This window comes from Dyadobacter sp. CY343 (genome assembly GCF_021390335.1).
In the GTDB taxonomy this organism is placed as follows: Bacteria; Bacteroidota; Bacteroidia; order Cytophagales; family Spirosomataceae; genus Dyadobacter.
The window spans coordinates 230,686-346,028 of sequence record NZ_JAJUXK010000005.1 but is presented as its reverse complement, the minus strand read 5'-3'; the positions used below and the strand labels follow the sequence as shown (position 1 = coordinate 346,028).

88 protein-coding genes (1 of these 88 running past the window's edge) are annotated in these 115,343 nt (G+C 48.8%); 38 read left to right on the top strand and 50 right to left on the bottom strand.

The window, feature by feature from the left end; all coding sequences use genetic code 11:
• Positions 1-12: 12 nt before the first annotated feature.
• The 6 genes from LZG94_RS19140 to LZG94_RS19115 form a co-directional block, all read right to left on the bottom strand.
• Complete coding sequence (locus LZG94_RS19140) at positions 13-1,365, bottom strand: HAMP domain-containing sensor histidine kinase (RefSeq protein WP_233793402.1); 1,353 nt, start codon at positions 1,363-1,365, stop codon at positions 13-15.
• Positions 1,362-2,042, bottom strand: coding sequence for a response regulator transcription factor (locus LZG94_RS19135; protein WP_233793401.1), 681 nt, complete (start codon positions 2,040-2,042; stop codon positions 1,362-1,364). Before LZG94_RS19135 ends, LZG94_RS19140 begins: the two co-directional genes overlap by 4 nt.
• 24 nt (positions 2,043-2,066) lie before the next feature.
• Positions 2,067-3,182, bottom strand: coding sequence for a PepSY domain-containing protein (locus LZG94_RS19130; RefSeq protein WP_233793400.1), 1,116 nt, complete (start codon positions 3,180-3,182; stop codon positions 2,067-2,069).
• Between the two features lie 19 nt (positions 3,183-3,201).
• Positions 3,202-5,571 (bottom strand): TonB-dependent receptor, encoded by a 2,370-nt coding sequence (locus LZG94_RS19125; protein ID WP_233793399.1) that lies wholly within the window; start codon positions 5,569-5,571, stop codon positions 3,202-3,204.
• 87 nt (positions 5,572-5,658) lie between these two features.
• Entirely contained in the window at positions 5,659-6,036 is a 378-nt protein-coding gene (locus LZG94_RS19120; protein ID WP_233793398.1) for a hypothetical protein, read from the bottom strand.
• A 78-nt stretch (positions 6,037-6,114) separates the two neighbouring features.
• The gene (locus tag LZG94_RS19115) at positions 6,115-6,570 is read right to left on the bottom strand and encodes a PA2169 family four-helix-bundle protein (RefSeq protein WP_215231702.1); all 456 of its coding nucleotides are present in this window, start codon (positions 6,568-6,570) and stop codon (positions 6,115-6,117) included.
• A 225-nt stretch (positions 6,571-6,795) separates the two neighbouring features.
• On the opposite strand from LZG94_RS19115, the gene LZG94_RS19110 reads away from it, so the two are divergent.
• Positions 6,796-8,103: a hypothetical protein gene (locus LZG94_RS19110; protein ID WP_233793397.1), complete on the top strand. Its 1,308-nt coding sequence runs from the start codon at positions 6,796-6,798 to the stop codon at positions 8,101-8,103.
• 52 nt (positions 8,104-8,155) lie between these two features.
• Here LZG94_RS19110 and LZG94_RS19105 read toward each other — a convergent pair whose 3' ends face one another.
• Entirely contained in the window at positions 8,156-8,578 is a 423-nt protein-coding gene (locus LZG94_RS19105; RefSeq protein WP_233793396.1) for a response regulator, read from the bottom strand.
• Between the two features lie 233 nt (positions 8,579-8,811).
• Here LZG94_RS19105 and LZG94_RS19100 point away from each other — a divergent pair, with 233 nt between their 5' ends.
• Positions 8,812-12,708: a two-component regulator propeller domain-containing protein gene (locus tag LZG94_RS19100; protein ID WP_409013328.1), complete on the top strand. Its 3,897-nt coding sequence runs from the start codon at positions 8,812-8,814 to the stop codon at positions 12,706-12,708.
• Positions 12,709-12,773: 65 nt separating this feature from the next.
• Here LZG94_RS19100 and LZG94_RS19095 read toward each other — a convergent pair whose 3' ends face one another.
• Together LZG94_RS19095 and LZG94_RS19090 are read right to left on the bottom strand one after the other, a co-directional pair.
• Positions 12,774-13,781, bottom strand: a complete 1,008-nt coding sequence (locus LZG94_RS19095; protein WP_233793394.1) for a class I SAM-dependent methyltransferase — start codon at positions 13,779-13,781, stop codon at positions 12,774-12,776.
• A 50-nt stretch (positions 13,782-13,831) separates the two neighbouring features.
• Entirely contained in the window at positions 13,832-15,082 is a 1,251-nt protein-coding gene (locus tag LZG94_RS19090; RefSeq protein ID WP_233793393.1) for a styrene monooxygenase/indole monooxygenase family protein, read from the bottom strand.
• Positions 15,083-15,270: 188 nt separating this feature from the next.
• Between LZG94_RS19090 and LZG94_RS19085 the strand changes: the two genes are divergently transcribed.
• Complete coding sequence (locus tag LZG94_RS19085; RefSeq protein WP_233793392.1) at positions 15,271-20,895, top strand: hybrid sensor histidine kinase/response regulator; 5,625 nt, start codon at positions 15,271-15,273, stop codon at positions 20,893-20,895.
• On the opposite strand, the gene LZG94_RS19080 is transcribed toward LZG94_RS19085, so the two are convergent.
• Both LZG94_RS19080 and LZG94_RS19075 read right to left on the bottom strand, forming a co-directional pair.
• A complete protein-coding gene (locus LZG94_RS19080; RefSeq protein WP_233793391.1) occupies positions 20,892-21,233 on the bottom strand; it encodes an Hpt domain-containing protein in 342 nt (113 codons plus the stop codon). The genes LZG94_RS19085 and LZG94_RS19080 overlap by 4 nt on opposite strands.
• Entirely contained in the window at positions 21,233-21,934 is a 702-nt protein-coding gene (locus LZG94_RS19075) for a response regulator transcription factor (protein ID WP_215231709.1), read from the bottom strand. Before LZG94_RS19075 ends, LZG94_RS19080 begins: the two co-directional genes overlap by 1 nt.
• Before the next feature lie 246 nt (positions 21,935-22,180).
• On the opposite strand from LZG94_RS19075, the gene LZG94_RS19070 reads away from it, so the two are divergent.
• Positions 22,181-23,074: a DUF808 family protein gene (locus LZG94_RS19070; protein WP_233793390.1), complete on the top strand. Its 894-nt coding sequence runs from the start codon at positions 22,181-22,183 to the stop codon at positions 23,072-23,074.
• A 22-nt stretch (positions 23,075-23,096) separates the two neighbouring features.
• Here the strand turns inward: LZG94_RS19070 and LZG94_RS19065 are convergent, their stop codons facing one another.
• From LZG94_RS19065 to LZG94_RS19050, 4 genes are all read right to left on the bottom strand, one after another.
• Positions 23,097-23,594 (bottom strand): GyrI-like domain-containing protein, encoded by a 498-nt coding sequence (locus tag LZG94_RS19065; protein WP_233793389.1) that lies wholly within the window; start codon positions 23,592-23,594, stop codon positions 23,097-23,099.
• A gap of 103 nt (positions 23,595-23,697) precedes the next feature.
• Positions 23,698-25,560 carry a heparinase II/III family protein gene (locus tag LZG94_RS19060; RefSeq protein WP_233793388.1) on the bottom strand — a complete coding sequence of 621 codons (1,863 nt, stop codon included), beginning with the start codon at positions 25,558-25,560 and terminating at the stop codon, positions 23,698-23,700.
• Positions 25,561-25,647: 87 nt separating this feature from the next.
• Positions 25,648-26,418 (bottom strand): response regulator transcription factor, encoded by a 771-nt coding sequence (locus LZG94_RS19055; protein WP_233793387.1) that lies wholly within the window; start codon positions 26,416-26,418, stop codon positions 25,648-25,650.
• 6 nt (positions 26,419-26,424) lie between these two features.
• On the bottom strand, positions 26,425-28,110 hold the full coding sequence (locus tag LZG94_RS19050; RefSeq protein ID WP_233793386.1) for a sensor histidine kinase: 1,686 nt from the start codon (positions 28,108-28,110) through the stop codon (positions 26,425-26,427).
• Between the two features lie 309 nt (positions 28,111-28,419).
• Between LZG94_RS19050 and LZG94_RS19045 the strand changes: the two genes are divergently transcribed.
• From LZG94_RS19045 to LZG94_RS19000, 10 genes are all read left to right on the top strand, one after another.
• A complete protein-coding gene (locus tag LZG94_RS19045) occupies positions 28,420-29,199 on the top strand; it encodes a hypothetical protein (RefSeq protein ID WP_233793385.1) in 780 nt (259 codons plus the stop codon).
• 68 nt (positions 29,200-29,267) lie between these two features.
• Positions 29,268-29,909: a hypothetical protein gene (locus tag LZG94_RS19040; protein WP_233793384.1), complete on the top strand. Its 642-nt coding sequence runs from the start codon at positions 29,268-29,270 to the stop codon at positions 29,907-29,909.
• 47 nt (positions 29,910-29,956) lie between these two features.
• On the top strand, positions 29,957-30,628 hold the full coding sequence (locus tag LZG94_RS19035; protein ID WP_233793383.1) for a porin family protein: 672 nt from the start codon (positions 29,957-29,959) through the stop codon (positions 30,626-30,628).
• 147 nt (positions 30,629-30,775) lie between these two features.
• Positions 30,776-33,082: a serine hydrolase gene (locus tag LZG94_RS19030; RefSeq protein WP_233793382.1), complete on the top strand. Its 2,307-nt coding sequence runs from the start codon at positions 30,776-30,778 to the stop codon at positions 33,080-33,082.
• Between the two features lie 124 nt (positions 33,083-33,206).
• Positions 33,207-33,815, top strand: coding sequence for an RNA polymerase sigma factor (locus LZG94_RS19025; RefSeq protein WP_233793381.1), 609 nt, complete (start codon positions 33,207-33,209; stop codon positions 33,813-33,815).
• Positions 33,816-33,967: 152 nt separating this feature from the next.
• Positions 33,968-35,035 (top strand): FecR family protein, encoded by a 1,068-nt coding sequence (locus tag LZG94_RS19020; protein ID WP_233793380.1) that lies wholly within the window; start codon positions 33,968-33,970, stop codon positions 35,033-35,035.
• 15 nt (positions 35,036-35,050) lie between these two features.
• Positions 35,051-38,515, top strand: coding sequence for a TonB-dependent receptor (locus LZG94_RS19015; RefSeq protein ID WP_233793379.1), 3,465 nt, complete (start codon positions 35,051-35,053; stop codon positions 38,513-38,515).
• A gap of 20 nt (positions 38,516-38,535) precedes the next feature.
• Positions 38,536-39,969: a RagB/SusD family nutrient uptake outer membrane protein gene (locus LZG94_RS19010; RefSeq protein WP_233793378.1), complete on the top strand. Its 1,434-nt coding sequence runs from the start codon at positions 38,536-38,538 to the stop codon at positions 39,967-39,969.
• 10 nt (positions 39,970-39,979) lie between these two features.
• The gene (locus LZG94_RS19005; RefSeq protein WP_233793377.1) at positions 39,980-41,383 is read left to right on the top strand and encodes a sulfatase-like hydrolase/transferase; all 1,404 of its coding nucleotides are present in this window, start codon (positions 39,980-39,982) and stop codon (positions 41,381-41,383) included.
• Between the two features lie 12 nt (positions 41,384-41,395).
• Positions 41,396-42,745, top strand: a complete 1,350-nt coding sequence (locus LZG94_RS19000) for a sulfatase (protein WP_233793376.1) — start codon at positions 41,396-41,398, stop codon at positions 42,743-42,745.
• Positions 42,746-42,768: 23 nt separating this feature from the next.
• Here LZG94_RS19000 and LZG94_RS18995 read toward each other — a convergent pair whose 3' ends face one another.
• Positions 42,769-43,323 (bottom strand): DUF1572 domain-containing protein, encoded by a 555-nt coding sequence (locus LZG94_RS18995; RefSeq protein WP_233793375.1) that lies wholly within the window; start codon positions 43,321-43,323, stop codon positions 42,769-42,771.
• A 175-nt stretch (positions 43,324-43,498) separates the two neighbouring features.
• Here LZG94_RS18995 and LZG94_RS18990 point away from each other — a divergent pair, with 175 nt between their 5' ends.
• Positions 43,499-44,035, top strand: a complete 537-nt coding sequence (locus tag LZG94_RS18990) for a 2'-5' RNA ligase family protein (protein WP_233793374.1) — start codon at positions 43,499-43,501, stop codon at positions 44,033-44,035.
• Here the strand turns inward: LZG94_RS18990 and LZG94_RS18985 are convergent.
• The 10 genes from LZG94_RS18985 to LZG94_RS18940 all read right to left on the bottom strand — a co-directional run bounded on the left by LZG94_RS18985 (position 44,005) and on the right by LZG94_RS18940 (position 58,723).
• Positions 44,005-44,874 carry an SMP-30/gluconolactonase/LRE family protein gene (locus LZG94_RS18985; protein ID WP_233793373.1) on the bottom strand — a complete coding sequence of 290 codons (870 nt, stop codon included), beginning with the start codon at positions 44,872-44,874 and terminating at the stop codon, positions 44,005-44,007. The genes LZG94_RS18990 and LZG94_RS18985 overlap by 31 nt on opposite strands.
• Before the next feature lie 173 nt (positions 44,875-45,047).
• Entirely contained in the window at positions 45,048-46,619 is a 1,572-nt protein-coding gene (locus LZG94_RS18980) for an SLC5 family protein (protein ID WP_233793372.1), read from the bottom strand.
• Positions 46,619-48,007: a neutral/alkaline non-lysosomal ceramidase N-terminal domain-containing protein gene (locus tag LZG94_RS18975; RefSeq protein WP_233793371.1), complete on the bottom strand. Its 1,389-nt coding sequence runs from the start codon at positions 48,005-48,007 to the stop codon at positions 46,619-46,621. The genes LZG94_RS18980 and LZG94_RS18975 overlap by 1 nt, the downstream gene beginning before the upstream one ends.
• Before the next feature lie 18 nt (positions 48,008-48,025).
• Positions 48,026-48,793, bottom strand: a complete 768-nt coding sequence (locus LZG94_RS18970; RefSeq protein WP_233793370.1) for an SDR family NAD(P)-dependent oxidoreductase — start codon at positions 48,791-48,793, stop codon at positions 48,026-48,028.
• 36 nt (positions 48,794-48,829) lie between these two features.
• On the bottom strand, positions 48,830-50,008 hold the full coding sequence (gene dgoD / locus LZG94_RS18965) for a galactonate dehydratase (RefSeq protein ID WP_233793369.1): 1,179 nt from the start codon (positions 50,006-50,008) through the stop codon (positions 48,830-48,832).
• Between the two features lie 30 nt (positions 50,009-50,038).
• Positions 50,039-51,385, bottom strand: coding sequence for an aspartate aminotransferase family protein (locus tag LZG94_RS18960; RefSeq protein ID WP_233793368.1), 1,347 nt, complete (start codon positions 51,383-51,385; stop codon positions 50,039-50,041).
• 59 nt (positions 51,386-51,444) lie between these two features.
• Complete coding sequence (locus LZG94_RS18955; protein WP_233793367.1) at positions 51,445-52,695, bottom strand: Gfo/Idh/MocA family protein; 1,251 nt, start codon at positions 52,693-52,695, stop codon at positions 51,445-51,447.
• A 49-nt stretch (positions 52,696-52,744) separates the two neighbouring features.
• Positions 52,745-54,523, bottom strand: coding sequence for a RagB/SusD family nutrient uptake outer membrane protein (locus LZG94_RS18950; RefSeq protein WP_233793366.1), 1,779 nt, complete (start codon positions 54,521-54,523; stop codon positions 52,745-52,747).
• A 26-nt stretch (positions 54,524-54,549) separates the two neighbouring features.
• On the bottom strand, positions 54,550-57,732 hold the full coding sequence (locus tag LZG94_RS18945) for a TonB-dependent receptor (protein WP_233793365.1): 3,183 nt from the start codon (positions 57,730-57,732) through the stop codon (positions 54,550-54,552).
• Between the two features lie 316 nt (positions 57,733-58,048).
• On the bottom strand, positions 58,049-58,723 hold the full coding sequence (locus LZG94_RS18940) for a GntR family transcriptional regulator (protein ID WP_233793364.1): 675 nt from the start codon (positions 58,721-58,723) through the stop codon (positions 58,049-58,051).
• A gap of 164 nt (positions 58,724-58,887) precedes the next feature.
• Between LZG94_RS18940 and LZG94_RS18935 the strand changes: the two genes are divergently transcribed.
• From LZG94_RS18935 to LZG94_RS18905, 7 genes are all read left to right on the top strand, one after another.
• A complete protein-coding gene (locus tag LZG94_RS18935; RefSeq protein WP_233793363.1) occupies positions 58,888-59,853 on the top strand; it encodes an erythromycin esterase family protein in 966 nt (321 codons plus the stop codon).
• A 164-nt stretch (positions 59,854-60,017) separates the two neighbouring features.
• On the top strand, positions 60,018-61,277 hold the full coding sequence (locus LZG94_RS18930) for an MFS transporter (RefSeq protein ID WP_233793362.1): 1,260 nt from the start codon (positions 60,018-60,020) through the stop codon (positions 61,275-61,277).
• A 162-nt stretch (positions 61,278-61,439) separates the two neighbouring features.
• Positions 61,440-61,766, top strand: coding sequence for a PadR family transcriptional regulator (locus tag LZG94_RS18925; protein WP_233793361.1), 327 nt, complete (start codon positions 61,440-61,442; stop codon positions 61,764-61,766).
• Positions 61,763-64,375 carry an ABC transporter permease gene (locus tag LZG94_RS18920; protein ID WP_233793360.1) on the top strand — a complete coding sequence of 871 codons (2,613 nt, stop codon included), beginning with the start codon at positions 61,763-61,765 and terminating at the stop codon, positions 64,373-64,375. Before LZG94_RS18925 ends, LZG94_RS18920 begins: the two co-directional genes overlap by 4 nt.
• A gap of 184 nt (positions 64,376-64,559) precedes the next feature.
• Positions 64,560-65,072 carry a hypothetical protein gene (locus tag LZG94_RS18915; RefSeq protein ID WP_233793359.1) on the top strand — a complete coding sequence of 171 codons (513 nt, stop codon included), beginning with the start codon at positions 64,560-64,562 and terminating at the stop codon, positions 65,070-65,072.
• Positions 65,073-65,103: 31 nt separating this feature from the next.
• Positions 65,104-65,598, top strand: a complete 495-nt coding sequence (locus tag LZG94_RS18910; RefSeq protein WP_233793358.1) for a hypothetical protein — start codon at positions 65,104-65,106, stop codon at positions 65,596-65,598.
• A 232-nt stretch (positions 65,599-65,830) separates the two neighbouring features.
• Positions 65,831-66,181 (top strand): ATP-binding protein, encoded by a 351-nt coding sequence (locus tag LZG94_RS18905; protein ID WP_233793357.1) that lies wholly within the window; start codon positions 65,831-65,833, stop codon positions 66,179-66,181.
• 60 nt (positions 66,182-66,241) lie between these two features.
• Here LZG94_RS18905 and ppsA read toward each other — a convergent pair whose 3' ends face one another.
• Together ppsA and LZG94_RS18895 are read right to left on the bottom strand one after the other, a co-directional pair.
• Positions 66,242-68,875 (bottom strand): phosphoenolpyruvate synthase, encoded by a 2,634-nt coding sequence (ppsA, locus tag LZG94_RS18900; RefSeq protein ID WP_233793356.1) that lies wholly within the window; start codon positions 68,873-68,875, stop codon positions 66,242-66,244.
• A gap of 11 nt (positions 68,876-68,886) precedes the next feature.
• Positions 68,887-69,348: a MarR family winged helix-turn-helix transcriptional regulator gene (locus tag LZG94_RS18895; protein ID WP_233793355.1), complete on the bottom strand. Its 462-nt coding sequence runs from the start codon at positions 69,346-69,348 to the stop codon at positions 68,887-68,889.
• Positions 69,349-69,474: 126 nt separating this feature from the next.
• Between LZG94_RS18895 and LZG94_RS18890 the strand changes: the two genes are divergently transcribed.
• Positions 69,475-70,287 (top strand): class I SAM-dependent methyltransferase, encoded by an 813-nt coding sequence (locus LZG94_RS18890; protein WP_233793354.1) that lies wholly within the window; start codon positions 69,475-69,477, stop codon positions 70,285-70,287.
• Positions 70,288-70,347: 60 nt separating this feature from the next.
• Positions 70,348-70,659 (top strand): hypothetical protein, encoded by a 312-nt coding sequence (locus tag LZG94_RS18885; RefSeq protein WP_233793353.1) that lies wholly within the window; start codon positions 70,348-70,350, stop codon positions 70,657-70,659.
• 37 nt (positions 70,660-70,696) lie between these two features.
• Here LZG94_RS18885 and LZG94_RS18880 read toward each other — a convergent pair whose 3' ends face one another.
• From LZG94_RS18880 to LZG94_RS18845, 8 genes are all read right to left on the bottom strand, one after another.
• Positions 70,697-72,184 carry a family 43 glycosylhydrolase gene (locus LZG94_RS18880; RefSeq protein WP_233793352.1) on the bottom strand — a complete coding sequence of 496 codons (1,488 nt, stop codon included), beginning with the start codon at positions 72,182-72,184 and terminating at the stop codon, positions 70,697-70,699.
• Positions 72,185-72,236: 52 nt separating this feature from the next.
• A complete protein-coding gene (locus tag LZG94_RS18875) occupies positions 72,237-73,310 on the bottom strand; it encodes a family 43 glycosylhydrolase (protein ID WP_233793351.1) in 1,074 nt (357 codons plus the stop codon).
• A gap of 42 nt (positions 73,311-73,352) precedes the next feature.
• Positions 73,353-74,897 (bottom strand): RagB/SusD family nutrient uptake outer membrane protein, encoded by a 1,545-nt coding sequence (locus tag LZG94_RS18870; RefSeq protein WP_215231740.1) that lies wholly within the window; start codon positions 74,895-74,897, stop codon positions 73,353-73,355.
• A gap of 30 nt (positions 74,898-74,927) precedes the next feature.
• Positions 74,928-78,029 (bottom strand): TonB-dependent receptor, encoded by a 3,102-nt coding sequence (locus LZG94_RS18865; protein ID WP_233793350.1) that lies wholly within the window; start codon positions 78,027-78,029, stop codon positions 74,928-74,930.
• Positions 78,030-78,115: 86 nt separating this feature from the next.
• A complete protein-coding gene (locus LZG94_RS18860; protein ID WP_233793349.1) occupies positions 78,116-79,960 on the bottom strand; it encodes a MutS-related protein in 1,845 nt (614 codons plus the stop codon).
• An 80-nt stretch (positions 79,961-80,040) separates the two neighbouring features.
• Positions 80,041-81,966: a sulfatase gene (locus LZG94_RS18855; RefSeq protein ID WP_233793348.1), complete on the bottom strand. Its 1,926-nt coding sequence runs from the start codon at positions 81,964-81,966 to the stop codon at positions 80,041-80,043.
• A gap of 82 nt (positions 81,967-82,048) precedes the next feature.
• Entirely contained in the window at positions 82,049-82,945 is an 897-nt protein-coding gene (locus LZG94_RS18850; RefSeq protein WP_233793347.1) for a hypothetical protein, read from the bottom strand.
• A 609-nt stretch (positions 82,946-83,554) separates the two neighbouring features.
• Entirely contained in the window at positions 83,555-83,947 is a 393-nt protein-coding gene (locus LZG94_RS18845) for a hypothetical protein (RefSeq protein WP_233793346.1), read from the bottom strand.
• Positions 83,948-84,182: 235 nt separating this feature from the next.
• On the opposite strand from LZG94_RS18845, the gene LZG94_RS18840 reads away from it, so the two are divergent.
• Entirely contained in the window at positions 84,183-84,680 is a 498-nt protein-coding gene (locus LZG94_RS18840) for a DUF1579 domain-containing protein (RefSeq protein ID WP_233793345.1), read from the top strand.
• A gap of 37 nt (positions 84,681-84,717) precedes the next feature.
• Here the strand turns inward: LZG94_RS18840 and LZG94_RS18835 are convergent, their stop codons facing one another.
• Positions 84,718-86,040 carry a glycosyltransferase family 1 protein gene (locus tag LZG94_RS18835; RefSeq protein WP_233793344.1) on the bottom strand — a complete coding sequence of 441 codons (1,323 nt, stop codon included), beginning with the start codon at positions 86,038-86,040 and terminating at the stop codon, positions 84,718-84,720.
• A complete protein-coding gene (locus tag LZG94_RS18830) occupies positions 86,012-87,019 on the bottom strand; it encodes a glycosyltransferase family 4 protein (RefSeq protein WP_233793343.1) in 1,008 nt (335 codons plus the stop codon). The genes LZG94_RS18835 and LZG94_RS18830 overlap by 29 nt, the downstream gene beginning before the upstream one ends.
• A 372-nt stretch (positions 87,020-87,391) precedes the next feature.
• Between LZG94_RS18830 and LZG94_RS18825 the strand changes: the two genes are divergently transcribed.
• Genes LZG94_RS18825 through LZG94_RS18815 form a run of 3 tightly spaced genes read left to right on the top strand, consistent with a single transcriptional unit; the run spans position 87,392 to position 91,076 of the window.
• Positions 87,392-89,104 carry a carbamoyltransferase C-terminal domain-containing protein gene (locus tag LZG94_RS18825; RefSeq protein ID WP_233793342.1) on the top strand — a complete coding sequence of 571 codons (1,713 nt, stop codon included), beginning with the start codon at positions 87,392-87,394 and terminating at the stop codon, positions 89,102-89,104.
• Positions 89,104-90,084 carry a glycosyltransferase family 2 protein gene (locus LZG94_RS18820; RefSeq protein WP_233793341.1) on the top strand — a complete coding sequence of 327 codons (981 nt, stop codon included), beginning with the start codon at positions 89,104-89,106 and terminating at the stop codon, positions 90,082-90,084. Before LZG94_RS18825 ends, LZG94_RS18820 begins: the two co-directional genes overlap by 1 nt.
• Entirely contained in the window at positions 90,081-91,076 is a 996-nt protein-coding gene (locus LZG94_RS18815; protein WP_233793340.1) for a glycosyltransferase family 9 protein, read from the top strand. The genes LZG94_RS18820 and LZG94_RS18815 overlap by 4 nt, the downstream gene beginning before the upstream one ends.
• 5 nt (positions 91,077-91,081) lie before the next feature.
• On the opposite strand, the gene LZG94_RS18810 is transcribed toward LZG94_RS18815, so the two are convergent.
• From LZG94_RS18810 to glgX, 3 genes are all read right to left on the bottom strand, one after another.
• Positions 91,082-91,330 carry a hypothetical protein gene (locus LZG94_RS18810; protein ID WP_233793339.1) on the bottom strand — a complete coding sequence of 83 codons (249 nt, stop codon included), beginning with the start codon at positions 91,328-91,330 and terminating at the stop codon, positions 91,082-91,084.
• A 104-nt stretch (positions 91,331-91,434) separates the two neighbouring features.
• Positions 91,435-91,614, bottom strand: a complete 180-nt coding sequence (locus LZG94_RS18805; RefSeq protein WP_233793338.1) for a hypothetical protein — start codon at positions 91,612-91,614, stop codon at positions 91,435-91,437.
• A gap of 52 nt (positions 91,615-91,666) precedes the next feature.
• Positions 91,667-93,838 carry a glycogen debranching protein GlgX gene (glgX, locus tag LZG94_RS18800; protein ID WP_409013323.1) on the bottom strand — a complete coding sequence of 724 codons (2,172 nt, stop codon included), beginning with the start codon at positions 93,836-93,838 and terminating at the stop codon, positions 91,667-91,669.
• Between the two features lie 210 nt (positions 93,839-94,048).
• On the opposite strand from glgX, the gene LZG94_RS18795 reads away from it, so the two are divergent.
• Genes LZG94_RS18795 through LZG94_RS18785 form a run of 3 tightly spaced genes read left to right on the top strand, consistent with a single transcriptional unit; the run spans position 94,049 to position 97,817 of the window.
• Positions 94,049-95,632, top strand: a complete 1,584-nt coding sequence (locus tag LZG94_RS18795; RefSeq protein WP_233793337.1) for an FAD-dependent oxidoreductase — start codon at positions 94,049-94,051, stop codon at positions 95,630-95,632.
• Positions 95,633-95,665: 33 nt separating this feature from the next.
• Positions 95,666-96,763, top strand: coding sequence for a glycosyltransferase (locus LZG94_RS18790; protein WP_233793336.1), 1,098 nt, complete (start codon positions 95,666-95,668; stop codon positions 96,761-96,763).
• Positions 96,753-97,817, top strand: a complete 1,065-nt coding sequence (locus LZG94_RS18785; RefSeq protein ID WP_233793335.1) for a glycosyltransferase — start codon at positions 96,753-96,755, stop codon at positions 97,815-97,817. The genes LZG94_RS18790 and LZG94_RS18785 overlap by 11 nt, the downstream gene beginning before the upstream one ends.
• 3 nt (positions 97,818-97,820) lie before the next feature.
• Here the strand turns inward: LZG94_RS18785 and LZG94_RS18780 are convergent, their stop codons facing one another.
• On the bottom strand, positions 97,821-98,645 hold the full coding sequence (locus tag LZG94_RS18780) for a glycosyltransferase family 2 protein (protein WP_233793334.1): 825 nt from the start codon (positions 98,643-98,645) through the stop codon (positions 97,821-97,823).
• A 169-nt stretch (positions 98,646-98,814) separates the two neighbouring features.
• Between LZG94_RS18780 and LZG94_RS18775 the strand changes: the two genes are divergently transcribed.
• Genes LZG94_RS18775 through LZG94_RS18765 form a run of 3 tightly spaced genes read left to right on the top strand, consistent with a single transcriptional unit; the run spans position 98,815 to position 101,297 of the window.
• On the top strand, positions 98,815-99,417 hold the full coding sequence (locus LZG94_RS18775) for a DUF5683 domain-containing protein (RefSeq protein WP_233793333.1): 603 nt from the start codon (positions 98,815-98,817) through the stop codon (positions 99,415-99,417).
• Positions 99,417-99,563, top strand: coding sequence for a hypothetical protein (locus LZG94_RS18770; RefSeq protein ID WP_233793332.1), 147 nt, complete (start codon positions 99,417-99,419; stop codon positions 99,561-99,563). The genes LZG94_RS18775 and LZG94_RS18770 overlap by 1 nt, the downstream gene beginning before the upstream one ends.
• Before the next feature lie 36 nt (positions 99,564-99,599).
• Positions 99,600-101,297 (top strand): hypothetical protein, encoded by a 1,698-nt coding sequence (locus LZG94_RS18765; RefSeq protein ID WP_233793331.1) that lies wholly within the window; start codon positions 99,600-99,602, stop codon positions 101,295-101,297.
• Between the two features lie 18 nt (positions 101,298-101,315).
• Here LZG94_RS18765 and LZG94_RS18760 read toward each other — a convergent pair whose 3' ends face one another.
• Both LZG94_RS18760 and LZG94_RS18755 read right to left on the bottom strand, forming a co-directional pair.
• Positions 101,316-103,025: an alpha-amylase family protein gene (locus LZG94_RS18760; protein ID WP_233793330.1), complete on the bottom strand. Its 1,710-nt coding sequence runs from the start codon at positions 103,023-103,025 to the stop codon at positions 101,316-101,318.
• A gap of 115 nt (positions 103,026-103,140) precedes the next feature.
• A complete protein-coding gene (locus LZG94_RS18755; RefSeq protein ID WP_233793329.1) occupies positions 103,141-104,520 on the bottom strand; it encodes a sulfatase-like hydrolase/transferase in 1,380 nt (459 codons plus the stop codon).
• A 247-nt stretch (positions 104,521-104,767) separates the two neighbouring features.
• Between LZG94_RS18755 and LZG94_RS18750 the strand changes: the two genes are divergently transcribed.
• Complete coding sequence (locus tag LZG94_RS18750; RefSeq protein ID WP_233793328.1) at positions 104,768-105,979, top strand: acyltransferase; 1,212 nt, start codon at positions 104,768-104,770, stop codon at positions 105,977-105,979.
• A 33-nt stretch (positions 105,980-106,012) separates the two neighbouring features.
• Here LZG94_RS18750 and LZG94_RS18745 read toward each other — a convergent pair whose 3' ends face one another.
• Positions 106,013-106,945: a D-2-hydroxyacid dehydrogenase gene (locus LZG94_RS18745; RefSeq protein ID WP_233793327.1), complete on the bottom strand. Its 933-nt coding sequence runs from the start codon at positions 106,943-106,945 to the stop codon at positions 106,013-106,015.
• A gap of 211 nt (positions 106,946-107,156) precedes the next feature.
• Here LZG94_RS18745 and LZG94_RS18740 point away from each other — a divergent pair, with 211 nt between their 5' ends.
• Positions 107,157-107,711, top strand: coding sequence for a hypothetical protein (locus tag LZG94_RS18740; protein ID WP_233793326.1), 555 nt, complete (start codon positions 107,157-107,159; stop codon positions 107,709-107,711).
• A gap of 37 nt (positions 107,712-107,748) precedes the next feature.
• Here the strand turns inward: LZG94_RS18740 and LZG94_RS18735 are convergent, their stop codons facing one another.
• The 5 genes from LZG94_RS18735 to LZG94_RS18715 all read right to left on the bottom strand — a co-directional run bounded on the left by LZG94_RS18735 (position 107,749) and on the right by LZG94_RS18715 (position 111,669).
• Entirely contained in the window at positions 107,749-108,873 is a 1,125-nt protein-coding gene (locus LZG94_RS18735; RefSeq protein WP_233793325.1) for a serine hydrolase, read from the bottom strand.
• Positions 108,874-108,987: 114 nt separating this feature from the next.
• Complete coding sequence (locus LZG94_RS18730) at positions 108,988-109,365, bottom strand: hypothetical protein (RefSeq protein WP_233793324.1); 378 nt, start codon at positions 109,363-109,365, stop codon at positions 108,988-108,990.
• Positions 109,366-109,438: 73 nt separating this feature from the next.
• On the bottom strand, positions 109,439-109,807 hold the full coding sequence (locus tag LZG94_RS18725) for a VOC family protein (RefSeq protein WP_233793323.1): 369 nt from the start codon (positions 109,805-109,807) through the stop codon (positions 109,439-109,441).
• Positions 109,808-109,878: 71 nt separating this feature from the next.
• Positions 109,879-110,700, bottom strand: coding sequence for a helix-turn-helix domain-containing protein (locus LZG94_RS18720; RefSeq protein WP_233793322.1), 822 nt, complete (start codon positions 110,698-110,700; stop codon positions 109,879-109,881).
• 81 nt (positions 110,701-110,781) lie between these two features.
• Positions 110,782-111,669 (bottom strand): sulfite exporter TauE/SafE family protein, encoded by an 888-nt coding sequence (locus tag LZG94_RS18715; RefSeq protein WP_233793321.1) that lies wholly within the window; start codon positions 111,667-111,669, stop codon positions 110,782-110,784.
• Between the two features lie 168 nt (positions 111,670-111,837).
• On the opposite strand from LZG94_RS18715, the gene LZG94_RS18710 reads away from it, so the two are divergent.
• Together LZG94_RS18710 and LZG94_RS18705 are read left to right on the top strand one after the other, a co-directional pair.
• Positions 111,838-115,053, top strand: a complete 3,216-nt coding sequence (locus tag LZG94_RS18710; protein ID WP_233793320.1) for a PAS domain-containing protein — start codon at positions 111,838-111,840, stop codon at positions 115,051-115,053.
• Positions 115,054-115,206: 153 nt separating this feature from the next.
• A protein-coding gene (locus LZG94_RS18705; protein WP_233793319.1) for a hypothetical protein crosses the window boundary here: on the top strand, positions 115,207-115,343 show its start. 289 nt of this gene lie beyond the right edge of the window; the window shows 137 of its 426 coding nt (coding positions 1-137); its start codon is at positions 115,207-115,209; the stop codon falls past the right edge of the window.

Below are 115,343 nucleotides of genomic sequence, written 5' to 3'. Positions count from 1 at the left end.
GTAAATGAGAAATCAGAAAAGAATACGGACCGTGGTGCCCGCGCCGACTGTTGACCGGATCTGAAAATCGATACCATGATTTTCCAGAATCTTACTGGAAATGGTCATTCCCAGTCCGTTACCCGTTGTTCTGGACACATTGCCGCCGCGGTAGAACGGTTCGAATATGTGGGTGAGATCGTTCTGACTGATGCCTATTCCCTGATCGGCTATTATCATTTGCAGCCGCTCTCCTGCCAGTTCAAGTGTAATATCGATCGGTTTCCGGTCTGAAAACTTGGCTGCATTTTCGATGAGATTGTACAATGCAATATAGAGCTGCGTCGGGTTACAGGTGAATGTGAGCACGTCCGTGCGGCCTTCGGGCAGCATTAATGCGAGATTCGTCTGGATATCTGGATATTCGGATTGCAGCTGATCGAGCACTTCCCACAGAATTTCGTCGATACGCTGCCCGCTTCGCATTTCCGGCGTCTGTTTTTCAAGATCAGCCAGGATCAAGAGGTTTTTGAGTATCTTCTCCAAACGTTCGGCATCGTGCAGCACATCGCGGCTCACGGACTGGTATTCTTCCACTGACCTTTCTTTATTCAGCAAAACTTCCAAATCACCTACGATCGCCGCAAGCGGAGTTTTGAGTTCGTGCGAGGCGTGACTGATGAAATTTTTCTGTATCTGGATATTCTGGTAAGATTTATCCAGCATCGCATTAAACTCCTTGAAAAGGTCTTCCAGTTCGTCGCGCGTTTTGGGGTAAGTGAGCTGCTTCCGGTCGCGGGTCACATCCAGCGACTTCACCTGCTCGATGATATTGCGGATCGGCTGGTAGGCGATTCTTGACAAAGTATAACTCAGCGCCACAATCACAATGATACCAACCACCAGCGCAGTAAGCAGTATTTTTAGAAATTCATTTTCCTGCGCATTCAGTGTGGGGTTATTGGCCTTGATGATGACACTGAACGAACCCTGGTTATCCCGGTAGTAGATCGCATAATAATACAAGCTGTCGATCTTGAAACTGTAACTCTCGCGGTCGCGGATCGTTTTGAGGATGTTAATGGTAATGTTAGAATCCGCGTCTGCCTCCCCGAAGTGAATATTGCCTGCTTTATCGTACAGCCGGATCTCCTGGTTGGCGGTCGCGGTAAGGAATCGTTTCTCAATTCTTTTGTACTCTTTGGAGCTCATTTCGTCTTCTTCGAGGTAAAACATAGCGGTAAGCGAAGCTTTTCGTGCCAGTTCTTCGAAGAAAATATTCTCGGCTGATTTGGTGAAATTAAAATAGATCAGCGCGGACGAGACGGTGAACACCAGGCTGAAAACCAGGGAAGAAACGAGGGTAAGCTTGTGCTGTACTTTCATTTTTTCGCCGATATCATGTAGCCCCGCCCCTTCACCGTTTTGATCAATTTTTCAGAAAAATCAGCGTCGATCTTGTTGCGGAGATAGGAAATATATACGTCGACCACATTGGTATAAGTATCCGCATTCGCACCCCACACGACCTGCAAAATCTGACTTCTTGTAACTATTTTATTCTGATTTTCAAGCAAATACACCAGAAAGCGAAATTCTTTGACAGACAAAACAATCTCCTTTTGTTCGCGGGAAACTGCATTGGTATCGAGGTTTACACTCAGGTCACCACAGGTTAGCACATTGTCTTTGGAATAATGCAGCTCGTACCGCCTCCGCAATGCATTGATCCGCGAAAGGAGTTCGGGAAAATGGATCGGTTTGGTGAGATAGTCGTCCGCGCCCAGGTCCAGCGCCTTGATCTTATCCTCGGCTTCACCCAACGCGCTCAGCATGAGCACGGGCGTATCCATTTTCCGGTAGCGGATCAGTTGCGTGAGCTGCAATCCGTCGATATCGGGCAGCATGATATCGAGGATAAAAAGGTCCCAGGTTTCGTACTGGATCAGCTGCCTGGCCTCCGCTCCATCCTGCGCCAGCTGCACGGAATAGCCCGCTTCCTGCAAACCCTTCACCAAAAACCCGCCAATACGCTCGTCATCTTCGACTACCAGAATTCTCATTTTTTACCACAGATTTTCACGAATTTAGGCAAAAACGAAAGGTTTTCGAACCCGCCGCCACCAGAGCATAAACCCCGTCACTGCCAGCAGACCGGGTGTGAGCCCGATGATCACGTACAGGATTTTCACCGCTGTTCCACCAAAATTACCAATATGCAAAGGGTGAAATGTGGCTTCAATGCGTTCTCCCAGGGATTTGTCAGCCAGTTTGGTTACCTGAAAAACCTTGCCCGTCTGCTGATCTATCCGCACCGAATTGCCCGCACCAAAAAGTTTCCACTGCCCTTTTTCATATCCCCTCACTTCAAACTTGCGCTCCGGCTGCGTGGGCAGATATGCATAGGTCGGTTCGAGATTGGGGAAAGCACTTAGCGCGGTGCGGTACATAGTATCTGCCGACACCGCCATGAATGTATTGGGTTTGGTCGCCACGATTTCTTTTTCCCAGGTCTTCGCTTCCAGAGCAAACATATTCATCCAAAATCCTGTGAAAAAGATCACCGCATTTAAAACCAGCGACCATACCCCGACGATCCGGTGCAGATCGGAGCTTATAGTCCGCCAATTTTTACGGTTGAGGGAAATGCGGAATGTCAGTACTTTCCAGATCATTTTCTTGTAAACGATCGCGCCGGTGAGCACCGAAAGTAGCATCGTTATGCCAAATATGGCCGTGAGCGCCGCGCCCGGAATGCCCAGCTGAAAACTGAAATGAAACTGAAACAACCACTCGATAAAGCTTGGCATAAAATCAGTCGCCGGCCCTTCCCGCAGGATTGCGCCGGTGTAAGGATTGAACGAGATCAGCGCCAGATCGTAAGTCAACATTTTCTTGTCATTAAAGTAGATCCTGAAATTGTAAGCCTCGTCGGGCCTGGCTGCCGGATTCAGCCAGGCAATCCCGTCCAGGTTGGGATACCGGGAGGTAATCGTCTCATAGCACCGCATTAAAGCATCTCCCGAATTACCCGTTTCTAGCGGCGAAACGCGCAGCAAGTCCTGATTTGCAAGCTGATCCAGTTCCGTTTTGAAAACGAGTACTGAGCCGCTTAGTCCAAGGAGGATCAGGAATATCCCTGTTATCAACCCAAGCCAGCTGTGGAGCCGGAACAAGGTTTGATTTAATCTGAATTTTTTCATAAAAAGGCCAGCCACAGGATTACCAGAGTTGATAACTAACCCCGATCCGGATATTGAACGGATCGCCAAGACCCGCCGTCGTCACACCCGACCGGCTTCCGGTGAAATAATGCTTGTTGGCCAAATTATACGCATTGAGCTGCACCTGGTACCTGTTGCGCGAGTAAGAAATAGCCGCATCCAGCACTGTATATGATGGAAAAACGAAATTCTGGTTGCTCAGCAAGCCCACCTGGTTGCTCACATATCGCACGCCAGCGGCGATTCCCAGCCCTTTTAATGCCTGAGAAGGTAGCGCATATTTACCCCAGAAATTAACCTGATGTTTGGGCGCATTGGCAAATCGGTCTCCTTTTTTTCCGTAAGTCGTGGTGCTGATCAGTTCGTGCTCGTTGAATGCATAACCCGCAACTAAACTCAAACGGTTAAGGTTTCCAACGATCGAAAACTCTCCGCCGCGGCTGCGCGTACCGTCGATCGCTGCCTGCCGGTGCGAGTTTTCCTCCGTCGGCGCAGCTGTAAGGATATTGGCATAATTGATCTGATAGAGCGACAAAGTAGTCGACAATCGGTTGCTGATCAGGTCGGCTTTGGTGCCTATTTCGTACTGAGTTGCCTGCCGGGTCGGGAATGGCCCGCCCGAGAGCACATTGTTGGAAGTCTGCGGATTGAACGATCTAAGGTAGGTTCCGTACACTGATAGATTTTTTACCGGCAAATAAACGACCGCGATCCGCGGAATCCAGCCCGACGTTTTGAGCTCGTCTCCCTGCTTGTTATCCCGATCTGACAGAGGCGTTTCCTTGCCATTATAATCATCATAACGCAACGAAAGCAGCACTTTTAATTTACTCCTCACACTCACCTGATCCTGGACATAAGCGCCTGCCAGATTGGTAATGCGCTTGTTATCATCAGATTCGTCGGCCGGAGTCGAAGGATCGGGAATGCTGCCGGTATAGTCGGGATTGAGGATGGAAATGCGCGTGGAAGACTTGTAACTGTAATCATTTTGCGTCCAGCCGTAGCGGTTATAGTCTGCGCCAACGATGATCTGGTGGCCTAGAAAGCCCGTTTTGGTGGTATAAGTAGCAAATGCGGTCGTTTGCAAACTAAACCGATCCGTTTCCCAATCCTGGAACCCGCGGCTGATCGAATCGTTGCGGATCCTGCCCACCGGAATATGATCTGTGTAATCAAGGACATTTCTTACAGCGCGTTCCACCACGGTCACTTTCAGGTTATCACTGATTTGGTGGTTGAATGTCAGCGTAGCCGACGCATTGTGCGTTTTCCCATAATCTGTCGGGCTTTGTATCGTCAGATTTTTGGGATAATAATTGAAATCGAAAGTGCCGTCGGGCCGGGAGTAAATGTAGCTTCCGTTGTCATATTGCTGCACCGCCTTTGAGTAAGCGTAGTTGAGTTCAAGATTGAAGGAAGTTCGTTCGCTGGGCAGATAAGTGAGCGACGGCGCTACGAACAGGTTTTTTTTATTTTGATAATCCCTAAAACTTTCCGAGCGATCATATCCCACAATAGCCCGGTATAAGAGCTTTTTATCTCGGGAAAACGGCCCTGTGAAATCCACAGATCCCCTTCCAAATCCCCAACTTCCAAGAGAAAGATCCACACTTGCCCTTTTTTCAGATAATGGTTTTTTGGTAATAAAATTGACCACACCACCGGGAGAACCCTCACTGAACAACGCTCCCGAAGGCCCACGCAGCAACTCTACTGATTCTATATTGTACAGCAAAGGCTGCTGGCTCCACAGATACAGATTGCCACGTATTCCGTTAAAAAGCAAGAAACTGGCATCGGTTGGAGAGTAAGCCGTAAAGCCGCGGATCTGAAAAGAACCATTTCCGTTATTGGCTTTCATGCCCGTGAATGTGCCTGCGATCTCATTAAGGGTAAAAGCCTGCCGGTCGCGCAATACGGCCGAAGACACAACCTGCACAGATTGAGGAGTTTCAAGCAGCGGCACGTCCAGCCGCGTCGAGCTGCTTGAACCGGAAACCTGGTATGCACTTCTGGCCGCACTCACGACAACTTCGGTCAGCACCTGGCGACTTTCAGAAAGTTGCAGATTGAGAAATGGATTTTTCCCCTTCACAATTTTAAGACTCTGGGAATAAGCAATATATCCGACATTAGACACGGTCAGAACGTATGATCCGGGTGTAATGCGTTCCAGGCTGAATTGTCCGTCGGCTCCTGTAATAGTTCCGACCGGGGTATTCTGAAATGCAACGGAAGCACCGATCACTGGTTCGTTGTCTGCATTCACAATGCGGCCACTGAGCGTCCCCAGTTCTGATTGAGCATTGGTTTTCAAACCATTAAACAAAATGGTAATAAGGATAAACAGGTATTTGAATTTCATTGGATATGCAATGATAAACGCGCCGCTCGAAGGCCGAACGGGTGCAGTCAGGTTGAAGTTTTTAATAAATAATGCGTTAGGGGATATTTAAACGCAAGGTGGGGGAACAACAACGGCTAACGGCGCCTGGTAAGCGGCCAGCTGATAAGGAAAGGCAAGTTGCTGATTGTCAGCGATAGGCTTTGGAAGGAATTCAAATATGGTGACTGGTGATGCAAAAAGATGCAGTGTGGGCAGATTACGCACCTGCTCGCCGGTCTGCTGATCCTTTTTCTCCTCCTGCGCTTTCAGTCTCTTCGCGAGGTAGCAATGGCCTTCGCAATGCAGCTGCGGCTTGTCGCGGTTTTCGCAAAGGACGCGGGTAATGTAATCCTTGTTAACGTGATAATATGCGATAGTACCCCACTGACTAAAAGTCGGCAGGATTGTAACAATGAGCCATATGTAAAGCAGCGTAACTCGCATGGATTATGCGCAAATATAGCGATGGATCACATAAAAAAAGCCGCCTCGATTGAGACGGCTGATTTTTACCGATAGATTTTAAGCTTTTGCAACGTCGCGCAAAGCTTTAATTTTATCATGCGCAGAATTGATTCCCTGCGCCTGTGAACTTACAAGTTCACGAGCATCTGCCGGAAGATCACTGCTTTCCAGCGCATCTTTATACGCTTTTTTGATAGCATCTTCGCCGCGCTCAGCTTCCGACAGAATACCTGCACGGTCACTTCCGCCGAAAATTGATTTTATGTCAATCCATGCGCGGTGCAAAGTACCGCTTACACTTTGTTCATTTTCAAGATGTGGCGCAGAACCTGCAATCGCAGAAAGTTCCTGAACGTTTTTGCGGCTCTGCATTGCATAACCTTCAAAAACCACTTTCAAATCCACATTTTCATCATTGATATCTTCAATCGCCTTTTCAAAACCAGCTACACGGTCGTTGTTGATCTCAATAAGATCATGAATTAAACCGTTCGCATTTTCGAGACTTGCCATAATAGTTTTTTAGTTTGTTTGAAAGCTCTACTAAGAATATTGTGCCACTACCCTCCTGCCCACATAAATTTCTTGATAATTAGCGTTGCCAGGAGTATTTAAAATCGATTCTGAGCGGCCCTGATTTTCTTATTTTAATGATAAACTTTCCCATAATTTGTTAATTTTGATCACTTTAACTACACCCTTTCCTTGTTCCCAGGCATTATGAAACAATTTCTCCGGATGTCAGTAATAGTCGGTTCCGCTGTTCTCTCCACGATGAGCTCCTGCCGCAAGCCCGTTGATGTGATTGAAGCGGAAAAGGGGCAGGAAAGTGTGGACAGCATTCCCTCCACCGGGCACAATCCCGTCCAACTGGAAGATCCTATTTTTTTGAACCGGCATTTTGCCAAAGGATTTATCACTGATCAAATTACCAAAACTCCCGAAGACAGCCCGCTGCTCCCCTGGCTTGCACGCGAAGCAGCAGCTTTCGATCCTGGAAATCTTGTTTTAACGGGCAATACTTCGCCTATGCTGGCATTTGGTGATGGTATGTCGGCTGGGTGGATGAACGGCGGACTTTACAGAGCCGGGCAGCAAACTGCTTTTCCGAATCTGATTGCACATCAAATGGGGCTGAAAAATTTCAAATCACCGCTTTTCGACCTCGAACATGGAAATGGTACAGGCTATTTCGTTCAGACAAGTAAAAATGGTAGCCCGACCTGGTCGGAAGTGACTAATAACCTTGCTATCACCAAGCTAAGCAACGTGCCTGAAATGGTGCCTTACCAGGGAGGTGATGTTGAGAATATGTCGGAGCCTCGGTTGGATCAGGGCGGTATCGGCGGCACGCTTTCCCCAAAGGAAAATGGCTGGGTATATGGTGCAGACGGACGTGGCTGGACAGATGATATGATCTTTTTCTGGCGCATGAAGCCGAATGCGGATAAAAGCAAGGATACTTACTGGGATCTGCTGAATACCAGCGTGTCCACAAAAAAACCGGCGATCGTAATTTCCAGCTTTGGATTTGATACCTGGGCGGAGCTGAATATCAAGGAAGCGACGCGGGGAATTGACTGGGCAATGTCCTCATCGGAATCGTCGGCACTAACGATTTCAGTCGCAGAGGTGGCGCAGCGGGCAGGCTCGCAAGGTATCGTGTATACGATCCCGGCATTCAGGCACTTGCCCTATTTTTCGTGGCAAACACAACTTTCAGGGCCCGCCACCCCGGAACAATACAGCGCAGCGACGCTCAGCGGTACCAATCAGCGGATACGCGAGGAAGCAAAAACCAAAAAGCTGCTGGTTGTCGATCTTGAAAAGATATATGAGCAGATTTTTGCAGGTACTTATGTAACCGGAGATGGGTACAAAATCAGCGGTAAGCCGGGCGGCAATTTTTTCTCGGGTGACGGAATTTATCCTTCGGCTATCGGTAATGCGGTTATAGCCAATGAAACGATCAAGGTTATCAATGCCCATTTCGGTTCAAAGATACCGCTGATCAACTTGAATGAATATGCTGCTTATATTAAATGAAGAATAGCGGTGATAAGCCCAGTTCGCTTTTCTATCCAGAGTATTCCGTTTTTCAGAAGTTATTCGGCGCGGCGCAGCTTTTCCAGTATTCGATGATCACCCTGACGGTATCTTTAACTTCCTGAAAGGCGCCTGGTTTTACAAAAAAACCTTGTGCAGAATTACTGTAAGCATCGATTACCGCCTGGTGGTTTAATGCAGTTGTAAAGAAAATATAGGGAATACACCTGAGGTTCAACTCTGCGTCAGTATGCAGCTTTTTCCTAAGTTCCAGCCCATTCAATTTCGGCAGGTTAATATCTGAAAGGATAATGAATGGTCTGTCGGTGCTTTCGTAGAGATATTCGAGTGCTGACAAACCATCGGAAAAGTACCTTCTTTGGTTCGGAAACCCCAGCTCTTTAAATGCTTCTTCCAGGACAAAACGGTCGTCTTCGTCGTCTTCGATGATAATGATAGTACCGCTTTTATCCATAGTTAATGATCCTTTAAGCCAAAAGCACTAAAAACATGCCATAGCGCTGGCGAAGATCATCATATTTTCAGGAAGTTTCGCGAAGGATGTGTCAGGGATTCAAAATGCCAGCGGCACAAGCGTTACGCGCCTCACATAAATTTCAAGGGTGCATGAAATATAGAATTTCTTCTGTACCAGGTATTATATAAAATTAACTACTTATATTTCTACAAAACTTTACAAGTAATTTTATGTCCGCTGAGAATAACATGATGTTCTGTCGTTGTGTTTTCATTTACCTTCTACTCACATCCTTTTTCTCATTGCGGGCGTTGTGCCAAAATAAGCCCCTCCATTTTCGGCACTTATCCTCAGAAAACGGCCTTGTTGACAATAACGTGAATTGTTTTTTCCAAGACAGTAAAGGTTTTATATGGATAGGTACCAGCGCCGGATTGAGTCGGTACGACGGGCATGAATTCAGAACTTACAGAAACGAAGAAGGAGACAAGAACTGCCTGAGCAACAATGCAGTGACGAGTATTACGGAGGATAAAGCAGGCAATATCTGGATTGCGACAAGCGGAGGCGGCCTGAATGTGCTCGACCGTACGAGAAAGCGTTTTACAGCCTACATGTTCAGCGTCAGTAACAAGAATGGTGTCTCGGGTGACTACATTAATCAGATTGTTTTTGACAAAAACGGAAAATTGTGGCTCGCGACAACCGGTGGATTGGATCTTTTTGATACAGAGAAAAGGGTCGTGACCGCGCGCTACCACTTCAACCCGGATCGCGCTAACAGCCTCAGCAGCAATAATGTAAATACAGTCTACTGCGATCAGAACAACAATATCTGGGCCGGCACTTCTGCCGGACTGAATCTGCTGAACCGGCAGACAGGCTCTTTCAAGAGATTTATTACTGATAAAAGTCGGCCTAATTCGCTTTCAGGAGATGAGGTCCGCTCTATTTTCCAGGATTCCAAAGGCCGCATCTGGATTGGTACTTATGGAAACGGGCTGAACCTTTACCAGCCCGGCGACGGCACATTCCGGCGATTTAAAAAAGAACCCGGAAACCCGGCCAGCCTGTCCAACAACAGCGTTACCAGCATCAGCGAAAGTCAGGGTGACATCTGGATGGGAACAGAAAACGGCGGATTGAATATCCTGGACACGCGCAGCTGGACATTCACATCTTACATACACGACGAAATTGATCTGAGCAGCGTCGCTGGAAATTCTGTCGACTGCATTTTCAAGGATAGCCAGGAAAACTTGTGGATGGGCATTTTCAGCAGCGGCATCAACATTTACAAACGTGAAAGCGGCTTCCAGCACTTTCGGCGCAATGCAACTGCAAGTAGCCTTTCAAACAACGCAGTACTTTGTTTTTATGAAGATCCCGACCAAAAAATGTGGATCGGGACCGACGGCGGGGGCATTAATTTGTTCGATATCACAAAGCAGCAGTTTGTTGCATCTTCAAAAAAGAATGCAGGACAAGGGATTTCCGGCAGGTTTATTCTCACAATTGTGCCTGATAACGCGCGTAAACTTTGGATAGGAACGTGGGGCTCAGGCCTGAATGTGCTCGACCCGAAAACGGGCCGTTCGGAAGTTTACAGGCACAAACCGGACGCTGCCAACACATTGTATTCTGACAACGTTTATGCAATTGCCAACGCATCGGATGGCAAAATGTGGCTGAGCACTTACGGAGAAGGCCTCGACGTTTTTGACCCGGCTACAAAAAAATTCAAACATTACCTCAGTGATCCCGATGATATGAAAACGCTGTCGGACAATACTGTGAATTGTTTTCTGGTCGACAGGAAGGGGACATTATGGATTGGTACCGACGAAGGGCAGCTGAACAGTTATCACCCAGAGACAGATTCCTTCACAAGATTCCAGGTTGCTGTAGCAAAGCGAATTTTCAATGGCGCGGTTACCTGCATTGCGGAGGACAGAAATGGCATTTTGTGGCTTTCTACATTAAAAGGCGTGGTCCGCTTTGACCCGGCGAACCAAAAGTTTAAAAGGTATACGACAGAGAACGGGCTGATCGATAACGTGACGCAGGCGATTGTTGAAGACAATTCGGGCATGCTCTGGATCAGTGCGAAAGGCGGACTCTCAAAGTTTGATCCGGCGCGTGAAAAGTTCGAAAATTATCCTGTTGAATTTGGATTGCAGGGCAGGGAATTCAAACAAAAAGCAGCTTATAAAGACCGGCAGGGAAACTTGTATTTCGGTGGTCTCAAAGGTTTTAATAAGTTCAACCCGCAGCATATCGACCGCAATCAGGCTGCTTATCCTATTATGATCACCAGTTTTAAGATCCTCAATAAAAATGCAAAGGTGGTGAATCCCGACAATATCGCACCAGTTCTGGATACTGAGATCGCCGATGCCACGCGGCTTACTTTGTCGCATAATCAGTCCTTCATTTCCATTGATTATGCAGCGCTGGATTTTACATCTTCCCGAAGAAACTATGCCTATTATCTGGAAGGATTTGAAGAGGATTGGAATTACGCAGAGAGCAAAAACGCAGCTGTGTACACCAACCTGCCGCCGGGGGAATTTACTTTCCGGGTAAAGGCACAGAACATTTCGGGGGAGTGGGTTGTAAGGCAGCAAAGCCTTGCTATCGTTGTTAAACCTCCTTTCTGGGCTACCTGGTGGTTTCGCGCATTGGGCTTCCTGCTTGTGGCTTGCATTATTTACCTTCTATACAGACTCCGGGTTGCAGCGATTATGCGGCAAAAAGCAACATTGGAATCGCTTGTTGAAGAACGCACGACCATGGTCCAGAACCAAGCAGGAGAATTGCATGCACAGTCTGAACATTTGCAGGCACTGAACGAAGAGTTGCAGGCGCAATCGGAGGAACTGCGCGCGCAGACAGAGGAACTTTATGACCAGCACAGCGAGGCGCAGCTCGCCCGCGAAGAAGCCGAACGCGCCAATCACGCCAAAAGCATTTTCCTGGCCACGATGAGCCACGAGATCCGGACACCTATGAACGGAGTGATCGGAATGACGGCACTACTGTCTGAAACGGAGCTCAGCACCGAGCAGCGGGACTACACCAGGACCATTTCAGCATGCGGGGAGACGCTGGTCCACGTGATCAACGACATTCTTGACTTTTCCAAAATCGAATCGGGTAAGCTGGACCTGGAAGCCCACGAATTCGAGCTTCGGATCACGATGGAGGAAATCGTGCAACTATTCGTTTTACAGGCTTCGCAAAAGGGTATCGACCTTCAATATTCCATTGATAAGCGCATTCCGCATTTTCTGGTAGGCGACAGTTCGAGGTTAAAACAGATATTAACAAACCTGATCAATAATGCACTCAAATTCACCGATCGCGGACAGATTACGATTGACGTGTGTCTGGAAACCGAACTGGAATCCAGCCAGGTCCGCGTCGGCTTTACGGTGAAGGATACTGGTATCGGCATCATCACAAGCAGTATTCCGAACCTGTTCCGGGCATTTTCCCAGGTCGACTCTTCCATTAACCGCAAATACGGAGGCACCGGGCTGGGGCTGGTCATTTGTGAAAGGCTCGTACGTTTAATGGGCGGCGTGATCTGGGTAGAAAGCGAATATGGTAAGGGATCTTCCTTCCGATTCAATATCGTGACCGGTTACACAGACCAGATCTCAGACCAGAGCAGGCCGATCCCGGGGCAGAACATCAGCGCGAAGGTACTGGAACTTGATTTTGCCCTGCATTATCCGCTGCGGATCCTGGTGGCGGAAGACAACCTTGTCAATCAGAAATTCATTGAATATGTACTGAACAAACTCGGATACGAAATCAGCATGGTGAGCAACGGATTGGAGGTGCTGGAAAACCTCACTGCACACACTTACGATGTCATCCTGATGGATTTGCAAATGCCGGAAATGGACGGACTTCAGGCTACCAAGATCATACGGGAGAGACACGGGCCCAAACCCTATATTGTTGCATTGACTGCCAACGCCATGAGTGAAGACCGGAACAGGTGCTTCGCCATTGGAATGAACGATTACACAACTAAACCGATGAAACTGGAAGCACTCAAAAGTGTGCTCAAAAAGGCATTTTACAAGATCCAAATGCTTCAACCCGACCTGCAATAGCGTTCCCTACCTACGAATTCGAAATTCAGGGTTTACAACGGAATAAGCGAGCTTAGAAGACGTGTCTAGTTCATGCACAATGCAGCTTGTTCAGCGGGTATTGCACTTCGTATTCTCAGGAACAGATTGATTCCCAGCGGCTCTTGCTCCACGGAGATATTCGCAGGATGTACGCCCGCTTCCATTGAAAGCCGGGTTAACTCCTCCGCGCTTCTGTGGATCAGCAACCATTCCCCAAAAATTTCCATATAACCCCTGCTGGGATTATTTTCCGAGAAGTTACCGATCAGTATCTCTCCGCCTGGTTTCAGAAAAGTAAGTAAGCGCTTGATAGCTATTACAAAAATTTTGTCCTCAAAATAATCAAACAGTCCGGCCGACCAGATCACATCGTATTTCTCCGCACTCGAAAAACGCAGAATATTCTTCTGTCGAAAGCTGATCTGGCTCTCGTAAGCTTTACAAAGATCGCCAGCAAAAGCTACTGCACGGGAATCAATATCTACGCAGGTTGCCTTCAACATCTCCGGATCTATTGTCTGATATAGTTCAAATAAATCCCTGGCAGGGCCGCTGGCGACGTTCAGCAAGTTAAGAACACCATTTCTGCCTTTCAGCTTTTCCAGGATATTTTGCTTAAAGAAATCCTTACGGTTGCGCACTGCCTGAGTGGCTGCCTGATCGTGAAAGTAACGGTCCCATTTTTCGAAGCCGGGGTGACCAAAACTATCGTAGGTGTAAATCATATCGATCAGCGCATAGTCGCCGGCATATCCTAACGGTTTCCGGTAAACGTACCCGTGAATGGTATTGGCTAAAAAGCCTTCATCAAAAATACTTTGCAGGAAGGCTGTCTGTGACTCGCTGATGTACCCATTTTGCTGCATACGGTACAATTGCTGCATCAACTGATCCAAAAGCGGGTACTCCGCCGGCTCGGGGCCGCCCCGGGCAACCATTTCATGTAATAGGGAAATGCTCTGCGACTGGATGACAGGACCTTTTGTTTGTTGCATGGAGACATAGGTCTCCCGTTCTGCAACCGCGGGGGATGCGAAGTTGAGCTTGTTCATTAAGTAGTTCTACGTTTGAGTAAATAAAAATAGTTTATCCAAAAAGCATATTACATCACGGGCTCTGCGCTGCGCATTTTGGCGGTCAGATATTCCCGCGCGGCATCCGCATCGTCCAGCCAGGGGAAGAGCGCAGGCGGGTGATTGAATCCGTTTACAAAATCGGAGGCGATATCCGGGTTCTGCGTAGCGGCCCCCAATACCTCCACCACATGTGGCTTCGCAGGTGCCAGAAAAATGTCAGAAAAACGGTTCACGTATTTGGAATAATCCCAAAAACCTTCGAACGTCTCATTCATCCACGCCACATCAAAAGGTTTGTCCCCTCTGGCAATGATCGATTTCGCATACGCATTCGCCATTTTGGATGCATTGTTACCTCCCTGGCCCACAATAGGATCGTTCAAAATCACCGTATCTCCTACCCCCAGCACCGCGGCAGTCGAGTTGAGTTGTACCACCGGCTTGCGTACTACCGGCGTGAATGAACCTTTCAAAAACGCATTATCGGCGATCACTTCTGCATTTTCAAAAGCCGCGTAACGCCACGGCAGGTACGTACGGATCATTTCCTTCGCCTTCACCAGCAGCTCGGAAGCCGTCGTCGCCTCATCGAAAACATCCATCGGGCCACCAGGAATAGCCTCAATCAGGATAAATGAGCATTGAATATCGTCTTTCTGATAAAACGGCGCAGTAATAATTTCCCCGCCCCCCATTAATGCATCCAGGGTAATGGACGTAAATTTTGTTTTTTCTGGTTGTTCGAAGTCGTTGATATGCAGCTGCACCAGTTTGCGCGCAGGCTTTTCGTGCGTCGAGCGATCTTCGTCTTTGGTGAAAAGCCGGGCCAGCGGGCCTTTTCCCGAAGATACGATCACCAGATCAAACTGAGCTGTGCAGGCAAGCAGGTCGGACGGTGTAGTGTCGCTGACGATGAATTTACCGCCCAGTTTTTCAAAAAGCTTGATCCACTGATAAAATTTGAGGCGCTGGTCAATGGACGCACCGGGCTTGCTGGTGCGGGAGCTGATGCCGAAAGCAAAGTTACCGTCGGGTTTTCCGAAGTTGATATTAAAACCTGTGGAATGGTACGCGGTGTCGCTCCAAAAGTCCAGCCCAAGCTCCCGCTCGAGTTGAAGCGTATCGTGGAAAAGGTAGGTAGCACCCGTCGGCGGGCCGTTGAATATCTCCTCCGCCGAGCGTTCTGAAATGACCGTTACGTCGTACCCGCTTTTTACAAGTCTGATCGCCAGGTGTAACCCCGACTGTCCTGCTCCCATGATTGCTATCTTTCTCATATTCTGTGTTTTTGATCTCGTTTTGACAGTAGCAAAGATAATATGCGGCGAAGCGGCCAAGTCGTAACAACTCCTTAAAAAGTATAAAAAATTATTAAAATTAAGCCCTTTGAATTTAAAGATAGTACGTGAAAGTTTATTTTGCTTTACTTTGAAACACAACGTTTTATGCAACCTCACGCTCTTCCATGACAATCATCGAGAAATACCGAATCACTGCCGAACTATACAAAGAACTTAATAAATCGCTGGTACGCGCGGTGGACGATATATCCGGGAAAAATGTGATTTTGAAGATCATTCCATTCACCGGAATGCTGGACCCGGCTTGTCAGGAAATTGAACAGGAATTTGCTTTCGGAAGCGCATTTTCTTTTACAGGGATATTAAATTATACCCGGATTTTAAGGCCTGAAAACTATCTGGTGCTCGAAATGGATGATTTTGAAGGATGCAGCCTCGAAAGTTTTCTGACCGAAAACCGCCTCTCTATTCCCGCGGCGCTTCACCTGGCCACTTCTCTTACGCTGATCCTGGAAGAGTTGCAATACCACGGGATCTCTCACTCCGACCTGCGGCCAGCCCATTTTCTTGTCAACCCGGAAACATTCCAGGCCCGCCTGATCGACCTGAGCAGCGCTGCTGGTATGGATAGGAAGGAACAAAATGCAGGCAGGAATACGAACCTGACCGCATTGCAATACATGTCGCCCGAGCAAAGCGGGCTTACGGATACGCCGGTAGACTTTCGCTCGGAATATTACAACCTGGGCGTGATGTTCTACCAGCTTTTCACAGGTGTGCTGCCTTTTGAAAATGCAGATCCCAATGAGCTCGTACACGCACACATGGCGCGCACGCCCACAAATCCGTCGACTATTAATCCGGAAATCCCTTCCTGTATTTCGAGCATTATCTTAAAGCTGATAGCTAAAAAACCTTCCGACCGTTACCAGACTACCAGAGGAATACGCGCTGACCTGGCGACCTGCCTGGAAAATTTTCTCAAAAATAGCCCGAATACACATTTCCAGATTGGCGGGCACGACTTTCCCGGCCAGTTTGGCATTACCGAAAAGTTATATGGAAGAGACCGCGAGCTTGACTTACTGCTAGCAGCATTTGAACGCTCTGGCGACCGTAATGAAATGTTTTTAGTATCCGGAAATTCGGGTATTGGTAAATCCTCACTGATCCGCGCGCTGCAAAAGCGGGTGGAACCGCGTGCGCTTTTTATTACAGGAAAGTTTGATCAATATCTACAAAATGTTCCTTTTGAAGCGATTATACAGGCTTTCAAAGAACTCATTTGTAAAATATCTCATCAGGACGCGACATATTGGAAAGCGCAGATCCTGGATGCGGTGGGCCAGTTTGGCCAGATAATCGTCGACGTAATTCCCGACCTGGAAAAAATGATCGGAAAGCAGCCGGCGGTGGAAACTTTGACTCCTATTGAAGCGCAGAACCGGTTTGTGAACGTATTTACCGGTTTTATTAATGTATTCACAAAAAAGGAACATCCCCTCGTTATTTTTCTGGATGACCTGCATTGGGCCGACCCTTCGAGTCTGCGCTTTCTGAGCCGCGTTACCTACTCGGTGGAAGGCTCAAACCTCTTCATAACAGGAACTTACCGCGACAATGAGCTTTCGGAAAAGCATCCATTGAGAACGGCATTGAAAGAACTGGACACGGCAGATTCGAATTTATCCCAGCTTACTTTATACCCTTTACAACCTGCCGATATTACCGCACTCATTTCGGATACTTTTTCCTGTCCGCCGAAAGTTGCTGCCCAACTGGCGGATATGGTTTTCACGCGCACCTTAGGCAATCCGTTTTTCGTATCTGAAACACTCAAAGATCTGGTTTCCAATGAACTGGTGAGATATAACACTAAGCTTCGCAAATGGACCTGGGACCAGCACGAAGTGAGAGGTTATGCATTATCAGGATCGTCGCAGCAGTTATTGACATCAAAAATCAACAATCTGCGCGAACCGGCGCGCCAGGCATTGGTTACCGCGTCCTGCATCGGCTCGGATTTTGATCTGCTCATACTTTCCGCATTGAATGACAAGACGCCGCAGGAAATTTCGGAAGATCTGCGTGAAGCCGTCGCTGAAAATTTGCTGCAACTTTCCGACGAGCGGGGGAATGAAACGCGATTTCTTAATATCAAACGCTACCGTTTCGTCCACGATCAGGTGCAGCAAGCGGCATATAATCTGCTGTCGGTTGAAGCCAGAAGTGAGCTGCATGTGAATATCGGCTATTTTTTACTCGAAAGGCTTTCCGCGGCTGAACGTTACGACCAGCTTTTCGAGATCGTCAATCACCTCAACCACCACCAGGACTTTGCCCAACCCGGGGAGCGATACAAAATTGCGGAACTGAATTTTGAAGCAGGTAAAAAAGCACGTTCGTCGGCTGCCTACTCCGTGGCAATGGCTTATTTCCGGATCGGCAAAGAGCTTCTGGTGTGGGCAGACTGGACTGATGCTTACCAGCTCGCTCTCGATCTCCACCTCCACCTGGCCGAAAGTGCCTACCTCGCCGGCGACGCTGCGACCTGCATGGAGGTAGCTGAAACTGCATTAGTTGCTGCTAAAAATGAGGATAAGATCAAACTTTACCAGATCCAGATTCAAAGCCTGATATTTCACGAGCAGCCATTTGAAGCCATATCACTTTCATTAAAAGTACTGAAAGAGCTGAATGTGACCTTCCCTGTAAAGGCCAAAAAATGGCATACTGCATCGGCATATCTGAAATCCAAGTGGCTGATGCGGGGCAAAAAAATCGAAGCACTCGAAAACCTGCCTCAAATGACTGCGCCAAATCAATTGGCCGCCATGCGCTTTTTGCAAAATATCACAGCCGCTTCTTTCTCGGCTATTCCCGAGCTATATCCTTTGATGGTGCTGAAAATGGTAGAATTGTCGCTCAAATATGGTATTGCACCCGAATCGGCAATAACTTTTGCGACTTACGGGGCTATTGTGAACGCCATCGAATACAACCACGACGCTTGTTACCGCTATGGGAATGTAGCCTTGAAATTGGCTGACCGGTTTGAGAATTCGGCCGCCAGAGCGCGCACGCTGCTGATCTATAATATCGTCAACAGGTCGTCGGGGCAGCATACCAACGAGGTACTGGAACCGCTGCGGGTGTCGTACCAGACAGGCATTGAAATGGGTGATGTGGAATATTGTTCCTACGCGTCCAGTACGTACAGCTTTCATTTATTGCTTTCGGGGAAAAACCTGCATTGGGTTAAGCACGAAATACTTCGCTACAATCAGCTGCCCCGCTCGCTCTCCAAAGGAGCAGTATCACATCATAATGAGCCGCTGATCCAGATCGCGTCCAATCTGCTCGGCGAAAATGAAGATCCCGTTGTCCTGACCGGCGAATATTTTGACGAAGGCGAAGCGTTTTCGGGGATTTTTGCTTTGAAGAATAACTCGCGGATGTTTGTCTGTTTTGCTTACAAACTAGCATTAGCCTATCTGTCGGGCGAACTGGAAAGAGGGCTGGCACTGACGCGGCATGCGGACGCATTTGCCGGTAATGTGCGCGGTAGTCAATTTGAATCCCTTTTTTCTTTCTTTTTCGGCCTACTTAATATTGCGCTTTACAAAAAAGGTGGAAATAATGGCTATCTAAAAACGGCTGCGAAACACCGCGACAAGATCCGGAAGCTTTCCCGGCAAGTCCCTATAAATCTGGAACACCGGTTCTATCTGATGGAGGCGGAGCTTTTTGCTGCAAATGGCAACACGCAACAAGCAGTAGCATACTATGACAAGGCCATAAAAACAGGCATCGAAAACGGGCATTTGCATGAAGCTGCGCTGGCTAATGAGCTTTGTGGTAAATTTTGGCAAGAAAAAGGTCAGGTTAAAATGGCGCTGAGTTACCTGAGCGTGGCATTGGACGGTTACCGGGAATGGGGCTGTGTGATTAAAGAAAGACACTTACTGGCCGAATTCCCTGCACTTTCGCAGGGTTTCCAGGATCACGCAGCCATTATTTCGCCCAAGAATGGAGCGGGAGAAAGCATTGTATCAACACTGGATCTGGCTACGCTCATGAAAACGTCCACCGCCATTTCGAGCGAGGTTGTGTTTGGCAGGTTACTCGAAAAACTAATGCAGTTTGCCATTGAAAATGCAGGCGCACAGTCTGGCTACTTTATACTGGATTGGGGCGGAGAACTGTATATTGAAGCCAGGAGATCCGTGATTGACGGAGCGAGTGATATACGTAAAATACGGCTTGCGGACTCAGATCAACTTCCGGCGAGCATGATAGAACACGTTTTCAATACCAAATCGGACGTAGTGCTCCACGATGCACTGGCCAGTGATGTGTTCAAAAACGACCCCATTGTGATTCAGCGGGAAATTCGCTCGGTATTGTGCATTCCGGCCCTGAACCAGGGGAAGCTGGTAGGTGTATTGTATCTTGAAAATAATCTCGCCACTGCCGTTTTCACCAACGAGCGTACACAACTATTAAAGCTCCTTTCCGGCCAGATCGCGGTGTCAATTGAAAATGCGATCCTGTATGAAAAACTGGAACAGAAAGTGGCGGTTCGGACAGCCGAAATCCAGGTTCAGAAGGAAGAAATAGAGCGCCAGAAGCTCCTGGTGGAAGAAAAATCGAAATTTAAAGAACAGTTTTTTGCCAATATGAGCCACGAGATCCGGACACCGATGACGGCGATTTTGGGTATGTCCGAACTGATTTTCGACACGCAGCTCGACGCGAAGCAAACCGAGTACGCAAAGGGAATCCGGTATTCTTCGGAAAATCTCCTGGCGATCATCAACGATATTCTGGACTACTCCAAGATCGAAGCAGGCAAGTTTTCATTTGTCAATAAACCCTTTCAGGTACGCGACCGGATGAACCGGCTGGGCTACATTCTGAGAGTAATAGCAGAGGAAAAAGGACTGAAACTGGCAGTTACCGTCGACGAGGATGTGAGCCAGCAACTGATCGGAGACCCGATCAGGCTGCACCAAATATTGCTGAACCTGGCCGGTAATGCAGTGAAATTTACAGATAATGGTCTTGTGTCGATCAAAGTAAGTGTGGTGAACAAAGATCGCGAGAGTGAAGAGTTACTATTTGAAGTAATTGATACCGGGATTGGAATTGCAGAGGATAAGCTGGCCTACATTTTTGAAACATTCACCCGTATTGACGACGATTTAAATACCAAACAATCCGGAACAGGATTGGGCTTATTCATCGCCAAAAAGCTGGTAGAAGAGCAAGGCGGAAGCATGCAGGTGAACAGTACATTAGGAAAAGGAACGAGGTTCAGCTTCAACCTCACTTTCGAAGTTTGCAGCCCCGGTGATCATGTGGAAGACGGGGAAGAGGACAGCAATCTTGCCGATGTGAGCATATTGCTGGTGGAAGACAATCTGTTCAACCAGGTTGTGGCGGAAGAAACCCTGAAAAAAATTATCCAGAATGTACGTGTGACGATCGCAGATAATGGCGAGAATGCACTCAGAAAGCTCGACGAAGCCAGTTTTGATATTATATTAATGGACGTAAAAATGCCGGTTATGGACGGATACAAGGCTACCAGAGCGATCCGCGGGCGTGAAAAGGACAAACATACCCCCATCCTCGCCTTTACGTCAAATGCAAACCCGGCCGAGGCGCAAAAGTGCCGGGACGCGGGTATGGACGATTACATCACCAAACCTATTGAAGCAAAAAAATTGAAATACAAAATCAGGAAATTGCTGAAAGGCGCGATACAAACCGAGCCAACTTCCTAAGACAGGCTATTCGATTCACCGGAAAACTCTGCCTGCCAGAAAATATCGAATTTCTGCTGAAAAGCGGCGATTTGCGAAGCTATTGTATCCGTTTCACCACTATCGACACTTTCTTCCATGTCGGCCATTTGCCCGGCAAACTCAGTCAGTCCCACATAACTGAACTGCGTTTTAAGACTGTGAAGTGCGGTTGAAAGTGCCTCCCAGTCCTCGTCTCCACAAAGGCCAGGAAGTGATTCAACCTGGCCGGGAACCTGCGTTTTGAATATAGAAACAAAATGCAGAACCAGCTTTTCATCGCCCGACATCAGATTTCTCAACAGGGCCAGATCTATCATCAGCTATCGCTTCGTTTGTAAATGAGCTTATAACCTTCCCCGTGCAAATTGAGGATTTCGACAGACGGATCCGGCTTTAAAAACTTGCGCAGCTTGCTCACGTACACGTTCAGACTATATCCCCGGTAATGCTCCTCGTCGCCCCATATCCCCATCATCGCGGCGTCGCGGGTGAGCACTTTGTTTTGATGCTCGCAGAACATTTTGAGCAGTTTCGATTCTATGGAAGTAAGCTTGATCTTCTCGCCGGTCACGGTCAGTTCGCGAAGTTCAGGCTCAAATTTTGACAGCCCCCATTGATACTGATCGATCGCAATGGTCTTTTCCTGCACTTTCACCCTTTTAAGAATGGCGCGTATCCGTAGATATAATTCCTCCATACTAAACGGTTTGGTCAGATAATCATCGGCGCCGATCGTCAGCCCTTTGATCTTGTCTTCTTTCAGCGACTGACCCGTCAGGAAAATAATAGGTGTTGTTTCTTTGATCTCCTTGATCTCCCCGGCCAGCGTGAACCCGTCTTTCTTCGGCATCTTGATATCAAGTACGCACAAGTCAAACGAATGCAGTTTAAAAGCGTCGAGCCCGGCCTGTCCGTCATGCTTGAGCATAACCTTGCAGCCTTTCATTTCGAGGTATTCCTTGGTCAGTTCGCTATACTGGACCTCATCGTCGATCAATAGCAGGTGTGGCGTTTCCATTATGTTGGCTTTAAGTGCAAATGGGCAGAAATTAAAGGCGCAAATCTAAAGACAATATAGCCGAAGGCTGCGGCTTTTACCAAGTTCTTATCCAGTGGTATAAATATTGGATCAATTACCGGTTTCCGTAAAGGCGCAAGTAAACAATCGGTTTACTACCTTCGTACCCGAAACAGGCACTCAAATGCCCCAAACGCAGGCACTGGATCGGTTTTTTATACGATTTTCTGGTAATTAAAACATAACATGGCATCAGGATTTTTTGCGATTTTAGATGATATCGCTTTTCTAATGGACGACGTTGCGCTGGCAACCAAAGTAGCAACGCGTAAAACGGCCGGTATTCTCGGGGACGACCTGGCCGTGAATGCAGAAAAAGCAACCGGTTTTCTATCCGAAAGGGAATTACCTGTTTTGTGGGCTATCACCAAAGGTTCTTTCCTTAACAAGCTCATCATCGTTCCCGTTGCGCTGCTGCTCAATGCATTCCTGCCGGCGGCGATCACATACATATTGCTTCTTGGGGGGCTTTATCTGGCTTATGAAGGAGTTGAAAAAATCATCGAATATGTTTTCCCTCATCCCAAAGAAGAGCATTCCGCAGTGGAAGTGATCGAACAGCAAAGTGCTGCCACAGCCGCCGAAAACGAAAAGACAAAAGTCAAATCCGCAGTGACCACGGACTTTATTCTCTCCATAGAGATCGTCATTATCGCGCTAGGCAGCGTCGCAGCCGAAAACCTCCCCATACAGATATTGACCGTTTCGGCAGTAGCGTTGCTGGCAACAGTTGGCGTTTACGGGATTGTGGCACTAATCGTGAGATCAGACGATGCGGGTTACAAACTGATCAAAAGATCGAACGGCAAAGGTTTCCTGTCAAAAGTCGGCCACATGCTGGTAAAGGCACTTCCGGTTATGATCAAGGTGCTCGGTGCTGTGGGTACGGTAGCACTTATATTGGTTGCAGGCGGCATATTTGTCCATAATATCGAACAGTTGCACCACCTTTTCCCAAATCTGCCGTCTATAGTCAAAGAATTCATTGCCGGACTGGTGGCGGGACTGATTGCATTTTTGGTTTTTACGGGTTTCAAAAAACTGTTTTTCAAGAAAAAACCCGCGGACGCAGCCCACTAAGACACATGCCGGCAGACAGAGATCAGTCTTCCAACTGAAAAACGATTTCTGTCTGCCACTTATCCGGATTCGGCTCAAAATCAGGATCGACGAGATAAAATTCTGTGCGCCCGCCCCATTCCGTGCGGCCGTCAGCCTCAACCTTTTTTTCAATAAGTCCCTGCGCTTTGATCCAGGTTTCCAGCGCAACGTGTGCCTGCATCATATCTTTGAAATCCCCGGTATAAACGAGACTCCCGTAATTACCCGCCGGAAAACTGCCCGCAATCACAAGATCGTCGCCCCCGACTGCGTGACCAACAGAAAACCCGGCTTCGCAATCCAGCTCGCCCCGGTCGTTCATTGATTTGTATAAGAAGAAATCCGGCCCCGCAGCTTCAATACCCCTTTCCTGCATCCATTGCTTTACCACCGGGATCAATGGAGGGAGCGTATCAGGAATATCGTGCATGTGAACAGTCTTGGCAATAGCTAGGTAATGCCGCTCATTTCGGTAACCGGAGATTGGTTCTGAAAGCATAGTGAAGTACGGTTTAGTTGCAATGCAAATTAACCCATTCAAATCACAACCCTAAGTGGCCAATTACGACAAATAGCAGGGCAATACGCGACAGCTCAGGACCTCATTTCCAGTCAACAAGCGGATTGACCTGCGGAAGCGCCCCAGAAGGCGAAAAAATAGCATTGAACATTTCGAAAGAATTTGCAGGCAGGGTTACCTCGAAGCCAACAAACGTGGTGTTGGGATTGGGCGCGTCATAATCATTCGGCGGCGTCGTCGACCACGTTTTGATCTCGATCTTCGCATTCGTCTGAAACACAAGCAGCATTGTTTTTCCTTTCTGCGTCAACTCTACCGTTTTGTCGTCTATAATTTTCACGTTCGCGACGGTCAGCAGGTTCCAGCGCATTCTGGCTGGCTTATCCCCGGTTTGCACCTCATCCCTTACCACCACCCACTTATCGTCTCGAATCGCAATCCCGCGTTTGGCACTATTAATTTGCCCGGCATACATATCGGAAAGGTCGGTGATCGCCGCCAGTTGTGACGGAGAGTCCAGCCACGAATCAATCTTCGCGAAGCCGGCTGCATTCATAAGCTGTCCGTTGAAAGACAAGGTATTATGTGCAAAATTGTTCAACCTGAATACTTCCCAGCGCTCAGAATTCTGCGCCCTGTTCCAGAGATCTACCCCTTTTTGTTCCAGCGAATTATAGTCCTGCATGCCAAAATCCATCGCCCACCGCTCACCCTGCGCGTCGATCACGAACGAGCCGATATCCATGTGTGCGTGGTTGACAGCCGGAGAACCTGTTTTTAATCCCACAAAAATCGCATTCGGATCTGTCCATGAGCTGCGCATAAGTGCCACCGGCGAAGGTCCCTGCCCGATCCACTGCCTTTTCGCAGGTGGACTAATTGCGTCCAGACTTGTTTTTGCACCCCAAATCAGGAGAGCTGGCAAAATGCGGTTATGGACGTTGTTACCTATCCTTTGAGAAAGCCTTTTTTTCTGTGTCCAGAGTAGAGAAGGATCTTTGTTTTTTTCAGCAAACCAGAACATGGCAGGACTCAATCCATCGTTCAATCCGCTGTCGCCCCAGTTGTGCGCGAGGCCGGTAGGACCGATCATATTTTGCAGAAAGCCGGCCGTTTTCAGAAATCCCGGCGTTTGCGAAAGGCCGAAATCTTTGCCCAGCGCTTTTTCTATTGCACTAATAAACAGCACATTAAAGCTCGTTCCATATTCCCAATAGCTGAATCCCTCGGGATAAGCGCCGTCGGGTTCGTAAGACGGCCGCATTGCTTTCGGTATTGAAGCCACAGCGCGTTCTATTACTTTCGATTCAATTTCTGGATGATCCGCTCCGATCGCCAGCGCGCCAAATGCGATCCCTGCATTGCAGACCTGGTTCCAGTTGTGTTCCTGCGTCAAAAAATCATTATATCTGTCATCGAACGAAGGTTCGATGCCTTTTTTCAATATTGCCTCTGCAATCCTGGTTCTCGAATCCGCCGAAAGTCCGGCATAGAGCCAGTCATAACCGATCGCGATGGCCATTGTCATTTCGGCTACGTCCAGAAAGTGGGTCGGGTTCCAGTCCTGGAATGCAGCTACGGCCAGCATTTCCTTTTCCGCCCGGCGGAGATACTGCTCGTTTTTAGTGGTACGATAGGCGTAGGATAATTGAAAAACGCGCCGCAAACACTCCCGTGACTGATCCAGCAGCCTTTTTCCGGTCAGTACCCGCTCTACCGGAGGCAGGGCGAGCATCCTGTTGCATTCAGTGATAATTTCCTGATGAAGTGTATTCCATTCGGGGTACTTCTGGATTTGAGCCAGAATCTGCTGCTCCTCGCCTTCGAGCAAAAGCAGCCTGGGATGCATTGTAACCGGTTTTCCTTCGCCGGGATTCGGCTCGCGCTGCCCCCGGCACGCCAGAAAAGTCAGCAAAGCCAAAAAAAGTATAACGATTTGTCTCATTGCCGGAGGATTCCATTAGTGTGACAGTAATATTAAGCAAGGAAATCTAATTGTCAGCCGTTTAGACGCGATTTCCTTTACAAATACTCACGATACTTTTTGATTTTTTACCACCAGCAGGATATTCATCAGCTCTTTTCTTTTGCCTTCCGGAATAGGTATTTCTTTATTTTGGATAAATAACCTGGACGCGTCGAAACGGTATATTTCGTTCAGGTTGATCACAAATGAGCGCGTGAGCTGGTAGAAAAACGACGGAAGTTTGGGCAGAATAGCCCCTTTGTTGATCGTAATTAAAACAAGATTGTATTTCTTTCCTGGAAAAAGCCGCTCAAATTCCTGAGGGCTCAGATAAAGTTGCGAATGTACCCTATCAGCCTTAATATACAGGATCTCCTTCAATTTAACTCCAATATACCCCTGATTGGAAGGGAGGAAAATATGATCCGATTTCACCGGCTGCGTGCCGAAAATGTTGCCTGAATGGAAGTTATTCAAAGCCAGATCAATTTGTACAGACAGCTCACGCATACGCAGCGGCTTTTCCAGAAATGCAGCCGGAAAAGTCTTTCTCAGCCTCTCTTTCACTTCCAGTGGGGTATTGCCGGTAATATAAATGATCGGGACCCACCTGATCCTGTTCAGTTCCAAAGCAGTAGCGACACCATCCTCGGGCCCGTCGAGCTGAATATCGATCACAGCCAGGTCGACCGGTTTTCTCCGCATCAGATCCGTAGCCGCAGTCAGCGTCGCGGCTGTCCCGGCAATCGTAAATCCTTCCTTTTCCAGACCCAATACCATGCTGGCAGCCAGTAGCGGGTCATTTTCTACGATGAGAATATTTTTGCCGGATTCCATTACTTGTTAAGATACTTTGAGCCTGTCTGTAAAATGGGCCGCTGCCGGTTTGATTTCCGCTTTAAATGAAAGTGAAAATGTAAATCCATCACGGTTTAGAATGTCGATCTTCCCTTTCAACCGCTCGGCCAGGATATGGATCAGTTTGAGGCCGAAACCCTTGTTTTGTGTCAATTCCGGAGATATGCCTGCGCCATTATCGCGGAACGTAAATATCATTTCCTCATTTTCCATCCGGCAGCTGACATGCAGCTCCGGTGAAGTGTGGCTGGCAAAAGCATATTTGCAGGAATTGGTCGTTAGTTCATTCACAAAAAGGCCCAGCGAGATCGCGTGATCTGTGTGGAGCAGCACCGGGTCGATCGCATAGAAAGTGCGCACATTTTCGCGCCGGTACGACTGCAATACCATATTGATCAGGTCGGGAATATATTGATTTAAGCCAATGTAAACCAGCTCCTCACGTTGGTACAGACTGCGGTGAACGAGCGTCATAGCCTGGACGCGCAGCAAGCTTTCTTCCATTGCCTCAATCGCCTCAGGATCGGACATGTTGTACATTTGGAGGCTAAGCAGGTCGGAAACCGATTGCAGATTGTTTTTGGTACGGTGATTCTGTTCCTTCACCAGCATCGCGTTTTCCCTGCTCGTTTTGCGGTATTTGACAAAAAGCAGATAAAACAGAAAGCAGGCAATTCCGGTAAATGAGAACAGTATCAATAGCGTATTTGTCAGTCTTTTCTGTAAAATATGCTGCTTCTTCTGCGCCGCCATTTCAGCGAGGTTCAGCTCATTTTCGTAGGCCAGATTAATATTCGTGATCGATTCCTGCTGCGTTTCATTGAGGTTCCGGGTTTTGAGGGCGAGCACTTCGCTGTTGTATTTAAATGCTGTTTTCCAGTCATTTATTTTTTCGAAATAAAGCGCCTGGGTGCCCAGTAGCAACTCCTCGTCTTTGCTATTCCGTTTATTTCCACCGTCGGCCACAAGCGCGCGGTCCAGCCATTTTTTAGCTTCCGGCAAATTATCCATCATCAGCATATTCCGCGCAACCCGTTCCGACAGTGCCGCTACGTTATAGATCATGCCTTTTTGTCGGTAAATATTGGCCGCATTGTTGTAATAGTCCAGACTGGTCGGAACATCCTTCTTTAAGATATACAAATGTCCCATCGACTCGTAAGTGATCGCCATATCGACCGAATCCCCGAGTGATCTGGAAATAGCCAGCGACCGCCCGAAACTGCGTGCCGAGCTGTCCAGCGACTTTGCAGGATCAGCATTCTCGTGTGAAGTCAGCCTTTCCAGGTCGCCGAGCGCACGATTGCTCGCGGCCAGTCCTTTTTGAGATTTGGCCGCTACAAAGTTGGAATGCGCAAGCTGCGCGTACTTTTTTGACGTGGAGAGATTGTGCAGTTCATGCTGCGTTTCCGAAAGCCGGAGATATATCTTGCCAATATCCTCTGACGGTCCGTACGGCTTCCGCAAACCCAGCGATTTGAGCAGCCACTGCTGGGCTTTGGCATAATTGTCTATCCCCATAAACCGCTTGCCAAGCAGATAACATACTTCCGCAATCTGCGCCGAATCGCCTGCAAGCAACGCCGCTTTGTAATCCTGCTGGGTTTGAAAAAGACGCTGGTAAGCCGTTTTGGAATTATTCTGTGCGTAAACCGTCTGATAGAGGGACATTCGGCAAAGCGCTAGCAAGCAGAACAGCAAAGTATTTCTATTCATACATAAAACAAATGCGCTTCCGCGGTGAATGGTATCCGCCCCTCCGGATTGATCAGTGGTTTTTCAGGATTCGGAATGATTTTCCGGCTATTCGGAAATTTTTTACCGGTCGCTGCGCAAAAACAATTGTTTTGAAAACAATATAGCTTTTTGCTATAAGATCAATCGTTCCATCACCCCTCTTTTCAAATTACAATGTACAATAAATCTGACAACATCAGCGGCCAAGCAGGGTCAATTAATTCTCCTTTTCAAATTGTAAGATTGCTCGTTTTAACCGCATTAATACTGGTTTTCGTCTCGGCTGCCCGCGCACAAACTGCCAGCACGGTACTCACAAATGCAGGTGTGATCGAAATGCATAAGTCTGGTCTCGGCCCGGATATCATCCTTTCCAGCATTGAAAGCTCGGTTTGCAAATTCAATGTAACCGCCACCGGCCTCGTCGCCCTCAAAAAGTCGGGTGTGGACGATCTGGTTATCAAGGCGATGATGGACAAGCAGGCCGGAAAAACTGCAACCGCTGCGGCTCCCGCAACTGCCGCTGCCAAACCGGAAAAGAAAGAACCCGTAGCCAAGAAGCCCGAAGGTCCCGCGCTCTCTCTGCTGAACCACGTTTATTATAGTCCGTCTGCTGCGGAACCCAGGGCGCTGGAAAAGATGGTAGCGGGTATTCGGACCAAGCAAGGGCCATTTGGCGCAAGTATCCTGTTCCAGGTGGAAGGTGCCAAATCCGGATTGCGCCTCACGGCTGACGACAACGCCATTTTCGCAATGAATACCGGCAGCGAAGTACTTCCTGAGCTCGTGTTATATAAATTAAAAGTAGTGCGGGGAAAGCGTGAAGTCGCTACAATGAAAGCAGGGACTTTTTCGGGCGTAAAAACAGGAGAAGATGTGATCACCCTCGACATTTCAAAACTCGGTAACGGGATCTTCAGAATAACACCGAGCAAAAAGCTGCTGCCGGGAGAATACTTTTTCACCGGAAAACCATCCACCGGCTCTACATCCGCCGACGCATTTGCATTCGCAATTGATTAAACAACAACTATATCTTACCCTCTATCATCTTAGCAGCATTCTCTGACTCAATACCTCAATTTCATTCTATGAAAAGCCTTTTTACCTCACAGCTTCTGGTACTTATAGTTGGTCTGCTGCTTTTCGCCGGCTGCAAAAACGAGGAACCGGTACCGATCGTGAAGGAGACGATTTCCGGCAAGGTCGACTATATCTTCATGGAAATCGTGCTCGGAGGGGTTGCGAGGGTGGATTTTTACGTGCGCGACGAGGTGGACGGAAGAATGTATATAGTACGAATGGCCGAACGCGGCAACTTCCCCGGTTCAACCGCACGTGCTTACATTGATAAAACCGATCTGATCCTGCCGAATACAAAGGAAGTAGTCGACGAACAGACTTTCAGCACGCAGTTCTCAGTCAACCCGATCGTCTCTGCCGACAATGCGATCCACGTTTCATATTACAATGAAACACCCGATTCCCGGTTTTCTACAAAGGAAGTTACAGGATATCTTACTCCCGAAACCGTTATGTCCATCAGCTCGGATGAGGAAGAGGCGATCGCCGTTTTACGAACTGAAACGGGCATTCAGAAGTACCTGAAACCGATCCTGCTCGACTGCCTCGTCAATGGATTTGCAAAAGATATCAATGGTGCGCAGGAAGGCGATCAGGCCAACCGCTTCCTGGTCTACAAGCTGAAAGTCGACACTGATCGGGAATACTGAATCGGGGACAAGAGGCAATTTTTTCAACGTTACTATCTTATTTTTTTATGAATAAGTACCTATCTATCAAACTGTTGATCATAGCGATGTTCATTTATTCCAAATGTACAGGCCAGGTGCGGGTCGGTGTAAAAGCCGGACTGAATGCGCCTACGCTCGTTGGAGAAAATTACTTTTCAGCGCACAATTACAAGATCCGGAATTCTGTGCAGACCATCTATTTCCACGCCGGGATCACGAGTGATGTGAGGCTGTCAAGATTCTTCGCGATTCAGCCGGAAGTACTTTATTCAACTTCCGGATATGAGTGGTTCTCCGCCGAAGAGGAATTCAACAGCTCCAATTCCACCGACGAGCCCGACGTTGCCGAGACGCTGGGTGTGGTGATGGTACCACTGCTGCTGCGCGTAAAACTAGGCGGGCTGGGTCTCGTGTTCGGGCCGCAACTTAACCGTCTCGTGACTGCCCGCCGCAGCAGCCGCTTCGGAAGCAAGTACGATGTAAGGTCAGATTACGAAACAGATCCTGTCTTTTCAGCGGTAATAGGTCTAGAATACACCTTCTCGTTTGGACTTGGCCTCCACGCCCGCTACAACTACTGCCCTACCAGCATAGCCCGGGTCACTGACAAAGGCATTTACGCGCCGGGAAATAGTATGTACAACCACACAGGAATGGGCGGGCTGCATTTTTATTTTTTTAGTAAGAAAGAAAAATAGAAGGCAAACTCAAATTGGAAGGCAAAAAGGTTTGATTTGGTGTGTAATGTACCGTTAGATCAATTTTTCGGCGCGCTGGATAACTGCATACTATATTAGTAATCTCCTGAAATATAGTATTCAACCAACAAATCGCTCCCCAACTGTATGCCCGTTGACATCATTCACTGGTATGGCCGCTCACACGCCAGCCACCAAATCGAGACTGCCAAAGCAAAGGCAGCCCATTACAGAACAATCTGTCTGTCGGTTATCGGCACTGTTGAAAATCCCCTTTACACCGCGGTGATGATCAAGCGTCCGACCCTGCATTATGAAATTCAGGAAGACCGAATGACGGCGACGGAGTTTTCCGAAAAGATCGACAAGATGTGGGAGCAAAAATATGGCGTCTATCTCGTTACTGCCACCGGAACGGTTAAAAAGCCACTTTTCGCAGCCTGCTTCAAACCCATGACCGACAAGCCGATCGTGCGTTACGGCATCCTGGGTACAGGCGATCAAATGGCCGGCCTGAACTATCACTTCTGGCACGACGGCTATATTCCCGTTTCGTTCGATGCTTATGGTAACACATTTGATACCCAGCTGGTTGCAGTCTGGCATAAGAACACAGCCCGCGTAACCTGGAACGTGGAAGCTGCGAGCCGGCTCCGGAGTCCTGACGATATTCAGGCGATGTTCAATGCGATCACAAGCCAGGGTGGCCGGCCGGTTGAGATCTCGGCGGCGCCCGGGAATCGCTTTTTTGAGTTGTTCCTGGATAGTCAGGTCGGCGGCTGGGTTTCGCGCATCAACCTTACGCCAGAGGCTTACGAAAAGGAGATGACCGAGCGGATTAACCAGGGACTTATACCGATCAGCGTTTCAGTACAGACGGAACTACTCCTTTTCACGAAATACTCGGTTGTTTTCGCCGACAGTGAGCGGTCGGTAGCGCGGGTGCCCAGGGTTTCCGTCAGTCACAATGCGCCCAAAGTCGAGGGGATCGACAATGCGATGCTGCGCTTTATGAAAGACCACGCGATCCGCGGCGCCTCGCTGGCGATCACACAGGGACCGCGGCTGGTGTACGCAGCGGGCTATACTTACGCCGAACCCGGTTATCCCGAACATAAGGAAACCACGCTCTTCCGGCAGGCGAGCGTTTCCAAAACTTTTGTAGCGGCAGCAATTTATAGATTGATACAACTGGGCACCAAGCTGCCTGACGGATCCCTTTTCGCGCTGGACACAACTATGCAGGAGGTTTTGAGACTAAAAAAACCAGACGGCGGTGAACCGGTCGATGCCCGTTTTGGAAATATCCTGGTTCAGGATTTACTGGAAAGCTGTTCATCGATCGATCAGGACCTGATCTGGCATGACTTAGAGGCAGTGGCGGCATTTGGAGCTGCGCTGCCCTGTAACCCGTGGCAGCTTGCATCTTATATTGCCGGCAAAGAGCTGGGTGAAAAAGATCCCGGCAGCCACACAAACGTCAATTACGGGAATACGGATTATTTTCTTTTAAGCCTGATCATCACCAAAGTGAGCAACTCGGTGAACTTTGAGGCAGCTCTGAAAGAATTGGTATTGACACCCCTGAAAATGACCCGCGTGAGGGGAAGTCGCTCGATCCAGTCTCAGCAGGCTGCCGATGAGGCGAGGCACCATGTCGTGAATGTAAAACCGGCATTGAAAGCTGGAAAATACAATGAATGGGAAGATATGGCCAAGTCAATGGAAGTATGGTACAGCAAATTCAGCGACGCGCGGCCGCTTGTTCCGGGGCATTATGGCGGACTTAATTATGAGCTGATGGAAGGTTGCGGCGGCCTGTCGGCAGCGGTTACTGACATTGCAAGACTTGTGGCAGCGTTCAGTATTACCGATGAAAAAGCGGTATTTTCCGAAACTACACTGGAAACTTGGTGCAGAAACACATTCATCGCTTCACGTATCAAATCAAATCCAAATCCTGCTGCGTCGGTGCACGGTTACCACGGCTTTGACTATGGCAGTCTCCGCAATCCCGCCGCACCCAATGAGTATCTCAATAATTTCGTTTCAGGCAAAGGAGGCTGGCTGCCGAGCCATTCTACGTCGTTTCAATTCGACGCCGGCGGTTTCGGATATATCGTTTCATTTAATTCAACCGGTCAATCGGACGTTAAAACAGACTGGCTGACCGACCATGCAGGTGTTGGTGCGGGATTGGCGCCGGACAGTATTTATGCGATATCACAGTCGCACGACTGGAAAGGAATTGATCTGTTCCCGACGTATGGAATGCCTTCGTTTGTCACCTCGAAATTTATCAAATTTCCCATCGGCAATATTGATTTCAACAAAGCCCTTTCTCCGCACCTTGAACTTATTAACATACAAAAAACTGAGTCCGCAGCGATGACGGCGTCCATGCACGTCAGGAACCGAAAAGTTAACATTCCCATCATATCCCGGAAAAAATGATCTTTTAAGTTTGTCTTCCAAATGCAACATCGACAGGATGAGGGGAATATTAAAAATAATCTAAAAAGTTATTAGTATTCCCCTATTCCTCTCTTTTCCAGGCGTACGACTTTCCAGATACCAAATGCCCCCGGTAATAAGTGATGCTGATTTGTGGAGTGAAATGAAAAGTGGGAGTGAGAAAGCTTTTTCTTCTCTTTTCATGAAATACCATGTTTCCCTGGTGAGCTATGGAAAGTCAATCACGCAACATCATTATATAGTCGGCGATTGCATTCAGGATGTTTTTGCAGATATCTGGCTTTACCGAAAAACCATCAGCACGCCGGACTCAGTGCGAGCCTACCTGCTCTCCGGTTTACGAAAACGCATTGCCCGGAAACTGGAACGCGACCAGATCTTCAAGCATGCGACTGATATTGAGCACGTTGAATTCTCCGCCTCGTTCACGATTTTGGATGAATTGATCACAAATGAAGAAATGCGCTCGCAGGTAACGTATCTCAACGCCGCGATCAACCAACTCTCCCCCCGCCAGAAAGAGGCACTTTACCTGCGCTATTACCATCAGCTTTCCGTAGATCAGATCGCAGAAATGATGCAGATGAACACGCAATCTGTCTCCAACCTCCTCCACCGCGCCATCAAACAACTCCGCAACATCTGGAAAGGCGAAATCCCCCAACTGATGATTCTCCTTGTCCTCACACACTGCCTTTCTACCGATGTGTAGCCGCTCTGCGGCATGCGGTGGTTGTTTCGTCCCTTTCCTCCTTCCTCCTTCCTCCCTTTCCTCCCTTCCTCCCTTTCCTCCCCAAAAAAAAACCTGTCCCCCCTGAGTATCCCCCGCCAAACCCGTCCTCTCCCAAATCATAACCCGTTTCAATGCAACGCAAACATCATTTGCTCCTGGAAGATTATTTGCAAGATCCCTCGTTTCTCCGCTGGGTAAGAGAAGGTATTGACGATGCCGGCTGGGAACAATGGATGAAATCGGATACCGAAGAAACCAGGCTGGCCCGCGAGGCGCAACTGGTTTTGCTGGCCATGGATTTCAAGGAAACTGGCGTGTCCGAGTTGGAGACGGAAGATGCATTGCAGTCAACCTGGCAAAAGATCAATAATGTCGAAGCTCAGGCGCCGGTTGTGAAATGGAAACAATTTGCACGCATGCTGGCTGCGGCGGCGGTATTGCTGCTGGCGGTCGGGCTGGGCTGGCATTTTCTAAACCAACCCCAAATTCGCGAAGTAGCGACGGAAGAATTGTCCGAAGGAGAGATCGCGGTGCGGCGGAATAATACAAAAACGCCGGTACTGGTGATGCTGGAAGACGGCAGCTCGGTGATTCTGCAACCGGGAAGCCAGCTGGACTACCCTACTGTTTTTAACGAAACCGAACGGAAAGTATCACTCACCGGCGAAGCTTTTTTTGAGATCAGCAAAAATCCTTCACGACCGTTTTTTGTGTATGCCAATGAGATCGTGACGCGCGTGGTAGGTACCAGTTTCCGCATTAAAGCTTACAGTAACCAGCCTGATGTGGAAGTGATCGTCCATACGGGGCAGGTGAAAGTGTCAAGGAAAAACGCGGTCGAGGCCGGATCACCGCAGGAAATTTCCCTGCATCCCAACGAATCGATCCGGTTTGTGCGCCATGAGGCCGCTTTTGAAAAACCCGTTATCGCGGCCCCCAATGTAACCGTACCGATCGAACAATTACAGTTTGATTTTGAAGATACCCCGATCAGCAAGATCCTGGAAACGATCGCGCTCGCCTACGGCCTGAAAGTAAATTACCCGGAAGAGGTTTTGAAAGACTGCTATCTCTCGACCTCATTAAGCGATTTGCCTTTACAGCACAAGTTGAAGATCATTTGTGAAAGCGCCGGAGGAGAAACCCGGTACGAACTCCTGGGCGACCAGCTTACCATTTATTCAAACGGATGTAACTAAACCTAATGCCTGACTATGAAAAAATCCTTGACCCAAAAACGATTATACTACCAGATTGTGTCCAAGTCAATGCAACAACTCTTCCTGGCCATCCTGTTTTCCGGTCTCGTTATCGGCGCTCCGGTGATCGGCCAGAATATTTTGGACAAGAAAATTAGTTTCCGGGCCGAAGATATCAGCTTGGAAACCGCGCTCAAACAACTCGAAGCCGCCGAAAAGGTTAAGTTCTCTTACAATTCCAGGACCATTCCGTTAAAAAAGAAGGTGCAGGTGAATTTGAAAAACGAACCGTTCTCGCTGGTATTGAACCATTTGCTGACGCCGCTCGATATCAGCTACAAGGAAGTAGGAAGCCAGATCGTGCTCATTAAAACCGAGCGAAATGCATCGGAAGTGACCATTCCGACTGAACCGGCAGTAACCGACGACAGCCGCCACAATGCAGACCGGACTATCTCGGGCATTGTCCGCGACGAATCCGGCGAGGCGCTGCCGGGGGTAAGTATTATCGCGAAAGGTTCGCAGCGGGGTACGATCAGTGATATTGAGGGTAAATTTTCAATGGATATTCCCGACGGTCCTGCCGTTCTCGTCTTTTCTTTTGTGGGGTATTTAAATCAGGAAATCAATATCAGCAACCAGTCTACACTGGAAGTAAAGCTGCTTACGGACACCAAATCTCTGGAAGAAGTAGTGGTGGTAGGATATGGTACAGTCAAGAAAAGCGACCTGACGGGAGCAGTGTCCGAAGTAAGTGCCAAAGCGATCAAGGACTTACCGGTTGCTTCCATTGATCAGAAGCTGGTGGGGCAGGTTGCCGGGGTTCAGATCCAGCAGGTATCGGGAGCGCCGGGCGCAGGTACCTCGGTGAAAATACGTGGAAGCGGCTCGCTGGGTGCGGGAAATGAACCTTTATACGTGATCGACGGAATGCCCTATTCATCCGGACTCAACCAGAACATAAACCCGCTTACCTTCATTAACCCAAATGATATTGACAAAATAACGATTCTGAAAGACGCGTCTTCCACGGCGATTTACGGTTCGCGCGGGGCGAATGGCGTCATTATGATCACCACCAAGAACCCTGGAAAAAACACCAGCCAGGTCAATTTTTCTTCCTACGCAGGTTTGCAGAGCGTACCGCAGAGAGGCCGCCCCGAAATGCTGAATGCGAGGGAATTTGCAGAATACCAGCGCGACCGTATTAATTATGTGGTTCGTACCAGAGAAAAAAGGGCGGCGACCATTGAAGATTATCCCGAAGCCTACCGCGACCTCGATAAGCTCAATAATACCGGCACCAACTGGTACGACCTGATCCTGCAAACTGCATTCATCCAGGACCACAACTTCGATATTCAAAAAGGAATGGAGAAATCCAGGCTCAACTTCGGATTCGGGTATTTCAGTCAGGAAGGAACGATCAAACATACGGGTATCAAACGCTATTCGGCCAATTTCGGCTTCCAGAGCGAGATCCTGAAAAATGTCACTTTGCAGGCAAGTGTAAGACCCACATTCATTGACCAGAACAGGGCGCAGACCGGAGCCGGTAGGGATCCTGACGTAACCGGGATTTCGCTCTGGGCTAACCCGGTAATGACGCCGTACGACGAGCAGGGGAACATTAAACCTTACATTACCACGCCTGCCAGCATTTATAACAGTACATGGAGCTTTGCCAATCCATTGTACATTCTGGAACAAAGCAAACGCAACTATCAGGAACTTCGTAACCTGGGAAATGCGGCGCTGGAATGGGCACCGATCGAGAATCTGAAACTGCGTAGCGCGATCAGTACCGTTGTTTCTGTCTCCCAATACAAACAATATCTTCCAAGCACGATCGGAGGCTCCAATAACCCGCCGGCTCCTGGCCGCGGCGCTTCAAACCGGTCGTTTGGGAATAGCTTCAACTGGCTGATCGAGAATACTGCTTCCTATTCCAAATCACTCGAAAACCATAATCTGAGCATTCTGGCGGGATATACTACGCAAAAATCAAAAGGTAACGGGGTCAATCTGAATGCAGGTCCGTACGCGAATGATCTGATCGAGACGATCAATGCGGCGCCGGGCATAACAGGCTGGGGCGAATCGGTCGATACATGGAGTATGATCTCCTATCTCGGCCGCCTGAACTATTCCTACAAAGATCGCTACCTGTTCACGGCCACTTTGCGCAGCGACGGTTCTTCGCGGTTTGGTACCAGCAACCGGTTCGCATTGTTCCCCTCTGCGGCAATAGCCTGGAAGCTTTCTGATGAGGAATTTATCAAAGCGATCCCGGCAATTGACCACCTTAAACTGCGCGCCAGCTATGGAAAAAGTGGAAACAACAATATTGGTAACTATTCGCATTTGTCGAATGTGAATATGGGTCAGTATGTATTCAACAACAATACGGTTTCCGCTGCAACGGTCAGTCTATTCAATCCTTTTCTGGGCTGGGAAGAATCCGAGCAGTTCGATCTGGGACTTGAAACTGCATTGTTCAAGGGAAAACTTTCTGTCACCGCCGATCTGTATCACCGGAAAAGCGTCAATATGCTGCTGAACGATGTGATTCCGGCGATTACCGGTTTTAATAATCAGTTGGTAAACAAAGGAAGTGTCCGCAATCGCGGGCTGGAACTGGGTATAGACGCCACGCCGGTTTCGGGGCAGTTGACCTGGGATGTTAATTTCAATGTCGCATTTAACCGCAATAAAATCCTGGCTACCAACGAAAATGGAGACCGCATTCTGTCTGGCAGCATGGACTCGCGGCCTACCAACGTTTCAATCGTGGGCAAGCCGATCGGGCAGTTTTATGGATTTGTGCTGGAAGGTGTTTATTCTCAGGCTGATATAGACAATCCAGCCGTGGCTAAATATCCCGGCGCGACGGCAGGATACCCGAGATATCGGGACCTGAATGGTGACGGAACTGTGAATGAGATGATCGATTACCAGGATCTGGGCAGTCCGCATCCTGACTTCATCTACGGACTTTCCAACAGGGTGAACTACAAAAACTTCGACCTGGGTGTAAATGTGAACGGGCAATACGGCGGGTACGTGATGAACGGAATGCGCCAGACCACCGACAACCTGCAAGGCTTTTTCAATATCGGAAAAGAATGGGTGAACCGGTGGAGAAGCGATGAAAATCCGGGCGACGGGATCCACGCGTTCGGCCCGAATTCGGTGCACCGCGTGAATGACAAGATCTGGCTGGAAGACGCTTCCTACCTGCGGATTACAAACATGACTTTGGGCTATACTATTCCCTCAGATGTGTTTGGTCAAAAGCGCTATTATCGCAACCTGCGGGTGTACATGAGTGTGCAGAACCTCGCCACTTTTACGAAGTACACCGGGGCAAACCCCGAGGGACAGGCTTCCAATATGGACAATACCCTCGTGCCGGGATATGATATGGGTAGCTACCCTATTCCACGCACTGTGACCGCCGGCATTAACATTCAGTTTTAGTACTTTTAAAACAGCAGATCATGAAGAAAATCATATTAGCAGGACTGGTATTGAGCCTCTATTCCTGCTCGGGAGATTTCCTGAACATATATCCTGAAACCAGCCTCAACGAAGGCAATTTTTATAGTTCGGATGAAGAAATAATCACTTTGGTAAATGGTTGCTACACGTCGCTCAGAGATATCGAAAAGCGTACCCACTGGGTTATTTCCGAGCTGAAATCTGACGTTCTGGATCAGCAGACGAGCAGTGTAGCCGGCGATTTCACGACCGACCGGATGGACGCGGTGATAGCAGGCTCGGACAATCTTGCGCTGGACGATTTTTGGAATTTTTCTTACAAAGGGATTTACAATTGCAATAAGGCTATTTCTGTGCTCGAAAGCGGCTCGCATGTTTGGAGCAATGCAGCTTTGAAAAGCCGCTCTTCGGGTGAAGTTCACTTCCTGCGCGCGCTGTATTACTTTAACCTCGTTCGACAGTTTGGCGACGTACCGGTTGTTACTGAACCCGTTACAGGCTTGGAGGCGGTGAATATCAAACGATCTCCTGTGGCTGATATTTACGCGCTGATCACGGAAGACCTGACAAAAGCGCAAACGCACCTGGAAGCTGCGGCGACCGTGGAAGAAAACGGCCGCGTGAATTACGCCGCGTCACTGGGACTTTTGGGAAAGGTATATTTGACCACAAAAAATTACCAGGCTGCCGAGGTTATGCTCAAAAAGGTGATTGATCTGGGAAAATTCAGCCTGCTGCCTGACTATAAAAATGTATTTGATCCGGCCAACAAAGACTACAAGGAAACCCTTTTTTCAGTCCAGTATTCAGAGGCGGCGGCGGCTTTATCCAACCAGTTTATATTCTTTAACGCACCTTATACTTCCAAAGGCGAAGTGACGAACCGGCCGAATATCGCGCTGTCACTGGCTGGCAATATGCGCCCGAGTCAGGATCTGATCAAGGCTTTCGAGGTGGGCGATAAGCGTAAAAGTGTGTCGATCGCTTACTGGCGCGGCCCGGATTGGAATGGTATCGTGGCCGATCTCCCCTATTGCGCGAAATACAAGGCACCACAAACCGCGGCGCTCAACTGGGCCGGTGATAACTTTCCTATATTGCGTTATTCGGATATTTTGCTCATGTACGCCGAAGTTTTGAATAACCTCAACCGCACAGCCGAGGCGATTCCTTTCGTAAATCAGGTAAGGGAAAGGGCCGGACTTAAACCTGCTGCCGGCCTGGCAAAAACGCAGCTGGATATGCTGATCGAAAAGGAAAGAATGCTGGAATTCTGTTTTGAAAATCAGCGGTGGTATGATCTGGTTCGCAGAGGTCGCGCATTGGAAGTAATGCGTGCACACGGTAAGCAAGCGCCTGACGCACAGGTACTCGCTGCGATCCCGAGCGAGCAGATCCTGATTAATAAACTCAACCAGAATACCGGCTATTAATTTTTTGGTAATGATAAAAACACATCGTGAAATGTTGCAAAAACTGAAATGGCGCACAAGCCTATTGTTCCTGTTTTTTGGTTTAATAATGCAGGATCAGGCAATAGCTCAGGCAGCCAAAACCGCTTCCAAACATCCCAATGTCGTTTTTATCATTGCAGATAGTCACCGCGGGGAAGCGCTGGGCATCAACGGTCACCCGTTTGTCCAGACCCCGCACCTGGACCAGCTTGCCAAAGGCGGGATCCGGTTCACAAATGCGTACGTGACCACGGCGATCTGCGCTGTGAGCCGGGCGAGTATCCTGAGCGGACAACATCGCGCGCGCCACAAGATCAACGATTTCGCAACGGGCTTTTCGGATGAAGCAATGCGGAATACGTATCCGATGGTATTGAAAAAAGCAGGTTATAAAACGGCGCAGATCGGTTTTCTGGGAGTCGGCAAAACGCCGCCAACCCAGTACTTCGACCATTGGGACGCGCAGATTCCGTGGATGACTAAAGAAGGTTTGCACCAGACAGACAACATTGCGCAAAAGGCGCTGGAGTACCTGGACAAGCAAAAATCAGATCAGCCGTTTTGCCTTGCATTATCTTTCACGGCAGCACACGAAGTCGACGGACAGAATGGAAATCCCGCGACTTATATGGTTCAGGAGCGATATAAGGGTTTGTACAAAGATTTGAAAATGCCCGTACCGGCTACTGCAGCGCCCGAATATTGGAACAGTTTTCCCGACTTTTTCAGGACGAACCAGAATATAGGTCGCGGCCGGTGGATCGGTCTGTTCTCTACGCCCGAGCTGTTTCAGGAGAATGTGAAGAATTATTACCGGCTGGTTACCGGCGTGGATGAAGCGGTGGGAAAAGTGGTCGAAAAGCTGCGCGCGCTTGGAATGGACCAAAATACGATCGTAGTATACACCAGCGATCACGGTTTTTCGCTGGGCGAGCACGGTATGATGGGAAAATGGTATGGATTTGAAAAAGGCATTCACGTGCCGCTGATCATCAACGACTTGCGCCCCTACTCGGAACTGCGGAATGTAAAAGCAGAGCAGCTGGTATTGAATATCGATATTGCGCCTACTATCCTGAATATGGCCGGCGTGCCCGTTCCTGATGTAATGCAGGGAGTAAACCTGTTGGATCTGATTCAAAAGAAACAACCCGGAAGGAAACATTTTTTCTATGAACATACGGTGTTTACGAGTCCGATGCTGCCGAAAGTGGAGGGATTAATATCGCCCGATTTCAAGTATTTTAATTATACTGAGCACAACTTCGAGTCGCTTTACGATACCAAAAAAGATGCAGAAGAAAAGAAAGATGTGGCGCGCGAAAAACGCTATCAGAAGAAGCTGGCGGCCATCAAAGCATTGTATGAAAAAGAAAAAATTGCGATCCGGTAACGCCGAAACAATATGAACAAACTGACAATCCTTGGTTTTTTGCTCCTATCAATTGTAACAGGAAAACCGGCAGCCGCACAAAGCCCGAATATCATTTTCCTGCTCACCGACGATCACCGGGCCGACGCGCTGGGCGTTGCGGGCAATCAGTACATTCAAACGCCTAACCTGGATCAGCTTGCCAACAAGGGAATACTTTTCAAAAACGCGTACGTGACTACCTCTATTTGCTCGGTCAGCCGGGCCAGCATATTGAGCGGGCAGTATATGTCGCGCCACAAAATCGATGATTTTGCGCAGGATTTCAGTCCGGCAGCATTGGCAAATACGTATCCGATGTTGTTAAAATCAAAGGGTTATAAAATTGGTTTTGTGGGAAAATATGGCGTCGGCGACAACCCGCCGGATCAGGAATTTGATTTCTGGGCGTGCAACCGCAAAGGTCAGCCGCCTTACGAATACAAGCGCGCCGACGGTTCCATTATCCATCATACCGATAGTGTAGCGAACGGAATCGACCAGTTTTTGCAGAAATTCGGCAGCCAGTCGCCGTTTTGTCTCTCGGTGAGTTTCAAAGCGCCGCACGAGCTGGACGGAAGTCCGCCAACTTACCCGGTTCAAGAGCGTTTTAAGGATTTGTACAAAAATATCAGTGTGCCGCAGCCGGAAACGGCCGACCCTTCTTATTGGAATGCATTTCCCGACTTTTTCCGCACTGACAAAAACATTGGCCGCGAGCGCTGGCAGCCACTTTTCTCTACCCCTGAACTGCACCAGCAAACGGTGAAAGACTATTTCCGCCTGATTACGGGAGTAGACGAAGTAGTAGGCAAGCTTCGCAAACAACTTGAAACGCTGGGAATTGCAGACAATACGATAATCATTTTTATGGGTGATAACGGATTTGCATTGGGCGAGCACGGACTGGAAGGAAAATGGTTTGGTTTTGAAGAATCCATCCGCGTGCCGATGATCATTTACGATCCCCGGAGTGGAAAATCAGGATCAGTAGAAGAGCGTATCGCATTGAATATTGACATTGCCCCCACGATCCTGAACCTTGCAAAACTGCCGGTACCTCCGCAAATGCAGGGTATTGACCTGCTGGCCAGAAAACCTGTCAGGCGCGACGTATTTTTTTATGAGCATACCTTTATGGGCAGTCCGCGATTGCCTAAGATTGAGGGAGTTGTGAAAAAAGATATGAAGTACATGAAGTTCACGGAGCAAGGTTATGAGCAGCTTTATATCCTGAAAAAAGATCCGCTTGAAAAACAAAATGTTGCCGCTGACCCGCGTTATGCAAAGGATCTGAAAAAGCTGCGCGAACAATATTCCGTGCTGAAAGAAAAGGCGAAGTAGCCCGGAAAAAGCTGCGTTAATATTTAGAGATCGTCGGTAAAATGCCGTTTCGTCTTTTCGTTTTCAAACTTCCGGGCATTGTAATCGGTGGACTTATTTCTGGCAATGGAAAGGCTTTCCCAGTTCGAACCGGCTGCCATTTTTGCTATCATTACGATCTGTCCAATATGATAGGGATAATGCGCCAATTGCCTGTTAATCGCCTCTGTTACAGTATGCCCGTCGTTTCTGATATAAACGATCGTATCCAGTTCTTCGTCGGTGAGATTTCGCAGCGTATCTAGCAAACAACTCCACCCTTTTTCCCAATAGGCCAGCAGTTCCGCCCGGTCTGAGAAACCGTTTTCAAACTCCTCGTCGCGGTTTCGCCAGGGTTTTTCGCCGTCGGTCGTGAGAAAATCTGTAAACCGCGACAGCATATTGCCTGCTATGTGCCTGACAATGACGGCAATGCTGTTACTCTCTTCATTATACTGCCAGAAAAGAGTTTCGTCGGTTACCTGCGCCATCGCTTTTTCACCGAGCATTTTATAATATTCAAACTGCCTGATCGCGCTTGTGAGGTAGGTCGCCGCCATTTTTTTAGGTTTGTTTAATGTGTTTGATTTGTCTGGATCTAATATGCCAAGATCGGAGCAAATTTGAAAGCCGCCGCCGGTTGCCTCGGAAAGGAATGCTAAAGCCCAGACAGTTTTCCAGTTAAGATCTGGAACAATTGTTGGGTATGAAAGTAGAGATTTAAATAAAACAGCATTGACTGAACAGACTCACAACCCGGCAAACGGAGCTGACAAAAAACCACTGGTAGCGACGCTGGTGATCGCGCCTTTTGCCCAAACCTATTTCAACGAGCTGCGCCGGCAACACTTCCCGCCCGAGCGTAATTTTCTCGAAGCACACCTAACCCTTTTTCACGCATTACCAGACGATCCGCGGATTTTTGAAGATCTGGAAAAACTCGCAAAGGAACAGCAGCCGTTTGAAGTTACCGCCCAAAACATCGTATCGCTGGGCAACGGTACCGCCTTTAAAATAATCTCGGCGGAGCTACCCAAAGTGCACAAAACGCTTCAAAATAGCTGGTCGGACGTGCTGACGAACCAGGACCGACAGAAGCGGAATTTCCACATTACGATACAAAATAAAGTGGATTCTGCGGTAGCCAAAAAGTTGCAGGCCGAGCTTACACCAACCTTCCAGCCTTTCAGCTTCGCAGTGACCGGCATCCATTTGTGGCGCTACGAAGGCGGACCATGGACTTACCTGGCGACGGTTTTATTTGGTGGGTAGTTTAATCCTTTAACTACAAATAAAGAGCCGGCGAGCGGCTGCGCTTGAAGATCCGATTCCGACAAACCTTTTCGGGCAGTGGTAATATATAAGTCTTCCAGGTGCTCGCCACCGAACGTGCAGGATGTAACCAGCGAAACTGGCAAATGAATTTCAAAGAGCAACCGGCCGGTGCCGGGATCATACCTGTTCACTTTCCAGCCTCCCCAGATCGCGATCCACAACATACCCTCACTGTCGATCGCCATTCCATCGGGGTAACCTTCTTCGGAGGCTATTTGAATAATGCTGCGCTTGTTTGTAATGGCTGCATTTTCGATATCAAAATCGTAAGCGACCACCTCCTGCGCGCCTGTGTCAATGTAATAAAACGTTTGGTGATCGTGACTCCAAGCCATTCCATTTGAGCAGGTTACCTCGTCTATTTTTATTGAAACAGTACCGTCTGTATCCATCATATACAGCTTCCCTGCCTTTTCCTGATCTGAAATTGACATGGTACCTGCCCAGAATCTGCCCGCCGGGTCGCACTTTCCGTCGTTGAAGCGGTTGTTTGGCAATGCTACCTCGGGGTCGGCTATTGCCTGCATGCTTTTGGTGTTCAGGTCAATGGTATAAAACCCGTGCTGTAATGCAGCGATCAGTTTTCCATCGGCTCGTAATGCAATAGCGCCCACCATCTGATCTGCATGGAATACCTCATGCCTTTTGTCGGCAAGAAAGAATTGATGAATTTCCCCTTTCGTAATATCAACCCACAGAATGCATTTCCGCACCACGTCCCACACCGGCCCTTCACCTAGCTCGCAGCAATGTTCCAATACAACCTCAGCCGCCATTTTCATTCTATAAAAACAAAAACCAAAAAAAACTCCCTTCCTCCCTCCTCCCTACGCGGGCCGCCCTTCCTCCCTACGCGGGCCGCCCTTTCTCTACAAATGGGTAGCCGCTCTGCGGCATGCGCTGGTCGTTTCCTCCCTTTCCTCCCTTCCCTCCCTTCCTCCTTCCTCCATCAAGCAAACCTGATATAAAAGAACAAAACGATCGCAGTAATGAGCGCCCACCAGTAAAAAGGATTGCGCAAACCTCGCTGCTGCTCGCGCTCGGCAGGTGGTAATGTCAGGCTTGCCCTGTTCCAGATCAGACCTTCCAGCTCCGCGTCCGGCTTTGGTTTCGTAACCAGACTCACCAGTATACAAGTAACAATGCAAGTCCAGAAAACAATGCCTGTACGGTTCAGGAAGGGCATTTGAGGGAATATAAATTCGATAACCAGCGACAAAGGAATGGTCATAATACCAGCCGTGAGCGCTCCGGCGTGGGTTGTTCTTTTCCATAAAATACCCAGCAGGAACATCGCCGCGATACCTGGCGTAAACAGTCCGTAAGCATTTAGTAAATACAGAAAAACGGGCTTGTCGGAATGTGCGAGGAACAATCCCGTGCAAAGTATCCCGATCACGATAATGATCGCTCCCGAAACCCGACCAAACCGCACTGCCTGCTTCTCAGAAGCTTTTTTACTGAAATAGGGCAGGTAAATATCCATGGTCAGGATGGTTGTACAGGAATTAATTGCACCGGAAAGGTGTGACATCACCGCCGCGATCAGTCCCGCCATGACCAATCCTACCAGGCCCGACGGCAGCAGGTTTTGTACGAGCGTAGGAAAAAGCAGATCGGGCTTTTCGAGATTTGGAAACAGTTTCGGCGCCACCAAAGCTGGCACTGTGATGATCAGCGGGATCAGAAATTTGAGATAGTCAGCAAAAATGACGCCCATTCTGGCGTGCCACTCGTTTTTCGCGGCCAGTACGCGCTGCACGATAAACTGATTGGTGGCGCAATAAAAAACGCTGATACACAGTGATCCGCCGAGGTACATCGTCCACGGAAAATCAGGGTCGCTGGCCGGGAGGATCAGCTCCCAGTCTTTGGAAGTTGCGACCACCGCCTCTACCCCGCCCGCCGCATCCACGGTAGCGACGGTGAGAATAATCCCACCCAGAACGAGCACGCCCAATTGCAGCATTTCAGTCCAGATCACCGCCCGCAACCCGCCTATGATCGTGTAAACGCCCGTCAGTACTGCTAGGACTATCACGCTCGTTATCACCGGAATATCCAGTAAAGAATGCAGCGAAAGCGCACCCAGATACAGCACCGCGCTGATTTCCACCAATATATAAGTGAGCAAAATCAGCACCGCGTAGGTTGTTCTGGCTGCGCCGCCGAATCTTTTATGTAAAAATTCGGGGACTGTATAAAAGCCGTTTCGAATATAAAATGGCAGGAAAATCCAGAGTAACGCATTGAATCCCATGAAGATAGCGCCCCATTCCATCGCAACGGCTATAAATCCGCGGCTGTACGCCATGCCCATAGCGCCGACCAGGTGGTGGCTGCTGATATTGGAAGCGATAATGCTCCCGCCGATCATCCACCAGGGCAATTTGTCGCCCGCCAGGAAGTAATCTCGCTTGGTTTGCTCGCCTTTTCTGGACGCGTAAATGCCCAGACCGATTACGCCCAGAATGTAAATGCCAAATATCGTCGCGTCGAGTGCTGTGAGATTGATGTTCATTATTTTTCAGAAATCATGAGTTGGGCCTGGGATATTACTGCTTCGTGGAGCATTTCAAGGGAGCCTTTGTCGAAAGGGGTTTGCCAGACTGCGTACATATCTTCCTCATACAATTCGGCAGGCGGCAGGTAACCAATGCTTCCGTTGACCACATTCATCACCGCTACTGCGTGTGAAGGAAAGGCGGCGCGCACGTTGATCTGAAACCCGGAATAAGCCTCATTGCATTGCCCAACCAAAATACTATCACCCAATTGCCACATCCACACGGGCATAACAGCCGTAGTACCATCGCCAACCACTTTCCGGATGCAACGTTTTCGCCAGAGGCGCTCTTTCAAAACCCGGTCTTCGCATTTCGCCCATTCTGCTTCGAGCTCAGCAAGCGACGACATGGGTTTAAGCGGATATTCAATTTCTATCACATTCACTTTAAGCACATTGGAAATAGCATCAACTTCCTCCCGCCAAACCGCTAGCGGCGCGCCGGACTCGACGGCACACTGGTAAGTAAGGCTTGATTTAGGCCTGAACATGCTTTCCAATGTCGCCAGTACGGCATAGCCAAGTTGTCTGCCATACCGGTCGGCCAGCTTTTGGTCGCCGGAGTATTGCTCAGCCGGAGAAAGATCGCCAGATGCGCCTTGCAGGAACAGACTTGGCGCCTGCGTTTCGGTTTCGACGATTTCACGCATTGCGCCGATGAAGTCGGGCGAAATGAGGCGGTTATCCCAGGCAAGCGTAGTCGGGTGGCAGGCGTAATTAGTCAGTGTAGCGAGGGTTTTTCCCTCATTATCTGTCACGCGGCCTACCAGCAGCGTATCGTCTGCGGGGATTTCGGCATTGAAGCCAACCAGGAAACGGTTTTTCTCAGGTTGGGGTAAATCCCTGTTTTTGGCAAGATTACATTTTCCATATTCCCATGTCAGCACACCGGCTTTTACTGAGGCAAGTGCTTCATTGACAGTAAGAATAGTCGAATTTATCACCTGATCGAGATAAGGAGCGATCAGGTCGCCGCCCGTTCTGGCTGCATCGTCGCGGCATAAGCTCGGACCTGCGTGGGTGTGAGATAAACAGAACATCAGCCGCCCGGCATCGAGCGACAATGCATTCAGTATCTTGCCGCGCACAAATCGCTCGTCTTCTGCACTTTTCCACCATCCCAGGTCCGCCGCAACGATCACGAGCGGTTTTTCATTCGGGGAAGACTGGATCGTCAGACACGTAAGTATCAGCGGTCGGTGAACTCCCTCTGCCACGTCGTGTTCCGACGCCCCCCAGTTGCGGGAGTAGATCCCGGCGGGGGGCGTAATATCTGTTTGGGCTACACCAAATATTCCTGAAAAAGAGGCATTTTTTATCGGTAGGTAAGGCTGTGGGTCCATTCAAATCGCTTTTAAGAATCAGGTGAGCAGTGATAATCCTCCGTCCATGAGCACCGTACTGCCTGTCATGTGCTCGTTTTGCGGGTGGCAAAGTTGTATCACCTGCCATGCGACGGATTGGGGACTAATAATTTTCTTAGTCGGTACTTTTTCTCTCGAAATATCCTTCAAACCGGGGTTACTAGCCCAAATTCCCGCACTTAGCCCGGCTTCCACATAGCCCGGCGCGATTTCGTTGACCAGTATCTGGTGCGGGGCCAGTTCCAGCGCCATACATTGGCAAAGCATCCGTAAACCAGCTTTGGAGACCGAATAAGCGGGAATATGCACATGAACAGAACCCGCGGCCCAGCTTCCCACGAACACGACGCGCCCCGGCTGTCTGTGGTGCAACAACCGCGCGGTAGCAGCTTGCGTGAGGTAAAAAGCGCCGTTGAGATTGACCCGCAGCTCCCTCGCCCATTGTTCCGGGGTGATCGCGTGAATGCCGCCGATGGTCACAGTAGCTGCATTTGCAATGATCAGGTCAGCGACTCCGAGCTGGTTTTCGACTTCCAGCACCCAGTTTTGAACCGCATTTGCGTCAGTAATATCGAGCTGACAATAGTGAACTTTGACGCCAAAAGCCTGAATAGTTTGTAAAAATTCGGCTGCGGCTGATTCTGGTAAAAGATCGCCGATACCAATATTTGCGCCTTGCCGGGCAAATTCAGTCGCGATGGATCGACCGATATCGCCTAGTCCTCCACTCAGAATGACCGTTTTTCCTTCAAATAGTTTCTTCATTCACTTACTATCCTCCCCTTTTTAGTTTAGATAAAATCACCAGTCGCCTACGCTGCCGTCGCTGTAAAAGGAGCGTTGCAGCACTTCCTGTTCAAAGGGATGCTTTCTGACTTCTTCCTCATTGATTTCTATCCCTAAACCCGGTTTTTCGTTCGGAAAAACGATCCGGCCTTTTTTCTCTACTGTAAATCCTTCACTTACAACCTCATCCCGCCAGGGGACGTCGCTATGCACGCTTTCACAAATGATATAGGAAGGAGTCGCAAAACCGAACTCAATGGAAGCCGCAGTACTCACCGGCCCCTGCGGATTATGCGGCGCCACGGCTACGCGGTAAGCTTCGGCCAGCGCGGCAATGCGGCGCACTTCACTCAATCCGCCGCAATGCGTAATATCGGGCTGGATCACACTTACCGCCCTCTTTTCGAGCAACTCGCGAAATGCATGCACCCCCACCAGTCGCTCTCCGGTAGCGATCGGCGTTTTTACGGCGCGTTGAATAAGCGCAATATCTTCGAGGGTTTCGGGCCAGCAGGGTTCTTCAAAAAAGTACAGCCCATAAGGTTCCAGCGCTTTCGCAAACTGCATACCCATTCTCGGGCTGGGCCGGGCGTGGCAATCGACCATAATATCGATATTGTTACCAACTGCCTCGCGCATGGAAGCCACGCAGGCTTCGGCGTAATGAACCGGCTTCAAGCCTTCCAGCGGCATGGTTTCCGGGACTGCCATCGATTTGAATGCAGTAAAACCGTCTTCGACCGCTTTCAGCGCCAGCTCGCCGAAACGATTGGCATCATCGGGCCGGGTTTGATAGAAATCTTCCATTTTACCCCCACCCAAATGGCAGTACAAACGAATATGGTCGCGCACCCGGCCGCCCCACAAATGGTGCGTGGGCACGCCGTGGATCTTCCCGGCAATATCCCAGAGCGCAATATCGATCCCGCTGATGGCGGTTCCGCGCACAATGCCGTTTCCATGCCAGAAATGCTGGCGGTACATCATTTGCCAGAGGTGTTCAATGCGCCGCGGATCTTCGCCGATCAGGAGCTGGGAAAGGTCTTCCACCGCCCCTACCACCGACCGCGTATGCCATTCCAGTGTAGCCTCACCCCATCCCCACAAGCCGGGCTGGTCGGTCACTACCTTCACAAAGATCCAGTTACGCATCCGCGCGTGACAAACCAGTGTTTCAATGGAAGTAATTTTCATAAGATAAGAATTGCAAAATGATCGATAGAACTACAAAACCGCGCTGCGCTGTAACAAACTCTGAACAACATCTTCGGTTTTTTCAAGCGTTTCTTCAATGTCCTGCAAAGTGTGAGCAAAAGAAATGCTACCCTGTTTTATTGGGAGTGGAAAATTAAATATACCCTTGTCGATCAGCTTCACGCGGTAGGATTTGTCAAAACCAAAGTCGTGGTTTTTGAGAATATCGTGAAAATCCACCGGCGCATGGTCCATGAAATACACGCAATAGGCAGACCCCTGGCGCGCGATGTGAAAAGGTTTATCGGTAGCTGAAAAAATGCTCTTTAAACCATCTTCCAGAACCTGTCCAAGCTGATTGACGTGCCCATAAACGTCATGAACCGGAGAAGCCAGTTTTTCCAGCGTCGCGATCGCAGCGGCGGTTGTGAGTGGAAATGCATTGAAAGTACCCGCAATCAGTACTCTTTTTGATTTTTCGGGATGGACAAAATAATCCATATACTTTTTCTTCCCGCCGATCACACCCAGCGGATACCCATTTGCAACTGCTTTTCCAAAAGTACTGAGGTCGGGCTGCACGCCGCAAATGCTTTGGTAACCGCCCAACGCGTGACGGAAACCCGTTTTTACTTCATCAAAAATCAATAAAAAACCATCCTCGTCCGCCAGCTTTCTCAGCTCCTGCAAATAGCCCGGAAGCGGCTTTACGATACCTATATTCTGCAAAATCGGTTCGAGCAGGATACAGGCAACCGGAAAGTTTTTCAGGATGTGACGGACAGAATCGAGGTCGTTGTAATTGATCACGTGCACCAGCGATTTGTGCTCATCGGGAATACCCGATGAAAGCGAATCGAAAGGATATTCGCCTGGACTTACCCGCTCACCCACATCGGCCAGCGCGCTGATCACATTGCAGGCAACATCATTATGCCAGCCATTATAGCCGCCCTGCATCACGATAATATGGTTGCGACCGGTAACGCCCCTAGCTATACGTATCGCATGGTAGGTAGCTTCCGACCCGGTGGTCGTGATCTGGATACTTTCCACGGTAGGAACGGATTTACAGAAAAGCTCCGCAAATTTCCCTTCCAGGTCCGTCGGCCCCGCGCCCATTAATACGCTGTCGCTTTGCAATGTTTCGAGCACCGCCTGGTTTACATCCGGGTCGTTATGGCCGAGAAAAGAAGCCGCGAATCCAGCCTGGTAATCGATATATTTATTCCCTTCCAAATCCCACACGTGACTCCCAGAACCTTTCGAGAAGCAGATATTAGGATCCGATTTTCGGTTTAGGGATACCACGCCGCCGGGAATCCATTGTTCGTTATTTTTGAGTAATTCCGAAGACTTCGGCCATGTTAAATTCATAATCTGATCATTTAAAATAATATTTATCGAACAAGTGTGGCTGGTATTCTCCGCAGGTTTTAGATTTTATACTGAGGGATTTTCAAAGTCTCACCGTCCCTCATCGCCGAATTATGCGCAACAATACCCGGCACGGTCAGGTTGAGCGCCACCGCGATATTCACCAGCGGGTGACGGTCCTGAAGAACTGCCGAAATGAACTCGTCCGTCAGCCGGCCGTGCGATCCGCCGTGGCCGCCTTCGTCCACACCAGCGGGAAGCGGCGGTCTTTCGATATCCGGCAGCTGCTTTTCGTGGCCTTCGTATTTACCATAATAAGAGCCCTTCTGTCCGCGGATCCTGCCTTTTTCACCGTGGTCACCCGGTGAATCCCAGCTTACCGCCATGCGCGACATACCGCCTTCGTTCGTGCGGAAAAGCGCAATTTCAGTCCCAAATGGGTTTTTGTAACGGTTGTTGGCAGGTTGAAGCTGCTTCACAATGCTCGGGATACCGAGGCATGAAACTTCGGTAAAACTGCCGCCCGTCACGCCTACGTAATACGCATTGGAATGCGTAGGATAGTATTGCGGAGGAAGACCCACGCGCCAATTTTTGTACGACGCCAGCGGCTCGTCCATGTAATGGTAATATTCGCCTTCCGAGTAAACCAGCTTGCCAAATCCGCCTTTATCGTAGATCTGTTTCATCGCGTACAGGTCCTCGTGGAAGCAAGAAGTTTCAAACATCATGTATTTCTTACCACTCTTTTTCACCGCTTCATACAGCCTGTCCGCATCTTCCAGCGAACCGAAAACGGCCGGTACTGCCACTGCGACGTGTTTTCCGTGATTTAATGCTTCAATCGCGTGCTTGGCGTGGCTCGGTGCGTCGGTTGCGATAAATACCGCCTCAATGCTATCATCCTTTACGAGTTCTTCCAGTGACGGATACGTTTTGGAGACCTTGCACGCTTTGGCCAGCTCAGCGCAACGGTCGGGGAAAAGGTCACTTACTGCGACGATCTCTACGTTAGGATGGTTTTGAAATTCAAATGCAGCCCCGAATTTGCAAAGTCCATAACCTACAATGCCCACGCGTACCTTTTTATCAGAAACAGCTACCCACTTTTTGGTCGATTTCGCTGCTGCTTCCGTTTTTTCAAATCCCTGAATATCCGGATTTCCCTTGCCTGCTTCTTCCGCTTTCTGGTCTGAAGAACAGCCGGCCACCAAACCCAGTGCAGCAGAACCCAGCCCGATCGACTGTAAAAAGGAGCGGCGGTTGAAAGGATTGGTTACTGTCGTTTCTTGTTTGTTAGGATTTTTCATACTATTTAATTGAAATGAATAAAAAAGTAATGGGTTTAAAAATAGTAGTTCAATAGCCCGGATTCTGTTTTAAGGTCGCAGTACCATCTTTCATACTCAGATCGATCTGCGCCTGGGGAATCGGGTAAATTTCGTTTTTGCCCTTTGTGAAGTTGGTATTCGGCATATATGCCTTATTGTCGTACTTAGGAACATTGGTTTCAAAGTTCAGGTACGTATTAAGGGTGGTAGCCATAGAGCCTGTCCCGTTGTCGTACCGTTGCAGATCGAAAAAGCGCTGGTGTTCCAGTGCCAGTTCAAGCCTTCTTTCAAAGCGAACTGCCTTGCGTGCATATTCTTTTCCCTGCTGGGTAAAATGTCCTTTGTATAGACCTACCTTATAATTGGCGGCAGGTACATCGGTAAATCCTTTCAGCGGATTTTTATCATCCACATATTTCTTCACCCACCCGGCAGGATTTGCAGCGCGCGCACGCACCCTGTTTACATATTCTTCGGCTTTTGCCAGACTTCCCACTTCCACCTCCACCTCAGCCGCCCAAAGCAGAACATCGGCGAAACGGATCATATTATAAGGATTGTTCATAGCCGCATTTTCCCGGTCCATCGACACCCTTTCCTGCGTAGTGATATTTTTGATCACACTGTAAGGCCCGCCGGTCGATTGCTGGCGGATCCACGCTTTTCCGGGATGCAGGCCCCAGTCCAGGTAGGGAATACCTCTTCTGCCGACATTCCAGTCCAGGCGCGAGTCCAGCGTACCGGTATGCGGCGTGAAAGGTTCGGAAGATTCCATTCCCTGGTCGCTTTTGACAGGATTTTGATTGTAAGTATCAAAGAGCGGCAAGCCCGTTGCAGGGTCTGTCTGGTATGCATTTACAAGATCAAAAGAAGGCTGCAACCAGCCGTAGCAGCAGGAAGGCGGGCCACCGAAAGGTCCGTTATACAGATCGGCGCCGTTTCCGTTTGCTCCGTTTGAACCATCATACACTGACATTTGAACAGCAAATACTACCTCCGCACCGTGCTTCTTGGCAGTCAGAAAATTATCGAAATATGCCTCAGCCAATCCATATTTCTTACCATTTACGGTAACTCCGCTTAAAATGATCTCGTCCAGTAACGTTTTAGCTTCGGTGAATTTATTTTGAAACATATAAACCTTGGCCAGAAACGCCTTCGCAGCCCAGCTATTGGCGCGGCCCACGTCAGATTTGGTAGGCGTGAGATTGGTCGCTGCAAATTGCAGATCAGCTTCGATTTTCGGCCAGACCGGCTCGGTATTGGACACATTGTAATTGCCGTCCTTATAAGTAACCGTCTCGTCTACGAACGGAACGTTCCGCCACAGTTTTGCCAGTTCCAGGTGATAAACACCGCGCAAAAACAGCGCCTCCGCTTTGATCTGCAATGCATCCGCCTCCGAAATTTCACTAACCCTTGGCAGTAAACGTAACACATCGTTGGAACGCTGCACCGCCGCGTACAGAAACCGCCACTTCTCGTCAGTCGACGAAGTAGTGGGATCGTGGCTGTAACCTTCGTAGGAAGCGAGCAGACCATTTGGCTCGGTACCCGTGTGCGCATCGTCGGAAGCGACGCTGGCGAGCACCGTCAGACTTCCCCATATTCCCCCGCCCACAGCGCCTGCGCCGTCGAGCAGCGAATAGGCTCCGATCAATACACCGTCGACACCCGATTTGGTAGCCAGAATAGACTCGTCGACCGCTCCTATCGGTTTCAGTTCTAGATACTTGTCACTGCACGCGAGCAGGAAAAGGAATGAAAGTAGGCAGACCTTTTGGAATGGTTTAAAATATCTTTTCATCGTATTTTGAGTTAATGCTTTGATTATCAAAAGGAAAGATTAAGTCCAAAAAGGAAATTCTGCTGGTTGTTCGGGTAATTCCCGTAGTCCACGCCGAAGCTTGAACTGCTCCCGCCCAGCTCAGGATCGAGCCCAGTGTATTTAGTGATCGTGAAAAGATTCGCAGCCTGCACGTACAGTCGCAGTTTTGATACCTTTATTTTCTGTAAAACGCCCGGATTAATCGTATAGCCGAGTATTAATGACCTCAGCCTCAGGTAAGAACCGTCTTCCACGAAATACGAATTCATAGCGCCGGAGGTACTTAATGTCGCGCCCGTTTCAATTTTCGGCACCGTCGTATTCGTATTTTCTGGCGTCCACGCATTCAGCAGCACATTACTTTTATTACCTACATAACCTGCGTAAAAATGGGTGTAGGAGCGAATGGTATTCACGATCTCATTACCCTGCGAACCGTAGAATATGGCGGAAAAATCAAAGCCTTTGTAATTCAATCCAAGATTAAGTCCGTAGGTAAAATCGGGGTTTGGGCTGCCCAGCATCGTGCGGTCATCCGGCGTGATCGCCCCGTCGCCGTTTACATCCCGGTACCGGAACCGCCCCGTGGCTGCGCCCGTTTGTGCCGGCGCTTCCGCCACTTCCTGATCGGAATTGAACAAACTGATCACATCGTAGCCAAAGAACGAGCTCACCGCTTCGCCCTGCTTATTCCGCACCAGCGTCCCCATTCCCTGCTGGCTTACACCCTCAAAATAGCCCGGACTTGGAATATCCATCACCAGGTTTTTGTAAGCGGTAACATTGGTCCCGATCGAGTATTGCAGGTTATTGCCAACCCGGCCGCGGTAAGTGAGCGCGATGTCAAAACCTTTATTCTGAATATCCCCGATGTTCACAACCGGCGCAGCGGCACCTCCGACAGTTGCCGGGAGTGGCTGGGTGAAGAGCAGTCCGTTAATGGATTTTTTATAGTATTCAAAAGAGAAATCAAGACTATTATTCAGCACCGTTGCATCGATTCCGATGTTAGAGACGATATTTTCTTCCCAGCCTGCGTTCGGGTTTCCTATTCTGGTTTGGATAAAACCTTGCTTGACGCTGTTGCTCGAACCGGTAATATCATAATACGCATTCCCGTATCCGCCGCCAAAAAGGGTGTAGGCATTTTCGGGAGTAACATTATTTTGTGACCCCAATATCCCATAGCTCGCCCTGAATTTCAGATCGTTCAGCCAGTTCAGCGATTTCATAAACTCCTCGCCCGACAAGCGCCAGCCCAGTGAAAAAGAAGGGAATACCCCAAACCGGCTTTCTGATCCAAACCGGGAAGATCCGTCCCTGCGCACAGTTGCCCCGATCAGGTATTTGTCCTGGAAAGAATAATCCATCCGCGCGAAAATTGAATACAGACTGTTTACATACGCATTACTAAAATTGGTCACACCGGCTGTACCGTTACCCAGGATCAGGTAATCGAATTCCGTTGAGAAAAATTTCTGCGAGGAACCGCCCACGCTCCGGCCCATACTTTTGATCGACTCAGAGCCGAGCAATACCTGTAAATTGTGCTTGCCAAACTGGTTGTTATAAGTCAGCGTATTGGTCCAGGTGATCGTATTATTGTAGCTCGCGCTCTCCGAATAGCTGTTTGGGCTGCTGTTTCCCTGTTTATTGTCGTATTGGGTATAATTAAAATTCTGGCTGTAAGGATTATTGATATTCACCCCGAAACTCGACCGGGCCGTCAGATTTTTGAGGATATCCACTTCCGCATAAGCATTACCCACGATATTCCACGAAGTGTTTCGGTTATTGAGCGTGCGTTTTTGCTGCGCGACCGGATTCTGGTTACTTCCCAAAGCGGGCCCGGCAAACGTTCCGCCGAAGTTTCCCTTTATATCATAAACCGGCACAATAGGCATCATTTTGTAAACAGCCGAGAGCGTCCCAAACTCGGATTGATTGCCAAAACCCGGGTTATCAACGTAGAAAATATTCATATTCTCCCCCACCCTGATCCGCTTGTTGACGCGGTATTCGGTATTGATCCTGGCCGAATATCGTTTCAGGTAAGTCTCGATCAATGTGCCTTTCTGATGAATGTAGCCGAGCGAAAACAGATAGCTCGCCTTTTCATTTCCCCCGCTCACTGCCAGGTTGTGATTGGTCATTAATGCGGGTTTGAAAAGTTCGTGAAACCAGTCGGTGCCCGTTTTATTTACTTTCTGGATCAGATAATTATTTGCCGTATTGATCGGATCGAAGCTGTATTTACCCGGATCAACGGCTGGGTCACCCTCCATCCCGATCCCTGAAACGCCCGGTCCGGCATAGAGGTAATCAGGCATTCCGTTTTTAAACAATCCATTATTCGGTGTCGCGATATTCATCACTTTCATGAAATCCTGCGAGTTCAAAAGGTCGAAAGGATTTCCTCCCAGCGGGCGCTGAATACCGAAATAGCCGTCGTAAGTAACGCTTGGTTGCCCGGATTTGCCTTTTTTGGTCGTAACCACGATCACTCCGTTCGCACCGCGCACCCCGTATATTGCCGCCGCTCCGGCATCCTTCAAAACCTGCACGGATTCGATTTCACCTGCACTGATATTATTCAGGTCCGCCTGGATACCGTCTACAATGACGAGCGGTTGCGTATTTCCGAAAGAAGTAACGCCCCTCACGAAAATATTACTGCTCGCACCCGGTACCCCCGAGCTGATCACGTTCACACCCGCCGCCTGGCCCTGCAATGCCTGTACCGCCGAGCCCGCCGGAACCGATTTCAGCGCCTTCATATCCACCACCGAAACCGAGCCGGTAATATCCTGCTTTCTCTGTGACGAGTAACCCGTTACCACGATTTCGTTCAGCGATTGCGTGTCCGTCCGCAAACTGATATTGATAACAGTTTGATTTCCTGTCAAAATCTCCTGGCTCTGGTATCCAACAAAACTAAAAACCAGCGTTTCCGAGTCACCAGGCACCGCCAGCTCATAAGTTCCTTCCGCATCCGTAGTCGTTCCCACACTTGTAGTACCCTTCAACACCACACTTACCCCGGGCAAAGGGGTCTGACTTAAACTGTCCAGCACCACACCTTTGATCTGCCTGGTTGCCTGCGCCGCAAGTCGTTCCGACGTGCCAAGACAAAGTGCGAGCAATAGCAAAAAGGTTGCCTTAAAATGGTAAAATTTCTCTTGTTTCATAGTTTTTCTGGGTTTTGGAAAGCGTTTGGGATTAGGTATGCGGTACAATCAAGAACTGTCAGGCCACTACTTCCAGCGCGGACATTTGCTGGTGAAATGACCGGAACTGCGCTTATATCAGGTTTCCCGTGTGCGGATGAAAAAGAAGAATATTGTTTACAAATATATGCTCATTTTGTAAACAAAAAATAGAGAGGCAAATATTTTCCCGAAAAAATCAGATATGATCTGTCACCTGACTTTGAAAGGGGGAAATTTTATATGGTAAAAGAGGAATTTGGCAGAATAGCCTTTGAGAGAAAGTAAGAAGGAATTGTTATTCGAGGTCGAGAACCGATACTTCGCCTCGGATCAGGTGTTTTATAAGCGTTTCTTCCGCCAGTTTTAAATCGTGTTCTTTCAATGCGCGCACGATCTGACGGTGCTCAAAGTCAGTCTGTTCATAGTCATTCATGTGGGTTTGAGCTTGACCGAGCTTGTGGTGAAACAGCGGGATATTACTGAACTGGTACAAGTCCATCAGCTTTTTGTTCCGCGCGCTGTCTATCAATGTTTCGTGAAATTTCACATCTGCCTCGCAGGCGCCCCCGAAATAGCCGCCGGCAACCATGGAAGTAAAATCGTCACATATTTCTTCCAGTTTTTTAATCAGCTTTTCATCGGTCTTCTGGAAAGTCAGCCTTAATGCTCCTAATTCGAGCACTTCCCGTAATTCCCTGATCTCCTTGATATCAGCCGCCGTAAGCGATTTGACGAAATACCCGCCCTTTTCACCAAAAACGATCAGGTTCTCGCCCAGTAATCGCGTCAGCGCTTCCCGTACCGCCATCCTGTTGACTTCCATCCTCTTAGCCCATACATCTTCCTTTAGCCTGATCCCGGAAACCAACTGATTGGACAAGATTTTCCTTCTAAGCTCAACGTATACTTTGCTGGCCAGTGAGTCTTCTTTCATTTGCAGATTAGCGATGGTGAGTGAAAATGTAAACATAAAGGTAGGAAGTTTATAAATAAATCATTCCTCATTTTGTAAGTAAGCCTCGGCGCTGCTTATCCTGTATCCCCACAAATCGCGACCAGTAAACCATAGAACTAAGTAGATAGCTACTCCATTCGGTTTATATATAAAATAAAGTTATATATAAATTAAATCGCATGAAGTTATCCAGCAGCATTCTGACATTTTTCCTATTTCTATCGACAATTCACACTTTCCGTGCTGATGCGCAGGATAATAGTTTGGATTGGATCGATAAAAATGCACATCCTATTTCCACGGATACAACGCAAAATGAACTTTCATTTCTATCTGAAAAACTGAAAGGAAAAACGATCGTGGGGCTGGGGGAAGCTTCTCACGGTACGCAAGAGTTCTTTTTTCAAAAACGCAAGATCATTCAATATCTGGTCACCAGGGAAAATTTCCGCACAATCGGATTCGAATCTCCTGCCAATTTCATCGAGCCGCTCAACAAGTATATTCAGTCGGGTGAAGGAAATCCGAAAATTACGCTCAGTTCGATAGGACTGTATAATGCGGACGAAATACTAAAACTCTGCGAGTGGCTCAGGCAGTTCAATGCGTCCAGGCCGGCAGGAAAGAGAGTGAAAATGATCGGGTTTGACGACGAAGCATTTTGGGGAGATCCGCTGGGAAGGGACGAATCGATGGCAGAGAAATTTATCGCATTACAGAAAACAGATCAGCATAAAAGTATTCTTTGGTCGCATAATCTGCATCTCGCCAAAGACACCACGATGGCGCAATACAAGGCAATGGGGTTTCACCTCAAAGCGCATTACGGCAGACAATATTACGCACTGGGCATGGATACGTACGCCGGAAGCGTGCACGTGCTGAACGGGGGACAGTTTGAAAGTCACGATTTTAAGGGGCCGGAAAACTCACTTTCAGCTGTATTCAGCAAAGCGAAACCTGACGCGTTTTTTGTCGATTTCATCGACGCGCCGGCTGCGTTGAAGTCAGCGAAAGATATTACTAATATTTATTCAAACTGGAAAGAACCGCGAGTGCTGCCCATCGTGCCGGGCTCTGATTTCGACGCCCTGATTTTTATCAGAGAAACCACGGCTTCCAAACCATGTGCCGGTTCGCGTTGAAGGGACCGGCCAACAATCCAGTTGCCCGGCCACTCCTTCCTCCTTCCTCCTTCCTCCTTCCTCCTTCCTCCCTCCTCCCTCAACTGCCCCAAGGAACAGATTTTGTTCAGAAAATCCTGCGATCGCTTTGGCGCCGATATTGCGGGTACACATCAACAAAATTCATGGAAGTAGTAGCATTAAGTGCATTCAAAAGCAGGAATTACAGGTTATTTTTCGCGGGGCAGACGATTTCACTTTTGGGTACCTGGATGCAGAAAACGGCGGTTAGCTGGGTAATTTACTCGCTGACGCACTCCAAGTTCATGCTCGGTGTCAGCATTTTCGCTACACTTTTTCCGTCTGCCGTACTTACCCCTTTCGGCGGTGTCGTCTCCGATCGCTATAACCGGTACCGGGTTTTAGTCGTCACCCAGATTTTGTCCATGGTCCAGGCGCTAGCCCTGACGCTGGTGGTTTTCTTCGACAATTTTGCGGTGTGGGAGATCATCTCGCTCAGCGTCGTCCTCGGGCTCATCAATGCATTCGACGTGCCGGCGCGCCAGTCTCTTGTTTATGAACTGGTAGATGACAAGAAAAATTTACCTAATGCACTGGCTCTCAATTCGTCTATGGTCAATCTCTCCAAGCTGCTCGGCCCTGCGATTGCGGGTATTGCTATTGAGAGATTTGGCGAAGTGGTTTGTTTCGCAGCGAATACAATCAGTTTTGTAGCCGTGATCAGCTCCCTGCTTTTGATCCGGTTACCGAAATTTCAACCCATTAAACACACTAAAAACATACTGGGCGAGCTCAAAGAAGGACTGACCTACATCCGGCAGACGCCCGACATCCGATACATTATCATCATGCTCGCGCTGGTCAGCTTACTGTTACTGCCTTTCACCAGCCTGATGCCCATCTACGCAAAAGACGTTTTCCGGGGCACCGCTTCTACATTCGGACTGCTCGACAGCGCCATCGGTTTCGGTGCATTGACCGGCGCAATTTTCCTCGCCACATTAAAACCGGGAACCAACCTGAGCCGCATTCTCGCTATTAATACATTCGTTTTCGGTACCGGTCTGATCCTGTTTTCGTATACCACTTTGTACCCGCTTGCCCTCGCATTCATTGCCGTCGGTGCATTTGGGATGATGTCGCAAACCACGATCAGCAATACGATGATCCAGACGATGGTCACCCCTGCGATGCGTGGCCGGGTGATCAGTATTTTCGTAATGGCCTATTCGGGCGGCGTGCCGATAGGAAGCTTGATCGTGAGCTATTTATCTCAGCATATCGGCGTGCAGGCGACGGTGTTCGGACAAGGTATTTTGGCATTGCTGATCGGTATCATGCACGTGCGCTATCTCAAAAAGAAGAAAGCGAAACAGCCCGTTACGATTTCTCCAAAGATCAACGAAGAGATTCCGCAGGTTTGATATTGTATTTGCCTGAAAGCTTAAATACTGTTCGCAGCCGGACGTAATTCTGTCCGCATTCGGACATTCCAGGAAATCAAAAAACGCTTCAAAACACACCAGAGGCCATTTTCTGCTTAGGTAAGGTATTTGTCAGACATTTACATAACTAATACCGCAGACATGAAAGGTACTTACCTGGGAGAGTTTGAAGAAGTGGTTTTACTTGCCGTCGCAATACGTACCGGGGACGCGTACGGAGCGGCTGTGGTAGATGAAATCGAGCAGCAGCTCGGCCGCCCGGTCAACCTGGGCGCAGTACATACTGCATTGCACCGGCTGGAAGAAAAAAGCCTTGTCAAATCTGAAATGGGCGGGGTTACTTCCGAGCGTGGCGGCCGCCGTAAGCGCTTATATAATGTGACCGCCACCGGGCGACGTGCGCTGGAAGAAACCAGGCAGCTGCGTAATCAGATGTGGAACAATATTCCGAAAATAGCCTGGTCATGAAACAACCTCAACCGCCCCGCTGGGCCACCCTGCTCCTACGCTGGTTCTGTGCCGCCCATCTGCTCGACGAACTCGAAGGCGACCTGCACGAGCTGTTTCAAAAACGGGTAAAGTCGGAAGGATTACGACAGGCGAAATGGAGATATATCTGCGACACGCTCAGCCTTTTGCATCCTGTGTTAATGAAATCAAAACCAAACCCATACCCTAAACCCAACCGTGCCGATATGTTACAGAACTACCTCAAAATCGCCTGGCGGAACCTTGCCAAAAACGTTGCTTTTTCAGCGATCAATATCGTCGGTCTGTCCATCGGCATGACCACCGCGATCCTGATCGGCTTGTGGATGTGGGACGAATTGTCATTCAATAAATACCACCAAAATTATGATCTCATTGCGCGGGTGATGCAGCACCAAAGCTACAACGGAACTACGAGCACCACGCCCGCGACGCCGCTGCCGATGCGCGCGGCGCTGCAAAGTGAATATGCCGGTGATTTCAGCCGCATTTCCCTGTCATCGTGGACGGAAAACCGCATTCTTTCAGCCGGTAATAATAAACTGATCAAAAAAGGTAATTGTGTGGAAGCCGATTTTCCGTTGATGATGTCGGTCAGCATGCTCGAAGGTTCGGCAACGAGTCTGAACAATCCTACTTCCATATTACTCTCGAAATCCGTCGCAAAAGCCCTTTTTGGCAGTGATAACGCGCTGAATAAGACCGTCAAAGTCGATAACAAAAATCATTTTAAGGTCACAGGTATTTTTGAAGACCTGCCACATACGACTGAATTTCGCGACGTTACTTTTCTCCTGCCCTGGAAATTTTTTGTGGAAGAAGAACCCTGGGTAAAACGGTCGGAAACCAACTGGGGAAACAATTCATTCCTGCTTTTCGTCCAGATCGCCCCAAGAACAACTTTTGAGCAGGTAACGTCCAAAATTGAAGGTATCAAAGCGCGGCATGCGAAAGAGGAAGCGAGATTTAGCCCCAAGGCATTTTTGCACCCGATGAGCCGCTGGCACTTGTATTCGGAGTGGGAAAACGGTGTGCTGGTGCGCGGGCGGATCCAGTTTGTTTGGCTTTTTGGCATTATCGGAGGATTTGTACTGCTCCTCGCCTGCATTAATTTCATGAACCTTTCCACTGCCCGGTCGCAGAAACGCGCGAAAGAAGTGGGTATCCGCAAGGCGGTCGGTTCGGTACGCACCCAACTAGTCGCCCAGTTTTTCAGCGAATCCATATTGATGGCAACCCTTGCTTTTGTGGTAGCATTAATACTGGTGCAGCTGTTTTTACCGTGGTTCAATCAGATCTCGGACAAACAAATCGCATTTCCCTGGGGTAATTTGCAAAGCTGGATATTCGCATTAGGATTTACGCTGATAACGGGCTTGCTGGCAGGCAGTTACCCCGCATTGTATCTATCTCGCTTTAAGCCGGTAAAAGTACTGAGAGGCACTTTTATTGCCGGCCGATTTTCGGCATTGCCGCGTCAGGTATTGGTTGTGGTTCAATTTACGGTTTCCATCACGCTCGTGATTGGCACGCTCATTGTCCTGCGCCAGATCCAGCACGCGCGCGACCGGCCGGTAGGATTCGACAGGTCGGGGCTACTTTCGGTCCCTATGACCACGGCCGACCTGCGCAGCCACGATCAGGCACTTCGCAGCGACCTGCTGCAAACGGGCGCGGCTGTGAATATGGCCGAATCTTCCAGCCCGACGGCGGAGGTCTGGAGTAGCGACGCCAGTTTCAGCTGGCCGGGCAAAGATCCTGACCAGCTCGGCGATTTCGGGACGGTGGGTGTCACGCACGAATATGGACAAACGGTTGGCTGGCAGTTCAGGCAGGGCCGCGATTTTTCCCGCCAGTTCTCCGGCGACAAACTGGGTATCGTCCTCAATGAAAGTGCTGTGAAATTTATGGGATTGAAATCGCCGGTAGGGACAAATATCAGTTGGAACAGTGAACAATATACGGTGCTCGGGTTAATCCGTGACGTGGTGACCGGCTCACCCTTCATGCCGATTCAACCGACTATTTATATGCTAAAAGAAGAGTGGGCCGCTTTTATTCACATCCGGCTCAACCCAAGCTTCACCGCCCGGCAGGCGCTGGCGAAGCTTGAACCCGTTTTTAAGAAATACAATCCTGGCAGTCCTTTTGAGTATAAGTTTGCCAGTGACGAGTACGATCAAAAGTTCAAAGCCGAGGAACAGATCGGGCAACTTTCCAGCGTATTTGCCGGATTGGCAATATTCATCAGCTCCCTCGGACTCTTCGGCCTGGCTTCGTTTTTTGCTGAACAACGTCAAAAAGAGATCGGAATCCGCAAAGTGCTCGGCGCCTCGGTGGCGAATTTGTGGCAAATGCTTTCGAAGGATTTTGTGATATTGGTTGTGATTGCGAGCATATTGGCGATCCCGATTGCTTACTATTTCATGCACGACTGGTTGCAGCACTACACCTATCAGACGACGCTTTCGTGGTGGATCTTCGCTGCGGCCATGCTCGGTGCGCTGGCGATTACCCTGGTCACGGTTACCTTCCAGGCCATAAAAGCAGCCCTGCTGAACCCGGTAAAAAGTTTGCGGAACGAATAGCTTTTTGTTAATATCAAATTCAATATCAATACAACCAGGTTCACAGCACCGCGCGCAGTATTCACATTTCGGCCGTATCAATTGCCTGAAATTAGCCGGTTAATCAATATTCTTACTACCGAACTTATAGACTCGCAGAGTTAGTTTACCTTGGCATTATCCTCTATCAATACTATATCAATCAATGAACGAATTATACAAGCCGTCAAAGCCAAAAAACACCGGCGCGTGGTATAAAAATGGGACACTATGGTTTATTGTGGGGTCTATACTTGTTGCTATTATGATTAATAATTTCTCTAAAGAAGCTTCTAAACCTCTGGCGACAGGAAAAATTAAAAATGGGCAGTTAGATTTGCCGCCAATGACAGACCAACAATTAGCGGAAGTTGTTGAAGATATGAAAAAAGAGGAGGAGCTTAGAAAAGAGGAGTTGAAGTCTTTCTATAAAACAAAGGCCGGAAAAATCAACAAGAAACATCCAGAATGGACACGGGAAGATTGCGAGAGGCTCGTGGATAATCAAGTATGGATTGGCATGTCGCTCGATATGCTAAAATATAAAAGAGGACTTCCGAACAGTGCCAACCCTTCAGACTATGGTAATGGGGTTAACTGGCAATGGTGCTGGGACGACTACACGCCTTCGTGCTTTTATGACAATAACGCCGATGGGTTAGTAGACTCATATAACTGAAAATATCTAATATCCTCTATCCAAACGCTGTATGAAGAACTTTACCTTATTATTTTTTGTCGCCATCATTACAGTGGGGTGCGTTAAAATGTACGCTATTAGCGAGACGGATTTTGCGTCCATACCGAAAGGAAGTAAACGCGTGACTGTAACATCTCCACTTTCTGCAGACAGCGCTTATAAGCATGTATCCAGATACTTTGTAACAAATGGCTGGATTGTAAATGGCAATAAAGAAATGATGCAGATATCAATCGATCCAAGATCAATAGGGGCGGGTACGATGCTCCGGCCGGTAGTCTTCGTTGAGCCAAACGGAACTGGCAGTTTTGTCCATTATAGAGGCGAATGGGGTTTAGATCAGCAAGGCCAAATAATGCTACAATCCTTCGCGCGTGGATACAATACCACCGCATTACAACCAATCGTATTTGAGAAAAAAGGAACGACAAAGGCAGATGCAGCATTTCAGGCGTTAGTTGTTTATGCAAAGCGCGTTCCGGGCGAAATAACATATTCCAAGTAAGTCTTACATAAATCCTTTGAAGATTTACGCTAAATTGAATTGCAACAGTAATTGCGGCAAGTGGATTGAAGTTTGCTTACCTGTCCGACTTCGCCCGGTTAACCAGGGATTCACTCGTACACAGCCAGAAAAATGAAATCGCGCTCCACGATGAGATCCAGACGTTAGATACTTATTTAAACTGGAAAAGCTGCGTTTCGGATTTAGTTATAACATAAAAGTGGAGCCTGGGGTGAAGGAATATGAAACCAATATCCCAGCACTGCTCTTGCAGCCGCTCGTTGAAAATGCGGTAAAGCATGGAGTTGCAGGGAAGGGAGAGGCTGGACATATTGAGCTGCTGATTAACAAATCGGGCCACGACATGGTCATAATTCTGAAAGATAATGGCGAAGGTATCAGCGAAGAAACGTCCGTTTCGGGACTCGGCTTAAAGCTGACCCGAGACCGGATCAGCCTATTGAACCAAATCCATCCCGGGCGGCAGATTAACCTTACTATCAAAAACACTGTCCCGAAAGGCGCACATATTACGCTTACTTTTGATCAATGGTTTGATGAAGGCAATACTGATCGACGATGAACAATCAAATCTGGACAACCTCCGGATCCTGATCGAAACTTACTGTCCGCAAGTGACTATTTACGGGACGGCATCGGACCCGCGCTTGGCTACCAGTATCTCCACATATCCGTCTGTCCCGTTCACGCGGATGCGCTGGCCGTCTTTGATCAATTTAGTAGCATTCTCTACCCCAACTATGGCGGGCAAACCGTACTCCCTGGCGATCACCGCGCCGTGGGTCATCAGCCCGCCCACTTCGGTCACCAGCCCTTTTACGGAAACAAATAAGGGAGTCCAGCTGGGATCGGTAAATGCGGTCACTAATATATCCCCGTCCTCGATTTGTGCGTCTTGCATTTGCAAAATCACACGTGCGCGGCCTTCAATGGTCCCGGAAGAAACCGCCAGCCCGGCGATCGCCCCGGGAGGAAGGTTTTCTCGACGATAAGTCCCGGTAATGATCTCACCGTCAGAAGTAATAACCCGCGGCGGGCTCAGCTTTTCATACGTTTTAAAATCCTCTTTGCGACGATTTATCAGTTCTAAATCTATTGCTCTTTTGACCACAACCTCGCGCAATTCCTCAAAATTGAGGTAGTAAATATCTTCTATATCCCGGATCAAAGCAGCTGACCGGAGTTTTTCTGCCTCCTTTAAAATTGCCTTTTTGTAAACAAAATAGCGATTCACCAGCCCATATTTGGGATATTCACGGTAACCGGCAAAATCCCGGACCAGGCCGATCATCCGCTTCGTTTCCGCTGCTTTTTGCTCGCCACCCGGCAATAGTTCCAGCCGCGACAGCAATTCCTGCTCTTTACCCAATGCTTGCTGCCGCCCCTGCTCAAATTTTCGTTTGCTGGCACCTGGTTCAGTGTTTTTAATATTATTCAGGATCAGCGGAATCAGGATATCAGGTTGCTCCGACCAGCGGGACTTTGTAATATCAATTTCCCCCGCGCAACGCATTCCATATTTTTCGAGGTAGACCTCAATTGCTGCCAGCGTCTCATTTCCGCCTTCCAGCCGTGCCAGCTCTTCGGTCAGATTTTCAATTTTTGCCTGCTGAAAAAAAGTAAGCACTTCGGGGTATTGGCGCGCTACATCAGCGACATCCAGCAGCTCCATTCCCATTTCGGAGGTGATATTGTTCGGTACCGACTGTGAAAGCGTATCGGCCACATTCTTTTCGCCCAGCCAGTCCATCATTTTTTCATTGACCCAGGAAACTGCATTCATACCAATTGTAATCGCCTCAATGTTCTTCTGGCCGAACAACTGTTGCTTCAGTTCAATAAGATCTTCCAATAAGAAGTCAAAAAGGTCTGCTCCCGATTTGGACTGAATATCGCGTTTCAGCTTATCTACCGACGCCCGGTTTTCTGTGATCAGGTCGGTTACAAGGTTAGCAGGAACATCCTGCGGCACGATCTGCTTTGCAAAATGCGCGGCTGGCACCTCAGATTCGTCGGACAATGGTGCCAGAAAATCACCTCGGGCAATGAGACTTAAAAGTGCTTCTTTGATCAGCGGATCGGATTTACCAAGGTTATTGATTACGCCACTTCGCCCCGCACTCGTAGCCAGCATATTGGTAATATCAACAAACAACCTTCCGCCGGCATGGCGCATCGGCGCGCGCGTTGTCAACATAAAAAATGACAAACCCAGCGGCTTCATCGCGTCGGTCATCATTTGCTGGTGGCCGACAGACACGTATACCCGATTCTCAGGATCGTTGGCCTGGGGTACGGGAAACAAAGTAGTGGCCGGGCGGCTTTGCAGTATGTAAAATGCATTCTTAGCCAAACACCATTCAATATCCTGCGGCTGGCCAAAATGTGCCTCAATCTTCTGCCCCAGATTGGCCAGTTCCAAAACCTGCGCGTCAGAAAGCGACGGCGCACTTTGCTCTTCCTCGGGCAGTTCCCGCTCCTCAGTACCTCCTTCCGGCAAAGCAAAAATGCCACACTTTTTTATAGAAATATTTGTCTCAAATAGCTGTCCCGCCCTGATCTTGAAATTATCTGCATTCACAATTCCTGAAACCAGCGCCTCCCCCAGCCCAAAGCTGGCATCAATACTGACAACCTTTCTGTTTCCATTCACCGGATCGGCTGTGAACATGATTCCCGCCTCATCTGGCAAGATCATTTTTTGGATGATCACAGATAAAAACACTTTCCTGTGATCAAATCCATTTTGCAACCGGTACACCACTGCCCGGTCAGTGAAGAGTGACGCCCAGCATTTGCTGATATGTTCCAAAATTGCCGTTTTACCGCTGATATTCAGATAGGTATCCTGCTGGCCGGCGAACGATGCTGTTGGGAGATCCTCAGCCGTGGCACTGGACCGCACGGCGTATGAACCTGTCGCGCCAAGCTTTTCAATGCGACTTACTATCTCATTTTCAATGCTTTCCGGAACAGGAATTGATTCAATTACCTCTCTGATCTGTGCGGCAGCATCACTGATTTCTTTTCTGTTTTCCGCTTTGAGACCAGCCAGCTGGTCGAGTAGCGTATGTAAAGTCTCATTTTTTCCTAAAATCTCCTGATAAGCCCTGGTAGTAATGCAAAAACCGTCGGGCACCATCATTCCGCTCAATCGCGACAATTCGCCCAGATTTGCACCCTTTCCACCAACTGCCTGAATCTGGTTTTTGTTAATATTTTGAAAACCAATAACATAAAAGTTCACGTCCGCCATTTCTCTTCGCTCTACGCTTTTTTACCTTGAATCCGCGTTGTCGTTTCTTCCATCAAGCCGATCGTTTTTGACAGATAACTTTCAATTACCTGCCGCTCCTCGTCCGAAAAGGAGGCAATCAGTTTTTCAGTCCTGGCCCGAAATTCTTCATAGAGCGGCACGAGGAGTTCCATGATCTTTTCGGTATTAGGCACGATATGCACTTTCCGGCGATCTTCCGGGGCAATCTGTCGCTTCACAAGTTCCTTCTTTTCAAGCCTGTCGATCAGCCCGGTCACTGCGCCTGTGGTCAAGCCGGTGAGTTGCGAAAGTTCTCCCGCCGTCATCTGCCCTTTTTCCATCAAAAATCCCAAATATTTGTGGTCAGTCCCCGGCAGTCCCGCATTGCGCGCCACAGCCTCATGCATCTGAATCGAGGTGTAAGCATATTGCTGCCCGAGTTTCCTCAGCTGTCTGATCTCTTCGTGCGCCATAATATCTTCTTTACTAAATATCTTAGTTACAAAGATAATATCCTTTAAATAAGAACTGCAAGGTGTACGGTGAAATAAATTGATTACTAACGTTTTGTACTAAATTTCACATAAGCTGAAAGCAAGATGAATGCAAACAAAATGTTATGGGAGAAAGGTGATTTCACGCGGTTGGCGGAGACCATGCGGGAAAGTGGTGCTGCTTTGGTAGCAAAACTAGGGATCACGCCAGGTTTAAATGTGCTCGATCTCGGCTGCGGCGACGGCACTACGGCACTGCCGGCGGCCAGGCTCGGTGCAAATGTCCAGGGCGTTGATATTGCGAGTAACCTTGTGGCTGCGGGCAATGCGCGCGTCCAGGCGGAAGGATTGACGAACATTACATTTCGCGAGGGCGACGCGATCGATCTGCACGATATTGCCGATGAAACGTTTGATCTGGTCGTAAGCGTTTTTGGAGCGATGTTTGCTCCGAAGCCGTTTGATGTTGCAAGAGAAATGTTTCGCGTAACCCGGCCGGGTGGCAGGATCGTGATGGGCAACTGGATCCCTGGCGACCCTACATTGGTGGCGCAGATCCTGAAAGTGAGCTCGGCCTACACGCCAGCGCCGCCAGAAGGTTTTATCAGTCCGATGCTCTGGGGTGTGGAAGACAATGTGAAAGAACGTTTTATAGCAGCGGGCGCATTGGAAGAGAATATATCGTTTTCGCGCGAAACCTTTACATTTGAAGCCCCCTATCCAGCAGCCACATTCCTCGACACTTTCAGAAAGTATTATGGACCGACCATGAATGCATTCGAAGCAGCCCAGAAAAATGATACCGAAGCTGACCTGCAACGCGAACTGGAAGTTTTATTTGAAAGCCACAATCAAAGCACCGATAAAACCAAAACCTCTATTCCGGCGACTTTCCTGAAAGTGACGGTTCTGCGGTAAGCCCCCCCTGCCCCTGGTATGGTTTTTACAGATTCGCTATACAATCAACATGATTTTGTAATGGCAAAAATAACGAATTTCGAAGACTGGCTTGCGGGCGTTAATCCGCATGGCGATGAAGATATATACGATCTGTATAACTCAGTGAGCAACTTTGAAGGCTCGGGCAGATATTACACGTCGAAAGAAGTGAAAAACGATGGATACGAGTATTTCATAAAGGCGGACGGATTTGAAGACGAACTGCACCTGGATTCGGACGAAACCAAATTTGCATTCCTAAATCACGTCAAGACGACCTATACGGACGCTTCTGAGAACGATATTGATAAATGGTACGAGATGAAGAAAGAACTCGGACGCACAGATTAGTAAAAAGCGCCTGGCCGTAATTGGTCAGGCGCTTTTTTTATTTGCTTTCAAATTTAAAACTTTCCACAACCGCCACTTCTCCCTGCACTCCTTTTGCAAGGATCCCGGCGCGCAATGCCCGGTCCCACGGTGGCAGAAAAGTAATATCCGGCGCTGCAATCTGCAATGCAGTGAACTCAGAACCCTTAACGCTGTAAGAGAAACTGATATCTGTATTGTTTTTAACATTCATTCTCAGAAACAGCTGCTTGCCTTTTCCTTTGACAGGAAACTTCCCAAGGCTGCTTCTGGCGCCATCTTTTACGAGCGTAATATGGATACTGTCCTGCTTTGCAGCCGCATAGATCAGGTTTTTATCGTCGCCTATCAATGCCACCCCAGCCAGCGCACTTTTCGAAGGTAAGGTTTCCACAGTAGCTTCATAATTCGGACCATCAATTTTCCTCGCTATATACAATTCCCGGTCGTCTTTGATCTGCAACCCTATTCTGCCGTTTTTCAACTCGAAATCTGGCTTGTTGAATACAGACCAGTTCCATTGCAAATCCAGTTTCCCTTTGTCAAAAGTATCTGTAACCGTATACTGCTTTGGCAGGTTTGTTGGCGTGAGGTACTCGTCGGTGAAGCGGAGCCAGTTGTCAGGCGTGAACTCGAAGCCGCGTACCAGCGCCTGGCGGCCCGTGTATTTGTTGGAAGAACGATCGTAGGCGTGGTACATAAAGTAGTTTTTTCCGTTGTAAGTAACGGCGGTTCCGTGTCCCGGACACATCCAGTCACCCTGGCCAGCCAGGATCGGATTTCCTGAATATTTTTCCCACGGCCCCATCAAACTTTTCGAGCGGGCAATGCCGGTCGCGTAAGTACAGCCCGGCCCGCAGCAGCCTGCCGCCGCATAAATCGAGTAGAAGTAACCGTTGTTTTTAATCACCGAAACACCTTCCACCAGATTCGCTTCCCACGGCGTGTCGTTTCTGAAAAGCTCTTTTTTCTCGCCGATCAGTGCCGTTCTTTCTTCATTTATTTCCTGTATCCAGATCGGTGTGGGCTTATTTACACTGTTTCCGTCTTCCTTCCAGATCAGGTGCAGCTTGTTATTTTCATCGCGGATCGGAAACCCGTCAATCGAGCCTACCTCCTGACAAACCAGCGGACCGTGGTCTTTGAAAGGACCTTCTGGTGAATCGGCGCTGGCTACACCTACGCAGAGATTGCCGCCTTTTTTGTGGGCCGTGTAGTACACGTAAACTTTACCATTATCATAATTCAGCTCGGGCGCCCAATAGTAAAAGTCGGCCCAGGACGTGAGATCAGGGAAAATAGAACCGGTTTGCTCCCAATTTTTCAGGTCTTTTGATTTAAAAACAGGAAAACCGGGTGCCCAGTTGGAACTCGTTCCGGCGGCGTAATAAGTATCTCCCACCTGGATCACCGACGGGTCTGCAAAATCGCCGCGGATAACTGCCTGCTGTGCAGCTACAATATGTACCAATGCCAGCAGCAGCACACTAATGCTCAATCTTTTCATAAATAACTTTTGACGTGAATGCTTTTTTCAGGGTCTAAATATAAGCAAATCCCTATTCGCCCGAGGGAACGGGAATAGCCCGGCCGGTAGAAATGGGCTCGCCGAAGCTAGGCAAACCGTCCGCTGTCCATGTGAATTTCTGCATCCGCACATTCCTGGAATCGTCGCAGCCTTCCCCGGCGGCGGAGTTGGCGTGGTAAATCACCCAGTCTTCTTTTCCATCTTTTGACTTGAAAAACCCATTGTGCCCAACTCCGTATGCATTCGCCGACGCAAGTCCCGTGAATACCGGCGATGATATCTTTGTCCAGCTTTTGGCGTCCATCGGATCACTTCCCGTTTTCAGGCTCAATAGCCCCAGCGAGTAACTATCATTCCCACAATAACTTCCCGAAAAAGCCAGAAACACCTGTCCGGCCGCATTTTTCAGGATTTCCGGGCCTTCGTTCACAGGAAATCCGCGCTTCTCCCAATCGTACTGCGGCGCAGAGATCTGTACGGTCGGGCCGGTGAGTGTGAACGGGTTAGTCATTCGTGAAATGTACAAGTTTTGGGTTAAATCGGTCGGGCCTCCCGCAAAAGGCCGCCCCGACCAGATCAGGAACAGACTGCTATCCTGCTGAAAAATAGTTGCATCGATCGACCATAGATCTGCGGGTTGCGTAGCTAGCTTTCCTTTGTCTGTCCATGTACCCTGCGTGGGATCCGCATTTTCATTTTCCAATACCCACATCCTGTGCTCGCGGTCGTTCCCGTCGGAACCGGTGTAGTAGATATACCATTTACCATTCACAAAAAACAGCTCCGGCGCCCAGATATCCCGCGAATTGCCACCAGAAGCCGGCGCATTGAAAACCGTTACCGGCGCTGCATCCTTTAACCGGCTCATCTTCCCCGTTTTCCAGATCTGGATCCTGTTACCGAGCGTGTGCATGTAGTAATAGGTCGAATCTTTCTGGACAACCCACGGGTCGGGCGCGGAATTCAGTAAAGGATTTGTAAATGTGGTCGCCTGTTGTTCACCACCGGGAGCCGGTGCCTGCTTCTCCTTTTTACAGGACGCACTGACGAACACAAATGAAATACACCAGATAAGAGCGGGTCTCAACAAAGTTTTATAGCGCATAAAAAGCGTTTAGATTCAACTGACTAATTTAAGGTATTTGGCTCAATAACCCGGATTCTGCGTCAGGTTGGGGTTAAGGTCGATATCTGATTGCGGAATAGGATACCACTCATTTCTGCCTTTTACGAAGTTGGTAAACTCCGGATCGCGCACAGCCAGCTCGGGTCCCAGCTCGCCCCAGCGCTGCAAATCTGCAAATCGCCAGCCTTCGCCGGTAAGCTCGGTAATACGTTCGTGCTTGATCTGCGACAGGAATGCCGCCTGCGAAAGGCCGGGGCGCGTAACCGTGAGCGGCCGCAAACCGGCACGCACACGCACCATATCCACATAAGGGTATGCCTGGGCCGTTTGCCCGATCGCATTCAGCGCTTCCGCGTACATCAGCAGAATATCCGCATAACGTAACAACCTGTGGTTATTGGGCGAGCGGAAACCTTCCTCGGTCCTGCCGGCTTCATTGTCATTCAATTGTTTTCTAAACCATACCGCACTGCTTTCACCGCCAGATGTACCATAGCGGGAAGCGAAAGTCTGGCCATAAACCATCGTAAACTGCGGCCCGCGGACGTCAGTGGAATCAAATAGCAGCGTCGCTGCAAGTCTGGGATCGCGGATGCCAAGTGCGGTATTTTCTTTTTCAAATTCATTAACCAGCCACCGGCGCGCACCACCGTCAGAAAAACCTACGCCGCGGGGCGCATAAAACTGGGCGATCGAAGTGCCGGTGTTGTTGATCCGCGTTTCGTCCACATCATCGTCGGTATTCTCATTTGGGTTGAACCGGAACTGTATCTCGAATACAGATTCACTGTTATTTTCGGTGGAAGCTTTGAAATTGTCCTGGTAGTTGGCGGTCAATGTATACAAACCTTTTCCTTCGCCCGTAATAAACCACGCGAGAGTATTGGCAGCTTCCTGGTGTTTGTTTTGTTGCAAATATGTTTTCCCAAGCAGGCCCAACGCTGCTCCGCGTGTCGCACGGCCCAGATCGTCGCCCGTGTAGCTGAGCGGCAATGCAGGTGCGGCTTCCGACAGGTCTTTTTCCACCTGAGCCCAGGCTTCTGCATTGGTCGCATTTGCAGGCCGGTCGGTAGGTTCGGAAGGTTCCAGCATGAGCGGTGGCCGACCATAGTACAAAGCCAGATTGAAATAAAACAGCCCGCGGAGAAACTTCGCCTCGCCGATAATGCGGTTTTTCAAAGCCTCATCCATTTCAATACCAGGCACATAAGCCAATACCTGATTTGCGCGAAATACACCGATAAACAGGTTTTGCCAAGTTCCGGCAGTGAGCCCTTCGTTGTAGTTGGTCTGGTTGAAACTCATGATATTGTTCAGCGTAATATCCCCGCCGGAGCCGTAACCTTCGTCTGAACGGAGCATTCCGTGGTAGAACAAAAAGCGCGAATACAGGGTAGCAGAACGGTGGAAAGTACTATAAACCGCATTGATGCCCTTGATCGCGTCCGTCTCGCTTTTCCAGAAAGAAGCGATAGTGGGATTGTTTGGATTAGGTTGATCGAAATCCCGGTCGCAGGCGGTGGTGACCAGCAAAATGAGTGAGGCAAGCAAAAATATCTTTTTCATGTCGATGTCTTTTGAGTAAAAATCGGGTGGTCAGAAACCCAGGTTGAGGCCGAAAGAAATGATGCGTGCAGAAGGATACCCGCCCAGATCGACGCCCGGTTCCAGGTTGAAATTAGCCCCTACCACATCCGGATCCAGTCCGGTGTATTTAGTGAAAGTCAGCAGGTTCTGTGCGCTCACATATACTCTCGCATTACTTACAGACAGCTTTTCGGTCACACTTTGCGGAATAGCGTAAGCCAGCTCCACATTTCTCAATCTCAGGTAAGAACCGTTTTCCAGCCAGCGATCTGTGTTTCCGCGGACATTTGAAACAATACCCCTGTCTGCACTCGCCGGGTCGCCCGCTGCGCCGGTAGAATACGAAACGCCAAGTCTTGGGAAGTCGGTGTTCGTATTTTCCGGGGTCCATGGGTTAATGCCGCGGCGGTAGTTGGAGTAGCCCATTCCGTCAATATCCCTTCTTACATCATTATATATTTTTTGTCCAAATGCACCATAAAACTGCACATTCAGCGACAAGCCCGACCAGGTTCCGTTCAGGATCAGCCCGGAGGTAAACTTCGGCCACGGACTGCCGGCAAAAGTGCGGTCGCGGTCATTGATATCGTCATTTGTTCCCTGATCGATACGGTTTACATAGCGGACATCACCGGGTTTCGCATAAGCCGCCTGCGCTTGGTGCGCCTGGATTTCTTCGTTATTCTGGAAAAGTCCGTCGGTTTCAATCAAGTAGTATTCCCCGATCGAGCGGCCGACCTGCGAGCGTGTATTGCCCGACTGAATATAATTCCGCGGCTCGCCCGTTTCTTCATCAACACCGAGGTTACCGAGTTCGAGGACTTTGTTGCGGATAATGCTGAAATTCGGCGCTACACTCCAGGTGAATGGACCGGAAGTTTGCCGGTAAGCAAAATCAAGCTCGATCCCCTTATTCTCAATAGACCCGATATTCACCAGCGGATCGCCTTGCAAGTTACCGATGTAAGCCGGCAGCGGAAGAGATAGCAAAACGTCTTTGGCAACAGAGCGGAATGCATCGACGGTAATTGCCAGCTTATTGTTAAACAAAACCAGATCCGCGCCGAGGTTGGTAGTCGCTTTTTGTTCCCATTTAATATCCTCATAAACGAGTCTGGCCTGCGTTGCACCCGGGAACTCCGTTTGACCCGAACCAAAAACCGCCCGGGGCGCCTGGTTTAAGAAACCTGTAAATTGATAATTGCTCAGGTTCGCGGAGCCCAGTACACCGTAAGATCCTCTCAGTTTCAGCTCGGAAACGATATCCGATTTGAAAAACTCCTCATTACTGATCTTCCAGGAAGCAGCCGCCGAAGGAAAATACCCGGTGCGGTGTGCAGGTGAAAAGCGGGAATCCTTATCGGCCCGGAAAGTGAATGTGAGGTAATATTTTTCAGCATAATTATAATTCAGGCGGCCCAATGCAGAATTGATGAGCGTTTGGGAGCGGGTACCGGTCGATGTCATGCCGCCGCTGGCCGAGTTGATCGTCGTGAAGTATTCGCCGCCGTAAAAGCCAAGCTGCAATCGCCGCCCGCCCACATCGTCTGTGCGGATCGTTTGCTGCGTATAGCCCACTACCCCATTCAGGGTATGTTTATTAAAGTTAAAATTGAAGTTCAGGGTGTGTTCAAACAAATAGCTCAGGAACTGCGCCCGCGTTTCACCGATACTGCTGAATTCGGGCGACTGGTTCCAGTACCAAAGTCCGTCTTTCCGCAGGTTATTGGTTTTATCAAAACTCGTTTCTAATCCTGCATTGAAGCGATAGGTCAGGTTTTTCAGAATCTTATAGTCGACATACGCATTTCCCAAAACCTTGAAAAAATTGTAGGAAGTTTTGGTAATATCATTGATCGCCACCTGGTTTCTCGAAAACGAGCGCGTATTGAAAGAACCAAAACCATAGCCGCCGGGGTTGGAAGTACTTACCAGATCAGGACTTTGCACCGGAATGATCGGCAGGCTGGTCCACATATCATACCACGCATTTCCCTCGGCAAAACCACCCTGGAACGGCGTGTTCCGCATGGTATTTGAAATCATCAGGTTTTCCCCAAAAGTAAACTTATTACGCGTCGCCTCTGTATTGATTCGTGCAGAAGCCCGCTCAAAATTCCTGGCTTTCAGAATGCCTTCATCGGCGAAATACGAGCCGGAGATCAGGTACTTGCTATCTTTCCCTCCGCCCGATAAACTCACATTATAATCCTGAATACTACCCGTTTGCAGCAATTCGTCTGCCCAGTTGGTATTCACATTCCCATTGTAATTCGCCACGCCGGGCTGCAAAGCGTACCCTGCATTCTGGTAAGCGCGGGTATTGGTCGCCACATATTCCTGCGCGTTCATCATATCCCAGCGTTTGGGAAGTGAAGAAATACCCACGCGGGCCGATGCATCCACTTTCAGCGCACCTTCCTTTCCTTTTTTCGTAGTGATAATAATAACGCCATTAGCCGCGCGCGAACCGTAAATAGCTGCCGCAGAAGCATCTTTCAAAACCTGGATCGTTTCTACATCATTTGGGTTGACCGTCGTATTCGCATCGGCGAGCATCCCATCGATCACATAAAGCGGGCTGGCATTGCCGAAGAGCGTACTTAATCCGCGGATATTCACTACCGCCTCCTGCCCCGGCGCGCCGCCATTCCGGACTGCGACTCCGGGCGTCATGCCCTGCAAAGCTTCCGGCACGGAGCGGGCAATACGTTTGTTGGTATTTTGTGCGTCAATAATGCCGGTAGCCCCTGTGAGATCCGATCGCCGCACTGACTGGTAACCGATCACGACAAACTCTTCGAGATTTTGCGCGTCTTCATTCAGCTGGATCGTGTAGGTAGTTTGGTCAGTAACTGGCACGTCGGCAGCCAGGTAACCGATGAATGAAACCCGCAAAACCTGACCATTTGCCGCCGCAATAGTGAATTTCCCGTCGGCGTCGGCGATTGTGGCGGTATTCGTGCCGGTGATCAGGATAGTAGCGCCGGGCAGCGCCTCGCCGGTTGCAGTTTGCACAACGCCGGAAACTTCCCTGGCTTGCGCAGATGCGAGGTTGATACTGATAAAAAAGAGGATTACAACCTGAATCAGGGTATAAGAATTACGCATAGCATTTGAGTTGATGAAAAATGAAAAAGATAAGAGCTGACCAATATTATAAAAAAAGTGGGATAAGTTACATAAAAATTATGCCATTAAATTAGCTTAATCCCGCTTTTACGCATTAGTTCGCTGGCATTAAAATCCAGGCACAAACCTTCTGTCAGCTTGTAGTCGAAATGCATTTCCCTTCCTGTTACCTGGCTATTAAAACTAAAATTACGAACCGGAAGATGCTCGCTCGTGGCACGGGCCAGTTCCAGATCGTGTGTGGAAACGATGCCGGACGCGTGAAGTTCGCTGAGTTGCCGGATCAGGGAAATGCCGCCTTTGTAACGGTCCTGCGAATTAGTGCCTTTAAACATTTCATCTAATAAGAAGAAAACAGGCTTCCCGCTTTCCACCAGTTTCAGCAACTGCTCGATCCGCAGCAGCTCTGCATAAAAGGAAGAAACGCCTTCTTCCAGGTTATCCTGCGTGCGCATGCTGGTAAAAAGCCGCACCGGAGACACACTGCCGCTCGTCATGCAGCACGGAGCGCCCATGAATGCTAGCACCATATTAACCCCGATGGTCCGCAAAAACGTACTTTTTCCCGCCATATTCGATCCGGTAATCATCATAATGGAACCGTCACCCGCAAGCTGAAAATCGTTGCAAACCCGTTTTTCGGAATGGATCAGCGGGTGTCCAAGTTGTGCAAAATGAATCTGATAAGGTACGTCGTTGATTTCAGGAAATTGATAGGAAGGATTGGAGCAGGCGAATCCACTCAGACTGGAAATTGCTTCGAAGTCACTGATCGCCGAAACCCAGTTGACCAGGTTCGCTTTATTATTGGTTTTCCAAGATTCTGTAAGCAAACCAAAATAAATATCCAGCAAGAAGAATTGATTAAAAATGGCATAAAATGCATTTCCGCCGATCGGACCTTTGCCTCCACGCTGCATTAATAATTCCAGGATCCGCTTCAATTTCCTGATCTCCGCCGCCGCTGAATAATCATTACTGCGAAATACTGCCTGCAAATTTGTTAGCATTTCCGAATGGAAAGTCTCCGCCTCTATCTTGTTGATCAGCGCCTCGTAGCCTGCGAGTACCGGAACATTGTGAAGCAGGTGTTCGACAATTTCCTGAGAAGTTTTCTTCAACCTTTTCAATACCAGCCCATTGACAGTAAGACTGACCAAAAGCGGAAATATACTAAATATTGAAAACTGCTTCTCATTACTGAGCACTTCGCTCAAATGATGGATAAAAAATGCAAATGCTGCCAGCGCCAAAAAGCCCAATACAACGCTAATAAGCAGGTATTTATGCCGTTGAGGCAATAATTTGACCGGCTCTTTATTCCATTTCAGCAGTTTATCGTAGCTGCTTTTGGGATTGATGAAAGGCATTCCTGCGGCTTGCAAGTCCTGCCGCCAGTCCATTTTCGGGGTCAGCTCCTGTATTGATTGCTGTCTCATCAGTATTATTTGCTTCGAAGTAGGCTCAGCCAGCCACTCCGCCAGCCGGATCTGTCCCGCTTCGGTCGTAGTCCTGTTCAGAAGTTGGAAGAGGGAATGTGTACCGAAAATATCGACGTCGGCAATGTAGGGATGTTCCCTTTTGATGAAAGCTTGCCCGGAAGGAAAATCGGCGAGTTTATTTTCCAGGCGGCTGATTTCCTGCGCGTTGATCTGTCGCAGGAGTGTCACGTGCCGCAGTTCCCGAGCCGCCTGGTTGTATCTTTTTACTGCCAACCCAAACGCAAACGCCGATACCGGAACGACAAAAACGAGCAGCGAAGCGAGGCGATTACTGGCAATGATCAGGATGCAGGAGATCGCACCAACGAATACGATCAGCCGGACGAGAGAAAGACTGCTCAGCAATTTAGAATCGTGGTCAAACTTCACCTGATTTTCTGCGATCCTGCGGCGATACACTTCTATCATTTTCAAAAGGATTAATATATAAAATTCCAATATATATCATATCTCTTTTGAAATTCGGTTTTTAGCCGACTTTTCTGGTTTTACTCTGCAAAATCGGGGTTGTTGGGTACCAGTCCCAAACTGCCCAGAAAATCCATACAAGCCGCTTTCACTTTATAATTACGACTTTTCGATTCATCTGCAAACCGGTTCTCCGTTTTCTGCACGCGCCTGATCGTTTCGATAAATGGATCTTTATCAGTCACATACAGCAAGTAGTTAATGCTCATCAAAGCCAGTTCGGCATTCTCCGAGTCGACTGACTTTTTAAGATCTTCAGTCGCACTTTCATTTTTAAAAATAGCATAACTAATCGCCGAGCAAGTGATAGCAACTGGCTGATATTGGTCTGACATTCCTGCTAATATCTCCTTTTGGAAAGATTTCAAAACAGCCGCACTTTGCGATCGAAGGCCCAAAGCGGCCCAGTAACGCACAATTTTATTGGAGTCCTTTAAAAGCTTAACCTGCTGCGCAGCAATATCCTTCCCCCGCTTTCCCGACAATGAAGCCGCTGCGAATATCTCTTTGAATGCATAATTTTCATCGGACAACCGGTATTCATAAGCATTCCCTTTCTCCGAGATCAGCGCAACTTCATATTCAGGCAAAAACATCACGTCGCGCGATTTCAGAAGTGAGGTGCTCAGCTGCTTCCTCATTTTTTCGGCCACGATTTTCATTTTGGGATCGTCAATGAGGTTTTTGGTCTCCCAGGGATCGTTTTTGAGGTCGAATAAAAATTCGGCGGGGCGATCGTTGAAGAGGCTGCTTTGTAACTTGTCCAGCTTTTTCTCCGCCAGATCCTTCCGCATTTGCTGCTTCATTTCCGAGATTTCCATATACCGGATATACCTCGCTTCGGGCATAAACGGCATGTAGTTCCGCGAATACATATACCTGCCGTCGGTCAAGCTTCGGACCATATCGATCCCATTATCCGAGCGGTCGGAAGAGAGTACCAGGTGGTCGGTTTTGGGAGAATGATCGGGGCCGATGAGCTTTCTGCCTTTCATGTAATCCGGGATATTTCCGCCAGCCAGACTGATCAATGTCGGCGCAAGATCTTCAAAATCAATCAGTTCATCCGTAACAACTCCGCCCTCACCCCAGGGTGAAAGGTGCTTGTACATCGGCGGGAACCAGATCACGAAAGGTACCCGGTAACCCAGGTCGATCCCATTTGTTTTGCCGCGCGGAATTCCCTCGCCGTGGTCGCCGAAGAAGAAGATAATGGTACTGTCGCGCAGGTGATCGTCGTCGAGCCTTTTCAACAGTTTGGCGATTTTATTATCTGTGAGTTTGAGTGAATTGTATACCCGCGCCACCTGCTTCCGCATTTCAGGACTATCCCGGTAGATCGGCGGCATATCAAAAGCATTCTCTGCGATTCGCTCGTTTTCAGGCAGTTCATCCAAAACATTCTTCACGTATTTGGGATAAGCATCGGTCATTGTCCGCGACTGGTGCGAATCGTTATAATTAAAAACTGAGAAAAATGGCTGCCCGGGTTTCCGGTTCCACCAGCCGGCTTTGCCCGAACTCTCGTTCCACGCATTGGCGATGAACTGCTTCTCATTGAGCACATTATAATCCGTTTTCGCATTATTCGAAGTGTGGTAGCCGGCCTGTTGCAGGTAATACGGGAATCCATGCATACCGGCCGGCAACGCGTAGTTGCTGCGGTGATTTCCCGTGCCCGTTTCGTAAGTTTTGACACCTGTAATCAGCGCAGTGCGACTCGGCGAACACACGGTCCCCGTAGAAAAAGCATTGGTAAAACGCACTCCTTCCTTTGCCAGCTGATCGATTGCCGGCGTGCGCGCGTCCTTGTTTCCATAACAGCCGATGAACTTCGGAGAAGTATCCTCAATTGTGATCCAGAGGATATTAGGTTTGTTCTGGGCAAATGCAATATTCGCAAAAACGATCATCGAGCAGATCAGCAGCAGTTTTTTCCGTAACATGGCAGGCAAAGTAACAGGTATTGGTATCTGATTTACCTATCGGCTCAACAGGGTTTAGGTAAATATAGTAAATGTTCAAAAGCTAGCGGTGGCCGCTTTTAAGTCCAAGCGCCAATCCCGCGGCTCCGACGAGAAATGTTCCGAGGATCCAGGCGAACATACCAGCGTTCCGGCTTTCGGGAGATTTAAAAACGGGTTGAAGGATCATAAAATCGTTATTAATACGCTTATGCAACGCGTTACCCACAGCGAGGCGAAAGTTTTTCCTATCGAAAGAAGCAGGCTTGTGCTCGAAATGATCAATGTGGTAAAAATCATAGTTCTCCATTTTCGCTACGCACTCACGGAAGAATTTTTCAAACTTCTGTTGCTTTGTTGCGTTGCTGCTCAGGTTGCCAATCTGCTTGTGAAATTTAACCCCGTACCAGTACAATGGCGTCATCGTGATCGGCTGTCGCTTGTGGGTAAGGATCGGGTGAGCGAAAAAGATGTGCATGTTGAGCTGCCCGTTGAACTTTCCGGATGTCCTGAATGCATAGTATACGCCGCCAATCGGACGGTGCACGGCGAAAGACTTAATTCTGTAATACCGGGTGCGCGGCTGCTTGCCAATCTCCTTCACATTTTCCACTTCCAGCAAAATCGCTGTCGAAGTAGTAAGGTAATGTTGTGAAAAAATCAGCATCAGCGCGATGGTCAACCAGGCAATAGCCTCGGGCAGTTCGTGGCGCCTTTTGCCATTTTTACCAACGTACAACCTATTAAAACGCGGCTTCAACCAAACCAGCACAGGAATGGCGGGAAAGAACGCAGGTATCCAGTATTGCCAGATATCCTCGTCCATTTCAACAATTGGATATTTCCCCAAAAACAGCCACCATCGCAAAACCCCCAGCACCAGCACCGAGCCCCAGGCTGGTATCGAGTAAAGCGGCAGCAGGTATTTAAGTTTTAGTAAATAGTATCGGTTGAATCGCATTAATACAAAAACATAAATAAACCGCACGGCCGTAAATTGAGAAAATTGGTTGGTTTTTCAAATGGAAATATAAGGGCCTACGATAACCTGCCGTAGCTATGAATTCCAAGACACAACAACAGAGCCCCTGCGGGGCAACCTGTTTCTAGCCAAGCAAGGAGATCAATGCAGCTCCAGCGGAGCTTCCTGAGCCGTAGCCGCATAAATAGGAAGCCCCGCCGGGGCTAAAACAATTCCACGCGATTTTTTGCTATAAACGGGGAGCCCCGCCGGGGCTAATGCACTTGGGCGTGATCTATCGCTAGAAACAGGGAGCCGCGCTGCGGCTGACATCGCACTGCGGTAAATATATTAAATGAGCCCCAGCGGGGCGACCTGTTTCTAGCCAAGCCAGGAGACCAATGCAGCTCCAGCGGAGCTTCCTAGAGCCGTAGCCGCATAAATAGGAAGCCCCGCCGGGGCCAATACAATTCCACGCGATTTTTTGCTAGAAACAGGAAGCCCCGCCGGGGCTAATGCACTTGGGTGTGATCTATCGCTAGAAACAGGGAGCCGCGCTGCGGCTGACATCGCATTGCGGTAAACATATTAAAAATTGCGGTAAACATATTAAAAAGAGCCCCAGCGGGGCAACCTGTTTCTAGCAGACCAGGCAGGAATCAAATTCAGCTCCGGCGGAGCTTCCTGAGGCCGCATCAAAACGGAGCCGCGCGGAGGCTGACATCGCACTGCGGTAAACATATTAAAAGAGCCCCGGCGGGGCAACCTGTTTCTAGCCAAGCCAGGAAACCAATGCAGCTCCAGCGGAGCTTCCTGAGGCCGCATCAAAACGGAGCCGCGCTGCGGCTGACATCGCACTGCGGTAAACATATTAAAAGAGCCCCAGCGGGGCAACCTGTTTCTAGCAGACCAGGCAGGAATCAAATTCAGCTCCGGCGGAGCTTCCTGAGGCCGCATCAAAAGGGAGCCTCGCTGCGGCTGACATCGCAATGCGGTAAACATATTAGAAAGAGCCCCAGCGGGGCAACCTGTTTCTAGCAGACCAGGCAGGGAATCAAATTCAGCTCCGGCGGAGCTTCCTGACGCAGCATCAAAGGGGGCCGTGCTGCGGCTGACATCGCGCTGCGGTAAACATATTAAAAAGAGCCCCAGCGGGACGACCTGTTTTGGCAAACTCCCCTTTCAACATTTTCCAACAATCCCTACATTAGCATCCGACAAACCGAACACAATTAATATGAGCAAAAGTAAATTTGAGATCTCGTTGGAGTCAGGTATTCACCAGCATATTCATGCGATGGCTGGTGATTGGGAAGGCGCTACCAAAACCTGGTTTGAGCCGGATGTGGTGGCGGACGAATCGCCGATGAGAGGCAGTATTAAGCCAATTTTGGACGGGCGGTTTTTGCTATATCAATACCACGGAAGCATGAGCGGTAAAAGTTTTGAAGGCTCGGCGACGATCGGGTATGATATTGCCAACGAAAAATTTCAGATCTCCTGGATCGACAGTTTCCACATGGGAACGGCGATCATGGTTTCGGAAGGCGGCTCGGTCGAACATGGATTTTCGGTTCTGGGAAGTTACGGCGGGCCGGATATTCCTGTCCCCTGGGGCTGGCGTACGGTATTTCAGCTGAATGAACCCAACCAACTGACTATTACCGCATACAATATTTCTCCCGAAGGGCAGGAAAGTAAAGCGACCGAAACCATTTACAGGCGGATTAGTTAAGAATAACTTCGAAACGATCCGCAGCTGACGTCAAACTTTACGGGATAGCATACGCAGGGATACCTATAGCGGGCTCTGCGACTGCTTTTCTCTTAAATTTCTTCAATTGTACCAGATAGAATGGCGTAACAACACGCTCGCTTGCGATGCGGCTGTAAAGGCGATGCGCTTTTTTGGCCACATTAGTCCAGGTAAAGTTTTCATTCACCCGCTTCAATGCGTTTTCACGCAACTGCTGGTATTTTCTCGGGCACGACACTCCTTCCAGTAATGCATTGGCAAGTTGCTCAGGGTTGTGTGGCGGTACTAGAAAACCGGTCTGACCATGTAAAACGGTATATTTAATCCCGCCTACATCGGACCCGACCACAGGCGTACCGCACGCCATCGCTTCGAGCGGCGTAATGCCAAACGGTTCGTACCAGGGTGTTGAGATAAAAAAGTCGGCCGCCTGGTAATAGTGCCGAAGTTCCTGCCTGCTTCTGCGACCGACGAACTCCACAGCCGCAGAAACCCCTTCCTGCTCTGCAACCCCTTTCAACCTCCGGAGTTCGGCGTCCCGTGAAAAATCGGGAATCTCATCAGGGCCACCTACCACCAGTAGCCTTAACTTAGGGATATTTTTCAAAAACCGCATCGCGCGGATCACATTATCAATTCCTTTTCTGGGTACGATCCGGCCCAGTTGCAACAGTACCACTTCATCTTTTTTCAGCCCAAGCCGCTTTCTTGCCTCCATTTTCGGGGCCGGGTAAAATTCATCCGAGCTGAACCCGCAGGGGATGATAGTAATGCGCGACGGATCCGCATTGTAATGTTCAATCAGGTCCTGCTTGTCCTGCGGGCATTCGGCGATGATATAGTCGGCGTCGTTGACGATCATTTGCTCAATATCCAGCCGCGCCACCGGAAATGCGTCCTTTTCTTTCTGGTGGATCATACGGATCTTACCCAGCGCATGAAAAGTGATCACGTATGGTATCCCAAGCCGTTTTTTAATATCAGAAGCCACCAGTCCCGACATAAAAAAATTGGCATGCACAAGTTCATAATCAAGCCGGTTTCTTTCAATAAAACGGACCATACTATCCGTAAATTCTCCCATGTACCCCAGTAGGGATTCTTTCGGAACTTCCCGGGCAGGGCCCGCATCGACGTGGATCACGCGGATACCGGGAAGCCAGTTCACGACCTGCGGCAGAGCGGCGTCTTTTCTGGTGAAAATATCAATGATGTAACCCAGGGCAGCTAAGGATTTGCAAATCTCGGCCACGTACACATTTTGTCCACCGCTATCTACCCCGCCCAATACAGCCAGAGGTGACGCGTGCTCACTGATAAATGCTATTTTCCTTTTCATGATTGTGGAAATTTAATTGGATCGTTTCCCGGAAGACTGTTTCCCAGTCGCTGGCAAATCGACGGATATCGAACTTTTCCAATGCTACCTGTTTTGCCTGCTGGCCCATTTTCTGCGCTAAAAATGGGTCTGCGATCAGCGTATTCATATTTTCGATCAGCTTTTCAATGTTTGTGTCAATGAATCCGGACCTGCCATTTTCGATCACAGTCACATACTCGGTAGTAGCCAGCGCAACCACCGGCATTCCCGTCATCATCGCTTCGCAGACTGCGAGGCCGAAACTCGTGTAACGGATAGGGTTGAAGAAAAACCGGTAATGGCTGATAAATTCGGGCAGTTGCGGATTCAGAACCTCTCCCAGCCCACCCGACCCGGATGTTCCCATTCCGATCAGGTCAAGCGGTACGTGCTTCCTTACTTCATCGAAAACATCCCAGCCGGTGATTCTCCCGCGCTGTTCAATGTGGTTGATCACCACGATGCCGCGAGGGATATCTCCCTGGTAGTTAACCGGCGGAATGCAAACCCCGTGCTCGATCACTTTTACCCGCTGAATGCCGGCGCTGTCCCACATGAGCTTGTTGAAATGCGTTACGTGCACCAGCGTTACAGCCGGATCATCCAGGACGTGACGGGTATTTGTGGGATGTTTTTCAGGTGTATTGTGCTCCACGTATACCCTGGGCAGTGTTTTCTGCGAGTCGGACAGAATTTCATGCTGGTCGATCAGGAAGTTCCTTTCTGATTGGAAGAGAATACAATCGAACTGCATGTTCCTGACCTCCGCGGCAGGCACTTCGATCACATTCGCCCCGAAGGGAAACGTTTCACCCCGGCCGTAATAACCTTCTGTTTTTTCGTTCTTGATCGGAATAAAAATATCATAATCGCCTTGCGAAAGGTAGAACAGGTAACTCCCGTGAATATGCCAGGTGAAGATTCTCAGCCTTCGGTTTGCGACGTCAATTTCATTCATGTTTTAGTGCGATTTCGCTTTGGACAGATCGCCGCTTGTAAAAAACAATGCCACTTGACACAAACGCTTCCCTAAATATCAGGCATTTACGAAACGCTTCTATATAGGGAATGAATTCATCCCGAATGGCGCGCCTTGTCCGCAACTGCGCCCCGCTTTGGGCATGGAAGAATATCCACACTTGTTGAAATCTACAAAATCCGAATTCCGGTTGTTTCTATACGATTGTCCTTTTCACATAATAGGGCCACTTGTTTACACCATTATTTGACTGCGTAAAAGTGTTGAAATTCGGAGTTGTCACTGCACACCAACTTGTCTGGCATCATACTTGTATCGCCGGGGCTGCATTTTAAACCTGACATATCGCTCATGTATATTCTCGGAATTAATGCAGCGTTCCACGACACCGCTGCTGCACTTGTAAAAGACGGCAAGATCATCGCTGCTGCCGAAGAGGAACGGTTTACACATATCAAGCACGGCAAACGCCCGGTTCCCTTTTCTACCTGGGAACTCCCCTTTCACGCCATTGATTACTGCCTCAAAACTGCGGGTATCACGATGAAAGAAGTGGATCGGATCGCCTATTCTTTCGATCCCGAGGGTGTAAATGAATCCTCTGTTTACGAAGATGATCTCTTGTCCGATACCGAAGTGCTGGCTGCGGCAGACGTGTACAACGGCTGGGATACCCTGTTTTTAAACTACATCCGAAAAGCGCCCGAGCAACTTCGCGACGGTTATCCGCACCATTTGCAAAAGCGGCTGAGTAATGCCGGTAATCTGAACGAAAAGTGGGCATTTGTGAATCACCACGTCGCGCATGCAGCGAGTGCGTTTTTTCCGTCCCCGTTTGAGCAGGCGGCCGTACTGACGCTCGATGGCAGGGGTGAAAAAGCGACTACCGGTTATTTTATCGGCCAGGGAAATTCACTGGTGCAACTGTCATCGGTCGATATGCCGCATTCGCTGGGGATGCTTTATGAAAAGATCACAACTTACCTCGGCTTCCTGCATTCTTCCGACGAATACAAGGTTATGGCGCTGGCTTCCTATGGAAAACCGGTGTACCTCGACGACTTCCGGTCTGTGATACACGTAGGTAACGATGGTCAATATACGATAGATGAATTTGAGCCCGAAGCGTGGTGGGGCCGCGGCCGTAAAAAGGACGATCCTTTTGAGCAGCTGCACCACGATATCGCGCATTCCCTCCAAAAGGCTTTGGAAGAAACGGTACTGAAACTGGTTAATTGGCTGCACAAGCAAACCAATATGGACAATCTTTGCATGGCGGGTGGCGTGGCTTTGAACTGTGTGATGAATGCGGTGATCCGGGATTATGGCCCATTCAAAAATGTGTGGATACAGCCTGCCGCCGGTGATGCCGGTACCGCGCTGGGAGCAGCCCAGTGGCTGGATGTTTCACTAAACGGAAGCAAAGAGAGCCGGTATACCGCTGAAATGAACCACGTGTACTGGGGCCCTGAGTATTCAGATGATGATATTGAGAAATTTATGATCTGGGCTAAAATGCCTTACAAGCGACTAACCGATGTCGCCAAAGAAACGGCGGCAATTCTGGCTCAGGATAAAATTATCGCCTGGTACCAGGGCCGGATGGAATTTGGCCCGCGCTCACTGGGCAGCCGGTCGATCCTTGCTTCGCCGATCCACCCCGATATGCAGGCGCGGCTTAACAATATCAAGGATCGCGAGGATTTCAGGCCAGTGGCGCCCGTGATTTTGGAGGAAGATGCCGATGAATGGTTTGAAGATGCGCGCGTTTCTCCGTTTATGCTTTTTGTATTTCCGGTAAAAGATGAAAAAGCAAACCAGATCCCTGCGGTACGGCATACTGACGGTACAGCGCGTGTACAGACGATCAACCAGGATCAACATCCCCTTTATTACGATCTGATCAAAGAATTCAAGGCACTTACCGGCGTACCTGTTCTGGTAAATACCTCATTCAACACACGCGGAGAGCCGATCGTGTGCACGCCGCGCGATGCGATCGAGTGCTTCTGGACTTCACCTTTTGATGCATTGATCATTAACTCATTTATTCTGGAAAAATAATGGCTGCGAATGTGAGTGTGGTGATTCCTACGTTCCGTCGCCCGGCGCTGCTGCAAAATTGCCTGAAAGCAATTGCGGCACAGCATTGCCCGGACTTTTCGTTCGATGTTAATGTAGTTTCGGACGGACCGGATCCGGCGACTGAGTCACTTGTGAACCGTATGAAAAGCGAATACCCTCACTTTCCGGTTTATTTTCATGCACTTGAAAAAAAGCGCGGCCCGGCGGCGGCGCGAAATTATGGATGGAAACACAGTACCGGCGAACTGGTGGCATTTACGGACGACGATTGCATTCCCTCACCCGGCTGGCTGGCCGGACTTTGGCATAGCTACATGCATAGCCTAAAGGAAGTAATCGCATTCACCGGCAAAGTGGAAGTTCCGGTTCCCGAAAAGCCCACAGACTACGAGAAGAACGTTTCGCATTTGTCTACCGCAGAGTTCATCACAGCCAACTGCGCCTGTACGCGCGCTGCATTGGAACGGGTCAAAGGGTTTGACGAGGATTTTCCGGTAGCCTGGCGCGAGGACTCTGATCTGCAATTCAGGTTGCTGGAAAATGAGGTTCCTATTATACAGATTCAGGAGGCTATGGTTTGTCACCCGGTGCGTAAAACTTCCTGGGGATCTAGCCTGCGCGATCAGCAAAAGAGTATGTTCAATGCACTTTTGTTTAAAAAACACCCTGATTTTTACAGAAAACGAATAGCAAATGGGCCAGTCTGGAATTACTATGTGATCATCCTGGCGAGTATTGTGGCCATTTTTGCGATGATTGTGAAAGCACCGCTGGTCTTATCTCTTGCGCTTCTGAGCTGGCTGTTTGCAGTGGTTAGTTTTATGGTTAAAAGACTCAGGGGAACCGATCCTTCATTGCAGCACCGGTTGGAAATGGTTGTTACCTCGGTACTAATACCCTATCTGTCGGTGTACTGGACACTGCGCGGCGCATTGCGTTATAAAGTTTTTTTCCTATGAAATTTCCGGTAGCCACCACGAGAAAAATTGCCGTCTTCCGGGCATTGCAGCTCGGCGATATGCTATGCTCGGTTCCTGCGCTCCGTGCTTTGCGCCACAGCTATCCAAATGCCGAAATTACCTTATTAGGTCTGCCCTGGGCAAGCTCCTTTTGCGCCAGATTTTCGAACTATATAGATCAGTTTATTCATTTTCCAGCCTATGAAGGTCTCCCGGAACAAGTTGTGGACGACAATGCATGGAATGCATTTAAAACGCAAATGCAGGCGGAAGCATTCGATTTGATCCTGCAAATGCAGGGAAATGGAAATATTGTGAATGAAATGCTTGAAAATCTCGGGGCCGGACCCGTAGCCGGTTTCCACAGCCAAGGTAACTATCGGAACAGTGATCACTATCTCGAATATCCGACCGGAATCTCAGAGATAGAGCGCCACTTGAAAATGCTGGAAAACCTGGGTATTCCTTCACAAGGTACTGAGCTGGAATTTCCGGTTAGTGAATCCGAAGCGAAGCATTTAAACGAATCGGTGTCTTTCTGGCAGCGGGAGCAATTTGTTTGTATTCATCCGGGAAGCCGTGGCTCCTGGCGGCAGTGGCCACCCTCGCACTTTGCGTGTGCAGCTGATATTTGTGCAGGAAAAGGTTATAAGGTTGTGGTGACAGGAACAAAAGAGGAAGCTGAGATCACCTCAAAGGTATTGGAACTAATGGAATACCCCGCGCTAGACCTCACTGGAAAAACGGGATTGGGTGAAATCGCGCAACTTTTGAAGGAATCAAAATTGCTCATCAGCAACTGTACCGGCGTTTCTCATATTGCGGCTGCTACCCGCACGCCCAGCATTGTAATCAGTATGGATGGAGAGCCCGAGCGCTGGGGGCCATTGAATACAAACTTACATCAAACCATTGACTGGCTGCGCGAACCCGATATGGACTATGTGCTGGCCTCGCTAAATTCACTTCTGCCGGATCTGACGAATAAATAAGCGATTTACGTCTTGCCTTTTGCATCCCAATGGTCTTTCAAAAGCTTCCCGTCCCTGTCCCGCACAAGTACCCTTACAAATCTTTCGCCCCGGATATTTCCGTCAACACCTCTTTCACCGATAAATAACAGAATAGGGTTGCCTTCGGAATCGGTTTTAAAACTGATATCATAGCGTTCAAACCTTCGATCCAGCATCTGTTCCGGTTCGTATTTTTTGCTTAAAAGTTTTAAAAGCTTCTCCCCGATTTTCATAGCTGCAAATAGATTGGTTATCAATTCACATAAATAAAAAAGCATATTCAGCCTGATACTTCACACGGAAGTTTCGCGGCTGAATATGCTCCTGGTACTGGTTCTTATAAAGGTCTGCTGGTTGTGTCGGTTGCCATTGTATCGACTCCCATACCCGATTCTGTATTATCCATTTCGGTAGAATCCATACCTGCTCCTTCTTCATTTGTCTTGCTGGTACAGGCTGCAAGGCTTAAAAGCATGCTCAGACTAACCATTGATACTACTTTTACTAACGTTTTCATAATTTGTTGTTTTGGTGAGTTTTAGGGCTATAACAAAATCGTTCCACCGGGGTCAATCCTCCCGGCATTTTAGTACCAATACAGAACGGTCCTGTACGGTAATGCTACTTCCCTGCGCAAAGGATTCTCCATCTTCACCGATGAATCCATCGCTCGTATCGATCACTTTGTGCCACGGCTTTCCGCACCTGTCGGGAGGCAGCACGTATTCGAGGGCTTCGTCGTGGGCATTGAAAATAATGTAAAAACTGTCGTCTGTCAGCCTCCTGCCGTCATAGTTCACACACCTGATACCCTTCCCGTTCAGATAAACGCCCAGTGATTTGGCATTGTCCACTTCCCAACTTTCCTCTGGCATCAGTTCGCCTTCCGGCAAATACCAGCGGATATCCTCGATGTCGGAACCCGTAACCGGCAACCCCTGGAACCACCGGCGCCGGCGGAAGGACGGGTGTTCTTTACAAAACCAGATAATACCTTTTGCGAATTCCAGCAGTTCTGTATCCACATTTTCCCAATCGAGCCAGGAAATCTCATTATCCTGACAATAGGCATTGTTATTACCACCCTGTGTCCGGCTAAATTCATCGCCGGCCACGAGCATAGGCACACCCTGAGACAGGAAAAGTGTGGTCAGCATATTCCGCTTCTGCTCATCCCGCAATGCGTTGATACCTGGATCGTCGGTCGGTCCTTCCACGCCGCAGTTCCAGGAGTTATTGTCATTGGCACCGTCGTTATTATCCTCCCCGTTCGCCTCGTTGTGCTTTTCGTTGTAGCTAACGAGATCGTGCAGGGTGAAACCGTCGTGAGCGGTGATTAAATTGATACTTGCCATTGGGCTTCGGTATCCGCCCTGGTACAGGTCGGGACTGCCTGTAAATCGCTGCGCAAACTCACGGAGCTTACTTTCGCCACCGCGCCAGTAGTCTCTCACACAATCGCGGTACATTCCGTTCCACTCTGCCCAGCCGGCCGGAAACTTGCCTACCATATATCCGTCTTCATGAATATCCCAGGGTTCGGCGATGAGCTTTACCTGAGAGATAACCGGATCCTGGTGAATGATATTGAAAAATGAGCTCAGCGTGTCTGTATCGTGGAGTGTTCGTGCAAGTGAGGAGGCCAGGTCGAACCTGAAACCGTCCACATGCATTTCGGTGATCCAGTACCGCAGGCTGTCCATGATCAGTGCGAGCACATTTGGAAGCCTGGTATTGAGGGTATTGCCCGTCCCGGTGTAGTCCATATAATACCGGGGATCTTCCTGACTGAGCCGGTAGTACGACGCATTATCAATCCCCCGGAAGGAGAGCGTCGGGCCCATCTGGTTACCCTCGGCCGTGTGATTGTACACCACATCCAGAATCACCTCGATACCGGCCTTGTGCAGCGCTTTGACCATATTCTTGAAGTCCGTCACCTGTCCGCCCAACGTCCCGCCGCTGCTGTACCTGACATCGGGCGCGAAAAAAGCCAGCGTATTGTAACCCCAATAATTGGTCAGTCCCTTTTCCTGCAAATGCCTGTCGGCAGCATAGTGATGTATCGGGAGCAATTCCAATGCAGTGATCCCCAGTTCTTTCAGGTATTGAATGCTGGCCGGATGTGCGATCCCGGCGAATGTGCCCTGCAAATCTTCGGGAATATGTGGATTCAACCTGGAAAATCCTTTCACATGCGCTTCATAAAGGATCGTGTCGTGGTAAGGGATGCGGGGCAACTCATCGTCTTCCCAATCGAAATTCGGATCTGTCACAACCGATTTCGGGATAAAAGCCGCACTGTCTGTCTCACTGAAAGACAGGTCCTGCTGCTCGTTCCCGATCTCGTAACTAAACAGTGAATCGTCCCATTTAATCGTAGAAGACAATGCTTTTGCGTAGGGATCGATCAGCAGTTTATTGGGGTTAAACCTGTGCCCATTTTCAGGTTCGTAAGGTCCGTGCATGCGGTATCCATATAACTGTCCCGGTTCCAGTCCGGGCACATACACATGCCAGATATGGTGTGTAACCTCCTCAATCTCAATCTTCACGTTTTCCGCCTCGGCTTCCGGTCCTTCAAAAAGGCAGAGTTCCACCTTGGTGGCATTCTCAGAGAACACCGCAAAATTAACCCCCTCCCCGTCCCAGGTAGCGCCCAGCGGGTACGACGATCCGGGACGTAAATCCAGATTCATGGAATCCGGCGACTCGAGCACTTCATTTCTAATAATATGCATCCTTTTAAATTACGTTGGTGAGAATAAAGCTAAATGCCGGTTGTCACAGGGACTATACGCCACTATAACACTGGCAGCCGCGGCCTATCAAAAACTTTGCCAGGCAACAAAAACCGCCTTTTCCCCAATCTGGTCAGCTATTACCGCTCAAAACGCAGGTATAATATTTGAATAGGAGTGCACGAATTATCAGCATCAACAAACATCAGCATGGAAAACAACAGCAGTTTATTTGACGGTAATGGTATAATTAATAAGCCGTTTCACCGGGATGGTTTTCAAGAAAGTTTATGGCAGAAAAGTGCGGGCACGCCGGGTGAATATGGGGAATTTGACCCTTCTACCCTCTACGATACGCTGATCGTAGGTGCAGGCATTACGGGGCTTACCACGGCGCTGCTATTACAGGAAGGCGGAAAGAAATGTGTGATCGTAGATGCACATAGTCCCGGCTTCGGAACGACAGGCGGCACAAGCGCGCACATCAACACATTTGCCGATACCACTTATGATGAGGTGGAAAAGGACTTCGGAAAAGAAGCCGCCGTACAGTTTGCAGAATCGATTGCCCGCTCGGTAGCTATGATCGATCGTTTGGTACAGAAATACAATATAGAATGTGATTTTGAGTGGAAAAACGGTTACGTCTATTCTGAAACCGATCAGGAAACAGACGAACTGAACACACTTTTTGAAAGTGCATTAAGTGCAGGTGTAAGTGCGAAGATCGCAGAACACGCGCCCGCTCCGGTTCCTTACCAAAAAGCTGTTGTTTTCGACAGACAGGCACAATTTCACCCATTAAAGTATATCAGTGCCCTGCAAAAGCATTTTGTAGAAAAAGGAGGCGTCGTTATTAATGATACGCTTATTGAAGGAGTGGATTCCGAGGACGGCCACCACGTGGCGAAGTCGGCAGATAAGCAGATCAAGGCAAAAACGGTGGTGTACGCAACCCACATTCCGCCGGGCGGGGTAAATGTCCTGCATTTTAGGAATGCACCCTACCGAAGCTACGTGATCGCCGCAACCCTGGCCGACGGAGCTTATCCTGACGCACTCATCTATGATATGCAGGAGCCTTACCACTATTTCCGTACACATACTACCGACGGTCAGCAATATCTCGTAGTCGGCGGGCACGATCATAAAACGGCGCACGGAGATCCTGAACAGTCATTTGCCGATTTAATCGAATATACAAAACAATGTTATCAGGTGGAAGAAGTGGTCGCGCGATGGTCGGCGCAGTACTACGTTCCCTCCGACGGACTTCCTTACATTGGTCAGCTGCCCGGCGCTTCTTCGGGGATTTATACGGCCACCGGGTTCAACGGAAACGGCATGATCCTTGGAACGGTTTCAGCGATGGTGATCAGCGATTTGATATTGCACGGGCAAAGCGTCGACGAAGACTTGTACAGCCCGGGGCGCATTAAGCCCATCGCAGGTTTCACTGAATTTGTGAAAGAGAATGCAGACGTAGCGGCGCGGTTTATAGGTGACCGTTTCGGGATAGAGGAAATCAAATCGATTTCTGAAATACCAGCTAATAGCGGGCAGATCGTCGAGTTTGATGATCAGAAGCTGGCTATTTATAAAGATCAGAATGGCAGGGTAAGTGCATTGAATCCTGTGTGCACACATACGCACTGCATCGTGAACTGGAACAATGCCGAAAAAAGTTGGGATTGCCCATGTCACGGGGCGAGATTTGATACAGATGGAGTTGTGTTGACGGGACCTGCGAGAGAAAATCTGGAAAAAGTGAATATCAATACGCAGAACCAATAGAACATCTTTCTTCATCAACACATAAATCAATCTATGAGAATCGGAATAATTGCGCATTTGAAATACCCCATTGCCAAACCCTTTATGGGAGGACTTGAAGCCTTTACTTATGATATTTGTCAACGATTATTGTCCCGTGGCCACGATGTGTTACTATACGCCAGCGCCTCTTCCGACCCTATTCTGAATGTCAGGCCGATTATGTTTGAAGCGGGATACAAGCCGATCGTCTCTTCTAAATTCACATCCCGCGAGCTCAGTATGGAGTTTATCTCCACGCATCACGCCTATGTGGAAGTGATGCAGGATATCGACAGCGAGGGGTTGGACGTGATCTTCAACAATAGTCTTAATTACGTCCCGATCATGATGGCGGGACTTTTAAATACACCTATGGTCACGGTACTGCACACGCCGCCGATTTTCGAACTGAAAAGGGCGATTCGCCGCGAACAGGATTATGAGAAGATCAAATACGTAACGGTATCGAATGCGAATGCAAGAAATTGGAAAGATTACGCGCCGAATTGCGAAGTGATCCCGAATGGTGTCGATCTCGAGAAATGGGATTTCTATCCCGAAAACGCTGGCGACTATATCATGTGGTTCGGTCGCATTCATCCCGATAAAGGGCTTCATATTGCTATTCAGGCAGCGAAAGCAGCCGGTAAAAAGATGAAAGTGGCAGGCGCTATCAGTGATAAATTTTATTACGAAGAAAAAATACTACCCCTGATCGACGATTCGATCGAACTGGTGGGACATTGTAATCACGAAAAACTCAACGAACTGATAGGCAATGCGCAGGTAAGTCTGATCACGCCCTGCTGGGACGAACCGTTCGGACTAGTTATCGCCGAATCGCTCGCATGCGGAACGCCGGTAGCAGGAATAGGCCGGGGTGCGCTTCCTGAGTTGTTGTGTGCCAAAACGGGCAGTCTGTCGCTGGGTGAGGATGTTCAGGAACTTGCGGGATGCATTCATAAAGCAGCTGCATTAAACCGCCAGGATTGCCGCGAAAAGGCAGTCCGTTACCTCGACGTTGAGAGTATGACGGATGCCTACGAGCGGGTATTAGCAGAAGCCGCAGCACAAGCAGCTCCTATGAAAATACGCTCGAATGCGGCCTAACTTTGCATTTTACGTACACCATCACGGTTCGGGACATGTGATGCGGGCCATTGCGATTGCCAGTCAGCTCGGGGAAGCGAATGTGAGCTTCCTCGGGAGCGGGCTGCATGCATTCACCGGCCTGATACCTCCGCATATTACTTGTTACCACCTTCCGTCGGACGTTGCTCGGGACGAAGACGAATTTTCACAACTGGCAGCACTTGACTTCCTGCACTACGCGCCGCTGAATGTAAAGGGGTTGACCGATCGATCGGCGGTGATCACTGACTTCTTCAAAAAACAGTTTCCGGTATTGTTGGTTGTGGACGTTTCCGTAGAAGTGACGATGCTGGCGGCAGTCTGCGGCATTCCTGCATTGGTGATCCGGCAGAACGGGAACAGGAATGACATTCCGCATTTGAATGCATACCAAAGTGCACAAATGCTCATCGCCCCTTCCCCGGCTGCCTTAATGAATAGATCGGATTCCGATTGGGTGGAAGCAAAGACTTTTTATTCGGGGGGTTTTTCGAGATTTCAGGGAATGCAGATTGATCGGCCGACCGATGCGAATACTGTTGCTGTGATGACCGGAACAGGCGGTACGTCCATTGGCCGGCAACTAATTGAAATGCTTGCGATTGAATTTCCTGAAAAAACATTTCATATTATCGGAAAAATGGCGCAGCCTGTCTCGGACGATTACAGGAATGTAGTATCGCACGGAAACCTCGAAAATCCAGCTGAAATACTGCTTTCCTGCGAAACTGTGATCGGCAATGCAGGGCATAATACAGTTATGGAAATGGCTGATCTGAACAAAAGATTTATATGTATTTATGAAAAAAGGCCGTTTGACGAGCAGCTGCACAAGGCGAAATTGCTGGAAGAGAACAATATGGCAGTGGTGATTGCAGGAAACGAACTGTCAGGTGCCAACTGGGGCGATTTATTTACAAAAGCAGCAAACCTGCCGCCCGACCGCTGGAAGGGCGTTATCAATCCAAATGCATTAACAGATATCGCCTGGGCGCTGCACGATCAATGGAGAAAGCTGTTTAACGCAAAATAAAAATCAGGGTTTTAATGCCGCAGCGATTTCTTCCGGATCAGGTAGTCTCAAAATCGTAATATCTTCACCCTTCCATTGGATAAAGCCCGCAGTTTCGAATTTTCTGAGCCACCCTTCCATCGGCCAAACTCCCCACTTTTTGAAAAATACCTGCGCATTGGTGACAATATCTTTTAAATGGTTGAGGGGCGGATCGTAGCTAGGGTGATGCTGGTGGTAAGCCAGCGCCTTGGTGTTTCCCAGTGGCACATGCCGCGCTCTTGCGGCAAATGAAAAGTCGGTATCCTCAGCGCCGTAACCGGAAAAACCTTCATCAAAACCGCCTATTTGCTCAAAAACGTCCCGGCTGCACCCGAAATTCAGTGACCAGAATAGCTCGTAGGAGAGCTTGCTCAAATCATCCCGAACCGGATCCGGCTTGCTCAGCCCATTGATTTTCTCAAAAAAACCAGGTGCATTGGTGGCGCCTTTGTGAAGATACCGGACTGGGCCAGTCCACAGTTCATCGCCAGACTGGAACGCGTTCGCGTAAAGCTGCACGAGATCAGTGGCGGGAATGCAGTCAACATCCAGAAAAATAATATGGGAGGAAGTGGAACGCGCCACTGCAAAATTTCTAGCAGCCGCCAGCGGCAAATGCTCGCCGGATGTTAATTCAAAGCTTTTCACCGTACAATGCTCCGAAGTGATCCCACTTGCCGGCTCGTCCATGTGAACGATCACCAGCTCCTGAGGAAACAGGCTTCCGAGTTCAAGACCTTTTACCAGATTCAGTAAAGCCTCGTGCCGGGACTTTACAATGGTGACAACAGATATAGTGGATTTCATATATGCCGGGGAAATACCATAAGTGTGCCTGGCGGCAGAATGGATCGGGGCTTATTTAACATTTTTTATATTGCCGGTCTGATCTTGTATCACTTGCTTGCGCCTGTTAATCTGCAATCAGGCTCAAATGGGAATAGTCGGAAAAATAGTGTGTAGTGCATTTTTTTGTATGGTTTTGGTCAAAAGCGAAGCGCAGGTTCCGAGTCTCCAGATCAGCAAAAGCGATACTTCACTTGGCGAAAGTGTTGGGCCTCATCGATTTCTACCCACTCCGAAAATCGCAACGAAGCTGGCACTGATCCCGGGCGGCGGCCAGATTTACAACCGGGATTACTGGAAACTTCCGATCATCTACTTGTCCCTGGGCGGCGGCCTTTTTGCGTATCATTTGAATACCCTCAAATACAAGGACTTTCTCGCCGCATACAAATTATTTTACAACCTGAATACAGGCAAGCTGGCCGAAGGAGTGACAGCGGACACGAAAATGCCAGTCCGCGTGCGCAACGTACTTAATACAGCCAGCCGCGTGGATTCCGCTTCAATAGACCAGATACAAAGGCAGAAAAATTACTGGCGCAGGTACCGGAATGTTGCATTGCTGACCACCGGCGTGATCTACACACTCAGCATTATCGAAGCCAATGTGGCAGCGCACTTGAAAAGCTTTGACATTTCCGACGATCTGACCTTAAACGTCAGTCCTAAGCTTGTACATCCCGGATTGCCAAGTCCAAGTCCGGGATTGAGATTGGTTTTTAATCTGCACTGATGTCTTCCGTGAGCGCGATTTTACCACCAAAACAGGATTGCCAGGCGCCGCTGCAAGCGGGGAAATCGCGCGTCATTGTGTTTCACAGAATTCATACAGGTGACAGTCTGGCAGACGGATTTCCGCGTTTTGATCGTTCGGTATGAATATTGTGGTGTATACGTATAACGTAAAACCTCAATATGCCACGATTGCTCTCAGGCCTTCTGATCTGCCTGATCATTATGTTTTTTTGTGTATACAATTTCTATTTCTCCGTCAACTTTCCGTTTCAGGACGATTTTCTGATCATCCAATTTATTGAAGCCGCCTCCAATGCCGGATTTGAGTTCTCGGCAGTTGTGCAGGAAATGTTTCGGACGTTCAACGATCACAAGGCGGTTACTGTCCGGCTGCTCGCGCTGATCGAATATGCGATTACCGGGCACCAGAATTTCCGGTTCTACATTCTGCTCGTTTCCATCAACATTACTTATATATTCTACTTTTTATATCTGCAATTCCGGAAATCCGGTCTGCCGCTCTATTATTTCCTCCCGGCGCCATTCCTGTTTTTTACGCCGATTTATCACGAAGTGTCCGGCTGGGCGCTTAATGGTATGCAGCATTCATTTCTGACCGTATTTACAGTAACCGCCATTTTGCTGGCTTCCCGCCGGACTACCGGTGCGTTTTGGCTGGCTATGGTTTTTTGCTTTTTAGCGACGTTTACACATGGTAACGGCGTTATTTCCTTCCCCGCCATTGTATTCTTTTTTCTTTGTTTTAAAGATTTCAAAAGGGCGATACTTGCCTGCGTTTCCATGGTTGCCTGTCTGGCGATCTACCTGATCGGCTATGAAGCGGGACAAGCGGGACAGCTACCTACCAGTCTGCTAAGTATGCTTTCGTCGCTCTTCGGCTTCATCGGTTCAAGTATGTCACTGTGGCCAAATCCCCAACTTTGGTCGGCGCTTTGGGGATTGTTTATTGTTGGTTTTATGCTGATCCTGACGATCCGCGTGGCCTCGATCTACTTCAACAAACCGGCCCACATTAAACCCGGGACCGTTGAACTGCTCACACTTTTCGGATTCATTTTCATCACCAGTACTGTGATCGCGCTTTTCAGATCATGGGCGGGCACTACGATAGCCAGTCGGTTTCAGTTGTACGCAGCTTTATCGACGGTGATCTGCTATATCCTGTTGCTGGATTATACTTCGCTGTTTAGAAAAAAGCAGGTTTTAATAGCGATAACCGCGCTCAGTATAATTTATTGGGGCTATGCGCATTATGCATTAACAGGGATGGTCGCTGCAAAGAAAACCACGTATCTGGCCGATGTTTTCAACTGGCAAAACAATAGAAATTTGTTTTCGGTCGAAAAAACGATTGTCCGAAATGCAGACTTTTACCTTACTCCCGGCTATGAAAAGGGTTTTTTCAAACTTCCCGAGCCTGTCGCCGACAAAACTGAAATAGATTCGCTATTTGCCGCCAGCCCAAATCCCCCGGCAAGTGACAGCGTTTACCTGGAAGACTGGCACGTGACAAGAATGGTGCAGAACGGGGTCGAAAATCTGAACCACACTTTTGTAACAAGCGACAAGATGCCCCTCAAAAAACCCTTTTTAAGTGATCGTTTTTTAGTGTTAAAAGATCTGAAAACCGGTGAAGTACATTTACTTAATGCGAATCCGAAAATCGAAGGCCGCCGCAACTTTCTGCTTTCAGGAAATTACTACAAAAACGGATTTCAAACCTTCCTGAGAAAAGACGACCTGGCATTCGGCTCCTACCAAATGGCCGTCCTCGACGTCAGCTTCCACGGAGAAAAAAGTTTCTACCTGCTTAATCGGGGGCTGAATGTGGATGCGGAGGGGTTTTCGTTGGAGTGAGAAACGCGTTTTTCCCTGCTAATCCTTCACAACCCTAAACCATTTGTACCCATAACCCGGCATATTTACAGTATGCTTTCCTGCGTTTGGCTTCTGGTCATTTTTGTTGATCAGATCCATTAGCAATGCATTCCCGTTCATAGTAAACTCCGAGCGCTGCGGCTTGTCGCTGAAATTGTGGAGGATTACCAACGTTTCGCCTGCAAGCTCGTATTGAATACCGAAAATGAAAGGCGAACCGGCTTCTATGAGCTTATAATTGCCCAGCCCGATCTCAGGGCAGGATTTTCTCAGCCGGATCAGATCTGTGGTCCAGCTGAGCAGCGAAGTGGAATCGCGCCTTTGCTGTGCTACATTTACTTTTTTATAGCTGTGCTCCCCAAAATCAATAACCGGACGGAATGCGGTGTCAGCTGTGGTAAACCCCGCATTTTTCGAATCGTCCCACTGCATGGGGGTTCTCACGGAAATCCTTTCTCTTAAACGCAGGTCGTCACCCATCCCGAGTTCGTCGCCATATCGGATCACCGGTGTTCCGGGCAGCGAGAATAACAAACTGTAAGCCAGCTCCATATGTTTACGGTTATTGCCCATCATAGTCGCCAGCCGCCGGCGGATACCGCGCTCGTAAATCTGCATGCTGGTATCCGGCCCGAACTTGTCGTACACTTCCTGCCGCTGCTTGTCCGTCAACCTGCCCAGGTCTATTTCATCGTGATTTCTAAGAAAATGGGCCCACTGAGATGCCTCCGGAATGCGCTGCGTTTCGCGGATCGCCTTTTTGAAAGGATCAAGTTTGCCGGTTGCGAGGGCATAGAATAAATGCTGATTTGCGAAAAAATTGAACATCATCTGAATCCCATCCCCATTCCCTCCAAAATAATTTTCATTCTCCTCAGGTGTCACATTTGCTTCACCTAAAATCGCAGCATCCGCCTTTCTCGACCGCGCAAACTGGCGGATATCCGTCAGGAATTTATAGTCCAGCTTCGGCTTTTCCGTTCCGGTTTTTGGTATTTCAATGATAAATGGGACGGCATCGAGACGGAATCCCGAAATTCCCTGGTTTAGCCAGAAGCCGATAATCCGCTGACATTCCTGTACAACCGCAGGATTTGTGAAGTTCAGATCTGGCTGAAAATCGTAGAAACGATGGTAGTAATATTCTCCCGAGAGCGAATCCAGTTTCCAGACGCCACTCTGAAAGCCTGGAAATACCATTCCCTCGTCGTGATTCTTAGGCAGTTTCTCAGACCAGATATACCAGTCGCGGTACTTGGAATTTTTGCTCCCACGTGCATTCTTAAACCACGGATGCTCATCGGAAGTATGGTTGATCACCAGATCCATGATCACGCGTATCCCCCTTTTTTCTGTCTGGTAAATGAACTCGGCGAAGTCGCCGCCCGTGCCAAGTTTTTCGTCAATTGTATAATAATCAGCGACATCGTATCCGTCGTCTTTCCCGGGAGTGGGCTGAAAAGGCGCCAGCCATATTGCGTCGACGCCCAGCGAACTCAGGTAATCCAGCTTTTGTATCAACCCCTGAAAATCACCCCGCCCGTCACCGTCGCTATCCTTGAAAACCCCGACTTCCAGGTTATATATGATGCTGTTTTTGTACCAGTAATTGTTTTTTAGATCAACCGTCGCCAGCCGATCCTGCCCGTCGCAAATTCGAGGTAAAATTAAAATCGCTAATAGTAAAGTGCTGAATACGTGCTTCATCTGGCTTTTTGTTAGTGGTCGCGTTTTGTCGGTATAATAGACGTAATTGATTTTTCTTTAAAAATCACCCGCAACTGCACTAAATATCATGCCGGACAAGCATCCGTTTCTACCGCTACGCCCCCAGCCGCGGCAGAGACTTCCACCATGTTAGCAACTTTTTGCTTAATTCTTCTTTTTTCCTGACTTGATCCGCGGCTAGATTCTGGGTTTCGGCGGGGTCTTTGAGGATATTGTAAAGTTCTGCATTGCTGCCGTCGTGGTTCATGAGCAGCTTCCATTCGCCGGAGCGGATCGCAAGTTGAGGGCTTTTGTGGGGAGGCTTTGGGTAAGCATAGGCGATCGTGTTGCGGCCGTATTCCCAGTACATTTCTTTTTTACGTAAAGAAGATTTCCCCAAAAGAACCGCCGACCTGTCGAGCCCATCGCTTTCGTAAGTGGCTGGTAACGAAATGCCTGCGAGCTTAGTTAGTGTGGGCAGCAGATCGGTTGCGTGCAGTTCGGAACGCTCGTCGGTTTGGCCTGCGGCAATATGTCCGGGCCAGGTTACGATAAAAGGCATCCGGATTCCGCCTTCGTAGAGCGAAAGTTTCGAACCTCTGAACTTGCCGCTGCGGCTTCCACCGAATGTAGGCAATGCACCATTGTCACTCGTAAAAATAATGATCGTATTCTCAAAAAGTCCGCGCTCCTTTAAGCCGTCGATCAGTCGGCCGATCTGAATATCATATTCAATCAGGACCCGCTTGAATGCGGCTTCCTCCTGTGGCTTTAACGGTGTTTCGCCGGCTTCGAGCCTGGGTACCCAGGGTGTATGCACCTCGTCGGGCCAGAGGTTTACAAAGCAGGGCTGGTCTTTGTGTCGGCCCATGAAATCAAGCGTTTTATCAACGAAGTAAGCCGTCCGGTCCCACCTTTTGACGCTATCCTTGTCAGACCAGATCCAGTTGGTGGCGGTCAGCGCCGGGTCGGGTTCGGGGCTTTCATAGGTACTTGCGTGCTCATCGAAACCATATTGATCAAATTTCGGAGCGTCGGTCACATCCCGGCCGCCGCCCATGTGCCACTTACCGAAATGCCCGGTGGCATAGCCCGCATTTTTGAAAAAACGTCCCATTGAAGGCGCTTCCGGCGTCAGGAAGTCAATCTGCTCGGCGTCCTTATTGTGGCTTTTCTTATCCAGATAGGTCGCAAAATTCCATTTTCCCGGCTGCATTCCAGTGAGGATACTGGCGCGGGAAGGAGAACAGATCGGGGCACCGCAATAATACTGTGTCAGCTTCAATCCACTGGCAGCGAGCCGGTCGATATTCGGAGTAGGAACGAGCCGGCCTCCAAATGCGCCCACATCCCCTACTCCCATATCGTCAGTCAGAATGATGATCACATTGGGCCTGGCTTTCGCGATCCCTTGCCTGCCCTGGGCTGATACCTGCAAACAAATGAATAGCAGCCAGATTACAGCGGAAAACTTGCACAAAATGATCCCTTTCATGGGGTAACAGCGTTTTATTTGACGAAAGTATCAAAGCTGATAAATGATTACCGAAAAGTCAATTAGTAACTGCAATTCTACCTGGTGTGACATGCTCCGTCTTTACCGTTAAATCAATCGAAACCGCTATACGATCATCCTACGGCCACTTCCTTAGACAATATACGTATCTCGCAAAATACCCAGGCAGCAGGATCTAGCCGCGAAGTGTCTGTGTAAGAAAGTTTTAAATAACACTCCCCCACAGATGATTGAAAATGTAAGCGAATTACAGAGGGAAACCTTTGTTAAAGTCGAGCGTATTTTCGGCCTCGACCTCATGCGTAGCTGTTCCATAATTATGGTTTTCCTCGCACATTCCACCCCGCTCAATCCGGTTGACAAGCTATTCCCGTTCGGGTGGCTGGGAGTTGGGGTCGAAGCATTTTTCGTATTGAGCGGTTTCCTGATCGGCCGCATTATTTTGCGCACTGTGCTCACGCCGGGAATTACCTGGAAAGCAGTACGTATCTTCTGGGTAAATCGCTGGCTGCGAACACTTCCCGCCTATTTTTTCGCATTTCTCGTTTGCTATCAGTTCTCGGGTGCGATGCATAATAGCATTTACTATCTGTTTTTTGCCCAAAATATAATTACCCCGATGCCCGGCTTTTTCCCGCATTCATGGAGCCTGGCCGTGGAGGAATGGTTTTACCTGCTGTTCCCGATGCTCCTGCTTGCGATCGCGGCTGTAACCGGCAGGGTGCAAAACCGGTACCGTATATACTTGGCCGGTGTCATTATTTTCCTGGTTTGCGGACTTGGATTTAAGGTTTTGTACCACTGGATGTATCAGCAAAATCTGTTCGCTTATCTGGTCGATCAAAAGATCCTTTTTCCCAGCTGGAACATATTCGCGCCTCCTATCGGCGACTGGGATAGTATGCGAAAAATAGTCATGTTCCGGCTCGACGCCATTGCCTGCGGCTGTCTGGTTGCCTATCTAATGGAGAAACGCAAGATTTCAAGCCGGGTGAGTATGTGGCTGCTTGTTACCGGATTTGTCGGTGTTTTGATCGGCTTTCAGATCGTAAAACATACGGTAGCTGGCGGGAAAGCTAACATTTTTGTAGACGTTTTGCTTCTGCCCCTGTTTTGCTGCGGGTTTGCAATGATGCTTCCCTACGCCTCCTCATGTCCCCGTCCGGGCAAGCTCACTACCAGCGTGATCACGCAGATCAGTCAAACTTCCTATTCATTTTATTTAATGCACATACTGATCATCGAGCAGGTTACAGAATGGTACCACAGCAATCTCGCCACCCCGTTTGCTCCTAAGTGGCTGGTTTTCCTCGGTACTTATCTATTCACCTATCTGGTCGCGTACCTGATGTTCCGGCTAATCGAGTTACCATTTATGAACCTCCGCAAAAGGCTTTTTGTCCCCGCAATTGATGCAGACAAGTCTTACAGTAAGTGATTGGATCGTGTTTTCTATTAAAAAAGCACGTTTTCAATAGCCTTCCGACAATTTAACTTCATCTTTTAACTTAGCCCCTTTTAAAAACTCCTTCACGTTTTCGACAAATTTTTTCACTTTATCGCGGTCACGTTCCCTGTGGGCCGCGCCGGTGTGTTGGGTCAGGATCACATTTTCCATTTTCCACAACTTTCTGTTCTTCGGCAGCGGCTCATTTTCGGTCACGTCCAGCACCGCACCCGCCAGTTTTCCGCTTTCCAGTGCCTGGATCAGCGCCGCTTCGTCAGTGGTATTTCCCCGACCTACGTTGGCATAGAGCGAACCTTCTTTCATTGCCTCAAAGAATTCGGCGGAAACGTATTTATCGAGGTTACCGGGCAGGGTGTTCACTACAAGATCAGTTTCCGGCAATTCTTTCAATAAATCTTCAAAGGAGTGAATGTCTGCTTCCGGGTCGCTCTTGGCGGTCATTTTTATGCTGCAACCAAATGCCTTCAATATCTTTTCTACGTGCTCACCAATGGCGCCGGAACCCAGGATGATCACGTTTTTCTCACCTAAAACCGAAAGTTCCTGCTCCGCTTTCTCCCCTACCCAGCGCTGTTCCAACTGGTTCCTCACCATTAAGTGTACGCCCCGATAAAATCCCAGAATTCCTGCCACGATCGTTTCAGCACAGGCAGCGGCCGACATATCCCCGACATTTGCCACAGTCCCATTGAATTTCACATCTTTATAATGTTCAAAACCCACCTGTTCCAGCTGCCAGAATTTAAGAGAAGCAGGTACGGTTTCCAGCATTTCCACCGGCAGGTTACCGATCACGATTTCTGAGGATTCCAGTTCGCTTTTTAATTCGGCCTGCGACAGATCGGCTTTGAATATACATTCCGCATCCTTTGGTAACTGCTTCGCCAGCTCTTCCAGGTACCGGGGCTGCAAATCGGCATATATTAATATTTTCATAAATCTGTATTTAAATCTGAATCGGCTAATGCTTCACTGATGCTAAGCCCGACTACACTGCGGTTCCGGAAGATTAAAATACCGTTCCATGAATACAAAATCTTTCAAAATATCGGACTCACACTGCAACTATGTTGCAATAAGATTTATATTTGCAACACAATTGCATATATCAGTCTAAGTTATTTTATCACTTATTGAATCAATATCCATGAAGCTTAACCGAAAATTATCCTTCTGCGCACTGTTCGGCCTTGCTGCGTTGTTTACCCAATGCAAAGATTCCGGCGAGGAGATCACGCCCGACGACGAGAATGAACTGATCACATCCGTGACACTTAACTTCAAGGAGGCTGGCACCGGAACTGTAAGTTCATTCAGTTTCAAGGACGCAGACGGTGACGGCGGCAATGCGCCGACAAGATTTGACACGATCAGCCTGAAAGCGAACGCGGAATATGCGCTGACAATCGAGTTTATGGACGAAAGCAAATCGCCGGCAGATAATATTACCGAAGAAATTGCCAAAGAGTCGGACGAACATTTGATCGTTTTCACACCTTCGCCCGCGTCTCTGCTCACCTACACCTACGGAGATAAAGACGATAAAAATTTCCCGATCGGTCTGACAGGTACTGCCAAGGCGGGTGCTGCGGGTGCAGGGACACTGAAAGTACAGCTACGTCACCAGCCAGGCGACAAAAACGGAACACCGGCACCGGGAAGCGACGATGCGAATCTTGAATTTGTTTTGCAGGTGAAATAAATAAAGGAGGAACGGAGGAAGGAGGAAGGGAGGAAGGTTAGAGGTTTTCTCTTACTAGTTTGCGGAAAGCTAGATTGGGTTGGATGGTGGTGTCGAAACCAGCTTGTGTAAATAGCAGCCCGAAGTAATTTTTTTCCCGGTTGATCCACGCATGCACGCCGCGGGCGCTCAGTACTGCTACTTCTTTTGCAGTGTTGTTCTGGAACTCGGAACGCCACAGCCCGAGGCCGTATGTTGGGTCAACCCGGTTGGAATTATCCGCTTCCATGGTTTCGACGGAAGCGACGCTCAGTACACGCACTCCATTATACGTCCCTTTATTATATATCATGGTCAAAAAGCGCAGGTACTCGTTCATGGAGCACATAATACCATAACCCGTCGCTGGGTTTGCAGGATGATCCGGACTGTAAACCACATCCTCCATTCCGCATTTCGAACCGATCCGCTCCTGAAAGATCGTCGCCCAGGATTTCTTTTCAACGATTTCCGCAATCCTGGAAGCTACTCCGTAAGAGACACTTCCATACAATGCGCCTTTACCGGGCACGAACTGCAGTTGCGTCCGTAGGGCAATGCTGTCGATATTCTGTTGGAGCGTGAGATCGCTGCGCGAGTCAAACCGCGATTCGTAGACCAGCCCCGAAGTGTGCGCCAGCAGCTGCCGGATCGTGATTTCCTTTTTTTCGTTATTAAATGAGGGAATGTATTTGCTCACTTTATCATCGAGTGCAAGCTTTCCGGCTTCCACCAGCGTCATGATCACGGCGGCGGTCACGGGCTTGGAGGCGGACATGATCGGTAACCGGGAGTCGGTGTTATATTCTCCCTGCCGGTAACAAAATAGCGTCGAGTCGCCCCGGCCGATGTAAGCCATTACACTGTTGCCATAGTTGGCGATATTGCTTTTTAGGTAGTAGTAAAAAGTGATCTTGTTCCTGACACTGGTGACGACCGGGATATTCATCGGCCCGTTTTTATCAAAAACAACATACCTGAGATCAGCTTCGCCGGCAGCGACGGTGCTATCCTTGCAAGCCTTGCAAACCGTATCTATCGGGTTCAGCGGATCCTGTTCCAGTTCGTGCGGTATGGGCGAATTCTTTTGTCCATCGCAGGAAACGGCCATAACAGCCAGCATAAACAGGATCAGGTGTTTCATAAAGGGGTATTAAATCACAAATACTAATTCTTCGAATTGTACATTTCACATCGATACCAAAGATATTAAATTTAGCTAAACTACCGGAGCGGATCCGGGCAGCAGATCTAAATTTCACTTGCCGCTCACCTTGAAAATGTGGCAGGCGTCGGCCCCGATCGTATACTCTTCCTGTACAACAATTGCACTGCCCCTTTTCCCGACAAACTTGAAAACTTCCTGTCTGTTTGCTAACAATTTTTGATAAGAATCGTCCAGAACCCAGTACCATCGCGATTCCGGCACGAATTCAGACCTGGCACGCAGCGTATCCGAGGTGGCCAGGCGGACTGTGTAAAACTCAGTCAGTGGCTCGCCCGATACTTCCAAACCGACAGACCTGAACTCTTCCGTGCAATTGATATCTCCCGGATCCCTATCCATTTTACACGCATTCAGTGCCAAAATGGTCAGCAGACCAATGAGTAGCGGCAGTTTTTGAACTTTCATCATGATGTACCGGAGTTGTTTGCAGGAAGACGTTCACACCTGCCGATTGGTTTGAACAGTCAAAAAATTAATGTTTTTAACCCTGCGAATAAAGCCCTAGCCGGTTTCCCTCGGTGTCAATGAACGTTCCGTAAAATCCCATTTCTGGACTTATTTCCGTCTTTGGTATCACAACCTTTCCATTGCTGGCCACGACCCTATCCATTATATCCTGCAAGTCGCTTCCGCCATTGAGGTAAATGACCGCTCCGTCCGGAGATGGTTTGTAATCAGCCCCGGCGATCACCGAGCCGGAGACATTACTGCCGTCGCCGGGAAACAATCCCATTTTGATTCCCTCCATATCGACCTCCTCGATCTCTATGTTGAGAATAGCCTTGTAAAACGAAACCGCCCTCTGGAAGTCAGACGCAGGGATTTCAAACATTGAAATGAAATTTTCCATTGTTAGATGCATTTAGTTACGTCTGCAAGGTAGAATTCCGCAAATGCTGAAAATTGTAAAATTGCGTCACCCTATTCCTTTTGATAAAATGCAGTGGACAGTACCAGCGCATTGTCTTTCAGAAACTTGTTGGGATTGGTACCGGTAAACTCTCGGAAGTCTTTGATAAAATGCGCCTGGTCGTAATACTCATTTTCAATCGCCAGACTGGTCAGACTGCTATCGCCATTACTAAGCAGCATTTGAAGGGTAGTCTGTAACCGGACGATCCTGGCTAGTTGCTTCGGACTTAAACCGACCAACTTCGAGAACCTGCGTTCAAGTTGTCGCCTTTTCAAAATATTTTCCTGCAATATTCCGCCAACGGGTACGCGGCCTTTCGAAGCAAGGATCAGGTCGACAGTTGATCGGAGAATGCGGTCAATGTGTTTTGCATCCCTTAATTTTTGCGCTAAAAAGGTCTGTACAATCTGAATCCGTTCTTCTGTATTTGCCGCGTTCACGACCAGCTTTTTGAGATTCGCCGTATCTTCTTCACCAAAAACGGCTGACAAATCCGTTTCTGTGTTTTCCAGATCCGGCATGGATAAAGTGGTAAAGGGAATAAAGCCGCCGGGGAAAAACCGGACTGCGAAAGTGTCGACGGCGCCGGTCGGCTCAATGCAAAGCGGCTCGGTAAGCTGCCCTAAAATCATTGCACGGGGCTGAATAATGTGGTCGGTTTCGTTAATATACCGTCTCACATCGTCGCCGAGCATGAAGATCATTTCCACGCAGCCGTCGGGAACGATGCGTTGCTTTTGCGGATCTGGACCCGCCGGAACCCGCAAGGTCCAGAAGCATTTTACGAAATCACTTAATTCTTGATCAGGCTGGTAGGTTTCGTATTCCATGCAAATAGCTGCTGCGGTTGAGATAACAATGCAAGCCGCAATATATGGAATTCACGAAAAGTTATCCGGTTTAAAACACGATCAGATGAACCCAAATCCCTGCAATACAGTCCTTAAACTTAATCCGATCACCAATATCCCTACTGAAAGCATTAACACGCGGCTGTTGATCCGGCCGACCAGGAGTGCACCGAAAGGCGCGGCGATCACACCGCCCAATATCAACCCAAGCACAACCTGCCAGCTGTCGATACCATTGAATATCAGGAATGTAATACCGCTTGAAAACGTGATCACAAATTCAGCCGCATTCACAGAACCGATCGTGTACCGTGGATCTCTTCCCTGCCCCAACAGCGTTGAAGTCACAATTGGCCCCCAGCCTCCGCCCCCGATCGAGTCGAGAAACCCGCCGGTAGCAGCGAGCACGCCAATCCTTTTTGTTTTGTTTTTAACCAGCCTCTTCCGGATCGCTTTCCTGATAATAATAACCCCCAGGATAAGCATATAGATCGCAATATATGGTTTGACCGCATTGCCATCGATTACGTCAGAAAGTAAATAAGCACCCGTTACCGCACCAAGTACACCGGGAATCAGCAGGCTTCTGAAAAGCTTTTTGTTGATATTCTTAAATCTCAGGTGTGAAATCGCCGAGGCTCCGGTTGTGAACATTTCGGCAACGTGAACACTGGTGCTGCTGATAGCGGGTGACACGCCCATGCTAAGCAGGAATGAAGTAGAAGTAACTCCATAAGCCATTCCCAATGCACCGTCGACCAGCTGAGCGGCCAGGCCCACGAGAAAATAAAGCATGAATTTGCTGTCAAGAAAACTCCTTACCTGCTCGGCTTCAACTGAAATAGTACCATTTAAAAGCAGGAAACCGACTGATATAACCACTAAACCTGCCGGCACCAGATACCATAATTTCGAAACGGGCTTTAACGAAAGGACCTTTGAAAACATATGCTTTGTCTGAGAATTGAGAAGCACAAAAATAGAAAAAGAATTTAATCTACTAATTAAATAGAGTAAATAGTTTGAATTAAAAGAGCCGCTGAGCCGCATAAAGGACACGGTTGTCTGGCACAGTGTTTGTGCTTGGGGTTTCAGTTGCTTTAAAAAAAGATATACATGCCAGGCGCACCAGAGCCATTTAATACCAGTAACCCTTTGGAAACCGAACGTCTAGCGCTGGCCCTTGAAATGGCCGGAATAGGGACCTGGGAATTTAGTGCACATTCCAATGAAATACGTTTGTGTACCCGCTCCAAGAATCTGCTTGATTTTGCAGGAAACGATATCGTTGACTTCAATTCCCTCATTGGTTTAATATATCCCGAGGACCGCGCTATGTTCGAAAGCGAAGTTTCCCGCGCATTGGAACAAACTCCGCCCGAACCTTTTTCGGTAGAATTTCGCTCGGCAGGTATTCCGGGCGGGCAATCGCGCTGGATACTTTGTAAAGGGCAATCACACCAGGAACCTGATAGTGAGAAGATTCGCGTATTGGGGACTTTTATAGATATTACGAAAGAAGTACAGGGCCGCGGCACGTTGAAAGACGCCAGAAGCTTTCAGACCATTGTCGAACAAGCACCTATGGCCATTGGATTGCTCACCGGGCCGGATCTGATCATTGAGCTTGGCAATGATAAACTGTTCGAAGTTTGGGGAAAGGAAGCTTCCATTACCGGCTTGAAACTGATGGACGCATTGCCGGAAATTCAGAACCAGGGTTTTAACAATATATTAAACGAGGTATACCTCACCGGAAAACCGTTTATCGGAAGTGGCGCCCTGGCCCAATTGTACCGGAACGGGAGGCTCGAAGACGCGTATTTCGACTTTGTATATTCCCCGATGCAGAGCGAAGACGGCAGCATCAGTGGAATTATGGTGATGGCGAACGAGGTGACCCACCAGCACCGGATGTTAAAGGAGCTGGAAGCCAACGAAGCAAAGTTTAAGGCGCTCATCGATCAGGCCCCGGTTGCAACCTGCCTGTTTGTGGGGAAAGAAATGGTGATCGAACTGGCCAACCAGCCTATGATCGATTACTGGGGCAAAGACAAATCTGTGATTGGCAAACCACTGGCAGAAGCACTCCCGGAACTTGAGGGACAGCCTTTTCTGGATATTCTGAATGAAATCCTGGTGACGGGAATCGCTTATAGTTCTAAAAATGCAGCCGTAGATATTGAGGTCGACGGGAAGCTGAGTACCTACTATTTCAATTTCACCTACAAACCCATATTCGACGGCTCGGGCAATATCTACGGGATCATCAATATGTCCATAGACGTTACCGCACAGGTGAAGGCACAGAAGGCACTTGAAGAAAGCGAATCCAAGCTGAGAACTGTTATTGCCTCGGCTCCGGCGGCGATCGGTTTATTTGTTGGCCGCGATCTGGTCGTGGAACTGCCCAACCAGGCATTTATTGATATCGTTGGAAAAGGCCCGGATATAGAGGGTCTCCCGCTTCGTGAGGTGATGCCCGAGCTGGACAGCCAGCCATTTTTACAGATCCTCGACGACGTTTATACAACCGGCGTCACTTATCAGAGTTACGGCGCGCAGGTCAATATCGTGCAGAATGGCGTTATGACTTACAATTTTTACGACATTACCTACTCTCCGGTATATGATAATGACGGAAAAGTATATGCTATTCTTGACATTGCTATTGACGTAACGGAGCGGGTCAATGTAGAGCGCCAGGTCGCAGAAAGCCAGTTGCAGCTGCTCGCATTGTTTGAACAGTCGCCGGTAGGTATTGCGATGATCCACAAGGATAACCTGACTTTCACGATGGCTAATCCGTTCTATGGCAAACTGGTAGGCCGCAAGCCCGAAGAGATCATTGGCAAGCCGCTCTTAGAAGCACTTCCGGAAATTGACGGTCAAGGTTTTGACAAGCTTTTGCAGCATGTGATCGACACAGGTATCCCCTATTTTTCCAGAGAGCAGGCAGTCGAAATCATGTACGACGGCGTTCTTGAAACGATCTATGTCGATATGGCTTACCAGCCGCAGCGCAATCTGCAGGATCAGATTACCGGCGTTTTTGTGGTGGCGACGGATTTGACCGAGCAGGTGGTAAACAGGAAAAAGATCCAGGAAACCGGGACTTTTCTGCGCGGGGCGATCGAGCTTGCCGAACTGGGAACATTCTCCATTGATCTTCGAACCGGTACAATGGATTTCTCTGACCGGTTTAAAATGTGGTTTGGTTTGAAAAATGAATACTCTATTACGTTTGAGATGGTTTATGCGGCCATCAGCGAGGCCGACCAGCCAGAAGTACTAGCCGCGGTAAACAGGGCAATTGCTCCCGGGTCCGACGGTTTGTATGATATGGAATATACCCTGGATCCTGAAAAGACCGGAGCCGAAAGAATATTGCACGCGCAAGGCAAAGTCCTCTACAATCAGGCCGGCGAGCCGATCACGATGATAGGTACTGCACAGGATGTGACCGACCAGCGCAAGATCAAGCTTTCCCTTGAACTGCAAGTTCGGCAGCGCACCGAGGAGCTGGAATCAATCAATGAAGAACTGGCCGCGATCAATGAAGAATATGTGGCGACCAACGAAGAACTCGCGGACTCTAATAATATGCTGCAGCAATCGAATATCAACCTGCAACAGTTTGCTTACGTCGCTTCTCACGATCTGCAGGAGCCGCTCCGGAAGATCCAGTCGTTTTCAGATCTGCTGATCAAACGTTATGGTGAAAATCTGGGCGACGGGACCACTTACCTGAACCGGATGCAGGCAGCGGCAAAACGCATGTCTGAACTGATCGACGACTTGCTCGCCTTCTCGCGCGTGACTTCACAAAAGGAAATGAACAGGTCCGTTTCACTCAATTTGGTGCTGGACGTGATCGTGAATGATCTTGAACTGGCCATCGCCGAATCTTCGGCAGTGATCACCATAAATGCCCTGCCGTCGCTCAAAGGCGATCAGACCCAGCTGGGTCAACTATTCCTGAATTTGCTTAGCAATGCACTGAAATTCCGCAAGCCAGGTGTGAGTCCGGTGATCAATATCACCAGTCACACCATTTCAGGTGCGGATTTGCCACGGTCGGTAAACGTCACGCGAACTACCAGCGCTTATTACAGGATAGATGTAACAGATAACGGAATCGGATTCGATCAGCAATATGCCGACAAGATATTTCAACTGTTTCAGCGCCTCCACGGCCGGAGCCAATACTCGGGCACGGGTATCGGGCTGGCGATCTGTGAGCGGGTTGCGGCAAATCACGGAGGCGCCATTACGGTGGTGAGCGAGCCGGGCGTGGGTACTACATTCAGCGTGTTCCTGCCAGTAACATAGTGTCAATGGGATGATTAGCCTGGAAATCGCTTCACAGTTCACCGCGCTTTCTGATCACATCAGAACGTAGAAAGTGCAGTTTATCCGTCAAGACTTTCGGGAATGGCAGTGCGACAATATTTTTGACGCACAAAACAAAACATCATTCCAGCTATGAAAAATTTATCCAACCTCAAAAGTCTCGCAGTATTGCTACTGCTCGGTATTTCAATCGTTTCGTGCAAGAAAGACAAAGTTGAACCCGCGCCGGACCTGGCAACCAGGCTGTCGGGCATTTACGTTTTTTCCGA

Coding starts and splice junctions, on each gene's coding strand:
- LZG94_RS19140 (WP_233793402.1), bottom strand. CDS start 1,365: ATGAAAGTACAGCACAAGCTTACCCTCGTTTCTTCCCTGGTTTTCAGC.
- LZG94_RS19135 (WP_233793401.1), bottom strand. CDS start 2,042: ATGAGAATTCTGGTAGTCGAAGATGACGAGCGTATTGGCGGGTTTTTG.
- LZG94_RS19130 (WP_233793400.1), bottom strand. CDS start 3,182: ATGAAAAAATTCAGATTAAATCAAACCTTGTTCCGGCTCCACAGCTGG.
- LZG94_RS19125 (WP_233793399.1), bottom strand. CDS start 5,571: ATGAAATTCAAATACCTGTTTATCCTTATTACCATTTTGTTTAATGGT.
- LZG94_RS19120 (WP_233793398.1), bottom strand. CDS start 6,036: ATGCGAGTTACGCTGCTTTACATATGGCTCATTGTTACAATCCTGCCG.
- LZG94_RS19115 (WP_215231702.1), bottom strand. CDS start 6,570: ATGGCAAGTCTCGAAAATGCGAACGGTTTAATTCATGATCTTATTGAG.
- LZG94_RS19110 (WP_233793397.1), top strand. CDS start 6,796: ATGTCAGTAATAGTCGGTTCCGCTGTTCTCTCCACGATGAGCTCCTGC.
- LZG94_RS19105 (WP_233793396.1), bottom strand. CDS start 8,578: ATGGATAAAAGCGGTACTATCATTATCATCGAAGACGACGAAGACGAC.
- LZG94_RS19100 (WP_409013328.1), top strand. CDS start 8,812: ATGTCCGCTGAGAATAACATGATGTTCTGTCGTTGTGTTTTCATTTAC.
- LZG94_RS19095 (WP_233793394.1), bottom strand. CDS start 13,781: ATGAACAAGCTCAACTTCGCATCCCCCGCGGTTGCAGAACGGGAGACC.
- LZG94_RS19090 (WP_233793393.1), bottom strand. CDS start 15,082: ATGAGAAAGATAGCAATCATGGGAGCAGGACAGTCGGGGTTACACCTG.
- LZG94_RS19085 (WP_233793392.1), top strand. CDS start 15,271: ATGACAATCATCGAGAAATACCGAATCACTGCCGAACTATACAAAGAA.
- LZG94_RS19080 (WP_233793391.1), bottom strand. CDS start 21,233: ATGATAGATCTGGCCCTGTTGAGAAATCTGATGTCGGGCGATGAAAAG.
- LZG94_RS19075 (WP_215231709.1), bottom strand. CDS start 21,934: ATGGAAACGCCACACCTGCTATTGATCGACGATGAGGTCCAGTATAGC.
- LZG94_RS19070 (WP_233793390.1), top strand. CDS start 22,181: ATGGCATCAGGATTTTTTGCGATTTTAGATGATATCGCTTTTCTAATG.
- LZG94_RS19065 (WP_233793389.1), bottom strand. CDS start 23,594: ATGCTTTCAGAACCAATCTCCGGTTACCGAAATGAGCGGCATTACCTA.
- LZG94_RS19060 (WP_233793388.1), bottom strand. CDS start 25,560: ATGAGACAAATCGTTATACTTTTTTTGGCTTTGCTGACTTTTCTGGCG.
- LZG94_RS19055 (WP_233793387.1), bottom strand. CDS start 26,418: ATGGAATCCGGCAAAAATATTCTCATCGTAGAAAATGACCCGCTACTG.
- LZG94_RS19050 (WP_233793386.1), bottom strand. CDS start 28,110: ATGTCCCTCTATCAGACGGTTTACGCACAGAATAATTCCAAAACGGCT.
- LZG94_RS19040 (WP_233793384.1), top strand. CDS start 29,268: ATGAAAAGCCTTTTTACCTCACAGCTTCTGGTACTTATAGTTGGTCTG.
- LZG94_RS19035 (WP_233793383.1), top strand. CDS start 29,957: ATGAATAAGTACCTATCTATCAAACTGTTGATCATAGCGATGTTCATT.
- LZG94_RS19030 (WP_233793382.1), top strand. CDS start 30,776: ATGCCCGTTGACATCATTCACTGGTATGGCCGCTCACACGCCAGCCAC.
- LZG94_RS19025 (WP_233793381.1), top strand. CDS start 33,207: ATGCCCCCGGTAATAAGTGATGCTGATTTGTGGAGTGAAATGAAAAGT.
- LZG94_RS19020 (WP_233793380.1), top strand. CDS start 33,968: ATGCAACGCAAACATCATTTGCTCCTGGAAGATTATTTGCAAGATCCC.
- LZG94_RS19015 (WP_233793379.1), top strand. CDS start 35,051: ATGAAAAAATCCTTGACCCAAAAACGATTATACTACCAGATTGTGTCC.
- LZG94_RS19010 (WP_233793378.1), top strand. CDS start 38,536: ATGAAGAAAATCATATTAGCAGGACTGGTATTGAGCCTCTATTCCTGC.
- LZG94_RS19005 (WP_233793377.1), top strand. CDS start 39,980: ATGATAAAAACACATCGTGAAATGTTGCAAAAACTGAAATGGCGCACA.
- LZG94_RS19000 (WP_233793376.1), top strand. CDS start 41,396: ATGAACAAACTGACAATCCTTGGTTTTTTGCTCCTATCAATTGTAACA.
- LZG94_RS18995 (WP_233793375.1), bottom strand. CDS start 43,323: ATGGCGGCGACCTACCTCACAAGCGCGATCAGGCAGTTTGAATATTAT.
- LZG94_RS18985 (WP_233793373.1), bottom strand. CDS start 44,874: ATGGCGGCTGAGGTTGTATTGGAACATTGCTGCGAGCTAGGTGAAGGG.
- LZG94_RS18980 (WP_233793372.1), bottom strand. CDS start 46,619: ATGAACATCAATCTCACAGCACTCGACGCGACGATATTTGGCATTTAC.
- LZG94_RS18975 (WP_233793371.1), bottom strand. CDS start 48,007: ATGGACCCACAGCCTTACCTACCGATAAAAAATGCCTCTTTTTCAGGA.
- LZG94_RS18970 (WP_233793370.1), bottom strand. CDS start 48,793: ATGAAGAAACTATTTGAAGGAAAAACGGTCATTCTGAGTGGAGGACTA.
- dgoD (WP_233793369.1), bottom strand. CDS start 50,008: ATGAAAATTACTTCCATTGAAACACTGGTTTGTCACGCGCGGATGCGT.
- LZG94_RS18960 (WP_233793368.1), bottom strand. CDS start 51,385: ATGAATTTAACATGGCCGAAGTCTTCGGAATTACTCAAAAATAACGAA.
- LZG94_RS18955 (WP_233793367.1), bottom strand. CDS start 52,695: ATGAAAAATCCTAACAAACAAGAAACGACAGTAACCAATCCTTTCAAC.
- LZG94_RS18950 (WP_233793366.1), bottom strand. CDS start 54,523: ATGAAAAGATATTTTAAACCATTCCAAAAGGTCTGCCTACTTTCATTC.
- LZG94_RS18945 (WP_233793365.1), bottom strand. CDS start 57,732: ATGAAACAAGAGAAATTTTACCATTTTAAGGCAACCTTTTTGCTATTG.
- LZG94_RS18940 (WP_233793364.1), bottom strand. CDS start 58,723: ATGTTTACATTTTCACTCACCATCGCTAATCTGCAAATGAAAGAAGAC.
- LZG94_RS18935 (WP_233793363.1), top strand. CDS start 58,888: ATGAAGTTATCCAGCAGCATTCTGACATTTTTCCTATTTCTATCGACA.
- LZG94_RS18930 (WP_233793362.1), top strand. CDS start 60,018: ATGGAAGTAGTAGCATTAAGTGCATTCAAAAGCAGGAATTACAGGTTA.
- LZG94_RS18925 (WP_233793361.1), top strand. CDS start 61,440: ATGAAAGGTACTTACCTGGGAGAGTTTGAAGAAGTGGTTTTACTTGCC.
- LZG94_RS18920 (WP_233793360.1), top strand. CDS start 61,763: ATGAAACAACCTCAACCGCCCCGCTGGGCCACCCTGCTCCTACGCTGG.
- LZG94_RS18915 (WP_233793359.1), top strand. CDS start 64,560: ATGAACGAATTATACAAGCCGTCAAAGCCAAAAAACACCGGCGCGTGG.
- LZG94_RS18910 (WP_233793358.1), top strand. CDS start 65,104: ATGAAGAACTTTACCTTATTATTTTTTGTCGCCATCATTACAGTGGGG.
- ppsA (WP_233793356.1), bottom strand. CDS start 68,875: ATGGCGGACGTGAACTTTTATGTTATTGGTTTTCAAAATATTAACAAA.
- LZG94_RS18895 (WP_233793355.1), bottom strand. CDS start 69,348: ATGGCGCACGAAGAGATCAGACAGCTGAGGAAACTCGGGCAGCAATAT.
- LZG94_RS18890 (WP_233793354.1), top strand. CDS start 69,475: ATGAATGCAAACAAAATGTTATGGGAGAAAGGTGATTTCACGCGGTTG.
- LZG94_RS18885 (WP_233793353.1), top strand. CDS start 70,348: ATGGCAAAAATAACGAATTTCGAAGACTGGCTTGCGGGCGTTAATCCG.
- LZG94_RS18880 (WP_233793352.1), bottom strand. CDS start 72,184: ATGAAAAGATTGAGCATTAGTGTGCTGCTGCTGGCATTGGTACATATT.
- LZG94_RS18875 (WP_233793351.1), bottom strand. CDS start 73,310: ATGCGCTATAAAACTTTGTTGAGACCCGCTCTTATCTGGTGTATTTCA.
- LZG94_RS18870 (WP_215231740.1), bottom strand. CDS start 74,897: ATGAAAAAGATATTTTTGCTTGCCTCACTCATTTTGCTGGTCACCACC.
- LZG94_RS18865 (WP_233793350.1), bottom strand. CDS start 78,029: ATGCGTAATTCTTATACCCTGATTCAGGTTGTAATCCTCTTTTTTATC.
- LZG94_RS18860 (WP_233793349.1), bottom strand. CDS start 79,960: ATGATAGAAGTGTATCGCCGCAGGATCGCAGAAAATCAGGTGAAGTTT.
- LZG94_RS18855 (WP_233793348.1), bottom strand. CDS start 81,966: ATGTTACGGAAAAAACTGCTGCTGATCTGCTCGATGATCGTTTTTGCG.
- LZG94_RS18850 (WP_233793347.1), bottom strand. CDS start 82,945: ATGCGATTCAACCGATACTATTTACTAAAACTTAAATACCTGCTGCCG.
- LZG94_RS18845 (WP_233793346.1), bottom strand. CDS start 83,947: ATGTTTACCGCATTGCGATGTCAGCCGCAGCGAGGCTCCCTTTTGATG.
- LZG94_RS18840 (WP_233793345.1), top strand. CDS start 84,183: ATGAGCAAAAGTAAATTTGAGATCTCGTTGGAGTCAGGTATTCACCAG.
- LZG94_RS18835 (WP_233793344.1), bottom strand. CDS start 86,040: ATGAAAAGGAAAATAGCATTTATCAGTGAGCACGCGTCACCTCTGGCT.
- LZG94_RS18830 (WP_233793343.1), bottom strand. CDS start 87,019: ATGAATGAAATTGACGTCGCAAACCGAAGGCTGAGAATCTTCACCTGG.
- LZG94_RS18825 (WP_233793342.1), top strand. CDS start 87,392: ATGTATATTCTCGGAATTAATGCAGCGTTCCACGACACCGCTGCTGCA.
- LZG94_RS18820 (WP_233793341.1), top strand. CDS start 89,104: ATGGCTGCGAATGTGAGTGTGGTGATTCCTACGTTCCGTCGCCCGGCG.
- LZG94_RS18815 (WP_233793340.1), top strand. CDS start 90,081: ATGAAATTTCCGGTAGCCACCACGAGAAAAATTGCCGTCTTCCGGGCA.
- LZG94_RS18810 (WP_233793339.1), bottom strand. CDS start 91,330: ATGAAAATCGGGGAGAAGCTTTTAAAACTTTTAAGCAAAAAATACGAA.
- LZG94_RS18805 (WP_233793338.1), bottom strand. CDS start 91,614: ATGAAAACGTTAGTAAAAGTAGTATCAATGGTTAGTCTGAGCATGCTT.
- glgX (WP_409013323.1), bottom strand. CDS start 93,838: ATGCATATTATTAGAAATGAAGTGCTCGAGTCGCCGGATTCCATGAAT.
- LZG94_RS18795 (WP_233793337.1), top strand. CDS start 94,049: ATGGAAAACAACAGCAGTTTATTTGACGGTAATGGTATAATTAATAAG.
- LZG94_RS18790 (WP_233793336.1), top strand. CDS start 95,666: ATGAGAATCGGAATAATTGCGCATTTGAAATACCCCATTGCCAAACCC.
- LZG94_RS18785 (WP_233793335.1), top strand. CDS start 96,753: ATGCGGCCTAACTTTGCATTTTACGTACACCATCACGGTTCGGGACAT.
- LZG94_RS18780 (WP_233793334.1), bottom strand. CDS start 98,645: ATGAAATCCACTATATCTGTTGTCACCATTGTAAAGTCCCGGCACGAG.
- LZG94_RS18775 (WP_233793333.1), top strand. CDS start 98,815: ATGGTTTTGGTCAAAAGCGAAGCGCAGGTTCCGAGTCTCCAGATCAGC.
- LZG94_RS18770 (WP_233793332.1), top strand. CDS start 99,417: ATGTCTTCCGTGAGCGCGATTTTACCACCAAAACAGGATTGCCAGGCG.
- LZG94_RS18765 (WP_233793331.1), top strand. CDS start 99,600: ATGCCACGATTGCTCTCAGGCCTTCTGATCTGCCTGATCATTATGTTT.
- LZG94_RS18760 (WP_233793330.1), bottom strand. CDS start 103,025: ATGAAGCACGTATTCAGCACTTTACTATTAGCGATTTTAATTTTACCT.
- LZG94_RS18755 (WP_233793329.1), bottom strand. CDS start 104,520: ATGAAAGGGATCATTTTGTGCAAGTTTTCCGCTGTAATCTGGCTGCTA.
- LZG94_RS18750 (WP_233793328.1), top strand. CDS start 104,768: ATGATTGAAAATGTAAGCGAATTACAGAGGGAAACCTTTGTTAAAGTC.
- LZG94_RS18745 (WP_233793327.1), bottom strand. CDS start 106,945: ATGAAAATATTAATATATGCCGATTTGCAGCCCCGGTACCTGGAAGAG.
- LZG94_RS18740 (WP_233793326.1), top strand. CDS start 107,157: ATGAAGCTTAACCGAAAATTATCCTTCTGCGCACTGTTCGGCCTTGCT.
- LZG94_RS18735 (WP_233793325.1), bottom strand. CDS start 108,873: ATGAAACACCTGATCCTGTTTATGCTGGCTGTTATGGCCGTTTCCTGC.
- LZG94_RS18730 (WP_233793324.1), bottom strand. CDS start 109,365: ATGATGAAAGTTCAAAAACTGCCGCTACTCATTGGTCTGCTGACCATT.
- LZG94_RS18725 (WP_233793323.1), bottom strand. CDS start 109,807: ATGGAAAATTTCATTTCAATGTTTGAAATCCCTGCGTCTGACTTCCAG.
- LZG94_RS18720 (WP_233793322.1), bottom strand. CDS start 110,700: ATGGAATACGAAACCTACCAGCCTGATCAAGAATTAAGTGATTTCGTA.
- LZG94_RS18715 (WP_233793321.1), bottom strand. CDS start 111,669: ATGTTTTCAAAGGTCCTTTCGTTAAAGCCCGTTTCGAAATTATGGTAT.
- LZG94_RS18710 (WP_233793320.1), top strand. CDS start 111,838: ATGCCAGGCGCACCAGAGCCATTTAATACCAGTAACCCTTTGGAAACC.